The organism is Streptomyces sp. NPDC003300, assembly GCF_040610915.1.
Taxonomy (GTDB): domain Bacteria; phylum Actinomycetota; class Actinomycetes; order Streptomycetales; family Streptomycetaceae; genus Actinacidiphila.
Window position 1 is genome coordinate 1 of the sequence record NZ_JBEXNE010000002.1, and the last position, 113,554, is coordinate 113,554.

A 113,554-nucleotide genomic window follows, 5' to 3' on the forward strand; every position below is an offset into this window, starting at 1 on the left:
AGGTATTATCCGGTATTAGACCCCGTTTCCAGGGCTTGTCCCAGAGTGCAGGGCAGATTGCCCACGTGTTACTCACCCGTTCGCCACTAATCCACCCGAAGGCTTCATCGTTCGACTTGCATGTGTTAAGCACGCCGCCAGCGTTCGTCCTGAGCCAGGATCAAACTCTCCGTGAATGTCACCGGGATATCCCGGAACAACACGCAAGAGCGGCGCGACCGGGAGGAATAATCCCCGTCGCGCACAGCGTCCTCGCTGTGTTTTGTTCTTCAAAGGAACCACGCCCCACGAACCACAATCGGTCCGCGAAGACGGGGTATCAACATATCTGGCGTTGACTTTTGGCACGCTGTTGAGTTCTCAAGGAACGGAAGCTTCCTTCAGACCGTTTCACCGGCCCTCCGGGCTTTCCCTTCGTGTTTCCAACCCTACCAGATCCGCTGTGCGTTTCCGGCCCCTGATTGGATCGGGGTTTGTTTCCCGCCTTTCGGCGTGTCCACTACGTTAGCCCATTTCCCGGGCGACTCATAATCGAGTCCATCGAATTGGATTTTGGCGCACCAAAATACAGCCCGATGATCGGGAAGACGTAGGTAGTGGGTGGCCGCCCGGTGCGGTAGGGGCTGATGTGAACCATCCCCACCGTTTTGGCGGCTTGGACTACGTTACGCACGAGCGGCGACCGAGTCAAGCTCGGCCGCCGCTCAAACGTAGATTTCCAGCCGTGTCAAGCGAGTTCGACCGCTCCGAGGTTCTTCTTGCCCCGGCGCAGCACCAGCCAACGCCCGTGGATCAGATCGGAGTCGGCGGGAACCGCGTCCTCGCTGGTCACCTTGGTGTTGTTGAGGTACGCGCCGCCCTCCTTGATGGTGCGGCGGGCGGCGGACTTGCTCGGGACCAGTTCGATCAGGGCCAACAGGTCGGCCACCGGGGCCAGTTCACTGACCTGCGCCTTCGGGAGTTCGCTGAGCGCGGCGGCCAGGGTGGCCTCATCCAGGTCGGCGAGTTCGCCCTGGCCGAAAAGTGCCTTGGAAGCGGCGATCACGGCGGCGCACTGGTCGGCGCCGTGCACCAGCGTCGTCAGCTCCTCGGCGAGGGCGCGCTGGGCCGCGCGGGCCTGCGGGCGTTCCTCGGTCGAGCGCTCCAGCTCCTCGATCTCCGCCCGCGAGGCGAAGCTGAAGATGCGCAGGAAGGTGGCGATGTCACGGTCGTCGGCGTTCAGCCAGAACTGGTAGAAGGCGTACGGCGTGGTCATCTCCGCGTCGAGCCAGATGGCGCCGCCCTCGGTCTTGCCGAACTTGGTGCCGTCCGCCTTGGTGATCAGCGGGGTGGCCAGCGCGTGCACCGAGGCGCCCTCGACGCGGTGGATGAGGTCGATGCCCGCCGTGAGGTTGCCCCACTGGTCGCTGCCGCCGGTCTGGAGCGTGCAGCCGTACCGCCGGTACAGCTCCAGGAAGTCCATGCCCTGGAGGATCTGGTAGCTGAACTCCGTGTAGCTGATGCCCTGGTCGGAGTTGAGGCGGCGGGCCACGGCCTCCTTGCTGATCATCTTGTTCACCCGGAAGTGCTTGCCGATGTCGCGCAGGAACTCGATGGCCGACAGGCCCGACGTCCAGTCCAGGTTGTTCACCATGGTCGCGGCGTTGGGCCCCTCGAAGGAGAGGTAGGGCTCGATCTGGGCGCGTACCCGCTCGACCCACTCCGCGACGACCTCGGGCGCGTTCAGCGTGCGCTCGGCCGACGGCTTGGGGTCGCCGATCAGACCGGTGGCGCCGCCGACCAGTCCGAGCGGGCGGTGGCCGGCGAGCTGGAGGCGGCGGATGGTCAGGATCTGGACCAGGTTGCCGAGGTGCAGGCTGGGCGCGGTCGGGTCGAAGCCGCAATAGACCGTGACAGGGCCGTCCGCGAACGCCTTGCGCAGTGCGTCCTCGTCAGTGGAAACGGCGATCAGCCCTCGCCACCGCAGCTCGTCGACGATGTCCGTCACGGGTCTCGTGTCTCCCTCTTGTGGGTGCTGGGGGTCGGATACGGCTTCGCGTACCCGGTGCGTGAAGCGTGTCCGAGGGTACGCGGTTCCGGCCAGTCGTTTATCGACGCTTGCGCGGGGCGTGGGCGCGGTAGGGGCTGACGGTGGGGTCGCCGTCGATCCAGTAGCGCCAGGGGTGGTCGGCGCCCGCGCCGCCGACGCCGGTGCGCGGGCCGGTGCGGACGAGGGCGGGCGGGGGCGGGGTCCCGGTGAGGACGCGCAGCGGTCCGCCGGGGCCGCAGGCGTCGGCTCCGTTGAGCGAGCGGTCGACGGCCAGTGCCGTGGCGAGCCGGGCGGGGCCTTGGGCGAGGTCGCTGTCCTTGCGGGAGGTGGGGCGATGGGCGCGGGCGAGGTCGGCGCCGGTGGTGATCTCGCCGCCGCGCAGCAGGACTCCGCTGGGGGTGCCTTCGGGGCCGCAGACCAGGTTGAGGCAGAACCACATGCCGTAGGTGAAGTAGACGTAGGTGTGTCCGGGCGGGCCGAACATCACGGCGTTGCGGTCGGTGCGGCCCCGGTAGGCGTGGGAGCCGGGGTCGTTGGGGCCGTCGTACGCCTCGACTTCGGTGAGGCGCAGGGTAACCGGTCCTTGGTCGGTGGTGCGGACCAGGGTGCGGCCGAGCAGGTCGGGGGCGATGTCCAGGACCGGCCGGTCGAAGAACGCCCGGTCGAGCGGGACCTGTTCGGGTGGCGTGATCACGGTTCAGGAGCGTAGTGGAACCGGACGGGGCGTCCCGGCGTTCGTAGAGTTCGCACAGCGTGAGCCAGTGGATGCGGTCAGGGAGAGTGCGTATGGGGTTCAGGAAGATGATGGCGAGTCTCGGGGCCGGTGGGGCGTCGGTGGAGACGGAGCTGCACCAGGCCGATGTGGTGCCCGGCGGGGTGGTCGAGGGTTCGGTGCGGGTGCAGGGCGGTTCGGTCGAGCAGCGGATACAGGGGCTGACGGTCGGGTTGCAGGCGCGCGTCGAGGTGGAGCGCAGGGACGCGCAGGGCAATGAGACGGAGTCCTTGCAGAACATCGAGTTCCATACGCGGCAGATCGCCGGCGAGTTCATGGTGCGGGCGGGGGCGGTGCACGATGTGCCGTTCTCGTTGGAGGTGCCGTGGGAGACGCCGGTGACGATGTTCATGGGGCGGCAGCTCACGGGGATGAACGTGGGGGTGACGACGGAGTTGCAGATCGCCCGCGCGGTGGACAAGGGGGATCTGGACCCGGTGAACGTCCACCCGCTGCCCGCGCAGGAGGCGCTGCTCGACGCGTTCGGGCGGCTGGGGTTCGCCTTCAAGAGCGCGGATCTGGAGAAGGGGACGATGCGGAACACGCGGCAGCGGCTGCCGTTCTACCAGGAGATCGAGTTCCGTACGCCGGAGCAGTACCGGGGGCTCAAGGAGGTGGAGCTGACGTTCGTCGCGGACGGCGACGAGATGGATGTCGTCCTGGAGATGGACAAGAAGCCGGGGCTGTTCGGCGGCGGCAGTGACACGTACCGCTCCTTCACGATGAGCATGCACTCCTTCGAGGAGACGGACTGGGCGGCCTATCTGCACCAGTGGCTCGCCGAGGTGGGCGGCAAGCGGAACTGGTTCTGACGCGGGCCCTAGGCTCGGGGCGGAATCAATCGTGTGCGATCAGGAGGTGTCGAGGTGACCGAGCAAGCGCGACGGCCGCTCCCCCATGACTTCCACCCGCAGGTGCCGGAGTTCACCGTGGTGAGCGACGACGTGGTACCGGGCGGGGTACTCAAGGACGATCAGGTGTACGCGGCGGGCAATGTCTCGCCGCAGCTTCGGTGGGAGGGGTTCCCGGCCGGGACGAAGAGCTTCGCCGTCACGTGCTACGACCCGGACGCGCCGACCGGCAGCGGTTTCTGGCACTGGGTGCTGTTCGACATCCCGGCGTCGGTGACGGAGCTGCCGCGCGGTGCGGGTTCCAGTGCTTTCCCTGGGCTGCCCGCGGGCGCGACGCACGCGCGGAACGACTACGGGACGCGGGATTTCGGTGGCGCGGCGCCGCCGCCCGGTGACGGGTCGCACCGGTATGTGTTCACGGTCTACGCGGTGGACACCGAGAAGCTGGGCCCGGACGCGGACGCCTCGCCCGCGTTCGTCGGGTTCAATCTGCGCTTCCACACGCTGGGCAGGGCGCAGTTGATCGGTGAGTACGAGATGCGGGCCGGAGGCTGAGCCGGTCGGTCTGTCGCGCTGAGCGCTCGGGATATTACGTTGCGCTCCGCCGTTCCCCGTCGCACAGTGGTGCGTGCCTGACGACGTGACCACCGTCCTCAGGCTGTCGGCACCGCGGTGGCGGGGGCGGCCGGGCGTCTGCGTCCGCCGTCTGCCGGAGTTCGGTCTGCGGGCCGGGCGTCCACGCCGACGGACGCGCTCCGGGTGCCCGTTCTACACGGGGGACGGCACCCGGAGCGCAGACCTTCCCCCGGGACGAGCCCCCGGCCGAGCCCGGAGGGACGCGGGGACGTGCCCCGGCGCGGAATCCGGGATGAACAGGACCTTTCCACCTGCCGATCTTCCGGTTGCGGCCGTGAAATTGCGTTGTCGGCGGCCGTGTCCCGGGGTCACAGTGGATCCACTTCGCCATGGGGGCGGGGCAGGGCCCGGGAGGTGGGCGGGATGCGTGAGACGCTGGTGCTGAATGCGAGCTTCGAGCCGCTGTCGACGGTGTCGCTGCGGCGTGCTGTCGTGCTGGTGATGCAGGACAAGGCCGTCGTGGAGCAGGCGCATCCCGGGCTGCGCATCCGTGCCGCCGCGGTGGAGGTTCCGGTGCCGCAGGTGATCAGGCTCTGCCGGTACGTGCGGGTGCCGTTCCGACAACGGGCCCCGTGGTCGCGGCGCGGTGTGCTGGTACGTGACCGGCACCGGTGCGCGTACTGCGGGCGCAGGGCCACCACGGTCGACCACGTGCAGCCGAAGTCGCGCGGGGGCGGTGACACCTGGCTGAACACGGTGGCCGCGTGCGGCGAGGACAATCAGCGCAAGGCGGACCGTACTCCCGAGCAGGCGGGGATGCGGCTGCTGGTCCGGCCGTTCGAGCCGACGCCGGCGGACACGCTGCTGTTGGCGCTGGGGGTGCGGGACGGTTTCGGGCTGCCGGAGTGGCTGCCCGTTCCGGCGTCGGCCTGAGCGCCCCTTCGCATGCGGGGAATCGAGGTCGTGGGGCCGTGAGGTCCCGACGGGGCGGGGCCCTTCCCTTCGGGGAGGGGCCCTATTTCAGCAGGAGTTGGACGATCGCGGCGGTGCCGACGACGACGATGAGTCCGCGCAGGGCGGCGGGCGGGAGGCGGCGGCCGACGCGGGCGCCGATCAGGCCGCCGATGACGGCGCCGCCCGCGATGAGGCCGACGGCGGTCCAGTTCATGTGGGCGACGATGATGAAGAAGAGGGCCGCCACGCCGTTGACGACGGCGGCGAGGACGTTCTTCATGCCGTTGACGCGTTGCAGGGACTCGTTGAGCACCAGGCCCATCAGGGAGAGGTACAGCACGCCCTGGGCGGCGCCGAAGTAGCCGCCGTACATGCTGGCGAGCAGCATGCCGACGACGAGGGCGGTGCCGCCGTGGGCGGGGGCCTGGGTGCCGGTACGGTCGCGGCGGGCCTGGACGGCGCGGGCCAGGCGGGGTTGCAGCACGACCAGGACGAGCGCGATGGCGATGAGGACGGGGACGATCGCCTTGAACGCCGTGGACGGCAGGGTCACGAGCAGGACGGCGCCGATGAGTCCGCCGACGAGGGCGACGGCGCCGAGCCGCAGCAGGCGCGGTCGCTGGCCCTGGAGTTCACCGCGGTAGCCGATGGCGCCGGTGATCGAACCGGGCACCAGGCCCAGTGAGTTGGACACGTTGGCCGTGACGGGCGGCAGTCCGACGGCGAGCAGGACGGGGAAGGTGATCAGCGTCCCCGAGCCGACGATGGTGTTGATGGTGCCCGCGCCGATTCCGGCCGCGAACACGGCGAGGGCTTCCGGCAGAGTCATGCGTCGTCTCCATGATCTTCGCGCGTCCTCCCCGCCGTCGAGGTCGAGGGGTGCGCGGCGATCATGTCATAGGGGGCTGCGGCGGGCTTCCGGGCCGGGGCGGTCCTCGTCAGTGCTGGTCACTGCTCGTCAGCGCTGGTCAGCGCTGGTCAGTCCTTGTCGAAGGGCGGGGACTCGCGGCGCGGGGCGGGCGCGGTGGCGGGCTCGCGTGAGCCGTTGCCGGGAGCGCCGGGGGCGCCCGGGAGGTTGACGATGCCGCCGAGGCCCTTGAGCGCGTCGTTCAGCTCGCTGGGGATGATCCACAGCTTGTTGGCGTCGCCCTCGGCTATCTTCGGCAGCATCTGGAGGTACTGGTAGGCGAGGAGCTTCTGGTCGGGGTCGCCCGCGTGGATCGACTCGAAGACCGTGCGGATCGCCTGGGCCTCACCTTCGGCGCGCAGCGCGGCGGCCTTGGCGTCACCTTCCGCGCGCAGGATCGAGGACTGCTTCTCGCCCTCCGCGGTGAGGATCTGGGACTGCCGGATGCCTTCCGCGGTGAGGATCGCGGCGCGCTTGTCACGGTCGGCGCGCATCTGCTTCTCCATCGAGTCCTGGATGGAGGTGGGCGGTTCGATCGCCTTCAGCTCGACGCGGTTGACGCGGATGCCCCACTTGCCGGTGGCCTCGTCCAGGACGCCGCGCAGTGCCGCGTTGATCTCCTCGCGGGAGGTCAGGGTCCGCTCCAGGTCCATGCCGCCGATGATGTTGCGGAGCGTGGTGACGGTGAGCTGCTCGATGGCCTGGATGTAGCTGGCGACCTCGTACGTCGCGGCGCGGGCGTCGGTCACCTGGTAGTAGATGACGGTGTCGATGTTGACCACCAGGTTGTCCTGGGTGATCACCGGCTGCGGCGGGAACGGCACGACCTGCTCTCGCAGGTCGATGCGGTTGCGGATGGTGTCGATGAACGGCACCACGATGTTGAGGCCGGCGCTGAGGGTCCGGGTGTAGCGGCCGAAGCGCTCGACGATGGCGGCGCTGGCCTGCGGAATCACCTGGACCGTCTTGATCAGCGCGATGAAGACGAGCACCACCAGGATGATCAGGACGATGATGATGGGCTGCATGTCCACTCCCCGCGCGGGTCGGCTGCGGGAGTACGACGTACTCCGGCATGATCAATTCTGGCAGAACGGCCGCCTGTCGCGGGCGGGTTCGGTGATTTCCCGGCCCTCGTCGGCGACGTTCGGATGTCGGGTGTTCGGATGTCGGGTGTTCGGATGTCGGGTGTTCGGATGTCGGGTGTTCAGGTGTCCGGAGGCCGGGTGTTCAGATGACGACGGCGGTCGCTCCGTCGATCTCCACCACGTCCACCTGCTGCCCCGGGTCGTAGACCCGGCCGTGCTCCAGGGCGCGGGCCGACCAGACCTCTCCGCCGAGTTTGATCCGTCCGTTGGCACCGCCGTCGACACGTTCCAGGACGACGGCCTGCTTGCCCTTGAGGGCGTCGACACCGCTGCGCTGTTCCGGGCGTTGCCGGTTGCGGTACGCGATGGGCCGTACGAAGACCAGCAGCGCGACCGAGACGACGACGAAGACGATCACCTGGGCGACGATCCCGCCGCCCATTCCGGCCGTGACCGACCCGGCCACCGCTCCGACGGCGAACATCCCGAATTCGGGCATCGCCGTGATCACCAGCGGTATCCCGAGACCCACTGCCGCTATCAGCCACCACACCCATGCGTCCACGTCGCCAATCGTAGGCGTGCGGAGGGCAGTTGCGGCAGTACGCAATGGAAACCCGGACGAAAACCCTTCAGGACAGCGGCAGTCCGGCGGCCGTCCAGCGGTCGCCGCGGCGCTCGACGACCAGCGGGAGGCCGAAGCAGCGGGACAGGTTGCGGGAGGTGAGTTCGAGGTCGATCGGTCCCGCGGCGACGACCTTGCCCTGCTGGATCATCAGGACGTGGGTGAAGCCGGGGGCGATCTCCTCGACGTGGTGGGTGACCATGATCATCGAGGGGGCGATGGGGTCGCGGGCCAGCCGGCCGAGGCGGCGGACCAGGTCCTCGCGTCCGCCGAGGTCGAGACCGGCGGCGGGCTCGTCGAGCAGCAGCAGCTCGGGGTCGGTCATCATCGCGCGGGCGATCAGGGTGCGCTTGCGCTCGCCCTCGGACAGGGTGCCGAACTTGCGGCCGAGGTACTCGCTCATCCCGAGCCGGTCGAGGAACGCGCGGGCGCGGTCCTCGTCGACCTGCTCGTACCCCTCGTTCCAGGTGGCGGTCATGCCGTACGCGGCGGTGAGGACGGTCTCCAGGACCGTCTGCCTGCGCGGCATCTTCTCGGCCATGGCGGCGCCCGCCATGCCGATCCGCGGCCGGAGTTCGAACACGTCCACGTTGCCGAGCTTGTCGCCGAGGATCTGGACGGTGCCGGTGGTGGGGAAGAGATAGCTGGACGCGACATTGAGCAGGGTGGTCTTGCCCGCCCCGTTGGGTCCGAGGATGACCCAGCGTTCCCCCTCGGCGACCGACCACGACACGTGGTCCACCAGAGCCCGTCCGTCGCGGACCACGGATACGTCCACCAGCTCCAGCACATCGCTCATGAGCGCGTTGTCTCCCATTGCAGTCTCGGCTGTCTGCCGTGTGCGCGGGTAGGCACCGGCAGAAGGATCCCCCGGGGAAAACTTACGCCACCGCGCGACGGGTCCGTTCCATAGGCTGGGGGCATGCTTGATGAACCTCGCTCAGGGCGGCTGACCGCGTGGGGAAATGCCCTGCTTGCCGGACTTGCCGCCCCCGATGACGTCGCACAGGAGATCACGGCGGACGACGCCGTGCACCGGATCTCGGGGCTGCCGGGTGAGCACGTCCCGGTGGGGCTGACGCTGGGGCTCGGCAGGCTGCGCGCGCTGGGCGTGACGGGGCTGCGGCTCGCGCTGCCGGTGGCCGGGCATCCGCTGGGGCTGAGCGGGCCGCCGGAGTTCAACGCGCGGGCGCTGGCCGCGGGCGAGGCGGTGGTCACCGTCGGCGGCGCGGCGCTCGGTCTGGTGCCCGAGGTCCGCGAGGCGGGCCCGGCCGGCGATGTGCACGTCGAGGTCGAGTGGCGGTGCCTGCCGGTACGGGACGCGCCGCCCGCCGACGTACCGTCGCTGAGCGAGGCCGAGCGGGAGCTGGCCGAGGCGCTGCGGGACGCCACGAACGCGCTGGCGCGGCTGGACGTGGCGGGCGCGGGTCCGTCCGCGCACGCGGCGCTCGAGGCGTACCGGGCGCGCGCCGAGCGCGGCGGCGAGGTGCTCGCGCCGGGGTATCCGCCGCGCGCGGTACGGGTGCTGGCGCTGGCGCAGCGGGTCGCGGCGCTGGTGGCGATCGCCTCCGACGGGCACGGCGCGGCGGTGAGCGCCTCGCAGATCGCGGCGCGGGCGGAGCTGCTGCGGCCGGTGGAGCGTACGGCGCGCAGGGCGCAGGTGGCGGCGTACAACGCGTATGTCGAGGAGGCGGAGCGGCGCAGGACCTGACATCCCACGCGGGGCGCGGCACGGGACCTGACATCCCACAGCGCGGCGCGGCGGCGCGTGGGGAGGCCCCGCGGCTACGGGGAGGGATCCCGTGCCGCGGGGCCTTCGGCGAGGCGGGCCGGAAGTCCGCGTCGTCCGTGGTTACTTGTTGACGGCGACGTTGCCGAACGCCGGGTTCAGCAGGCCGATCACGTTCACCGAGTTGCCGCTGAGGTTGACCGGGATGTGCACCGGAACCTGCACCAGGTTGCCGGAGCCCACGCCCGGGGACTTCACGGCGGTGCCGCACGCGTCGGCGCCGCTGGCGGCGGAGGCCACACCGGTACCGGCGACGGCCAGGCCGCCCGCCACGAGGGTGACGGTCGCGGCCTTCTTGAGGTTCATCACTTCGAACTTCCTCTTTGCTGGGGGCACCTCCCAGCCGTGGCTGGGGGTGCACCGCGGCAATCCGCCGCGGTACGCCCTGCAGAACGGGTCACCGTGGATCAGGTTGCGCCGTTCGGACGACATACACCCGACAGTATGAATCTCACTCCGCCGAACGGATGCCCGCACGGACAGGTGGACGGTGGCCCGCACGGGCACGTGGTGGTCGGCCCGCACGGCCACGTGGTGGTCGGCCCGCACAGGCAGGTGGACACGGTGGCGCCGCGAGCGGTCCCGTCAGTTCCCCACGCCGTTGCGCACCGCCCACAGCGCGGCCTGGGTGCGGTCGGCGAGGTCGAGCTTCATGAGGATGTTGGAGACGTGGGTCTTGACCGTCTTCTCGGAGAGCACCAGCGCGCGGGCGATCTCCCGGTTCGAGCGGCCGTCGGCGATCAGGCCGAGGACTTCGCGCTCCCGCTCGGTCAGCGCGTTGCCCCGGCCCTGGCCGGTGCCGCCCTGCTCCTGGGAGAGCAGCGCGCCCGCGACCTCGGGCTGGAGCAGGACGTGCCCGGCGTGCACGGAGCGGATGGCGTCGGCGAGCGCGACCGGGTCCACGTCCTTGTAGACGTATCCGGCGGCGCCCGCCCGCAGCGCGGGCACGACGGTGCGCTGTTCGGTGAAGCTGGTCACGATCAGCACCCGTGCCGGGTTCTCGGCGTCGCGCAGCAGCCGCAGCGCCTCGATGCCGTCGACACCGGGCATCTTGACGTCCATGAGGATCACGTCGGGCCGCAGTTCCTGGGCGCGGGCCACGCCTTCCTCGCCGTCGCCCGCCTCGCCGACCACCTCGATGTCGCCCTGCACCTCGAGGAAGGTGCGCAGCCCCCTGCGGACGACCTGGTGGTCGTCGACCAGCAGCACGCGGATGGTGTTCTCAGCCACCGGGCACCTCCATCTCGATGACGGTGCCCTTGCCGGGCTCCGATTGCACGGTGAGCCGGCCGCCGACGCCGCCGGCCCGGTCCCGCATGGAGACCAGTCCGAGGTGCCGTCCGGCCCGGCGGACCGCGGTGGGGTCGAAGCCGCGGCCGTCGTCGCGGATCCGCAGCAGCGCGCCCTTTCCGTGGCCTTCCAGGATGACGTCCACGGCGTCGGCGTGCGCGTGCCGCAGGGCGTTGTGCATCGCTTCCTGGGCGACCCGCAGCAGCGCCTCCTCCTGTGCGGCGGGCAGCGCCCGCACCCGGACGGCGTGGAAGGTGACGTCGGCGGAGTGGACGCGGTCCAGGACGTCGGCCTGGGTGCGCAGGGTGGCGACGAGGCCGTCCTCGTCCAGGGCGGCCGGGCGCAGTTCCACCACTACGGCGCGCAGTTCGTCGGCGGCCTCGGCGGCGAGCGCCGCGACCTGCTTCAGCTCGCCCTTGGCGCGCGCCGGGTCGCAGTCGACCAGTGCGGCGGCGGCCTGGGCGGTCAGCCGCAGCGAGAAGAGTTTCTGCGAGACGGCGTCGTGCAGTTCGTGCGCGATCCTGGCCCGCTCCCCTGCCAGCGTCAGCTCGCGGCTGCGCTCGTAGAGCCGGGCGTTGGTCAGGGCGATCGCGGCGTGGTCGGCGAGGATCCGCAGCAGGTCCTCGTCGTCCTCGGTGAAGCCGCAGGTGCCGTCGGCGCCGCGGGTCCCGCCGGGGCCGCACTTCTTGTTGGCGAGGAAGAGCGCGCCGAGGATCTCGTCGCCGTCGACCACCGGCATGCCGATGAAGTCGCGCATGTCGGGGTGGTGCTTGGGCCAGCCCTGGAAGTCCTCGAAGGTGCGGACGTCGGCGAGCCGCAGCGGGGTCGCCTCGTGCAGGATCGCGGCGAGGATGCCGTGCTGCCGGGGCAGCGGGCCGATGGCCTTCCACTCCTCGTCGCTGACGCCGTCGACCACGAACTGCGCGAAGCCGCCGTGGTCGTCGGGCACGCCCAGGGCCGCGTATTCGGCGTCGAGCAGCTCGCGGGCGGACGCGACGATCGTCTGGAGGACGTCGCGCACCTCCACCTGGCGGCTCATCGCCAGGACCGCGGCGCTGACCGCTTCGATTCCGCCTCGTGGCGGCCGGATGGGCATGTCTCCACCGTACCGGCGCCGGGTGACGGTCCGTATGCGCCGCCGGACCGACCGTCCTCGGTCGTGTGGCCTAGTTCCAAGTGACCGTGAGGCGTGCGGCGGCCGGCCGAGGCGTGTGCGGCCGGGGCGTTCCTACGGTGAGGGCACGAGGTGGTCCGGCGGACGGCCGGGCCCCGGTGCGGAGGGCTGGATCATGCCGGTAGCGATCATCACGGGAGCGTCGCGCGGACTGGGGCGGGCGCTGGCCGCCGAGCTGGCGGGGCGCGGCTGGGACCTCGTACTGGACGGGCGGAACGCGGACGCGCTGCGGTCGGCCGCGGCGGACCTGGAACGGTACGGCCCGGATCACGCCGGGGGCGCGGCGGTACGGCCACGGGTGCGGGCGGTGCCGGGCGACGTGACGGCGGCGGGGCACCGGGCGGAGCTGGTGGCGGCGGCGCGCGAGCTGGGCGGGGTGGATCTGCTGGTGAACAACGCGAGCGCGCTGGGCGCTGAGCCGCTGGTGCCGCTGGCCGAGCTGCCGGTGGCGGGGCTGCGGGAGGCGCTGGAGACGAATGTGACGGCGCCGTTCGCGCTGGTGCGGGAGGCGCTGCCGCTGCTGCGGGTGGCGGGCGGCGCGGTGCTGAACGTCAGCTCGGACGCGGCGGTGGAGGCGTATCCGACCTGGGGCGGGTACGGGGCGAGCAAGGCGGCGCTCGACCATTTGTCGGCGGTGCTGGCCGAGGAGGAGCCGGGGCTGCGGGTGTGGTGGGTGGACCCGGGCGATCTGCGGACCGGGCTGTACGCGGCGGCCGTGCCCGACGACGCGGACTTCGCCGCCCGGCCGCTGCCGGAGTCGGTGGTCCCGGCCTTCCTGCGGCTGCTCGACGAGGCCGCGCCCAGCGGGCGCTACAGCGCCCCGGTGCTGCTGGAGGCGCGATGAGTGCGGTACGGGAGGGTGCGCAGGCGGCGCGGCCCGCGAAGGACTCCGGGCGGGGGGCCGCGAAGGACCCCTATATAAAGAGGACAGGAGCGGGCAATAAGGACATCGGGCGGGGCAGGGGCCCGGGCGGGGCCCCGCGGGCCGGGCTGGCGGGGCTGCGCGTCCCGGACTCGCTGCTCGCGACGGCCCCGGCCGCCCGCCGGGACACGGTACGGCTGCTGGTCGGCGAGCAGCACACCGGCGCGGTCACCCACCACGGCTTCCGCGACCTGCCGAAGCTGCTGCGGGCCGGTGACGTCCTGGTGGTGAACACCTCGCGGACGCTGCCCGCGGCCGTGGACGGGCGGCTCGACGGACAGCCGGTGGTGGTGCACTGGTCCACCCGCCGGGACGACGGCCGCTGGGTGGTGGAGGTCCGCGACCCGGACGGGCACGGCTCGACGGTCCGCAGGGCCGGCGGCCCCGCGGGCGCGGCGGTCGAGTTGCGCGCCGGGGCCCGGCTGGTGCTGGAGGAGCCGCTCGACCCGGCCGGGGACCGGCTGTGGGTGGCCGCGCCCTCGCTGCCGGACCCGGTCGCGTACATGCGGCGGTACGGGCGGCCGATCCGGTACGGCTACACCGACCGGGACCAGCCGCTGGCGGCGTACCAGACGGTGTTCTCCGCCCGGTCGACGGACAGCCTCGGCTCCGCGGAGATGCCGAGCGCCGGGCGGCCCTTCACCACGGCGCTGGTGACGGAGCTGGTCTGCCGGGGCGTGCAGGTCGCGCCGATCACGCTGCACACCGGGGTGGCGTCGGTCGAGGCGCACGAGCCGCCGTACGCCGAGCCGTACACCGTGTCGGCGGCGACGGCCTGGCAGGTGAACGCGGCGCGCGCGGCGGGCGGCCGGGTGGTGGCGGTGGGGACGACGGCGGTACGGGCGCTGGAGTCGGTGGCGGACGAGCGCGGTGTGGTGCGGCCGGGCGGCGGCTGGACGGAGCTGGTGGTCACCCCGGAGCGCGGGGTGCGCGCGGTGGACGGGCTGCTGACCGGACTGCACGAGCCGGAGGCCACGCACCTGTTGATGCTGCGGGCGCTGTCGGGCGACCGGCTGCTGGAGCGGGTCTACGCCGAGGCGCTGCGCGGTGGTTACCTCTGGCACGAATTCGGCGACGTCAATCTCCTGCTGCCATAAACGTCACATAAAGCGCCCCCTCCGTCACCTTGGGCGACGGAGGGGGCGACGGCGTGTGAGGTGACCTATAGGACGTACGTCACATACTAAGTCGCCTAGTGGAAAGGGCGCCTCACGCCACTGTCCGGGGGAATGCCGATTCCGATTTGTCCCTCGACCGTCTACGAAAGGAGTTCGTAGGAAGGCTCGTTGACCTCCGTTTTCCGACCCTCTAAGAATTCTCGGGTCCGCAAACGGAAGAGGTTAATTCCTATGCAGCTCCCCACGATCCCGAAGATCGGCCGGCTTACCAAGACCCACAAGATCACGGCGGCCGGCGCCGTCGCCGCGACCGCTGTCGTCCTGGCCGTCACCGGTCTCCAGGGGACCGGCGGGACTGCCTCCGCCGCGGTCGGTGACCCCACCGGCTTCCAGGTCTCCACCGGCGACCAGGTCAAGAGCATCGAAGCGCAGGCCGGCATCGCCTCGGAGCGCGCGATCACCGAGGCCGCGGCGAAGAAGAAGGCCGCGGACGAGGCGGCCAAGAAGAAGGCGGCCGACGAGGCCGCCGCGAAGAAGAAGGCCGCGGCCGACGCCGCGGCGCGGAAGAAGGCGGCAGCGGACGCCGCCGCCAAGAAGGCCGCCGCCGACGCGGCCGCCAAGAAGAAGGCCGCGGCCGACGCCGCCGCGCAGCGCGCCAAGGACACGGCCGCCGCGAACCGCTCCACGACGCGTACCGCCGTGCAGGCCGCCCCGCAGGCCAGCACCGCCGCCACGACCACGTACACCAACGACCTGGACGGCTGGATCAAGCAGTCGCTGGCGATCATGGCCCAGAAGGGCATCCCCGGCAGCTACGACGGCATCTACCGCAACATCATGCGCGAGTCGAGCGGCAACCCGCAGGCGATCAACCTGTACGACTCCAACGCCGCCGCCGGCATTCCGTCCAAGGGCCTGCTCCAGGTCATCGACCCGACCTTCCAGGCGTACCACGTCGACGGAACCTCGTGGGACATCTACGACCCGGTCGCGAACATCACCGCCGCCTGCAACTACGCCGCGGCGAACTACGGTTCCATGGACAACGTGAACTCCGCGTACTGATCCGCGCGTTCGGCTCCCACAGCCGCAGCGTGAAAGGGCGGCGGGACCTTTCGGTCCCGCCGCCCTTTCGGCGTATTCGGATTCGCTACTTCCGTTTCACTACTTCCGCATGACTTCCGGCTCGTGGCGGCGCAGCAGCCGCGAGACCACGATGCCGCACACGACGCCGAGCAGCACCAGGACGACCATGTCGATCGTCCACTGGCTCGCGGTGTGCTTCCACAGCGCGTCGGGGTTGCCCGGGTCCCACGGCATGATCACGTTGAGATTCGCCGTCGTGCCGAGCGCGGCCACCGCCCACCTGGCGGGCATCAGCCAGGCGAACTGCTCGATGCCGGGCGAGTCGTAGAGCTGGAAGAGCACGCCGGTGAACACCACCTGGACGATGGCGAACATGACCAGCAGCGGCATCGTCTTCTCCGCGGTCTTCACCAGCGAGGAGATGATCAGGCCGAACATCATCGAGGTGAAGCCGAGGCCGATGATGGCCAGGGTCATCTCGACCGCGGGCTGGCTCTTCATGATGACGCCCTCGGTGGGCATCGCGCGCGGCGCGAACCCGATGCCGCAGATGACGGCGCCCTGCACCGCGGTGATCAGGCCGAGCACGATGACCTTGGACATCAGATACGCCGAACGCGACAGGCCGGTGGCCCGTTCCCGTTCGTAGATGACCCGTTCCTTGATCAGCTCGCGGACGGAGTTGGCGGCGCCGGAGAAGCAGGCGCCCACCGCGAGGATCAGCAGGATCGTGCCCGCGTCCTTGTTGACGCCGTGCGCCTTGACCGGTCCGGGGCCCAGGCCGCTGGCCGCCGGGATGACGATGCTGACCACACCGAGCACCGCGGGCAGGATGAACATCAGGGCGATGAAGCCCCGGTCGGAGGCGATCACCGACATGTAGCGGCGGATCAGGGTGACGAGCTGCGGCAGCCACGCCTGCGGCTTGGGCGGCCTGGCCACCTGGTGCGGGATGACCGGCGCCTGCTGCGGGGCCGCCTGGTCCAGGTCCGCGGCGTACATCTGGTAGTGCTGCGAGCCGTGCCAGCGGCCCGACCAGTCGTAGTCGCGGTAGTTCTCGAAGGCGGAGAAGACATCGGCCCAGGTTTCGTAGCCGAAGAAGTTCAGCGCCTCGTCCGGCGGGCCGAAGTAGGCGACCGAGCCGCCGGGGGCCATCACCAGCAGCTTGTCGCAGAGCGCCAGTTCGGCGACGGAGTGGGTGACGACCAGTACCGTACGGCCGTCGTCGGCCAGGCCGCGCAGCAGCTTCATGACGTCGCGGTCCATGCCCGGGTCGAGGCCGGAGGTCGGCTCGTCCAGGAATATCAGCGAGGGTTTGGTGAGCAGTTCGAGGGCGACCGAGACGCGCTTGCGCTGGCCGCCGGAGAGCGAGGTGATGCGCTTGTCGGCGTGGATGTCGAGCTTCAGCTCGCGCAGTACCTCGTTGATCCGCGCCTCGCGCTCCGCGGACGCGGTGTCACCGGGGAAGCGGAGCTTGGCCGCGTACCGCAGTGCCGTCCTGACCTGGAGTTCCTTGTGCAGGATGTCGTCCTGCGGGACCAGGCCGATGCGCTGCCGCAGCTCGGCGAACTGCTTGTACAGATTGCGGTTGTCGTACAGCACCTCGCCCTGGTCGGCGGGGCGGTAGCCGGTGAGCGCGCGCAGCAGCGTGGACTTGCCGGAGCCGGACGGGCCGATCACGCCGATCAGCGACTTCTCCGGTACGCCGAAGGAGACGTCCTTGAGGATCTGCTTGGTCACCTTGCCGTGCGGCACGGTGACGGTCAGGCGGCGGGCGGAGAAGGAGACCTCGCCGGTGTCGACGAACTCCTCGAGGCGGTCGCCGACCAGCCGGAAGGTGGAGTGGCCGACGCCGACGATGTCGTTGGGGCCGAGCAGATGGCGCTGGATCGGCTGGCCGTTGACGTACGTGCCGTTGTGGCTGCCGAGGTCGACGATCTCGTAGCGGCCGTCGGGGTGCGCGCGGAACTCCGCGTGGTACCGGGAGACCTGGAGGTCGGAGACGACCAGTTCGTTCTCCAGCGCGCGGCCGATCTTCATGACCCGGCCGAGGGCGAGCTGGTGGAAGGTGGTGGGGCTGCGGACGCCCTGCGGGTGTCCGCCCGCGGGCTGCTGGGGCTGCGCGCGCGGGGCGGGCGGCTGCTGGACCGGCGGCTGACCCCAGCCGCCCTGGCCGCCCTGGCCCTGCTGGGGAGGCTGCGGCTGCCGCGCGTACTGCTGCGGCGGCACCTGCGCGGGCGGCTGTCCCCAGCCGCCGGGCTGCTGCTGACGCGGCGGGGCGGCGGGCGCCTGCGCGTGCATCTGCGCCTGCGGCTGGGCCTGGGCGGGCGGCTGGACGTGCTGCGGGGCCGGGGCCTGCGGGGCCCCGGCCTGTCCGACGGGTGCCGCGGCCCGCGCCTGCGGGTAGCGCTGCTGCGGCGTCGCGTGCGCGGTCTCCGCGCTGTACACATCGGCGCCGGCCTGCGCGCCCGCGGTGAAGTTCAGCCGGGGTCCGTCCGTGGCGTTGCCGAGGTGGACGGTCGAACCGGCCCCCACCTCGGTCTGCTGGACCCGCTGCCCCTGTACATAGGTGCCGTTGGTGCTGCCGAGGTCCTCGATCACCCAACCGCGTTCCGCACGGCGGATGGTGGCGTGCCGCCACGACACCCTGGCGTCGTCGAGTACCAGGTCCCCCGACGGATCGCGCCCCAGGCTGTACGAGCGGGACGCGTCCAGCGTCCAGGTCCGTCCGTTCAATTCGAGTACGAGTTCAGGCACCCCAAGCCCCATGTGTTGTCCCCCGAGTAGTCCCCCATGGGGGGAGTCTAGAGATAGCGAAGTTCGGGAGGAACTATTGCAGGCTCCTGTCTCGTAACAGAAAACAAGCCCGATGTACGTGTTCCGCAACGGACGTTGACGCGGCACCCGTCCGCGCCCGAGAGTGGGGCGCATTGGGTGCATGGGGGGACGAACGGCCTCGGGGGTCGGGATGAGTGCACGGACCACGCCCTGGACGAGCGTCATGCTCGCCGCTGTGGCGTCGGTGAGTTGGGCGTTCCTGGCGATGGCGGGCACCGCCGCTCTCGCCTTACATCTATTGGGCGCGGACACCGCCGGATCACTGGGGCCGATGACGGCAGCCGTGGTCGCGATGGCGGTGGGCGGCAAGGTGCGGCCGGGCGGTGACGTCGGCGCGTTCGGACTGAGCGGATCGCAGACCCAGGGCGCGATCGGTATCGCGCCGCTGGGTGTGGCACTCGTCGGCGCGCTGCTGCTGTCGTGGGTGTTCCTGCGCTCGCTGCGCAGGGCCGGTCCGACGGTCGGTGTCGGGGAACTGGCGGCGCGGGTCGTGACGACCGCCGTGCTGTTCCTGGCGGTCCTCGGCGGTCTCGCCTGGGCGGGGCAGGACACGGTGGCCATCGACGGCGCCGCGCTCGGCCCGTCCAAGGGCACCACGGACGACCTGCTGAGCAAGCTGCCCGGCGTGGGCAAGATCAGCGGCGGCCTCACCGACGGGTTGCAGGGGCTGATCCAGACCAAGGCGTCGATCACCTTCGAGGTCGCCACCGGGCGGACCCTGGCGGGCGGCCTGGTGTGGGTGCTCGGCGTGCTGCTGATCGCGCTGCTCGCCTCGCGCAGGACACCGCTGCCGGCCGGATGGGAGGGCGTGCACCGCGCGGTGCGGCCCGCCGTGTCCGCGCTGACCGTCGTCATGGTGGTCGCGGTGCTCGCGGGTGACGCGGCGGCCTGTTACGCGGCGCTGACCGGCGACGAGCCGGGCCGGATCATGGGCGCGGCGCTGCTCGGCGCGCCCAACGGCGTATGGCTCGCGGTACCGCTCGGCCTGTTCGTGCCGTGGAAGGGGCAGGCGTCGGGGCCGCTGACGTCGTTCCTGCCCGATCCCGTCGACAAGCTGCTGGCGGGCGGGTCCGGCAAGACGATCACACCGGGCGCGCTGGCCGAACTCGACGGCCGGGTCTGGCTGCTGCCGGTCGCCATCGCGGTGATGATGCTGCTCGCGGGCGCGCTCACCGCCACCCGCACTCCGCTCGACGGTGCCGCCAAGGGCGGTTTCGTCGGACGGTGCGCGGTGCGGCTCGGCCTGGTCACGGCCGTGGCGCTGCCGCTGCTGTCGCATCTGAGCAAGGTGAAGGTCAACGCGAATCTGTCGGTCTTCGGCTTCGACGCCGTCGGCGCCGGGGTCGACCTGCACGGCAGCCTCCCGCTGGGACTGCTGCTCGGCGCCGTCTGGGGCGCGGGCATGGGCGCGGTGGGCGCGCTGCTCGCGCTGGCCACCGGGGCGGCGGGACAGCAGGTCGCGGCGCTGGCCCGGCCGGGCGGGGGCGCGCTTCCCGATACGGGGGACGGCGCCTACGACAGCGGCGGTCCGGCGCCGGGCGCCGAGGAGGGCGTGCACGTGTCCGGCTCCGCCGGGGGCGACGACGCGGGCCGTACGTATCCGGAGCTGGCCTATCGGGCGGGACCGTATCTGCCGAGCCCGGTCTACCGTCCGGAGGACGGTGAGGAGCCCAACCCGTACGCCGGGGGCGGCGGCGAGCCCAATCCCTACGCCGGGCCGCGGCCCGGTGAGGAGCCGAATCCGTACAAGGCCCCGCAGGCTGGCGGGGTGGACGCCGCGCCGACCATCGCGGGGCCGCCGCCGCCCGGTTTCCGTCGGCCGCGAGGCGGCTCCGGCGGGGCCGGGGCTTCGGGTCGGCCGGAGGAGAAGTGGCCGGAGCCGCCGCCTCCCCCGCCGCCTGCCGCGCCGCGCCGGCCCCGCTGAGCCGGCGTCCGCCGCGGGTGCGGGGATCTGCGGGCCCCGCACCCCTCGGGCTCACGGCCCGACAGCGAACATCGTCTGCCCCATGAGGGCGGTGTTCACAGCTCGCCACCGCGAGCGCTGGTCGCGCAGTTCCCCGCGCCCCTGAAAAACCTGGTCCCGCGCAGCCGCACCGCGCCGCCTGAAAAGCCTGGTCCCGCGCAGCGCCACCGCACCGCCTGAAAAACCTGGTCCCGCGCAGCCGCACCGCGCCGCACCTCCGCTCCTGAAGGCGAGGCCCGCGCCCCCCGGAAAACCTGGTCCCGCGCAGCCGCGCCGCGCCGCACCTCCGATCCTGAAGGCGAGGCCCGCGGTCTTGGGGGCGGTCCGCCAACCGAGACGGCCGATCATCGGGCCGGGCGGGGCGGCTACGGTGGGAGCACCATGAACGACGTCTCGCAGACCGCGCCTGTCGCCGCCGTTCCGCCGGCGGACGCGCCCACCATTCTGGTCAAGATCTTCGGCAAGGACCGTCCCGGCATCACCGCGGGGCTCTTCGACACGCTCGCCGCCTTCCGGGTGGACGTGGTGGACATCGAGCAGGTCGTCACGCGGGGCCGGATAGTGCTGTGCGCCCTGGTGACGGCGCCCTCCCCCGGCCTCGAAGGCGAACTGCGCTCCACCGTGCACAGTTGGGCCGAGTCCATCGGCATGGAGGCGGAGATCATCTCCGGCACAGGCGACAACAGGCCGCGCGGCGAGGGCCGTTCGCATGTCACCGTGCTCGGCCGCCCGCTGACCGCCGAGTCGACCGCGGCCACCGCCGCCCTGATCACCAACGCGGGCGGCAACATCGACCGCATCTTCCGGTTGGCCAAGTACCCGGTGACGGCGGTGGAGTTCGCCGTCTCCGGCGCCGAGCCCGGTGTGCTGCGCTCGGTGCTCTCGGTCGAGGCGGCGGCCCTCGGCATCGACGTGGCCGTGGTCCCCGCCGGTCTCCAGCGCAGGGCGCAGCGGCTGGTCGTGATGGATGTGGACTCCACCGTCATCCAGGACGAGGTGATCGAGCTCTTCGCCGCCCACGCGGGCTGCGAGGCCGAGGTCGCCGCGGTGACGGCCGCCGCGATGCGCGGCGAGCTGGACTTCGAACAGTCGCTGCACGCGCGGGTGGCGCTGCTGGCCGGTCTCGACGCGTCCGTGGTCGACAAGGTCCGCTCCGAGGTGCGGCTCACGCCCGGCGCGCGCACCCTGATCCGTACGCTCAAGCGGCTCGGCTACCAGGTCGGCGTGGTCTCCGGCGGCTTCACCCAGGTCACCGACGACCTGAAGGTGCGGCTCGGCCTGGACTTCGCGGCGGCCAACACCCTCGAAGTGGTGGACGGCCGCTTCACCGGCAAGGTCGTCGGCCCGATCGTGGACCGGGCGGGCAAGGCGCGCCTGCTGCGCAGCTTCGCCGAGCAGGCCGGGGTGCCGCTCAGCCAGACCGTCGCGATCGGCGACGGCGCGAACGACCTGGACATGCTGAACGCGGCCGGGCTCGGCGTCGCCTTCAACGCCAAGCCCGTCGTACGCCAGGCGGCCGACACCGCCGTGACCGTACCTTTCCTCGACACCGTGCTGTATCTGCTGGGCATCACCCGCGAGGAGATCGAGGCCGCCGACGCGCTGGACGGCGTGCCGACGCTCTGACCGCGACAATTCCCGCGCCGGGCCGGGCGCCGATACGTATCCGTACGCACGCGCACCGGTTCGCGCCGTCCCGTAGCGGCTACGGCGCTCGTACCGGCCGCGCGGGCCTCGTACCGGTCAGTCGTGCGGCGCCCAGAAGGCGGTCAGGCGGCCGACGCCGTGTTCGACGGACTTCCAGGAGCCCGAGAAGGTGACGACGGCGAAGGCGGCGGTGGGGAAGCCGCGGGTCATCCGGGCCGCGGTGTCGCCTTCGGCGGTGCCCGCGAGCGCGTCGGCGAGGGCGTGCATGCCGGGGTTGTGGCCGATCAGCAGCAGCGAGCCGACCTCGTCCGAGGTCTCGGTGAGCAGCGCGAGCAGATCGCCGAGCGAGGCTTCGTAGAGCCGCTCCTCGTAGACGGTCTTGGGGCGGTGCGGCATTTCGTGGGCGGCGAGCTTCCAGGTCTCGCGGGTGCGGACCGAGGTGGAGCACAGCGCCACGTCGGGGGTGATGCCGTCGTCGGCGAAACGGAGGCCCGCCGCAGCGGCGTCCAGCCGGCCGCGGTCGGCCAGTGGCCGCTCGTGGTCGGCGACCGACGGCCAGTCGGCCTTGGCGTGGCGGAGAAGGACGATCGTGCGGGTCGAATCGACGGTCATGTCCTTCAGCTTTCCAGAAAACCCGCTGTCAGGCGCGGGATGGCACATCTCCACCGCCGCGGGGGCCGCCGGGGGCGCAGGTCAGAGGCCGTACGGGGGGCGGCGGGGCGGGAACGGCGGAAGGTCAGGGGTGAGGCTCACAGCAAGCGCTGGACGAGGTCCGGCAGCGAGGAGGCGATGTGGCCGAGCAGGTCGCCGGAGGAGGCCGCGGTCGAGGCGTCCGCGGTGCCTCCGCTGAGGAGGGCGAGCAGCGCGGCGAAGGCGAGCGCGGGCAGGGCGACGGCCCACCACGGCAGGCTCGTCTGCACGTTCCCGGACGACGCGTTCCCGGACGACGCGTTCCCGGACGACGCGTTCCCGGACGACGCGTTCGCAGACGACGCGTTTCCGCGTCCGGGCTTCCCGGCCCCGGCGGACCCCGCGGCCGTGGCGGACTCGACGGTGGGCCGGGACTGCCGGGAGTAGAGGTGCGGGGACTGCGTGGTCACGGTGACCGCCTCCGTGGAAAACCGTCGAAGTGCCGTTGTCTGCTTGCACTTCGACGCTACGGGCGGGCGCCGTGCGGTCCCATCCGGCCGTCCACCCACTTGACCCTGACCCTGGCCCCCTAGGGAAGGTGGGGTTGTCCCCACCTCCGGACTCGGGGTCGTGGCCCGAACGGGCCGGTGGGCGGGGGCGGTCAGCCCATCCGGGCGGCGAAGGTGGCGACGATGGCGACCAGCGCGGGCACGCCGAGCATGAGGCCGAAGACGATCAGCAGGCGCCGCTGGCTCTGCGGGGGATTCGGTTCGAGTACGGGCATGCGTTCAGTCTCGCACCGGGCCGCCGTGCCGCCGCACCGGGGTCACAGTTCGTCCTCGATGTGTCGCCGCCGCCCGGCGAGCACCCCGCAGACGATCTGCGGCACCATCAGCGCGATCATGAAGGCGATCGGCAGCCCCCAGCCGCCGCTGGCCTGGTTGAGGGTGCCGACGAGGATCGGTCCGGGGATCGAGATCAGATAGCCGGTGCTCTGCGCGAAGGCGGACAGCCGGACGACTCCCGCGCCGGTCCGCGACCGCATCCCGATCATCGTCAGGGCCAGCGGGAAGGCGCAGTTGGCGATGCCGAGCAGCAGCGCCCACACCCACGGCGCGGCGGCCGGGGCGGCCCACAGGCCCGCGTAACCGACCAGTCCGAAGGCGCCGAGCAGGACGACCAGCGGGCCCTGCGCCCGCATCCGGGCGGCGAGCGGCGGCAGCACGAAGGACAGCGGCACGCCCATCACCATGGTGACCGCGAGCAGCAGCCCCGCCTTGCCCGCGGACAGTCCGGCGTCCCGGAAGATCTGCGGCATCCAGCCCATGGTGATGTACGCGGCGGTGGCCTGGAGTCCGAAGAAGCAGGCGAGCGCCCAGGCGGTAGGGCTGCCGGTGATACGGCCGTGGCCGCCGTCCACGGCGCGCGCCGCGTCACTCTTCCGGGCCGCGTCGGTGTTGACGGCCGCGGCGTCCTTCCGGGCGCCGGTGGCGGGCGGCGCACCCGTACGGTCGCGGACCAGCGCGAGCCAGGGCACCACGGCGACGGCGGCCAGCGCGGCCCACACGCCGAGGCCGAGCCGCCAGCCGTGGCCCATGGCGTGGGTCATGGGGACGGTGACGGCGGCGGCGAGGGCGGTGCCGAGGGAGAGGGCCATGGAGTACAGGCCGGTCATCGCGCCGACCCGGTCGGGGAAGTAGCGCTTGACGATCACCGGCATCAGCACGTTGGAGACGGCGATGCCGCCGAGGGCGAGGGCGCTGAGGGCCAGGAAGACCGCGGTGTTCCCGGCCAGCGGGCGCAGCGCGAGCCCGGCGGTGATGGCGGCCATGCCGACGCAGATCACGGCGCCGGGGCCGTGGCGGCGGGCCAGCCTCGGGGCGGCGAAGCCGAAGAGCGCGAAGCACGCGGAGGGCACGGAGGTGAGCAGGCCCGCCATGGTGCCGCTCATGCCGAGGCCGTCGCGGACCTCCTTGAGCAGGGCGCCGAGGCTGGTAATGCCGGGGCGGAGGTTGAGCGCGGCCAGGACGAGACCGGCGACGACGAGGCGGCGCAGCCAGGGGTTCCCGGCGAGACCGGCGGCGGGCGCGGCGGCGGGCGCGGTGCCGGGCGCGGTGCCGGTACGGTCCCGGGCCGGGGCGGCGGTCGGGCCGGTGGCCGGGACCGGGCCGGAGCCCGTGTCCTGTACGGGTTCCGCGGCCGTCACGGAGGCCGTCGTTCGTGCCGTCGGCGGGGCCGTCGGCGGCGTCCGGGCGGGGTCGAGGGCGAGGGATTCGTCGTCACGCATTTCCCCATCATAGAATGATGGGATGAATCTCGGTCCAGTGCCCAGGCACACCACGCTCGCCGACCGTACGATCGGCAGCCTCCGCGCCCAGATCACCTCGGGCGCCTGGCCGGTCGGCTCCCGTATCCCCACCGAACCGGAGCTGGTGGAGCAACTGGGGGTGGCGCGCAACACCGTCCGCGAGGCGGTGCGGGCGCTCGCCCACAACGGTCTGCTCGACATCCGGCAGGGCTCCGGCACCTATGTGGTGGCCACCAGCGAACTGGCCGGGGTGATGCGGGCGCGCTTCGCCGACTCCGACCCGCTGCACGTGGCCGAGCTGCGCGGCTCGCTGGAGGGGACGGCCGCGGGTCTGGCGGCGCAGCGCCGTACCGACGCCGACCTGGCGCAGCTCGACGCGGCGCTCGACCGGCGCGAACGGGCCTGGGAGTCGGGCGACGCGGAGTCCTTCGTCGAGGCCGACGCGACCATGCACCTGGCGGTGGTGGCCGCCTCGCACAATGACGTGCTCACCGCGCTCTACGCCGACCTCGGCGAGGTGCTGCGGGACTTCCTGCGGGCCGACGTCGGCACCGACCTGCGGCCCGAGGACCATCTCGACCACGCGCGGCTGGTCGACGCGATCCGCGCGGCCGACCCGGAGCACGCCGCGGCCGAGGCCCGCGACCACGCCTTCCACTGCCGCTTCGGCACGACGCTGGCCTGACCCGCCCTGACCCGCCTGGCCTTCCTGATCCGCCTCACCCGCCTGACCCGGCGGGGCCGTACACGGCGGAGCCCCCGCACCGGTCGGTACGGGGGCCCTGCCACAGTCCTCGGGGTGGTCAGCCGCCGACGGCGTGCAGGCCGCCGTCCACGTGGATGATCTCGCCGGTCGTCTTCGGGAACCAGTCGGAGAGCAGCGCCACGACACCGCGCCCGGCGGGCTCGGGGTCGGCGGTGTTCCACTCCAGCGGGGAGAGGTGGTTCCAGGTGTCCGACAGCTCGCCGAAGCTCGGGATGGACTTGGCGGCCATCGAGCCGATCGGCCCGGCCGAGACCAGATTGCAGCGCACATTGCGCGGGCCGAGGTCACGGGCGAGGTAGCGGGAGGTGGCCTCGAGTGCCGCCTTGGCCGGGCCCATCCAGTCGTAACCGGTCCAGGTGTACTGCGCGTCGAAGGTGAGGCCGACGACCGAGCCGCCGCCCGCGCCGGTGGCGCTGTCGTACGCGGGCATGAGCGGCATGCACGCCATGGTGAGCGACTTCAGCGAGAACGCGGAGACGTGCATGGCCGTCGCGACGGACTCGAACGACGTGTTGAGGAAGTTGCCGCCCATGGCGTCCTGGGGGGCGAACCCGATGGAGTGCACGACACCGTCGAGGCCGCCCAGCTCCTCGCGGACCACCTTTTCAAGACGCTCCAGGTGCTCGGTGTTCGTCACGTCCAGCTCGATGACCTTGACCGGCTTGGGCAGCTTCTTGGCGACGCGCTCGGTGAGGGTGGGCCGGGGGAAGGCGGTCAGGATGATCTCGGCACCCTGCTCCTGGGCCAGCTTGGCGGCGTGGAAGGCGATGGAGGACTCCATCAGCACACCCGTGATGAGGATGCGCTTACCGTCGAGGATTCCGCTCATGTTCTCAGTGACCCATGCCCAATCCGCCGTCAACGGGGATGACGGCTCCAGTGATGTACGAGGCGTCGTCCGAGGTGAGGAACCGCACCGTCGCGGCGATCTCCTCGGGCTTCGCGTAGCGGCCGAGGGGCACCTGCGCCACGATGCCCTCGCGCTGCTCGTCGGTGAGCGCCTGGGTCATGTCGGTGTCGACGAAACCGGGCGCCACGACGTTGAAGGTGATGTTGCGCGAGCCCAGTTCACGGGCGAGCGAGCGGGCGAAGCCGACCAGCCCCGCCTTGGAGGCCGCGTAGTTGGCCTGCCCCGCGGAGCCCAGCAGCCCGACCACGGAGGAGATCAGGACGACGCGGCCCTTCTTGGCCCGCAGCATGCCGCGGTTCGCGCGCTTCACGACCCGGAAGGTTCCGGTGAGGTTGGTGTCGAGGACGGACGTGAAGTCTTCCTCCGACATCCGCATGAGGAGCTGGTCCTTGGTGATGCCGGCGTTGGCGACCAGCACCTCCACGTTCCCGTGCTTCTCCTCGATCTCCTTGTAAGCCTGTTCCACCTGCTCGGGGTCGGTGATGTCGCAGCGGACGGCCAGGCAGCCGAGCGCCACCAGTTCGGCGGGCGGCTCACCCGAGCGGTAGGTGATGGCGACCTTGTCGCCCGCGTCGGCGAAGGCACGCGCGATGGCGAGGCCGATGCCCCGGTTGCCTCCGGTGACGAGAACCGAGCGGCTCAACGGATCACTCCCTCAGTCGTGAGTTTCTCCGTGAAAAGCTATCGGTCCTCGCACCGATCCGGGGAATCGGCCCCGACAGGCTGCTCCCGTGGTCCCTGTGGGTTTCCTACAGAACCATGGGTCAGCCGTTCGCGCGGGCGGCGGCCCTGCGGCGGCTCCAGAGCAGCAGTCCCACGGCGCCCGACGCCAGAACGGCGCTGCCGGACAGGGCGGTCTCCAGGGTGCCGGTGGCCGCGCGGTTGTCGGTCACGTCGCTGGTCGCGAGCTTCGCCGTGGTGGATGTCACGGCGACGTCGCCGCCGTGACCGTGGTGGCTGACGGTGGACTTGGACGCGCCGGCCGCGATCTGCCGGTCGGTCGGCGCCTGGGGCGCGGCGACCGCCGCCGCTTGTACCCCCTGGCCGAAGACGACATCGGAGCAGCCGTAGAAGGCCTCGGGGCTGTCACTGCGCTGCCACACCTGGTAGATGAGCTGCCTGCCGGTGCGGCTGGGCAGGGTGGCGTTGAAGGTGTAGTAGCCGTTCGTCGCGGAGGCGACGGTGTTGTAGACGGCGATCGGGGTGGCGTCCAGGTCGGACCACTTGAGCGGCTTGGTCGGGTCGTATCCGGCCTTGGTGATGTAGAGCGTCATCGTGCCCTTGTGCGGCGCGGTGACACGGAAGTTGACGGTGGTGGTGCCCGCCGAGACCGCGGTGGCGGGCCAGTCGGTGCGGGCCCAGTCCAGCGCCCGGTACTTGTCGCGGTTGGCCGAGCAGAGGTGGCCGTCGGGGATGATCGTGCGGCTCTGGCCGTTGGCGTTGGCGATGTTCACCTCGTTCCAGTCGTACAGCGGCTGGGTGCCGCTGTCGGCGACCAGGTCCTTGCAGACCTGCGACTGGGGGTGTTCGGGGCCTTCGGCGAAGCAGCCGGAGATCCGGCTGACCGGTGCGCTGAGCGCGCCGTGGGCGCTGGCGGTCACCGGCGTGAGCGCGGCGATCGTCAAGGCGGCGGCGCCGACCGCGCCGACCGCGGCGGCATTACGGCGTACTGACATGTGGGGGGCTCCTCGTCGTGCGGAGTGTGGTGCAGCGGACAGGAGTGAGGGCGGCGTCATGAGCATAGAGATTGGTCTGGACCAACCTCAAGGTCTCGGCGCGGATTGGCATCTGACGATTCGCCGGCCGCCCGCCCCGGCACACGCCGCGTCCTGCGGAAAAGCACGCGCTGGCGGTCGGCGGGACATGATTCACTGCGGATACCTGTCGAACGGTCGAAGGGGAAGTTCGTCGTGCCTCATGAGGTCGATCAGTCATTCCTGGCGCTGCCCCTGCGGGCACTCGCCGACGCCGCACTGGCCCGCGCCCGCGCGCTGGGCGCGGACCACGCCGATTTCCGGCTGGAGCGGGTGCGCGGCGCGACCTGGCGGCTGCGCGACGCGCGCCCGTCGGGCACCTCCGACACCACCGATCTGGGGTACGCGGTACGGGTGGTGCACGGCGGCGCCTGGGGCTTCGCCTCCGGGGTCGACCTGACGATGGACGCGGCGGCCAAGGTCGCCTCGCAGGCGGTCGCGATGGCCAAGCTGTCCGCGAAGGTGATCGCCGCGGCGGGGTCGCGGGAGCGGGTGGAGCTGGCCGACGAGCCGGTGCACGCGGACCGGGTGTGGGTGTCGGCGTACGACATCAACCCGTTCGACGTGCCGGACGCGGAGAAGACGGCGCTGCTCGCGGAGTGGAGCGCCCGGCTGCTGGCGGCCGACGGGGTCGACCACGCGGACGCCTCGCTGATGACCGTGCAGGAGAACAAGTTCTACGCGGACACCGCGGGCACCACGACCACGCAGCAGCGCGTCCGCCTCCATTCGCAGCTCACCGCTGTCGCCGTCGACGGCGACAGCGGCGACTTCGACTCGATGCGCACGCTCGCGCCGCCGGTCGGCCGCGGCTGGGAGTATCTGACCGGCGCGGACCACGGCTGGGACTGGGACGCGGAGCTGGCCCGTATCCCGGAGCTGCTGGCCGAGAAGATGCGCGCGCCCTCGGTCGAGGCGGGCGCGTACGACCTGGTGGTCGACCCGTCCAACCTGTGGCTGACGATCCACGAATCGATCGGCCACGCCACGGAGTTGGACCGCGCGCTGGGGTACGAGGCGGCGTACGCGGGCACCTCCTTCGCCACCTTCGACCAGCTCGGCACGCTCAAGTACGGCTCGCCGCTGATGAATGTGACCGGTGACCGTACGGCGGAGCACGGCCTGGCCACCGTCGGCTTCGACGACGAAGGCGTGGCGGGACAGTCCTGGGACCTGATCAAGGACGGCACGCTCGTCGGCTACCAGCTCGACCGGCGGATCGCGAAGCTCACCGGCTTCGAGCGGTCCAACGGCTGCGCGTACGCCGACTCCCCCGGCCATGTCCCGGTGCAGCGGATGGCGAACGTCTCGCTGCGGCCCGCGCCCGACGGCCCTTCGACCGAAGAGCTGATCGGCGGCGTCGAACGCGGCATCTACGTCGTCGGCGACCGCTCGTGGTCCATCGACATGCAGCGCTACAACTTCCAGTTCACCGGGCAGCGGTTCTTCCGGATCGAGAACGGGCGGCTCGCGGGCCAGCTCAAGGACGTCGCCTACCAGGCCACCACCACCGACTTCTGGGGCTCGATGGACGCCGTCGGCGGCCCGCAGACGTATGTGCTCGGCGGTGCCTTCAACTGCGGCAAGGCCCAGCCGGGCCAGGTCGCGGCCGTCAGCCACGGCTGCCCGGCCGCCCTCTTCCGGGGCGTCAGCATTCTCAACACCACCCAGGAGGCCGGACGATGAGCAGCGTGACGACCAAGCCGCACGAGATCGTCGAACGGGCGCTTGAGCTGTCGAACGCGGACGGCTGCGTGGTGATCGCCCAGGAGGAGTCCAGCGCGAATCTGCGCTGGGCGGCCAACTCCCTGACCACCAACGGCGTCACGCGCGGCCGTACCCTCACCGTGATCGCCACCGTGGACGGCGCCGAGGGCACCGCGTCCGGTGTGGTGTCCCGCTCGGCCGTGACCGCCGACGAGCTGGAGCCGCTGGTACGGGCGGCCGAGGCGGCGGCCCGCGAGGCCGGTCCCGCCGAGGACGCGCAGCCGCTGGTGACGGGCGTGCCGCACTCGGCGGCCTTCACCGACGGGCCCGCCGAGACCAACTCCGACGTCTTCGCGTCCTTCGCGCCCGCGCTCGGCGAGGCGTTCGCGACGGCGCGGGCGGGCGGCCGTGAGCTGTACGGCTTCGCCTTCCACTCGGTGACGTCGACGTATCTGGGCACCTCGGCCGGGCTGCGGCTGCGGCACGATCAGCCGACCGGCACCCTTGAGGTGAACGCGAAGTCCCCCGACCGCAGGCGTTCGGCGTGGGCGGGCGCGGCCACCCGCGACTTCACCGACGTGGACCCGCTGGCGATGGACGCCGACCTGGCCCGCCGGCTGGTCTGGGCCGAGCGCCGGATCGACCTGCCCGCGGGCCGGTACGAGACGCTGCTGCCGCCGTCGGCCGTCGCGGACCTGATGATCTACCAGTTCTGGTCGGCCGCGGCCCGGGACGCCGCCGAGGGCCGTACGGTCTTCAGCAAGCCCGGCGGCGGGACCCGGGTCGGCGAGAAGCTGTCGCCGCTGCCGCTGACCCTGCGCAGCGACCCGGCGGAGCCCGGCCTGGAGGCGGCGCCGTTCGTGATCGCGCACTCCTCGGGCGACGACACCTCGGTGTTCGACAACGGGCTGCCGGTGGAGCCGGTGAACTGGATCCACGAGGGCTCGCTCGCCCGGCTCACCACCACCCGGCACAGCGCCGGGCTCACCGGCCTGCCGGTCGCGCCCGCCGCCGACAACCTGGTGCTGGACGGCGGCGGCGAGCGGTCGCTGGACGAGATGGTCGCGGCCACCGAGCGCGGTCTGCTGCTGACCTGCCTGTGGTACATCCGCGAGGTCGACCCGGCCACGCTGCTGCTGACCGGCCTCACCCGCGACGGCGTCTACCTGGTGGAGAACGGCGAGGTGACCGGCGAGGTCAACAACTTCCGTTTCAACGAGTCCCCGGTGGACCTGCTCGGCCGCGCCGCCGAGGCGGGCCGCACCGAGCGGACGCTGCCGCGCGAGTGGAGCGACTACTTCACCAGGGCCGCCGCCCCGGCCCTGCGGATTCCGGACTTCAACATGAGTTCGGTCAGCCAGGGGGTCTGACGCCCGTGCCCGACGAGAAGAAGACGGTCAGGATCTCCAGGTTCCTGTCGATGGTGCTGCGGCACCGGCCCGACAGCGTCGGCCTCACTCTCGACGAGGCCGGGTGGGTGGACGGGACGTGGAGACGGCCGTGCGCGTGGGATCACGGCACGGCCGTCCTGTGGTGCTCGCGCTGGACGCCAGGGGGCTGGCCGCCGAGGGCCATGTCTTCCGGATCAGCGCCAACGGCGTGTGGCTGACCGACCGGGTGCCGCCGCGGTGGCTGCGGCGGCACCCCACGGGCTGAGCGTCACCGCGGTGCGGGCGTCACCGCGGTGCGGCGGTCTTGCGCGTGCCCTTGAACATCGACCACAGGGCGTCGCCGATCGCCACGACGACGACGGCGCCGATGAGTTGCAGCACGTGCCGGGTCCAGTCGATGCCCTTGGTGTCGTTGACGCCGATCCAGGTCGACACGGCGTTGCCGAGAATGCTGCCGCCCATACCGCAGATCACGGTGAGCCACAGCGGCAGGGACTGCTTGCCGGGGAGGATCGCCTTGGCGATCAGACCCAGCACCAGACCGACGATGATCGCCCACAACCAACCCATGTCACTCGCCTCCTCGCGTCCGGACGGCGTACGCCCGGAACTCGTCCGGCCAGTCTGTGCCCGCTCCGGCTACGCCGCATGTCGAGTGGGCCGTCCGCCGTACGGCCCGACAGCGGCGCCGCACGGATGGTGCCCCCGCTATCGAAGGCGGGCGGTACGCGGCGTACCGTGGTGAGGCCGGGCCGGGCGCCGACCCGTGCTCAGGAGAGTCCGGCGGAGCGAGCGGGTGGTGGAGCGCGATGCGGAAGCAGGGCGGGCCTGAGGTCTTCCAGATCACGGGAGCGCGTACCGGTCTGACCGAGGACGTGGCCGGACGGCAGCGCAGGTACATCATCTCGATGTCGATCCGTACTCTTTCGGTGATCCTCACCGTGGTGCTCTGGGACGTGGAGCGGGTACTGGCCTGGGGGATGCTCGTGGTCGGGCTGCTGCTGCCGTACGTGGCGGTGGTGTTCGCGAACGCGGGCCGGGAGAACGTGCCCTCGCTGCCGTCGTCGTTCGTCCTTCCGCAGGCCAGGCCGATGCTCGAAATGGGCGATCCGTCCGATCCTGAGGGCTACGGCGAGCCGGTGCCGGTACCCGTGCCGCCGAACCTCAAGAAAAGCTCAGATCAATCGTGAAGTTCCACTCCACGGACGGTTGAGCGCGTGACATACTTCGTACGCGCTCCGCATCCCCCGTCGGAGCGACGGACCGACGCCGGGCGGCTCCCCCCGTGGCTGCCCGGCGTCGCCATGTCCAGCGGCGGTTCTGTTTACTGGGCGTCGTGAGCGATGCCGGGAACAATGTGAACGAGAACGAGAAGCCGATCTGCTCGGCCAAGGACTGCCGTACCCCCGCCGTGTGGGTGCTGGCCTGGAACAACCCCAAGATCCACACGCCGGAGCGGCGCAAGACGTGGCTGGCGTGCGACGAGCACCGCGAGCACCTGTCGCAGTTCCTGGGGATGCGCGGGTTCCTGAAGGACGTCGTGCCGCTGGCGGAGTGGGAGCGGGGAGAGCGGGAGCGGTAGCGGCGCGGCGGGGCTCCGGGGGCTCCGGGGGCGGCGGTTCTCCGAGCGGCCTCAGGGCGCGGCGGTTCTCCGAGCGGCCTCAGGGTGCGGCGGTTCAGCCGCCGATGGCCGACATGGGGCGGTCGGGCTGGAGGAAGGCCGGGTCGTCGAGGCCCGAGCCCGCCTTCTTGCCCCACATCGCCGCCCGCCACAGCTCCGCCATCCGCTCGTCGTCGGCGCCGGAGCGCAGCGGGCCGCGCAGGTCGGACTCCTCGCGGGCGAACAGGCAGTTGCGGACCTGGCCGTCGGCGGTGAGCCGGGTGCGGTCGCAGGCGCGGCAGAACGGCCGGGTGACCGAGCCGATGACGCCGACCGTGGCCGGGCCGCCGTCGACCAGCCAGCGCTCGGCGGGCGCGGAGCCGCGGACCGTCTCGCCCTCGGGGGTCAGGGTGAAGCGGGTCCGCAGGCGGTCGAGTATCTCGTCGGCGGTGACCATGTCGGTGCGCTGCCAGCCGTGCTGCGCGTCCAGCGGCATCTGCTCGATGAACCGCAGCTCGTATCCCCGCTCGACGGCCCAGGCCAGCAGGTCGGGCGCCTCGTCGTCGTTGACACCGCGCATCAGCACCGTGTTGATCTTCACCGGGGTCAGGCCCGCGTCGGCCGCCGCCGCCATGCCCGCGACGACGTCGTGGTGCCGGTCGCGGCGGGTGAGGGTGTGGAAGACCTCGGGGCGCAGGGTGTCGAGGGAGACATTGACCCGGTCGAGACCCGCGGCGCGCAGCGCGTCGGCGGTGCGGCGCAGGCCGATGCCGTTGGTGGTCAGCGACAGCCGGGGGCGCGGCTCCAGGGCGGCGCAGCGCTCGACGATGCCGACCAGGCCGGGCCGCAGCAGCGGCTCGCCGCCGGTGAAGCGGACATCGGTGACGCCCAGCTCGTGGACCGCGATCCCGACCATCCGGACGATCTCGTCGTCCGTGAGCAGGTCGGGCTTGGCCAGCCACTGGAGGCCCTCTTCCGGCATGCAGTAGGTGCAGCGCAGATTGCAGCGGTCGGTGAGGGAGACGCGCAGGTCGGTCGCCACTCGGCCGTAGGTGTCGATCAGCACGGGCTCCGCCTCCCTCCTGGACGCTCGCGCGCCGTCGCTCCTGCGGCGGGCGCTCGGCGCGCCGCCGTTCCTCCACCCTATGACGTCGCACGGACAACCCGGCGGGGCCGCCGGGCGGGTGGGGCCTGTCGGTGCAGCGTACGCGACGGGCGCCAAATTACAACAGTTTGTTGAAACGGCTGCTCGGCGTCCCGTCCCGCTGGCTCGGCGTCCGGTCCCGTCGGCTCACCGTCCGGCCCGGCGTCCGCCCACCCGGCCGGCCCGCCCGTGTCCCGCGACCAGGTCACCGGGCGCCGCACACCGACACCGCGGCGCGGCCGGTTCGTTGGACAGCCCGGCGGCGCCCACCACGCCGTCACCGTCCCCCGCCGCTCCGCGGGCCGGGGACCGCCGCCCAGGACCGCCGAGGACTCGCCGCGATGACCCCACCTCCGCCCCCGCCCCCTCCTCCCCCGTCGCACCGGCCGCAGCTCCCGGCCCGCAGGCCGTACGGGAGCGTACGGCTGCCCGCCGACCTGCCCGCCGACCTGTTCACGGGACCTGCCGCCGCCCGGCCGGGAACCGGCGCCGCCGCGCCCACCGGCTGGTACGCGCGGCGGGTCCGGCTGCCGCCGCTGAGCATCGCCGCGCTGCGATCCGGCCGCCGGTATGGCTGAACCGCCGTCGGCGACGGGGAAATTCCGACCGATCCATGGAATTGCGCTTCTTTGACCGGCCGTTGGGCACTAGTTTCCTTCGTCATGCACACGTCGGACGGCAGACCCTGCCGTCCCACGGCTGATGGACGATTGGAGATCCCATGGTTCCGCTTCCCGGCCTCCCCCGGCGCCGCCGCGCGCTCGCGGCCGGTCTCGGTCTGGTGACGGCAGCCGCCCTCGCCGTACTCCCCGGAGCCGCCCCGGCCTCCGCTTCCTCCGCTTCCTCCGCCTCCGGCGCCTCCGCCGCCGCGCACGGCTCTCAACCGCCGCGCACGGACGGCCCGTTGCTGTCGTACGTCGTCAACATCGACGGCGGGCGCGGCACGCAGCGGTCGGTGGAGCGCGCGATAGAGCGGGCGGGCGGCCAGGTGGTGATCGCGTACGACCGGATAGGCGTCATCGTCGTGCACTCGGCCAACCCGGACTTCGGCGCGACGCTGCGGCGCGTCCACGGCGTACGGAGCGCGGGCGCGACCAGGACCGCCGCCATCGAGCCGTCCGCGACGACGCAGGCGGGCGGGGTACGGACGCTGACCGCGGCCGAGGTGGCCGCCGCCTCGACGCACCAGGCGCCCGGCCAGGAGCCGCTTGAGGCGGACCAGTGGGACCTGCGGGCGATCCGGGCCGACAAGGCGGCCGGGGTCAATCCGGGCAGTTCCAAGGTGACCGTCGGCGTCATCGACACCGGCGTGGACGACACCCACCCCGACCTGGCGGCGAACTTCTCCGCCAAGCAGTCCGCGAGCTGTGTGGGCGGCGTCGCCGACACCTCACCGGGCGCCTGGCGCCCCTGGGACCCGGCGGCCGACTACCACGGCACCCACGTGGCCGGTGAGATCGCCGCCGCGCGCAACGGGATCGGCGTGGCCGGGGTCGCGCCCGGCGTGAAGATCGCGGCGATCAAGGTCAGCGAGCCGGGCACCGCGCTGTTCTACCCGGAGAGCGTGGTCTGCGCCTTCGTCTTCGCCGCCGACCACGGCATCGCGGTCACCAACAACAGCTATTACATCGACCCGTGGCTCTACAACTGCCCGAGCGACCCCGACCAGCGGGCCATCGTGGACGCCGTGCGACGCGCCGCCGCGTACTCCGAGCGCAAGGGCGTACTGAACGTCGCCGCCGCGGGCAACAGCGACGACGACCTCAACTCCCACGCCCTGACCGACACATCGAGCCCGGACGACTCCACCGCGGTCACCCGCACCGTCGACCCGCACGTGTGCCTCGACCTCCCGACCCAACTGCCCGGCGTCGTCACGGTCTCCGCGACCGGCGCCCAGAACCTCAAGTCGTACTACTCCAGTTACGGCCTGACCGTGATCGACGTGGCCGCGCCCGGCGGCGACAGCAGGCAGATCCCCGACACCCCGTCCGGCAACGGCCGCATCCTGTCGACGCTGCCCGGCGGCACGTACGGCTACCTCCAGGGCACTTCGATGGCCAGCCCGCACGTGGCGGCGGTCGCGGCGCTGATCAAGAGCCGTCACCCGCACGCCTCGCCCGCGCAGCTCCAGGCGCTGCTCAAGATCGAGGCGAACAACCCCGGCTGCCCGACCGGGCCCGCGCAGGACGCCACCTGCACCGGGCCGAAGGCGTACAACAGCTTCTACGGTCACGGCATCGTGGACGCGCTGAACGCCGTCACCAGGTAACGCCCGCCAAGACGCCCCGCACGCACGGCCGTTACCGGCCGCGTACCGCCCTCAGGGCTTCACCAGCACCTTGAGGGCGGTGCGCTCGTCCATCGCGCGGTAGCCCTTCGGGACGTCCTCGAGACCGACCGTCAGGTCGAAGACCGGGGACGGGTCGACGGTGCCGTCCAGCACGTCGGGGAGCAGTTCCGGGATGTACGTGCGGACGGGCGCGACGCCGCCGCGCAGGGTGATGTTGCGGTCGAACATCTCGCCGAGGTCGAGACCGGTGCCGCTGCCGTGCGGGACGCCGACGTAGCCGATCGCGCCGCCGTCGCGGGTGATGCCGACAGCGGTGCGCATCGACTGCTCGGTGCCGACCGCCTCGATCACCGCGTGCGCGCCCTGGCCGCCGGTCAGTTGACGTACCGCCGCCACGGCCTCGTCGCCGCGCTCGGCGACCACGTCGGTGGCGCCGAAGTCCCGCGCGATGTCGGTGCGCGACGTGTGCCGTCCGAGCGCGATGATCCGCTCGGCGCCCAGCCGCTTGGCGGCCAGGACCCCGCACAGGCCGACCGCGCCGTCCCCGACCACCGCCACCGTCGCGCCGGGCCGCACGCCCGCGCCGACCGCCGCGTGGTGGCCGGTGCCCAGCACGTCGGACAGCGACAGCAGGGCGGTCAGCAGCCGCTCGTCGCTGAGCGCCGCCGCGGGCAGCTTCACCAGCGTGGCGTCGGCGTACGGCACCCGGACGGCCTCGCCCTGGCCGCCGTCGGACTGCCCCTCCTCGCCGATCGAGCCCCAGAAGCCGCCGTGCGCGCACGACGTGGTCAGGCCCTCGACGCAGTACGCGCACACGCCGTCCGACCACACGAAGGGCGCCACCACCAGGTCGCCGGGGCGCAGCCCCGCCACCTCGGCGCCGGTCTCCTCGACCACCCCGAGGAATTCGTGGCCGATCCGCTGGCCGGGCTTGCGCGCCGACTCGCCGCGGTACGCCCACAGGTCGCTTCCGCAGATGCAGGCGCGCACCACGCGGACCACCGCGTCGCCGGGCCGCCGGATCCTCGCGTCCGGCACCTCCTCCACCCTGAGGTCGTGGGGTGCCTGGATCACGGTGGCGCGCATGGCGGTGTCCTCGCTGGTCAGCTCGTTGTCGGTGGGGCGTCTCCACGGTACGCCAGGGGCCCGCGGTCCTCACATCCCGGACGGGCTGGACGCGAGGTCGGGCGCGGCGGGCGTCAGGGCCGGCCCGGCCGCGTCCGCGGGGCGCCAGCCGGGGCCGCGGAAGAGGTAGCCGGCGCGGGCGCGCCAGGTGGGGGCGGCGCGGAGGTCGCGGGCGAGGGCGGCGTACTCGTGGGTGGCGACCCGCAGCGGGTTGTAGGTGGCGATGTTCTTGGTGAGGCCGTAGACGGGGGCGTCGGTCTCGGGGGTGAAGGAGCGGAAGAGGCGGTCCCAGACGATGAGGACGCCGCCGAAGTTGCGGTCGAGGTAGCCGCCCTGCGAGGCGTGGTGGACGCGGTGGTGCGAGGGGGTGTTGAGGGTGAACTCCAGCGGGGCGGGCAGCTTGCCGACGCGTTCGGTGTGGATCCAGAACTGGTAGACGAGACTGACGGCGGTGCAGAACGCGAGGGCGGCCGGGTGCACGCCGAGGGCGATCAGCGGGAGGTAGAACGGCCAGGAGGTGAGGCTGGTCCAGGGCTGCCGCAGCGCCGTGGAGAGGTTGAACTTCCGGCTGGAGTGGTGCACGACGTGGCAGGCCCACAGGACGCGGATCATGTGGTGGCCGCGGTGCGACCAGTAGTAGAAGAAGTCCTGCGCGAGCAGTATCAGGGGCAGCGTCCACCACTCGACGGGCACCCGCAGCGGGGTCAACGCGTAGAGCCCGGAGTAGACCGCCACGATCGGGATCTTCCACAGCGCGTCGGTGACCAGACTGCCGAGACCCATCGACAGGCTCGCGGCGGTGTCCTTGGTGCCGTATCCGGCGGAGTCCTCGTCGGGGTGAAAGCGGTAGCTCACCATCTCGACGACGGTGAGCAGTACGAAGGCGGGTATCGACCACAGCACGACATCGGGGAGTTGGGGCATGAGCGCACCATAAAGGCGCGTACAGGGCACCCGCCAGACCTTGTTACCGACAAGTAAGGAAAGCGGGTGGCGGTAGCTGTCAGTGGCGAGCCGTATTCTCTGTGACCATGCTCGACAACCTAGCCGCCCAGACACCGCCGCCGTCCCCGTGGCCTCCCGCCTATCCGGACGGTTACGCCGTGGTCGACGTCGAGACCACGGGGCTCGGCCGGGACGACCGGATAGTGTCCGCGGCGGTGTACCGGCTGGACGCCCGCGGCGAGGTGCAGGACCACTGGTATTCGCCCGTCAACCCGCTGCGCGACCCCGGCCCGGTGTGGATCCACGGACTCACCAGCGCGATGCTCGCCGACGCCCCGCTCTTCCCCGAGATCGCCGACCAGCTCGCCGAACGCCTCGCGGGGCGCGTCCTGGTGGCGCACAACGCGGTCTTCGACTGGTCGATGCTCGCCCGCGAGTACGCGCGCGCCCGGTCCGTCGCACCCGTCGAGCAGCGGCTGTGCACCATCGTCCTGGCCAAGGAGCTGCGGCTGCCCCTGGCCAACCACAAGCTGGAGTCGCTGGCCGCGCACTACGGGGTCGAGCAGCGGCGCGCCCACCACGCCCTCGACGACGCGCGCGTCCTGGCGGAGGCGTTCCGCCCGAGCCTGCACCTGGCCGCCGCGGCCGGTCTCCCCCTGCCGCTGCACACCTGCCGCCCGCTGACCGAGTGGGTCGACGGCTCCGACACGGTCCCCTCGCCGCGCCCCGGCGCCTCCTACGGGCCCGGCTCGTACCGCGCCACCGGCTGGCGCCCGGCCCGCAAACGGCCCGCGTGCCCGTATCCCAACCCCGGCCGCCTCGCTCCCGACGGGCCCCTGGTCCAGGGGATGCGGGTCGCCTTCTCCGGTGACACCGGCATCGACCGCGAGCTGCTGGAGGACCGCGCCACCGACGCCGGGCTCCACGTCGCCTCCAGCGTCAGCCGCCTCACCAGCCTCCTGGTCACGAACGACCCGGACTCCCCCACCTCGAAGGCCGTCAAGGCCCGCCAGTTCGCCACCCCGATCATCGACGAGGCCCGCTTCACCGAACTCCTGAAGGCCGTCACCCCCGCGGCGGGCGTGCACGGCTAGGGCATCGCACCGGGCGGGTACGGCTAGCGGGCCGGGCGGACCGGGCGAGCGCGTCGAGCGCGGCGAGCGGGCACGGCTAGCGCGTCGGGCGGGCCGTGCGGGGCTCCATCCAGGTGACTCTCGCGCGACGCGGGGCCTCCCGCGTTGCCCCGGCGCGCTCAGGGCAGCAGCCTGGGCACATGGCCCGATGCGAGGTTTGCGGAAACGACTACGTCATGAGCTTCGAGGTGCACGCCCAAGGCGCGGTGCACGTCTTCGACAGCTTCGAGTGCGCCATCCACCGTATGGCGCCGATCTGCGAGCACTGCCGGGTGCGGATCGTCGGCCACGGTGTGGAGGTGGACGGCCACTGGTACTGCGGCGGGCACTGCGCGAAGGCGGAGGGCGCGGCCGGGATCGTGGACAAGGTCGGCTCGATCGCCTGAGCCCGGTCGGCCGCCCCGCACCCCGTCCGACCACGGCCGCCCCCGCCTGAGGCCCCCCTCCGGAAGCCCCGCCCCGACCGAGTTGTACCGTCGTGGGGTGTACCGCTTCCTCTGGTCCCGCCAATGGGTGATCCTCACCCTCCTCGGTCTGGTCATGATGCCCACCATGGTCAGACTGGGCTTCTGGCAGCTCCATCGGCACGAGCACCGGGTGGCGAACAACAAGATCATCGCGGCGAGCCTGAAGGCCGCCCCGGTCGAGGTCGAGTCGGTGACACATCCGGGTGCCGTGCTGCCGAAGACCGATCTGTACAAGTCGGTGACGGCGACCGGGCACTTCGACACGGCGCACGAGGTGGTGGCCCGGCACCGGACGGCGGGCAACGACGGCTCGGACGACACGTCGGGCGGCGGCCAGGAGGTCGGCTACCACGTGATCACCCCGCTGGTGCTGGCCGACGGCCGCGCGGTGCTGGTGAACCGGGGCTGGATCTCGCCGGGCAACGACCCGACCGCGTTCCCGAAGATCACGCCGCCGCCGTCCGGCGAAGTGACGGTCACCGGGCGGCTGCGCCCCGACGAGACGACGTCGTCGACGGGCATCCGCAACCGCTCGGGCCTGCCGGACCGGCAGATCATGCTGATCAGCAGCACCGTGGACGCGAAGTACATGCCGCAGACGCTGCTTTCGGGCTACATGGAGCTGGTGTCCATCACGCCGAAGCCCGGTCCGCACCAGCCCGCGCTCATCCCCGAGCCCGACCACAGCAGCATCGGCCCGCACATGGCGTACGCGATCCAGTGGTGGCTGTTCACGGGCATGGTGCCGGTCGGCTGGGTGGTGCTGCTGCGCCGCGAGCGCGCCGAACGGCTCGCGGCCCGCGAGAAGCAGGACAATCCGGAGAGCCCGCAGGAACCCGAGGGCAGCGTTCCGGTAGCGGTCTGACGCTCCGCCCCCGCACGCTACGGAGACGAGGGCCCGGCGCACACCGTGTCCGGGCGAGGCGAGGACCACCGGAAGGCGGCGAGGCGGCACCGTGCCAGGACGTATCGAGGATTACGCGCTCATCGGCGATCTCCAGACCGCCGCGCTGGTGGGCAGGGACGGTTCCATCGACTGGCTGTGCCTGCCCCGCTTCGACTCGGCCGCCTGCTTCGCCGCGCTGCTCGGTGACGAGGGCAACGGCCGCTGGCTGCTGGCGCCGACGGGCGCGCGGACGTGTTCGCACCGCTCGTACCGGGGCGACACGCTGGTGCTCGACACCTTCTGGGAGACCCCGACCGGGACCGTCAAGGTCACCGACTTCATGCCGCAGCGCGACCGGGCGCCCGATGTGATCAGGATCGTCGAGGGCGTGTCGGGCCAGGTCGACATGCGGGCCGAGCTGACGCTGCGGTTCGACTACGGCGCGGTCGTGCCGTGGATGCGGCGCGCCGACGGGCACCGGGTGGCCGTCGCGGGCCCCGACTCGGTCTGGCTGCGCAGCGACCCGCCGGTCCGGGCGTACGGCAAGGACATGCGCACGTACTCCGACTTCACCGTCGCCGAGGGCGACCGGGTCGCGTTCATACTGACCTGGCACCCCTCGCACGAGAAGCGCCCGCGCCGGTTCGACCCGTACGAGGCGCTGGAGCACAGCCTGGCCGACTGGGACGAGTGGTCGGCCCGCTGCCGTTACCAGGGGCCGTGGCGGTCGGCCGTGGTGCGGTCGCTGATCACGCTCAAGGCGCTGACGTACGCGCCCACCGGTGGCATCGCCGCCGCCGCGACCACGTCGCTGCCCGAGGAGATCGGCGGGGTCCGCAACTGGGACTACCGCTACTGCTGGCTGCGTGACGCGGCGCTGACCCTCAACGCCCTGGTGGAGGGCGGCTACCTCCAGGAGGCGGGCGCCTGGCGCGACTGGCTGCTGCGCGCGGTGGCGGGCAACCCGGCCGACCTCCAGATCATGTACGGCATCGGCGGCGAGCGGCGGCTGACGGAGTACGAGGTGCCGTGGCTGCGCGGCTACGAGGGCTCGGCGCCGGTCCGGATCGGCAACGCCGCCGCGGGACAGCTCCAACTCGACGTGTACGGCGAGGTGTTGGACTCGCTGTTCCTGGCACGGGCGGCCGGGATGCGCGACGAGCCGCACGCCTGGAATCTGCAACGCGCCCTGATGGACTTCCTGGAGTCCGCGTGGCACCAGCCGGACGAGGGCATCTGGGAAGTCCGCGGCCCGCGCCGCCACTTCGTGCACTCCAAGGTGATGGCCTGGGTCGCCGCCGACCGCGCGGTGCGGACCGTGGAGGCGCTGCCGCGGCTCAAGGGCGATGTGGCGCTGTGGCGTTCGATGCGCGCCCAGGTGCACGCGGAGGTCTGCGAGAAGGGCTACGACGCGCGGCGCAACACCTTCACGCAGTCCTACGGCTCCGAGGAGCTGGACGCGGCGACGCTGCTCATCCCGCAGGTGGGATTCCTGCCGCCCACCGACCGCCGCGTGATCGGCACGGTGGAGGCGGTCCGCCGCGAACTGGACCTCGGCGGCTTCGTCCGCCGCTACACCCCGGACGCGGTCGGCGTGGACGGACTGCCCGGCTCCGAAGGGGCCTTCCTGGCCTGCTCGTTCTGGCTCGCGGACGCGCTGTACGCGATCGGCCGCCAGGACGAGGCGACCGAACTGTTCGAGCGGCTGCTGACGTTGCGCAACGACGTCGGGCTGCTCGCCGAGGAGTGGGACCCGGTCGCCGGGCGGCTGCTGGGCAACTTCCCGCAGGCGTTCAGCCACGTCGGGCTCGTCAACACCGCGCTCGCCCTGTCGGGCGTGCCTGCCATAAGGGACTGCTGACCATGGATCTCGGACTCGACGGACGGGTGTACGTCCTCACCGGCGCCAGCCGCGGCCTGGGCTTCGCCACGGCCCGCGAACTGGTCGCCGACGGCGCGAAGGTGGTGGTCTCCGGGCGCACGGCGGAGGCGGTGGCCGCCGCGGCCGGGCAACTGGGCGGCCAGGACACGGCGTTGGGCGTCGCCGCAGACAACTCCGCCCCGGACACGGCGCAGCGGCTGCTGACGGCGGCCCGCGAGCGCTTCGGCCGGGTCGACGGGGTGCTGATCAGCGTCGGCGGACCGCCGGCCGGCGCCGCCGCCGACAGCACCGACGAGCAGTGGCTGCGGTCCTTCGAGACGGTGTTCCTGGGCGCGGTGCGGCTGGCCCGCGCCGCCGCGGCCGAGCTGTCGGACGGCGGTGTCATCAGCTTCGTGCTCTCCGGCTCGGTCCGCGAGCCGATCCCCGGCCTCGCCATGTCGAACGGTCTGCGGCCCGGCCTCGCGGGCTTCGCCAAGACCCTCGCCGCCGAGCTGGGGCCGCGCGGCATCCGGGTGGTCGGCCTGCTGCCGTCGCGGATCGACACCGACCGGGTACGGGAGCTGGACGCGCTCGGCGGCGACGAGGCGGCGGCCAGGGCCAGGGCGAGCGCGACGATCCCGCTGCGGCGCTACGGCACGCCCGAGGAGTTCGGCAGGGCCGCGGCCTTCCTGCTCTCGCCCGCCGCGTCGTATCTGACCGGTGTGCTGCTGCCGGTGGACGGCGGCGCCCAGCGCGCCCTGTGACGGGACGCGAAGAGCCCCCACCGACGGCTCGGTGGGGGCTCCGCGAGAGCGGGGCGGGCGGCCGGGTCAGCTGACCCGCGCCGCGCGGTGCCTGACCGCGCGCAGCCGCGCCTCGGCGGGCAGCTTGTCCAGACCGGCCGACGTACGGGCGCGGTGGAGCACCGCGCTGTCGAGACCGGCGACGACCTCGTCCGGGGTGGCGTCGGCCGCCAGGCCCAGCACTATCCGGGCGACCGGTGCGCCGCGCTTGCCGCGCAGCGCCGCTCTGGCCCACTCCACGCCGTCGTACGCCTCGGTCTCCGAGGTCAGCACGTTCTCCACGGCCCGGCCGCGCAGCAGCGCGCCCTGTCCGTCGCCGCTGTCGACCCGGAGCTGGCGCAGCCGCCGGGTGCGGGCCTGGGCGAGCAGCCACCACAGGGCGGCGAGCACGAGCACGCCGAGCACGGCGATGACCACCGGCCACCACCAGCCGTCGGAGCGGTAGCGGGTCCTGTCGTGCGCGGTGAGCAGCACGTCCTTGGGGCCGGTGAAGGGCCACCAGTGCGGCATCGTGAAATTCCACCGGCGTTGCAGGTCGAGCCCGCCGAGCAGCACGGACAGGCCCACGACCAGCAGGACGAGTCCGGTCAGCGCGAGCAGGATCCGGTTCAGTACGGTACGCATCCGCCCGGTCACCCCTTCTTCTCTGCGCGCTGGACATGGACGTGGAGCTGTGGCGGTTTGGCGAGGCCGAGCTGGCGTACGGCGTTGCCCAGCGCGGTCGTCAGGTCCGTGCGCACCGCGTCGAGTTCGCGGAAGTGCGAGGAGCCGTGCGCCGTGATCCGGCGGCGGCCGACCTTGACCCGTACCCAGCGGATGCCCGGTACCTCCATCGCCCGGTCGCGCAGCACCAGTTCGGCCGCGTGCCGGTCGAGTCCGGCGCGGACGCCGTTCTCGCCGCGCCGGGTCATCGGCAGCAGTCCGCGCTCGCCCGGCGTGAGGGCCAGCAGGATCAGCCAGAGGCCGAGCACGGCGGCCACGGCGGCGCCGACGATCACCCAGACGTTGTCCAGGTGGCGGGTGGCCAGCTCGTCGGCGAGCCGGGTCCGCCAGGCCATCGCGCGCCGGTCGGCGCGGACGGCGGCGATGTCGTACAGGAAGAGACCGGCGATCCCGAGGAGCACCGCGGCGGTGATCGCCGCGGGCACCCGGCGTCCGGCCCAGAACCGGCGCGCCTTGACCGGGGTCTGATCCGCGGTCAGGGCGTACGGCTCAAGGGTGCGGGTGGCGGGGTCCGTGAGCGTGTCGCCTCCGGCGAGGACGCCGGGGGTACCGCCCGCGGGGGTCGATCCCGGACCGGACGCCGGGCCGTACCCCGCGCCCGGGCCCTGCTCGGCCGCCGCGTATCCGGACTCCGAGCCGTATTCGGCGCCGCCGTCGTCCCCTTCGGAAGCCTGCCCGGAAGCCTGCCCGGAGCCGTACTCGGAGGCCCCGTATTCCTGGTCCTGAGCGTATTCCGAGCCGTGCTCGGGAGTCCGCCGGGAGCGGTCGTCGTCGGGACCCTGCTCGGGGCCCCGCCGCTCCCCCTGCCCCGGCTCAGCGCCGTCGTTCGGCTTCTTCCAGGGACTCTCGCTGTCGCTCACTGGACCCTTCCCTCGTCCTTGCGGCGGTCGGCGGCCGAGTGCAACCGCTCCACCTCGACCGCGACCTCGGGAACCGACATGCCGGTCAACGCCTCGACGCGGGAGGTGACATGGCTGCGCACCGAGCCGCACACCGAGCCGATGTCGGTGGGGTAGCCCAGTTCAAGGGTGAGCCGCAGCCGCGCGCTGTCCTTGCGGACCGAGACCGAGGCGTGCGGGGAGTGGTCCTTCGGCACCAGTGCGGCGCCCGGCGCGTCCGTCAGGACCTCGCCGGCCGCCTGGGCGGCGATCTTCGCGACCACCCGGTCCGCGATCCGCAGTGCCCCGCGGTCGGCCGCGGGCAGCGGTGCGGGGACGGCTGTCCCCATCAGCGCCGCCGGTCGCGGTCGCGGCCACGGTCACGCGAGCGGAAGAACTCCCCCGGTTCCAGGTCGCCGTCGAGGAATTTGCCCGCCACGAAACCGACCGCGCCGAGCGCCGCCACCAGCAGAAAAGCACCGAACCCGCCGAAATACCCGGCGAATCCGAGCGCCATTCCGACGGCCAGGCCGATCACCGCCATGCTCATCGTCCGCACTCCGTCCCATTGGTCGTGTTGACCATCTCCGTCTGCACTGTCTTGGACCCTTACTGGACCCGTTGCTCACGCTCGTCGTCGTCATCTTCGTCGGGAAGTTTCACGTCGCCCACGGCGACGTTGACCTCGACGACCTCGAGACCGGTCATCCGCTCCACGGCGTTGACCACGTTCTCCCGTACGGCGCGGGCCACTTCGACGATCGACACGCCGTATTCGACGACGATGTCCAGGTCGAGCGCGGTCTGCACCTCGCCGACCTCGGCCTTCACGCCGCGCGACACCGACTTGGTGCCACCGGGCACGCGGTCGCGGACCGCGCCGAAGGTGCGCGACAGGCCGGTGCCCATCGCGTGCACGCCGACCACGTCACGGGCGGCGAGTCCGGCGATCTTCTCCACCACGCCGTCGGCGATCGTCGTGCGGCCGCGCGTGGCCGGGTCGCCGAGCGCTTTGCGCCCGCCCGCGCTGCCCTTGTCCAGGGTCCTGCCCTCGGCCGCTGACGAGCCCTCGGGCTCCGGCCGGTCGTACTGTGCGGTGTCCGTCATCGCGAGTCGTCCCTTCGTATGGGCTGCTCCGTGCCCCACACTATGTGCGCATGCCCCCGCGCGCTGCGGGGAACCGGCGAGAGGGCTGTTCCGACCCCCCAAGAGAGTGGTCGGCCTGCGGAAGGCGATATCTGGTGACCATGGACCGACTGGCCCGGACCGTACGGGAGCAGGTCGCGCTGGGCCGCCTGCTCCCGCTCGGCACCCCCGACGACAACGCCTGGATGACCGAGCGCGCGGCCGTACGCGCGCTGCGGTGGACGAGCGCGGGGCTGTCCGGGGTACGGCTGGGCGGGGTGTCCCTGGCGCTGGCCGAAAGCGGGGGCGAGGCGCCGGAGTCCGGTCCGGTGGGCGCGCTGCCGCACCTGCCGGTACGGATCGAGGCGTCGTTCGAGGCGACCGCCGACGAGCCGCTGCCGCAGGCCGCCGACCGGCTGCGCGACGTGCTGTGGACGACCGCGCGCGACGGGCTCGGCATCGCCGTGACGGAAGTGGACCTCCAGGTCACCGGGTTGCTGGACGGCGACGACGCGCCCGTGAGCGAGCTGGCGGGCGCCGAGGACGCGGAGCCGGACGGCGACGAGGCTCCCGTACCGCTCGACCCCAGTGGCCTCGCGGAAGCCGTGGCAACCGCGGCGCTGACCGTGCCCGGTGTCGTACGGCTGAGCAGGCGGCCGGTCGGCCTCGGCTCCGGTGTGCGGATCCAGGACACGGCGGCGGACCCGGCCGGGGATTCGGCGGGCTCCGACGAGGCGCCGGGCCGCCGCGTCCAGGTGCAGATCGCGGTGTCGCCGGGCCACCGGCCGCTGGAGGTGGCCCGGTCGGTGGCCGCCGCCGTCGCGGTCGCGGCGGCCGAGGGCGCGCCCGGTCCGGTGCGTACCGCCATCGTGGTGACGGACGCGGGCTGATCCCTCCCGCGCCCCGTGAAACGTCCGGCGCGGACGGGCGGCTACTCGCCCACGCCCGCCAGGTCGCGCAGGCGGCGGCCCTGGGCGGCGCGTTCGGCCGCGTACTGCTCCTTCTCGGTGTGGGCGGCGGCGCCGCGCAGCAGGCCCTTGGTCTCGACGACCGCGTCGCGCGGCGGGGCGAGCAGGGCGCCGACCAGGTCGGTGACGGCGGCGTCGAGTTCCGCGGCGGGCACGACGAGGTTGGCCAGGCCGGTGCGCTCGGCCTCGTCGGCGTGCACGAAGCGGCCGGTGGCGCAGATCTCCAGGGCGCGGCCGTATCCGACCAGTTCGACCAGCGGCTTGGTGCCGGTGAGGTCGGGGACCAGGCCCAGACCGGTCTCGCGCATGGCGAACTGCGCGTCGTCCGCGCAGACGCGCAGATCGCAGGCGAGGGCGAGCTGGAAGCCCGCGCCGATGGCGTGGCCCTGGACCGCGGCGACCGTGATCACATCGGTCCGCCGCCACCAGGTGAAGGCGTCCTGGTACGTGGCGATGGCAGCGTCGAGCCCGGCCTCCGAGCCACGCGCGAGGTCGAGGAACGACGGCTCACCGTCGAAGCCCTCGGGCGTGAACGCCTGGCGGTCGAGGCCCGCGGAGAAGGACACGCCCTCACCGCGCAGCACGACGACGCGTACCTGTCCCGGCAGCAACTGGCCCGCCTCGGTCAGGGCACGCCACAGGGCGGGCGACTGAGCGTTGCGCTTGGCCGGATTGCACAGGGTGATGTGCGCGACGGAGTCGTCGACGGCTAGCCGGACTCCGTCACGTTCGAGCAGGATCTTGGCGTCGGGCACTGGGCACCTCCGAGCGGACCGGACTGGATTACCGAAGAGTAACCAACCGGACCCGCCGGACCGCCCCCGGCCCTTGATACTCGCGGAGCCCTCAGGCCGTGGCGGCCTTCTTGCCCCGTGTGGCACCGCCGCGACCGCGCAGGGTCACGCCGGACTCGCTGAGCATCCGGTGCACGAATCCATAGGAGCGGCCGGTCTCTTCGGCCAGCGCCCGGATGCTCGCACCGGAGTCGTACTTCTTCTTCAGGTCTGCCGCGAGCTTCTCGCGCGCGGCGCCGGTCACCCGGCTGCCCTTCTTCAGAGTCTCGGCCACCCGTGCCTCCTCCAGGGAAGTGCGCTATGGACTCTCATGATCACCCCTAAGGGCGTTCCTGGCCACCCATTCGACAAGGTCCATCACGGGACATTCACCGGAGGAATGCCTGGATACGCCGGTGCGAAGGGGCCGGGAGCGGCTTTTCCGGGGCGGCAATTCCGTACGGAGAAGGGTGTGCGGGCAATAGCGGCAGGTCAGCCGTGGTCGGTAAGGAGTTCTCCGACGTCACACCACTGATCACGGCGGCGGTCGCCCGTACCGCGCCCCGTGGGCGCGCGGTACGAGCCGGACTCACGCAGATGAAGGATGATCAGTGGGCCGAATGATCGAATCGACATGATCACTTCGTGCGGGTGCGGGCCTCTGAGCCGCCCCGCGCCCCGCGCGGGGCGGCACCAGGCCGGGCGCCGCCGGGGCTCAGGCCAGCGAGACCAGGTCCTTGTAGTCCTGGCCCCACAGGTCCTCCACGCCGTCCGGCAGCAGGATGATCCGCTCCGGCTGGAGCGCGTCCACGGCGCCCTCGTCGTGGGTGACCAGGACGACCGCGCCGGTGAAGGTGTGCAGCGCGCCCAGGATCTCCTCGCGGCTGGCGGGGTCGAGGTTGTTGGTGGGCTCGTCGAGCAGCAGCACATTGGCGCTGGAGACGACGAGGGAGGCGAGCGCGAGCCGGGTCTTCTCGCCGCCGGAGAGCACCCCGGCGGGCTTGTCGACGTCGTCGCCGGAGAAGAGGAACGAGCCGAGGATCTTGCGGATCTCCACCAGATCGGTGTCGGGCGCGGCCGACCGCATGTTCTCCAGCACGGTGCGGTCCGGGTCGAGCGTCTCGTGCTCCTGCGCGTAGTAGCCGAGCTTGAGGCCGTGTCCGGGCGTCACCTGGCCGGTGTCGGCCTGCTCGACACCGGCCAGCAGGCGCAGCAGCGTGGTCTTGCCCGCGCCGTTCAGACCGAGGATGACGACCCGCGAGCCGCGGTCGATCGCGAGGTCGACGTCGGTGAAGATCTCCAGCGACCCGTACGACTTGGACAGGCCCTCGGCCATCAGCGGAGTCTTGCCGCACGGGGCGGGGTCGGGGAAGCGCAGCTTGGCGACCTTGTCGGAGGCGCGTACCGCCTCCAGGCCGGACAGCAGCTTCTCCGCGCGGCGCGCCATGTTCTGCGCGGCGACCGTCTTGGTGGCCTTGGCACGCATCTTGTCGGCCTGTGAATTCAGGGCGGCGGCTTTCTTCTCCGCATTGGCCCGCTCGCGCTTACGGCGCTTCTCGTCGGCCTCGCGCTGTTGCTGGTAGAGCTTCCAGCCCATGTTGTACACATCGATTTGCGACCGGTTGGCGTCCAGGTAGAAGACCTTGTTCACCACGGTCTCGATGAGGGTGGCATCGTGCGAGATCACGATGAATCCACCGCGGTACGTCTTCAGGTAGTCGCGCAGCCAGGCGATGGAGTCGGCGTCGAGGTGGTTGGTGGGCTCGTCCAGGAGCAGGGTGTCGGCGTCGGAGAAGAGAATCCTGGCCAGTTCGACGCGGCGGCGCTGGCCGCCGGAGAGGGTGTGGAGCTGCTGCCCGAGGATGCGGTCGGGCAGTCCGAGCGCGGCGGCGATGGTGGCGGCCTCGGCCTCGGCGGCGTATCCGCCCTTGGTGAGGAATTCCGTCTCCAGACGCGAGTACTTCTTCATCGCGTTCTCGCGGGTGGCGCCCTTTCCGTTGGCCATCCGCTCCTCGTTCTCCCGCATCTTGCGCAGGACGGTGTCGAGGTCGCGGGCGGACAGGATGCGGTCGCTGGCGAGGGTGTCGAGGTCCCCGGTGCGCGGGTCCTGCGGGAGATAGCCGACCTCGCCGCTGCGGGTGACGGTGCCTGCGGCGGGCTGGCCCTCCCCCGCGAGCACCTTGGTCAGGGTGGTCTTGCCCGCTCCGTTGCGGCCGACCAGGCCGATGCGGTCGCCCTTGGCGACACGGAAGGAGGCGGACTCGATGAGGATGCGGGCGCCGGCGCGCAGCTCAAGGCCGGTGGCAGTGATCACGGGAAAAGCTCCAGGACAGGACGGACGACGGAAACGGGCGCGAGGTCGTACGCCGTGGCTAATCGAGGAATAGAACTGCCATGGGGCTCAGTCTACCGGCGGCCGGCAAACGGTTTACCGCGCCGGGGGGCGCGGGCGTCGCGGGGCCGAGTGCCCCCGCCCCCGGTCAGGGGCGCGCCGGTACCCGGCCACCGGTGCGCCGAAGTGGGGCACATCACACATAATCGGCACATGCGGTTCGACGACGACACTCCGCTCGACACCTCGCAGGTCCAGGACCGGCGGGGCGGTTCGGGCGGCGGCCCCGGCGGGAAGCTGGTGGGCGGCGGAATCGCCGGGCTGCTCGCGGTCGTGATCGGCCTGGTGCTGGGCATCAGCCCCGACCAACTCGGCCTCAGCGGCGGCTCCGACACCGTCTCGGACACGCGCGCGGCCGGCGCCGGTCTGGCGCGGAGCTGTTCGACCGGGCGGGACGCCAACGCGCAGGAGCAGTGCCGGATCGTGGCCGTGGTCAACAGCGTGCAGGCGTACTGGACCGCCGAGTTCAGCCGCCGCGGCGCCGCGTACCGGACCGCGCCGACGGTGTTCTTCGACGCTCCGGTGAGCACCGGCTGCGGTCCGGCCGACCCGCGGACCGGGCCGTTCTACTGCCCCGCGGACCGCAAGGTCTATATCGACTTGAATTTCTTCCAGACGTTGCAGACCCAATTCGGCGCCAAAGGCGGGCCGTTCGCAGAAAGCTATGTCGTCGCGCACGAATACGGCCACCATGTGCAGAATCTGACGGGTGTTCTGAGCGCGGCCCAGGACGGCCGCAGCGGGGCCGACACCGCGTCCGTACGCGTGGAGTTGCAGGCCGACTGCTATGCCGGGCTGTGGGCGAAGAACGCCACCAGGACCCTCAATCCGGCCACCGGCACCTCGTTGATCACGGCGGTGACGCCCGACGACATCGCGCGCGGTCTCGACGCGGCGGCGGCCGTCGGCGACGACACGATCCAGTCGCGGGCGCAGGGGCGGGTGACGCCGGACGCCTGGACGCATGGGTCCGCGGCGCAGCGTCAGCAGTGGTTCACCACCGGGCTGAGGACCGGGGACCTGGCGGCCTGCGACACCTTCGGCTGAGGACCGGCTGGCGGTACGGGTCCCCGCGCGCTGTACGGCGCGGGGGTCGCGTACCGCTCGCGGCGGCTCAGGTCTCGCCGGTGTGGACCTGGAAGGCGGCCCTGCGCATCGCCTTGGCCAGGGCGGGGTCCGGGTGCGCGGCGGCGAGCGCCACGAGCACCTGGACGGTCCTGGGGTGGCCGACGTTGCGGACCTCTTCGAGCAGCCCGGGCACCGAGCCCTGGACGGCGGTCTCCAGGTGGCTGACGAGCAGGTGGTCCTCGCCGTGGTCGGCGACGGCCGCGGCCGTGTCGATCCACAGCCAGGTGGCCTCCTCGCGGGTCAGCAGGCCGGTCGCGGTGTCCGGGTCGCCGCCGTCCAACTCCGCCAGCCACAGCACCGCGTAGGGGCGCAGGGTCGGCTCCTCGACCACGTCGCGGACGGCCGGCTCTGCGGGGTCGCCGACCACGCGCAGCGCCTCGAAGGCGAGGCCGCGCAGCAGGGCGTCGTCGCCGCGCGCGGTGTCCAGCAACTCGCCGACGGCCAGCGCGACCGGGCGGGCGGCCAGCCAGGCGCGGTACTCGGCGCGGGCCGGCCCCGGCGAGAGGCGGGCGCTGGCCCGCAGCATGGTCTCGGCGGACTGCTCCATGTGCCCCGCGGGGCCCTGCGCGGCCACGCAGATCTGCTCCAGCTTGACCCACACCGCCCAGGAACCGATCGCGGTGAGCGTGACCTCGTCGGGGCGCTTGGGGTCGCGGGGGCGCAGCGCGCCGACCCGGGCGACGGCGTCCAGCGTCCAGTCGAGCAGCGCGGGCAGCGGATCGGGGGCGTCGCCCGCGCCGTCGGCGGGCGGTTCGTGCCGCTCGGCGCGCAGTTCCGCGACGCGCTGCCGCAGCAGGTCGAGCAGGGTGTCGATCGGCACCGGCTCGTTGGACAGGTGCAGGAAGGACAGCAACTGCGGTGCGGCCTCGATGACTTCGGCGACCAGCGCCGGGTCGGGACCGGCCTGCGGGCCCGGCAGGAAGGGGTGGGCCAGCGACCAGGCGTCGAAGAGCGCGACCCAGCCGCGCAGCACGGCGGTGTCGTCGGTGTCCCAGGCCCGCAGCCGCCAGCCGGGCCGTGCGGTGCCGCCGTGCAGTTCGATCAGCCCCGACAGCCGCGCCCGGTCCCATGCGGTACGGATCTGCGGCCGGGTCAGGTTGAGCGCCGCTGCGGCCTGCGCGGCGGCGTCGTCGGGCAGTATGCCGGTCGGTCCTGCGGTGCCGGGGCCGGTGCCGGCCCAGCGCGCGAGCCGTGCGGCGTCGGCCAGTTCGGCGCGGGCCAGCCGGGCGAGCTGCGGCAGCGGCGGCGTGCCCTCGGGCGGCCGCGGGGGTCTGGACCGGCGCGTCGTTGCGGTCCGGCGGGCGGCGGTGAGCGGCCGTCGGGGGACAAGGCGGAGCGGAGTGTCTCGCGGGCTACGGGACGTCACTGGAGAAGTCTCTCCGGTGAGCGCCCATAATCCCAAACGGAACCCGGCCCGATGATCTACAAGGGTGCCCCGGAGGCGCTCTTCCGGGCCCCTTCGCGCTCGCGTCGTCGCAGCTCAGCGGGGGTTTCCGGGGCGGCTCTCACCCTGATGGGGCGGTCTTGACACCGGTCACATCAGTGGTGTGAGGAATCGCCGCAACGTCTCCTCGTAGTCCGCCGGGTTGACGTTCCACATCGCCGCGTGCGGCGCGTCGGGCACGGTGTGGAGGGTCACCAAGTCGGCTCGGAGGGCCGCGAGTTCGCGGGAGGCGGCCCACGGGGCGAGGGTGTCGCCCGGTCCGTGCACGAGCAGGGTGGGAACGGTCAGCCGCGCCGGGTCCGCCGCGGCGGCGACCGGCTCGGGGAGCATGCCGGTACGGCCCTCGGCGGCGCGGACGGCGAGCGGCATCAGCGCGTCGGGGACGCCGTTGGACTCGGCGGCGGCGCGGACGGTGGCCTCCCAGTCGAGGACCGGGGAGTCCAGCACCAGGCCGCTGACCCGGTCGCGTACCGGGGACCCGGCCAGCGCGTGCAGGGCCATCGTGGCGCCGGTGGACCAGCCGAAGAGCACCAGCCGCTGGGCGCCGTACTCGACCGCGTACCGCATCGCCGTGTCGAGGTCGCGCCATTCGGTGGCGCCGAGGTGGCCGATGCCGTCGGGGGACGCGGGGGCGCCGGGGTCGTTGCGGTAGGCGAGCAGGAGCTGCGGGAGGCCGTGGGCGTGCAGGGCGGTCGCCACGTTCAGCGGGTGCTCGCGGGTGGCGCCGAGGCCGTGCACCGCGATCACCCAGGTGTCGCGGGCGCCGGGCACGAACCAGGCGGGCAGCGGGCCGAGTTCGCCGCGCAGCAGGACCTCGGTGTGGTCCAGGCCGAGGGCGCTGCCGGGGTCGCCCGCGCACGCCTGCGGGGTCAGCCGGACCCGGGCGCCGGGGGTGAGGGCGCCGCGCTGGACGCTCAGCAGCCGCCGGGTCACCGAGTACGGGGTCAGGTCGAGCACGTCGCCGACGGCGGCGTGCAGATCGTCGCCGGTCAGGCCCCAGACGCCGGGGCGGGCCGAGGACAGGGTGCGGGTGAGCACCACCTGGTCCGCGGTCACGCTGTGCAGCGTCACGTCGCCCTCGGGCACCGGGCCTCTCAGCGACGGCCTCAGGGCGAAGCGGGATCCGTACCGGCCGGCCGCCAGCGCGGCCGTTCCGGCACCCAGCACGGTGGTGGCTGCCATGGCCACCGCGGTTCGGGTACGCATCTCTTCCAGTGTGAGCGCGTCGGCCGAAAGCGGCCAGGCGACGGCGGCGGCCGGGTGACGGACAGGCGAGTGGCGTCCGGGGGGGGCGGACGGCGTGTGCGGGGCGGCCGGGCGCGGCGGGCGCGTGGAGAGGCGTGTGTGGAGACGGTGGAGAAGCGGCGGCCCGAGTCGTCTAGTCGGCGGCCTCCGGCGCGCCCTGCCCGTAGCCGCGCAGCTTTTCCGCGACTTTGGCCAGCTCGCGGCCGGGGAGCGTACGGGGCTCGTGGCCGTTGGCCGATCCGGCCAGCAGCCAGACGCGGCACATCCACTCCAGCTGGGCGGTGTTGTCGTACGCCTTGTCGAGGGTGTCGGCGTACACGAGGGTGCCGTGGTTGCGCATCAGGCAGCCGGTGCGGTCGCGGAGCGCCTTGAGGACGGCGGCGGCCAGCCTCTCACTGCCGTAGGTGGCGTAGTCCGCGACCCTGACCTGGCCGCCGAGGGCCGCCGCCATGTAGTGGATGACGGGCAGCTTGTCGACGAGGGTGGAGACGGCGGTGGCGTGCGCGGCGTGGGTGTGCACGATCGCGCGGGCGTCGGTGGCGCGGTAGACGGCCAGGTGCATGGGCAGTTCGCTGGTCGGCCGCAGCTCCCCCATGAGGCGGCGGCCCGTGAGATCCACCACTACGGCGTCCGCCGGGCCGAGCCGGTCGTAGGGGACGCCGGTCGGGGTGACCAGCACGAGATCGCCGACGCGGGCCGAGACATTGCCCGAGGTGCCGACCACCAGCCCGTCGGCGACCGTGCGCCGGGCGGTGTCCACCACGTCCGACCAAGCCTTCTCCAAGGAGTCCTGCACACGGGCATTATCACCGCCCGGCCCCCGGCGGGCGCGGATCGCCTCCCCGAGGGGTCCGATCGGCCGGATCGGCTCGATACTGACTGAGGCCGCCCGACCGCTCCGGCACCACAAAGCCGCCGTCAGTTCATCTTCCGTTCATCCGCTCTCCGTACGGTCGCCTCGCCACTGTCCGATCAAACGAATGCCTGGGTACATGGAACACATCACGCTCCTGATCGGAATCGTGATCGTCACCGCACTCGTGTTCGACTTCACGAACGGTTTCCACGACACCGCCAACGCGATGGCCACCACCATCTCGACCGGCGCACTCAAGCCAAAGACGGCGGTGGCCATGTCCGCCGTGCTCAACCTCGTCGGCGCCTTCCTCTCGGTGGAGGTCGCCAAGACCATCTCCGGCGGCATCATCGACGAGTCCTCCGGCATCAGACCGGAAGTGATCTTCGCCGGGCTCGTCGGCGCGATCGTCTGGAATCTGCTCACCTGGCTGGCCGGACTCCCGTCCAGTTCCTCGCACGCCCTGTTCGGCGGCCTCATCGGCGCCACCCTCGTCTCGGTCGGCACCCACGGTGTGCACGGCGAGGCGGTCGTCATGAAGGTGCTCATCCCGGCCGTCGCCGCGCCGATCGTGGCCGGTCTCGCCGCCACGCTCGCCACCCGGCTCACCTACCGGATCGGCCGCCACGCCGACCCCGAGGCCACCTCGAAGGGCTACCGGGCGGGCCAGATCGCCTCCGCGGGCCTGGTCTCGCTCGCGCACGGCACGAACGACGCGCAGAAGACGATGGGCGTCATCACGCTGGCGCTGATCACCGGCGGCGTCGTCGCCCCGCACGCCGACCCGCCGCTGTGGGTCATCGTCTCGGCGGGCAGCGCCATCGCGCTCGGTACGTACATCGGCGGCTGGCGGATCATCCGCACGATGGGCAAGGGCATCACCGACATCCAGCCGCAGCAGGGCTTCGCCGCCCAGACCGGCGCCGCGGCCACCATCCTCGCCTCCTCGCACCTCGGCTTCGCGCTGTCCACCACGCAGGTCTGCTCCGGCTCCGTGATGGGCGCGGGCCTCGGCCGCAAGGGCGCGGTGGTCCGCTGGAGCACCGCGGGCCGCATGGTCGCCGCGTGGGGGCTCACGCTGCCCGCCGCCGGCCTGGTCGCGGCCGGCGCCGCGCTGCTGGCCGACGAGGGCACCTGGGGCGTCACCGCCGTGGCGGTCCTCGGCCTGGCCGTGTGCGCGGTCATCCGTACGGCGTCGCGCCGCAAGCCGGTCACGCACGCCAACGTCAACGACCTGGACGGCGACCCGGCCGCCGGTCCGGACGCGGCGGTCGAGCCGCAGGGCGCGGTCACCGCGGCCATCGCGGCCGTCATCCCGCCGCCCGCCGGGACCGTCGCGCCCGGCGCCCCCTCCGACACCGTTCCCGGCGCACCCGCCACGGCCTGACCTGCCCCTCCCCCGCGCCTCCCCGCTCTACCTCAAGGACCCAGGGACCCCCTCATGAGCATCGACTGGCACGCGCTCGGCACGGTCTTCGGCGTCACCCTCGTGGCGACCGTGGGCCTGGTCGGCCTGTTCACCCTCGGCATCGTCGGCCTCACCAAGCACGGCTCCGCTCCGGCGTCCGACTCCGGCTCCGGCTCCCCCGCCGCATCCGGGTCCGGCTCCGTTTCGCACGGGGGCGCCCTGCTCGCCCGGACCGGCGGCTACGCCTGCTTCGCCGTGTGCGCCGCGGCGGTCTCGTACGGCATCTATCTGATCGTGGCCTGAACTCACGGGTTTCGGCGGCGGATGTGGACCTCGCCACACTCCGTCTTCCCAGGTCAACGGTGAGTTGACCTGCCTGCGCGCACGTGGTGGACTGCGGAGGCCATGCGGCGGCAGGAGAGGAAGTCCGGTGCGAATCCGGCGCGGTCCCGCCACTGTCACCGGGGAGTGCACTCCCAACCCGTACGTCACGGCCGGAAATCCGGTTGGAAGGCCGGGAGTGCGTAGATCCGGGAGCCAGGAGACTCTCACCGCCGGTCACGTCGAACCAGGGCGCGGACCCTGAGTGAGGACCTCTGCCATGCCCGGCTGCGCTCGACTCGTCACGGACCACCGCACGCAGGTGCGCACAAGTACGCCACCCTGTCCGGCACTTCACCTGGACGGCGTGGACGCGGGCTGAACCGGTGCGTGCCGATCGCGTGTTCGCGTACGGCGCCGCACTCGGCTTTCTCGGCGATCTCGTCGCGGGCGACCCGCGTCGCGGCCATCCGGTCGCGGTGTTCGGGCGCGCGGCGGGCGCGTTGGAGCGCCGGATGTGGCGTGACGACCGGGGCAGTGGGGCGGCGTACGCCGTGCTGTGCGCCGGGGGTGCGGTGGGTGCCGCCGCGCTGGCCGACCGGGCCGTACGGTCCTCTGTCGCGCTCCGCGTCGCGCTGACCGCCGCCACCACCTGGTCGGTGCTGGGCGGGACGTCACTGGCCCGTGAGGCGCGGGCCGTCGCCGCCGCGCTCGACGCCGGGGACATCGAGGCGGCGCGCGCCCGGCTGCCGCACCTGTGCGGACGCGACCCGCATTCCCTGGACGCGGCGGGGATCGCGCGCGCCGTGGTCGAGTCGGTCGCGGAGAACACCTCGGACGCGGTCGTCGGGGCCCTGGTGTGGGGCGCGTGGGGCGGGGTGCCGGGGCTGGTCGGCTTCCGCGCCGTCAACACGCTCGACGCGATGGTCGGTCACCGGTCGCCGCGCCACCTGCGGTTCGGCTGGACCGCCGCGCGGCTGGACGACGTCGTCGGCTACCCCGGCGCCCGCCTCACCGCCGCGCTCGCCGTCCTCGCCGGGCCCTCGCCGCGTACCGCCCTGCGCGTCTGGCGCCGGGACGCCGCCGCGCACCCCAGCCCCAACGCGGGACCCGTGGAAGCCGCCTTCGCCGGCGCCCTGCGCCTGCGTCTCGGCGGCACCCTCTCCTACGCGGGCCGCACCGAACACCGCGCCGTCCTGGGCGCCGAACACCCGGCCCCGGCCCCGGCCGACATCGCGCGGGCCGTCCGGCTGTCGCGGCGGGTCTCGGCCGCCGCGGCGGCGCTCTGCGTCCTGACGGCGGCGATACGGGGCGGCTCGGCGCCGGGCCACGGCCGACCGGGGGAACGGCCCTTCGGGGGACGTGCCGTCGGCGTGGGGGTACGTCCGCCGCGGCGGCGGGACGCACGAGGGTGGAGTCCGACGGTGTCGCGCCGGGCGCGGTCCCTCTCCGGCGCCGGGGGGACCTCGTGACGGCCCTCGGGGGCGGCCTGTTGGTCGCCGGGACGACCTCGGACGCGGGCAAGTCCGTGGTGACGGCGGGGATCTGCCGGTGGCTGGTGCGACAGGGCATACGCGTGGCCCCCTTCAAGGGGCAGAACATGTCGCTGAACTCGTTCGTGACGCGGGAGGGCGCCGAGATCGGCCGGGCACAGGCGATGCAGGCGCAGGCCGCCCGCGTGGAGCCGTCGGCGCTGATGAATCCGGTGCTGCTCAAGCCGGGCGGCGACCGCAGCAGCCAGGTCGTGGTCCTGGGCAAGGCCGTAGGCGAACTGAGCGCGCGCGGCTACCACGGCGGACGGCAGGCCGATCTGCTGGGCACGGTCACCGGCTGCCTCGAAGAGCTGCGCGGCCGGTACGACGCGGTGATCTGCGAGGGCGCGGGCAGCCCGGCCGAGATCAATCTGCGCAGGACCGACATCGTGAACATGGGCGTGGCCCGCGCGGCCGGACTGCCGGTGGTCGTGGTCGGCGACATCGACCGCGGCGGCGTCTTCGCTTCCTTCTTCGGGACGACGGCGCTGCTCGCGCCCGAGGACCAGGCGCTGGTCGCGGGCTATCTGGTCAACAAATTCCGCGGTGACGTCTCGCTGCTCCGGCCGGGTCTGGACATGCTGCACAAGCTGACCGGCCGGCCGACGCTCGGCGTGCTGCCGTTCGCCCACGGCCTGGGCATCGACGAGGAGGACGGGCTGGGGGTCCCCCGGGGCGGAGTTCGGGGGAGCGTGTCGCCGCGCGCCGCCCATGAATCGGTGGTCGCGCCGCCGCACGGCGCGGAGTTGCTGCGGGTCGCGGTGGTCGCCGTACCGCTGATGTCGAACTTCACGGACGTGGACGCGCTCGCGGCGGAGCCGGGGGTGGTGGTGCGGTTCGTGGACCGGGCCGAGGAGTTGGCGGACGCCGACCTCGTGGTGCTGCCGGGCACGCGCGGCACCGTGCGGGCGCTGGAGTGGCTGCGTGAGCGCGGCCTGGCCGACGCCGTCGTACGGCGGGCCGCCGAGGGGCGTCCGGTGCTGGGTGTCTGCGGCGGTTTCCAGATGCTGGCCGACCGCATCGAGGACGACGTCGAGTCGCGGGCGGGCTCGGTCCCCGGTCTTGGCCTGCTGCCGGTCCGGGTGCGCTTCGCCGCCGCGAAGACGCTGGCCAGGCCGGTCGGGACGGCGTACGGGGAGCGCGTCGAGGGCTATGAGATCCACCACGGGGTGGCCGAAGTCCTGGGCGGTGACGAGGAGTTCCTCGACGGCTGCCGGGTCGGCGCGGTGTGGGGCACGCACTGGCACGGCTCGTTGGAGAGCGACGGTTTCCGCCGGGCGTTCCTGCGACGGGTGGCCGCCGCCGCCGGGCGGCGCTTCGTCCCGGCGCCCGACACGTCCTTCGGGGCGCTGCGCGAGGCGCAGTTGGACCGGCTGGGCGATCTGATCGAGGAGCACGCGGACACCGGCGCGCTGCTGCGGCTGATCGAGCAGGGGCCGCCGCCCGACCTGCCGTTCGTGCCGCCGGGCGCGCCGTGAACGGCAACCGGGACGACGGCCGGGGCAACGGCCGGGGCAACAGCCGGGACAACGGCAGGAACGACGGCCGGGGCGGCACCCGTAAGGACTTCTCCGGGGCGGCCGGCCGCAGACCCACCCGTTCCCCCGCCGGGGAACGGGACGTGACGATGACGATGGGGCACACGTGAGCACCGTTCTGCTGCTGTCCACCGCCGACACCGACCTGTTGGCGGCCCGCGCCGCCGACTCGTCCGCCGTCTCCTACCGGATCGGCAACCCCTCCCGCGTCGATCCGGCGGCCGAACTGCCCGCGCTGCTGGACGGCGTGGACATCGCGGTGGTCCGGCTGCTCGGCGGCCGACGGGTCTGGGAGGAGGGGCTCGCGGCGCTCGCGGCCTCCGGGGTGCCGACGGTGCTGCTGGGCGGCGAGTCGGTGCCGGACGCGGAGCTGATGGCGCTGTCGTCGGTCCCCGCGGGTGTCGTCGCGGAGGCGCTGCGCTATCTGGTCGAGGGCGGCCCGGAGAATCTGACGGAGCTGGCCCGCTTCCTGTCCGACACGGTGCTGATGAGCGGCGAGGGCTTCGAGGCGCCCCGCCGGATGCCCGAGTACGGCGTGCACGGCGCGTACGCGTACGACGAGGCCCTGCCGACCGTCGCCGTCCTCTTCTACCGGGCGCACGAACTGTCGGGGAACACCGCGTTCGTGGACACGCTGTGCGAGGCGGTCGAGGCGAAGGGCGCCAACGCCCTTCCGGTGTACTGCGGTTCGCTGCGCAGCGCCGACGAGGGGCTGTACGCGCTGCTCGGGCGGGCCGACGCGATCGTGGCGACCGTGCTGGCGGCGGGCGGCACCGTCGCGTCCGAGGCGACGGCGGGCGGGGACGACGAGGCGTGGGACATCGGCGCGTTGGCGGACCTGGACGTGCCGGTGCTCCAGGGTTTGTGCCTGACCTCGTCGCGCGAGGCGTGGCTGGGGTCGGACGCGGCGCTGACGCCGATGGACGCGGCGATGCAGGTGGCGATCCCCGAATTCGACGGGCGGCTGATCACCGTGCCGTTCTCGTTCAAGGAGACCGGCGAGGGCGATGTGCCGGTCTACGCGGCCGATCCGGAGCGGGCGGCGCGGGTCGCCGGTATCGCGGTCCGGCACGCGGCGCTGAAGTACAAGGCGAACGCCGACAAGCGGCTCGCGCTGGTCTTCACCGCCTACCCGACCAAGCACTCCCGGGTCGGCAACGCGGTCGGCCTCGACACCCCCGCCTCCGCCGTACGGCTGCTGGACGCGCTGCGCGAGGCGGGATACGTGACCGGTGAATACCCTTCCGGGGGCGACGAGTTGATCCACCGGCTGATCGCGGCTGGCGGTCACGACGTGGAGTGGCTGACGGAGGATCAGCTCTCGGCGGCGCCCGCGCGCGTGCCGCTGGCCGACTACGAGAAGTGGTTCGCGACGCTCGACGCCGACCTGCGGGCCGGGATGCTGGAGCACTGGGGCGAGCCGCCGGGCTCCCTCTACCTCGACGGCGACGACATCGTGCTGGCGTCCCTGCGGTTCGGCAATGTCGTCATCATGATCCAGCCGCCGCGCGGCTTCGGCGAGAACCCGATCGCGATCTACCACGACCCCGACATGCCGCCGTCCCACCACTACATGGCCGCGTACCGCTGGCTGGAGACGGCGACCGCCGAGGGCGGTTTCGGCGCCGACGCGATCGTGCACCTGGGCAAGCACGGCACGATGGAGTGGCTGCCCGGCAAGGGCCTCGGGCTGTCGGCGGGCTGCGCGCCGGACGCCGTCCTCGGCGAACTCCCCCTGGTCTACCCCTTCATCGTCAACGACCCCGGCGAGGGCACCCAGGCCAAGCGGCGCGGCCACGCCACCGTCGTGGACCACCTCGTGCCGCCGATGGCCCGCGCCGACACGTACGGCGACCTCGCGAAGCTGGAGCAACTCCTCGACGAGTACGCCCTGGTGAACGATCTCGACCCGGCCAAGGCCCCGGCGGTCCGCAGCCAGATCTGGACCCTGGTGCGCGCCGCCGAACTCCACCACGACCTGCACGTGGACGAGCAGCCGGAGGAGGACGACTTCAACGACTTCGTGCTGCATGTCGACGGCTGGCTCTGCGAGATCAAGGACGTGCAGATCAGGGACGGTCTGCACATCCTGGGCGGCGGGCCGGTGGGCGAGGCCAGGACCAATCTGGTCCTCGCCGTGCTGCGCTCCTCGCAGGTGTGGGGCGGGGTCGGCGGCGCGCTGCCGGGGCTGCGGGCCGCGCTCGCGCTCTCCTTCGGCCTGGTGGAGAAGACGCTGCTCGCCGAGCCCGGCGCCCGCGTGGAGCTGCCGTCCGCGCTCACCTCGCTCGCGTCCGGCCCCGCGCGGACCGCCTCCGACGCCGTCGACCTGCTGGAGCAGCTCGCGCGGCGGCTCGCGGAGGCGATGGAGGCCGCCGACTGGCACCGTGACGCCGCCGCCGGGGTGGTCGCGCAGGTGCTGGGCGACCACGAAGTGCCGGACGCGGTAAGGGTGTTGGAATTCGCCGCCCGCGAGGTCGCGCCGCGCCTGGCCCGTACGACCGACGAGATCGACCACATCCTGCGGGCGCTGCGCGGCGGTTACGTACCGGCCGGGCCTTCCGGGTCGCCGACCCGCGGCCTGGTCAACGTCCTGCCGACCGGCCGCAATTTCTACTCCGTCGACCCCAAGGCCATTCCGTCCAGGCTCGCTTGGGACGTCGGCACGGCGCTCGCCGACTCGCTGCTGGCCCGGCACCTCGCCGACACCGGCGCGTATCCGCAGTCCGTGGGCCTCACCGTGTGGGGCACGTCGTGCATGCGCACCCAGGGCGACGACATCGCCGAGATCCTGGCGCTGCTCGGCTGCCGCCCGCTGTGGGACGACGCGTCCCGGCGGGTCACCGGCTTCGAGGTCGTCGGCGCCCAGGAGTTGGGGCGGCCCCGGATCGACGTCACCGTCCGCATCTCCGGCTTCTTCCGCGACGCCTTTCCGCACGTCGTCGCCCTCGTGGACGACGCGGTGCGGGCCGTCGCGGAGTTGGACGAGCCCGCCGACGTCAACTACGTACGCGCCCACGCCGACGAGGACTTCGCCGAGCACGGGGACCGGCGGCGCGCCACCGCCCGCATCTTCGGCTCCAAGCCCGGTGCCTACGGGGCCGGGCTGCTGCCGCTGATCGACGCCCGCAACTGGCGTTCCGACGCCGACCTCGCCGAGGTCTACGCCGTCTGGGGCGGTTACGCCTACGGCCGCGGTCTCGACGGGCGGGCCGCCCGCGGTGACATGGAGGCCGCCTTCCGCCGTATCCAGGTCGCCGCCAAGAACGTCGACACCCGTGAGCACGACCTTGTCGACGCCGACGACTACTTCCAGTACCACGGGGGCATGGTCGCCATGGTCCGGCATCTGACCGGCGACTCCCCGCGGGCCTATGTCGGCGACTCCGCGCTCACGGACCAGGTCCGCACGCGGACCCTCGGTGAGGAGACGCACCGGGTGTTCCGGGCGCGGGTCGTCAATCCCCGCTGGATGGCCGCGATGCGGCGGCACGGGTACAAGGGGGCTTTCGAGATGGCGGCGACCGTCGATTATCTCTTCGGGTACGACGCCACGGCGGGGGTGGTGGACGACTGGATGTACGAGAAGCTCGCCACCGAGTACGTCTTCGACGCGGAGAACCAAGAATTCATGCGGAAGTCCAATCCCTGGGCTCTGCGGGGGATTTCGGAGCGGCTGCTCGAAGCGGCCGAGCGGGGGCTGTGGTCCGCCCCCGACCCCGAGACCCTGGAGCGCCTGCGCTCCACCTATCTCGACCTCGAGGGTGACCTGGAGGGCGACGCGTGACCCCCACCGCCACCGCTACGCCTGCGGCGGGCCTTCTCCCCCACCCCGCCCCTCCCCGAAACCGGCGGCAAGCCCCCGTCCCCCCTGTCCTCAATCGCCGGACAGGCTCGTCGTGCCGCACCCCTCTCACCATTCCCCAGCCCGCCCGGCGACCGAAGCCGGAACCCGCCGAGGCATGCACAGCACCGACCCTCCGGCAGCCGCAGCCGGAACCCGCCGAGGCGTGCGCAGCACGGACCGCCAACCCGCCGGAGGCGGAAGCCGCCCGCGCGCACCCCACCCCAACTCCCCTGCCCGCCGCCCACCCGCCGGAGGCGGGAGCCGCCCTCGCGCACCCCGCCCCGGTTCTCCAGCCCGCCCGGCGATTGAGGGCTTCGGGGAGGGGCGGGGTGGGGGGAGAGATGTCAGCGAACCGCTTGTGCACGTACGAGGAGGCATCGTGAGTACGCCGTATCCGTTCACGGCCCTGGTGGGCCAGGAAGACCTGCGGTTGGCGCTGCTGTTGAACGCCGTGAGCCCGGCGGTGGGCGGGGTGCTGGTCAGGGGGGAGAAGGGCACCGCGAAGAGCACGGCGGTGCGGGCGCTGTCGACACTGCTGCCGGACGTACCGGTGGTGCCGGGGTGCAGGTTCTCCTGCGACCCGGCGGCCCCGGACGCGCAGTGCCCGGACGGCCCGCATGAGACGGGCGGGGGAACGGCCCGCGCGGCGCGGGTGGTTGAGCTGCCGGTCGGCGCGAGCGAGGACCGACTGGTGGGCGCGCTGGACATCGAGCGCGCCCTGTCGGAGGGCGTGAAGGCGTACGAGCCGGGCCTGTTGGCGGCGGCGCACCGCGGCGTGCTGTACGTGGACGAGGTGAATCTGCTCCACGACCACTTGGTGGACCTGCTGCTGGACGCGGCGGCGATGGGCGCGAGCTACGTGGAGCGCGAAGGCGTCTCCGTCCGGCACGCGGCCCGCTTCCTGCTGGTCGGCACGATGAACCCGGAAGAGGGCGAGCTGCGCCCGCAGTTGCTCGACCGGTTCGGCCTGACGGTCGAGGTCGCGGCCTCGCGGGAGACCGACGAGCGCGTCGAGGTGGTCAGGCGGCGGCTGGCGTACGACGCGGATCCGGCCGGTTTCGGGGCGCGTTGGGCGGCCGACGAGCAGGCGGTGCGTGAACGGATAGCCGCCGCGCGGCGGTTGCTGCCGTCGGTGCGCCTGGGCGACGGCGCGCTGCGGCAGATCGCGGCGACGTGCGCGGCGTTCGAGGTGGACGGGATGCGCGCGGACATCGTCATGGCGCGTACGGCGACGGCGCTGGCCGCGTGGGCGGGCCGCACGGTCGTCCTCGCCGAGGACGTACGGCAGGCCGCGCTGTTGGCGTTGCCCCACCGGCGGCGTCGCAACCCCTTTGACGCGCCCGGTCTCGACGAGGACAAGCTGGACGAGACGCTGGAGCGGGAGCGCGGGGCCGGCGAGGGAGAGGGAGAGCAGGGCGAGGGGCGGGACGGCGAGGGGGACGACGACCCGGACACCGACCCGGACGGCCCCGGCGGCGGGCCGTCCGGGCCTCGGGAGCCGGAGGGCGGCCCGCAGGGCGGCTCTGGGGAACAGCCCGGCGGCGAGCAGGACGCGCCCGCGGGCCAGGACTCCCCCGCCGCGAGCGCGGGTGCGGGCGACAGCGCGGGCGACGGCTCCGGGCCCAAGGGCGAGCGCTCGGCGGTCGGCGCCGGGGACCCGTACAGGACGCGGCACTTCGATGTGCCGGGCATCGGCGAGGGCGCGGCCGGGCGCAGGTCCAGGGCCCGTACGGCGCACGGCAGGACGACCTCCGCCAGGCGTCCGCGCGGCTCGCTGGGCAAGCTGCATCTGGCGGCCACCGTGCAGGCGGCGGCCCCGTACCAGCGGGCGCGCGGCCGGTCGGGCGCGGGGCTCGTGATCCGCCGGGACGATCTGCGGCAGGCGGTCAGGGAGGGCCGCGAGGGCAATCTCGTGCTGTTCGTGGTGGACGCGTCCGGCTCGATGGCGGCGCGGGAGCGGATGACCGCGGTCAAGGGCGCGGTGCTGTCGCTGCTGCTGGACGCGTACCAGCGGCGCGACAAGGTCGGTCTGGTCACCTTCCGCGGCGCGGACGCCGACCTCGTGCTGCCGCCGACGTCGTCGGTCGAGGCGGGCGCGGCCCGGCTGGAGAAGCTGCCGACCGGCGGGCGTACGCCGCTGGCCGCCGGGCTGCTCAAGGCGCGTGAGGTGCTGCGCGTGGAGCGGTTGCGGGACGCCACGCGGCGCCCGCTGCTGATCGTGGTGACGGACGGCCGGGCGACCGGCAGCCGGGCGGCGGCGGGCAGCACGGTCAAGAGCGGTCTGGAACCGATGGCGCTCGCCGGGCGGGCGGCCCGGCTGCTGGCCGCAGAAGGCACCGCCTCGGTGGTCGTGGACTGCGAGTCGGGCCCGGTCAGGCTCGGCCTGGCGGGCGCGCTGGCACAGGAGTTGGGCGGCGTCGCGGTGACGCTGGAGGAACTGCGCGCCGACACGGTGTCCGCGCTCGTCAACGACGTACGGAGGGCCGCGTAATGCCGCAGGGGCAGCCGAGTGCCGTACCCGACGACGGTTTGACGACCCGTCAGCGCAGGAACCGGCCGCTGACGATCGTGCACACCGGCGTCGGCAAGGGGAAGTCGACCGCCGCCTTCGGTCTCGCGCTACGCGCCTGGAACCAGGGCTGGCCGGTCGGGGTGTTCCAATTCGTCAAGTCCGCCAAGTGGAAGGTCGGCGAGGAGCGGGCGCTGCGCGTGCTCGGCGACTCCGGCGAGGGCGGGACCGTCGCCTGGCACAAGATGGGCGAGGGTTGGTCCTGGGTGCAACGGTCCCTGGAGTCCAGCGAGGACGCGGCCCGCGAGGGGTGGGAGCAGGTCAAGCGGGACTTGGCCGCCGAGACGTACCGGCTCTACGTGCTGGACGAGTTCGCGTACCCCATGCACTGGGGATGGGTCGACACCGACGAGGTCGTCGCCGTGCTCCGCGACCGGCCCGGCGCCCAGCACGTCGTCATCACCGGCCGCAACGCGCCGCCCGCGCTGGTCGACGCCGCCGACCTCGTCACCGACATGTCCAAGGTCAAGCACCCCATGGACGCCGGGCAGAAGGGGCAGAGGGGCATCGAGTGGTGAACGTCCCGCGCCTCGTGGTGGCCGCGCCCGCCTCCGGCAGCGGCAAGACCACCGTCGCCACCGGGCTGTTGGCCGCCTTCGCCGAGGCCGGGCTCGCCGTGTCCCCGCACAAGGTCGGGCCCGACTACATCGATCCCGGCTACCACTCGCTCGCCGCCGGGCGGCCCGGCCGCAACCTCGATCCCTTTCTGTGCGGGCCCGACCGTGTCGTCCCGCTCTTCGCGCACGGCGCCGCCGGATGCGAACTCGCCGTCGTCGAGGGCGTCATGGGGCTCTTCGACGGTGCCGCGGGGCGCGGTGAGCTGGGCTCCACCGCGCAGGTCGCCAAGATTCTCCGGGCGCCGGTGGTTCTCGTCGTGGACGCCGGCGCGCAGTCGCGGTCCGTCGCCGCGCTCGTCCATGGCTTCGCCTCCTGGGATCCCGAGGTGCGGATCGGCGGGGTCGTTCTCAATCAGGTCGCTTCCGATCGGCACGAGGCCCTTTTGCGGGCCGCGCTCGACGAGTCCGGGGTGCCCGTGCTCGGTGTGCTGCGGCGCGCGCCGCTGCTTCATGTGCCGTCCCGGCACCTCGGGCTCATTCCTGTCGCCGAGCGGCGGGGCGACGCCGTGGGGTGGGTCCGTGAGCTCGCCGCGCTCGTGCGCGGTGCCTGCGATCTGCCCGCGCTCCTCTCCCTGGCGCGCAGCGCCCCGGACCTGCCGGGCACCGCCTGGGACCCGCTGTCCGAGCTGGCGGCCTGCGGCGCCGCTTCCCCCCACCCCGCCCCTCCCCGAAACCGTGGCTCCGCCCCGGCCCCTCCCCCGGCTGCCACTGCGGGTGGGGCCGGGGGGTCGGGCTCGGATGCGGGGAGGGGCGCGGTGGTGGCTGTCGCGGGTGGGGCGGCGTTCACGTTCGGGTACGAGGAGCAGGCGGAGCTGCTGCGGGCGGCGGGGGCGGACGTGGTGGGGTTCGACCCGCTGCGGGACGAGGAGCTGCCGGAGGGTACGCGCGGCGTGATCCTCGGCGGCGGCTTCCCCGAGATGCACGCCGCCGACCTGTCGGCGAATGAGCGGCTGCGCGAGGCGGTCGCCGCCTTCGAAGGCCCGATCGCGGCGGAGTGCGCCGGACTCCTTTATCTGACAAGGGAGTTGGACGGCGCTCCGATGTGCGGGGTGCTGAACGCCACGGCCACGATGACCGACCGCCTGACGCTGGGCTACCGCGAGGCCGTCGCGCTGAGCGACAGCGTGCTGGCGGCGGCCGGCACCCGCCTGCGGGGCCACGAGTTCCACAGGACCCGCGTGGAGCCGGGTGCGGGCGCCACCCCGGCCTGGGGTTTCACGGGAGAAGCCGCCCGCAGGGTCGACGGCTTCGTGGAGAAGAACGTGCATGCCTCGTATCTGCATGTGCACTGGGCCGCCGAGCCGTCACTGGCGCGGCGCTTCGTAGAGAGGTGTGCCGAATGACCGTGCTGCTGACCGGAGTCGGGGTGGGCCCCGGCGACCCGGAGCTGGTGACCGTCAAGGGAGTGAACGCGCTGCGGGCGGCGGCCGTGGTCGTCGTACCGGTACTCGACACGGGCGAGCGGGGACGGGCGGAGGCGACCGTACTGCACTACGTGGACGCGGCGCGGATCGTCCGGGTGGTGTTCGCGCTGAACGAGCGGACCGACCGGGCGCGGCGGGAGGCGGCGTGGGACGCGGCGGGCGCGCGGGTGGCCGAACTCCTGCGGGAGCACGGGACGGTGGCCTTCGCGACGATCGGCGACCCGAATGTGTACTCGACGTTCACGTATCTGGCGCAGACGGTCACGGAGTCGGTGGCCGGGGTGCGGATCGAGACGGTGCCCGGCATCACGGCGATGCAGGATCTGGCGGCGCGCAGCGGGGCCGTACTCACCGAGGGGACCGAGCCGTTGACGCTGGTGCCGGTGACGGCGGGGGCCGCGGTGCTGCGGGCGGCGCTGGAGGGGCCCGGCACGGTGGTGGCGTACAAATTCGGGCGGCTGGCCGGGGAAGTGGCGGCGGCGCTGCGGGAGACCGGCAGGACCGAGGGCGCGGTGTGGGGCAGTTCGCTGGGGCTGCCCGGTGAATCGATCAGGCCCGCCAAGGAGTTGGCGGAGGAGCTGCGGGACGGCGCGCTGCCGTACCTGTCGACCCTGATCGCGCCCGCGCGGCGCGACGGCGGCCGGGGAGGAAAGCTGTGAGCGGCTCGACGGAACCGGGGACGGGCGCCGCAAACGGCGCGAAGGTGACGATCGTCGGCGCGGGCCCCGGCGCGGCGGATCTGCTGACCTTCCGGGCGGCGCGGGCCATCGCGGAGGCGGACGTCGTCATCTGGGCGGCGAGCCTGGTGCAGGCCGAGGTGCTGCGGCACGCCCGCGACGGCGCGGAGATCCTGGACTCAGCGGCGATGTCGCTGGAGGACGTGGTCGCGGTGTACGAGCGGGCGCTGCGCGAGGGGCTGCGGGTGGCGCGGATCCACTCGGGCGATCCGGCGCTGTGGGGCGGCACGCAGGAGCAGGTGGACCGCTGCGCGGGGCTCGGCATCGAGGTGGAGATCGTGCCGGGGGTGTCGTCGTTCTCGGCCGTCGCGGCCCTGGCCGGGCGGGAGTTGACGATTCCCAAGGTCGCGCAGTCGGTGATCCTGACCCGGCTGGGCGGCGGCAAGACGCCGATGCCGCCGGGCGAGGAGGTCAGGGAATTCGCCCGGCACGGTACGACGATGGCGGTGTTCCTGTCCGCGGCGCGGTCCGGGCAGCTCGCCGCCGAGCTGCTGGAGGGCGGCTACGTCACCGGCACCCCGGTGCTGATTGCCCATCAGGTCACCTGGCCCGAGGAGCTTTTGCTGCGCTGCACGGTCGGCACGATGGAGGCCACCGTCAAGGAGCACAAGCTCTGGAAGCACACGCTCTTCCTGGTCGGACCCGCGCTCGCCGCCTCCGGGACGCGCTCGCACCTCTATCACCCCGGCCACTTCCACGGTTTCCGGCGGGCCGATCCGGTGGCGCGGCGCGCCCTGCGGGAGTCCCGTGCTCCGGGAGAGTCCCGTACGCCGGAGGAGTCCCGCGCTTCGGGGGAAGCGCGTGAGTCCCATGGGTGACGGCGTGATCACCGTCCTCGGTGTGGGTACGGGCGGCCCGGTGCCCGACGTCGGCGCCGCCGATCTGGTCGTCGGCGCCGCCCGGCACCTCGACGCGGTCCAACTGCCCGCCGGGGCACGGCGCGTGGTGCTCGGGCCGCTCGCACCCGCGCTCGACACGATCGCGGAGTACGCGGCCGCGCCCGGTGCCCGCGTGGTCGTGCTCGCCTCGGGCGACCCCGGATTCTTCGGGATCGTACGGGCGTTGGGCGCGCGGTTCGGCGCGGCGGCGCTCGACGTACGGCCGTCGTCCCCGTCCGTCGCGGTGGCCTTCGCCCGGCTCGGGCTGCGCTGGGACGACGCGGTGGTGGTCAGCGCGCACGGACGCGATCTGCGCACCGCCGTCCATGTGTGCCGGGCGCACCCCAAGACCGCCGTACTGACCGGACCCTGCGCGGGACCGGCCGAGTTGGGCGCGGCGCTGGCCCGTACCGGCCTGGACCGTACCCTCGTTGTCGCCTCCGCGCTCGGTACGGATGCCGAGCGCGTCGAGCGGGTCTCGCCCGCGCGGGCCGCCGAACGGGACTGGTCGGGGGCCGGGGTCGCGGTGGTGCTGTGCCTGGCGGCGGACTCCTTCGGCGAACGGGCCGACGTCTCCCGTACGGTCGCGGGGCCGCCGCCCGCACCCGCCCAATGGGCGCTGCCCGAGGAGGAGTTCGCGCACCGCGACTCCATGGTCACCAAGTTCGAGGTACGGGCCCTGGCCCTGGCCCGGCTCGGGCCGCGCACCGGGGACCTGGTGTGGGACGTCGGGGCCGGGTCCGGGTCCGTGGCCGTGGAGTGCGCGCGGTTCGGCGCCGCCGTGGTCGCCGTGGAGAAGACAGCCGACGGCGTCGAACGGATACGGGCGAACGCCGTCGCGCACGGCGTGGACGTGCAGGTCGTGCACGGGGACGCGCCCGCCGCGCTCGACGGACTGCCCGACCCCGACGCCGTCTTCGTCGGCGGCGGCGGGCCGGAGCTGGCCGCGATCGTCGCGGCGTGCGCCCGGCGGGCGCGGCGGACCGTCGTGGTGACGCTCGCCGCCGTGGACCGGGTGGCGGAGGTCCGCGGTGCCCTGCGGGCCGCCGGGCTGGTGCCCGACGGTGTCCTGCTCCAGTCGTCGCGGCTCGCGCCGCTGCCCGGGGAGGTGGCGCGGCTGGCCGCGACGAATCCCGTGTTCGTGCTGTGGGCCCGGCGCCCCGCACCCCAAGAAGGAGAGCTCTCGTGATCGGCCTCATCCACGCCACCGCGGCGGGGCGCACCGGATGCGAGCGGCTCGCCGCCGCGTGGCCCGGCAGGACGGTGCTGTACGGGGACGGCGCGGACCGTCCGCTGCGGTCCGTCGTGGCGACGGCCTTCGCCGAGTGCGACCAGCTCGTCCTCTTCCTCGCGACCGGCGCCGCCGTGCGGCTCCTCGCCCCGCTGCTGCGCGGCAAGGCCGAGGATCCCGGTGTCGTCACCGTCGACGAGGCCCACCGCCACGCCGTCGCCCTCCTCGGCGGGCACGGCGGCGGCGCCAACGTTCTGGCCTCCGCCGTCTCCTCCGTCCTCGGGTCCGCTCCCGTCATCACCACCGCGACCGACTCCGTCGGCACCCCCGCGCTCGACGCCCTCCCCTACCCCACGGACGGGCCCCTGGCCCCCCTCACCCGCGCCCTCCTCGACGGCGCCCCCGTCCGCCTCCACACCGACCAGACCTGGCCCCTCCCCGCCTTTCCCCTGACGGTGGTCTCGGCAGAGTGGACCCCAGCACATTCGGGTGAACCCACTTCCCCCGAAGACCCCCGGACCTTCGCCGGGCCCCGTACGGCACCGCCGAACACCGCCATCCCGCGTCCGCCGGACGCGGCGGATTCAGGGGAACCCACTTCCCCCGAAGACCCCCAGACCTTGGCCGGGCAGGACCAGCCGTTCACGCTCCGCCCCGGGCCCCCGGCCCAGCGCGAGCTGACCTCGGCACCGCCGAACACCGCCGTCCCCCGTCCGGCGGGCGCGGCGGATTCAGGGGAACCCACTTCCCCCGAAGACCCCCGGACTGTGGCCGGGCAGGACCAGCCGTTCACGCTCCGCCCCGGGCCCCCGGCCCAGCGCGAGCTGACCTCGGCACCGCCGAACACCGCCGTCCCGCGTCCGCCGGACGCGGCGGATTCAGGGGAACCGTCGTCCCCCGAAGGCCCCCGGACTGTGGCCGGGCAGGACCAGCCGTCCACGCTCCGGCCCGAGCCCCCGGCCCAGCGCGAGCTGACCTCGGCACCGCCGAACGCCGCCGTCCCCCGCCCGGCGGGCGCGGGTGGGTATGCGGTGTGGGTGACGGATCGGGTGGTGGAGGGAGATGAGGGGGGCGTCGCGGTGTATGTGAGGCCGCCGTCGTTGGTGGTGGGGGTGGGGGGAAGCCGGGGGGTCGGGCGGGAGGAAGTGGTCGGGCTGGTGCGCAGCACCCTGGCGGAGGCGGGGCTGGCGCAGAAGAGCGTGAGCGCCCTGGCGACGGTGGACGCGAAGGCCGGGGAGGAGGGGATCGTGGCCGCGGCGGCGGAGTTCGGGGTGCCGTTGCTGACGTACGCGGCAGCGGAACTGGCGAGGACGGCCGTGCCGAACCCCTCGGCGGCGCCGCTCGCCGCGGTCGGGACACCGTCCGTGGCGGAGGCGGCGGCGATCCTGGCCGCCGGGACCGGCGGCCAACTGATCGTGGAGAAGCGGAAGTCGGCGATGGCGACAGCCGCCATCGCGCGGCGCCGACCGCGCGGACGGCTGGCCGTGGTGGGCCTGGGCCCCGGCGCCCGCGACCTGGTGACACCGCGCGCCGTGGCGGAACTGCGCCGCGCTTCCGTGATCGTCGGCCTCGACCAGTACGTCGACCAGATCCGCGACCTGCTGATGCCCGGCACCCGCGTGCTGGAGTCGGGGCTCGGCGCGGAGGAGGAACGGGCCCGCACCGCCGTCGCCGAGGCCCGCGCCGGGCACGCCGTCGCGCTGATCGGGAGCGGTGACGCCGGGGTCTACGCGATGGCCTCCCCCGCGCTGGCGGAGGCGGCCGACGACATCGACGTGATCGGCGTCCCGGGCGTGACCGCCGCCCTGGCGGCAGCCGCCCTGCTGGGCGCGCCGCTCGGCCACGACCACGTCTCGATCAGCCTGTCCGACCTGCACACACCCTGGGACGTGATCGAACGGCGCGTGCGGGCCGCCGCCGAGTCCGACCTGGTCGTGACCTTCTACAACCCCCGCAGCCGCGGGCGCGCCTGGCAGTTGCCCAAGGCGCTGTCCGTCCTGGCCGAGCACCGCACCCCGCTGACTCCGGTCGGCGTCGTCCACGCGGCGTCCCGCCCGGACGAGCGGGTCGAGGTCACGACGCTCGCCGACCTCGACGTCGGCACGGTCGACATGGTGACGGTCGTGACCGTCGGCAACACCGCCAGCCGTATCGTCTCCGGCCGCATGGTGACCCCCCGCGGCTACCGCTGGCAGACATGACGGCGCCCCGTCACCCGTTCCCACAAGCCCCGACCGCCCCCACCCCCTCCGGAGGAGAAGCCGCGTGAACCGTACGGTCCACCCCATCGAGCAGGAGTCCTTCCGCATCCTGCGGTCCCGGCTCGACACCTCAGGGATGACGCCGCTGCGACGGGCCGTCGTGGAGCGCGTGATCCATTCGAGCGCGGACCTCGGGTACGCGGAGGACCTGGTATGCGAGGAGTCGGAACTCCGTTACGCGCACGCCGCGTTGCACGCGGGCGCGCCGATCGTGGCGGACGTGGAGATGGTCGCGTCCGGGATCACGGCACGGTCCTCGGTGTGCCGGCTCACGGACGCGGCCTCCGGGCCGGGACTGACGCGCAGCGCGCACGCGATACGGCTGGCGTACGCGGAGGTCGGGCCGGGCGCGGTGTGGGTGGTCGGATGCGCGCCCACGGCGCTGGAGGAGTTGCTGAACCTGGACGCGGCACCCGCGTTGGTGATCGGGCTGCCAGTCGGCTTCGTCGGCGCGGCGGAGAGCAAGGCGCGGCTGCGGGCGTCGGGGCTGCCCGCGGTCAGCAACGTCTCGGAGAAGGGCGGCTCCGCGGTGGCCGCCGCGGCGCTCAACGCCCTGTTGTACACGGAATATCCCCTCGCGGAACATCACCTCACCGACCGTCCCCTCACCGACCATCACCTCACCGACCATCCCTTCAAGGAGAACGACCAGTGACCCACCCCCCTGCCCTTCTGCTCGTCGGCCACGGCACGCGTGACGCGGCCGGTGCGGCCGCCTTCCGCTCGTTCGTGGCGCAACTGGGCGCGGCCAGTTCGGAGTTGGCGGTCGGCGGCGGCTTCATCGAGCTGTCGCCGCCGCCGCTGGCGGACTCGGTGGCGGAGCTGGTCGGCGCGGGCGTACGCGACTTCGCCGCCGTTCCGCTGGTGCTGGTGTCGGCCGGGCACGCCAAGGGCGACATACCGGCGGCGCTGGCCCGTGAGGAGCGGCGCCATCCGGGGACGTCGTTCGCGTACGGCCGCCCGCTCGGGCCGCATCCGAATCTGCTGACGGTGCTGGAGCGGCGCGTGGACGAGGCGCTGGCGGGCGCCGACCGCGCGGAGACCACGGTGCTGCTGGTGGGCCGGGGTTCGACGGATCCGGACGCCAACGCCGAGGTGTTCAAGGTGGCGCGGCTGCTGTGGGAGGGCCGTGGTTACGCGGGGGTGGAGACGGCCTTCGTGTCGCTGGCCGAGCCGTCGGTGCGGGCCGGTCTCGACCGCTGCCGCAAGCTGGGCGCGCGCCGCGTCGTCGTCCTGCCGTACTTCCTGTTCACCGGTGTGCTGCCGGACCGGGTACGGGACCAGGCCCGCGAGTGGGCCGGGGAAGCGCCGGACGTGGAGCTGCGCTGCGCCGACGTGATCGGCCCCGAGCCGGAGTTGGCGGAGCTGGTGATGGAGCGCTACCGGGAGACGGTACGGGGCGACCTGCGGATGAACTGCGACTCGTGCGTGTACCGGGTCAAGCTCCCCGGCTTCGAGGACCGTGTCGGGCTGCCGCAGCAGCCGCACCACCACCCCGACGACCCGTCGCACAGCCACGGAAGCGGCCACCATGCGCACACCCACTGACCGCGACCGCGTGCCGGACCCGGCGGCGGGCGGCGGGCCGGACCCGTACGGCCGCGACACCCCCGACGGCCATGACGCCCGCCGCGCCGAAGTCGCCGCCGACGGCTACGACTTGCGGCATCACGGTGACGCCGAGGTCGGCGAGGGCCTGATCGACCTCGCGGTCAACGTCCGCGCGAACACTCCCCCGCCCTGGCTGCGCGAGCGCGTCGCGCGGTCGCTGACCGGCCTCGCCGGATATCCGGACGGCCGGGCGGCGCGGCACGCGGTGGCCCTGCGCCACGGGCGGCCGGACGCCGAGGTGCTGGTGACGGCCGGAGCGGCGGAGGCGTTCGTGCTGCTCGCGCGGGCGTTGACGCCACGTCACACCGTTGTGGTGCACCCGCAGTTCACCGAACCCGAGGCGGCGCTGCGGGCGGCCGGGCACGAGGTGCGGCGGGTCCTGTTGTCCGCGTCCGACGGCTTCCGGCTCGACCCGGCGGCGGTCCCGCCGGAGGCGGATCTGGTGGTGGTCGGCAATCCGACCAACCCGACGTCCGTCCTCCATCCGGCCGCGCTGATACGGGAGTTGGCCCGTCCGGGGCGCACGCTGGTGGTGGACGAGGCGTTCATGGACGCGGTGCCGGGCGAGAGCGAGTCGCTGGCCGGGTGCCGGGACGTGCCGGGGCTCCTCGTCCTGCGCAGCCTGACCAAGACCTGGGGCCTGGCCGGACTGCGGATCGGCTACGTGCTCGGCGACGCGGACACGGTCGCCGCGCTGGAGAGCGCACAGCCGCTGTGGGCGGTGTCGACTCCCGCGCTGGCGGCGGCCGTTGCCTGCGTGGAGCCGGACGCGCTCGCGGAGGCGGCGGAGGCGGCCCGTACCGTGGTCGGCGACCGCGCCTACCTGCTGGACCGGCTGGCCGCACTCCCCGGAGTCGAGGTCGCGGGCGACGCGCCCGCCGGTCCCTTCGTCCTGCTGCGCATGGCCGGAGCGGCCGACGTCCGGCTCCGCCTGCGGGAGATGGGCTACGCGGTCCGGCGCGCCGACACCTTCCCCGGCCTCGGACCCGACTGGCTGCGGATCGCCGTGCGCGACCGCCGTACGACGGACGGTTTCGCGAACGCCCTGGCCACGGCCATGGCCTGAGAGCAGGGCGCTCAACCGGCCGCTTCTGCCTACTGCTTGACGCCGAGGGCGGTGAGGTCGACGCCGCCGAGGACCGGCTGCTCGTAGACGTTGGTGAGGCGGGGGGCGCGGTAGACGAGGTGCTGGGTGTAGATCAGCGGGACCATGGTCCCCTCGCCCATCACCTTGGCATCGATGGCCTGCCACAGGGACGCGGCCTTGGCCGGATCGGTGACGCCGTCGGCCTGCGTGACCAGGCCGTTGATCTCGCTGTCGTCGAGCTGGGCGTAGTTGTTGATGCTGCCCGGCTGGATCAGCGAGCGCAGGAAGCCGCCGCCGGTGGGCCAGTCGGCGGCCCATCCGGTCATCACGATGCCCCACTTGGCGCTCTTGAGCTTGCTGGGCGACAGCAGCGTGTCGTAGAAGGTACTGGCGTCCTGCGTGACGATCTTGACGGTGATGCCGACTTCGGCGAGGGAACCGCGGATGGACTGCATGGCGTCCTCGACCCGCCCCGGCGCCTTGACCCCGGCCATGGTGACGGTGAAGCCGTTGGGCTTGCCGCACTTGCCCAGGTACTTGCGTGCCTCGTCGGGGAACGACACCCCCGCGTTGGTGCCGAAGGGCGTGGCCGAGGTGCTGTATCCGTCGGTGGTCGGCGGCAGCATCGTGGTGGCCACCTCGCCGCCGGCGTACTGCCCGCCGAGCACGGCGCGGACCTGCGCCTTGTCGATGGCGTACTGCACGGCCCAGCGGCACTCGTACCGGTCGAAGGGCGCCACCGTGGTCTGGAGGCTCAGGAAGCGGGTGGTGCCGTTGAAGACGAGGTCCGTATTGGCCTTCAGCGCCGGGTCGTTGAGGATCTTGGTCTCGGTCTGGTCGCTGACCGTCTGGCCGGCCAGGTCGAGGTCGGCGCTGCCGTCGAGCAGGTCGGTCTCGACCTCGTCCTGACTGCTGACGATCTTCAGGTCGATCGCGTCGGGCAGCGCCGAGTGCACGGTGTCGGTCCTGGGGTCCCAGTGGGTGTTGCGGACCAGGTGCAGCGAGGCGCCCGAGGTGTAGCTCGCGACGCGGTAGGGGCCGCTGCCGACGGGGTGCTTCCCGAAGTCCTTGCCGCCGCCGGTGTCGGCGGACTGCGGGACGGGCGCGCCGATCGAGAGCGCGAGGACGTAGCGGAAGTCCGCGTAGGGCTTGGCGAGCCGGAAGACGATCGTGCGGTCGTCCGGTGTGGCCACCGAGCGCAGGCCGAGCTTGCCGGGGTCGCTGTCGGTGTACGGGCCCTGGTAGTTCTGCCCCTGGTCGAGGAGGTCCACGAGGTGGGTCGGGCCGCCGGGGAACTCGTCGCGGGCGAAGGTCCGCTCGATGCCGTACTTGACGTCCTTGGAGGTGATCGGCGCTCCGTTGTCGAAGGTGACGCCGTCCTTGAGGCGGAAGGTCCAGGTGCGGCCGTCGGAGCTGACCTGGCCGGTGTCGGTGGCGAGGTCGGGGACGACCTTGCGGCCCGCACCGCCGGGCGCGGGCGCGTAGTCCACGAGTTTGCGCAGGTAGAGGCGCTGGAGATTCCACGACGGCTGGTCGTAGGTGGCGGCCGGGTCGAGGAGATTCTCCGAGGCGTAGGAGGAGATGAGCTTGAGCGTGCCGCCGGTGGCCGTCGAGGGTCTGACCACCCCGTTCAGCCCGCCGCTGTAGCCGGAACCCTCCTTCCCGCCGTGGAGTTGGAGCGCCGCGTTCTGCACGGTCGGCTTGTCGGTGGGCTTGTCGTCGCCGTGCTTCTTGCCGCCGAACGGCGCGAAGGTGAGCGTCACGGTCACGGCGACCGCGGTGACCGCCAGCCCGGCCGCGCCCGCCATCCACCGGCGGCGCCCGGCCCCGCCCCGCGGCGGCTCCGCGGGCCTGCCCACATTGAGCGGCGGCGGGGTGCTCGGCAGATACTGCGGCGGCACCGGGCGCTGCGGGGCGCGGTACGCGGGGTGCTCCGGCTGGTGGTAGCCGGCCGCGCGCGGCGGCGGGGTCGCGTCGCTCGCGGCGGCGGGCGGTATGGACGAGCCCCGGCCCGCGGACGGGGAGGGAGTGCCGGAGGACGGGGAGGGAGTGCCGGACGAGGGTGCGGGGGTGCCGGAGGACGGGGAAGGGGTGCCGGACGAGGGCGAGGGCGTGCCGCCGGACGGGGAAGGCGTGCCCGGCGACCCGGCGGGGGTCCGCGGTGCCCGCGGCGGCGTGCCTGCTCCGGCCGGGTCCGCCTTGGGCGGCAGCGCGGGCAGCCCGGCGCCCGGCACTCCGAAGGTCGCCCGGGGGTCGGCCGCCGACGACCGCTTGCCCGAACCGCCGTCCGCGGGTTCCGCGGCGGGTCCGGTCAGCGCGGAGGAGCCGGTGGCCGCCAGCCAGCCGCGCAGTTGGTCGCGGAAGGCGGCGGCGCCCTCGGGCCGCTCGGCCGGGTCCTTGGCGAGCGCGGCCAGCACCAGCGCGTCCAACTCCTCGGGCACCCGCGGATTGCGGGCGGACGGGGCCGGGGGCGGGGTGTGGACGTGCCAGTACATGAGGTTGATCGGGTTGCCGTCGGTGAACGGCGGTCTGCCGGTGAGCAGTTCGGTCAGGACGCAGCCGACCGCGTAGACGTCGCTGCGGGCGTCGACGTCGACGCCGTTGATCTGCTCGGGCGACATGTAGCTGGGCGTGCCGATCGCCGAGCCGGTGGCGGTCAGCCGGGCGTCGCTGTGCAGGACGTGCGCGATGCCGAAGTCGGCGACCTTGACGGCGCCTTCGGTGGTGATCATCACGTTGGCGGGCTTCACGTCGCGGTGGACGGTGCCGTGGCTGTGCGCGTGGGCGAGCGCGTCCAGCACGTCGGCGGCGATGCGCGCCGCGCGCTCGGGCGCGAACCAGACCTGCTCGCGGACGAGTTGGGCGAGCGTGCTGCCCCGCACGTACTCCATGACCAGGTAAGGCACCACGGTGTCGTCGTCGGTGCGGACCTCGTCCTGGTCGTGGACGGTGACGATGCCGGGGTGGTTGAGCGCTCCCGCGGCCTGCGCCTCGCGGGCGAACCGGCGGCGCGCGTCGGGGTCGCTGGCCAGTTCGGGCAGGAGCGTCTTGACCGCGACGGCGCGGCCCATGCGGGTGTCGCGGGCGCGGTGCACCCGGGCCATTCCGCCGGAGCCGAGAAGCTCCGCCAGTTCGTAACGACCCGCGAAAAGCCCGTCGACCATTACTCGTTCGCCCCGTTCGCCCATCCCCAAGTCGAACGGCAGTCGAGCCGCCGTTCGTAGGGAACAGAGTAGAGGGCGGCTCCCGGAGCGGAGCCGCCCTCCCCTGTATTCCCCCGATCCCCCCGTGGGCCGGACTACTCGCCGCGCGAAGCGGCGGCCTTGCGGCGGCGGTTGGTGAGCAGGAAGGCCCCGCCGCCCACCGCGATCAGGCCGATGGCGCCGTACGCCATGTACGGCGTGGAGGAACTGGCGCCGGTCTCGGCCAGGTTGCCGGTGTTCACCGAGGTGTCGGTGCCGGTCTGCGGGTGGGTGTCGCTGCCGCCGGAGGTGGAGCCGCCCGAGGTGCCCGCGGAGCCGGACGTACCGCTGGAACCGCCGTTGCCGGAACCGCCGTTGGACGAGCCGGAGGTGGAGCCGCCGGTGGAGTGACCGCCCGTGGAACCGCCGGTCGAGCCGCCGTTGGTGGACCCCCCGTTCGTGGAACCGCCGTTCGTGGCACCTCCGTTGGCGGAGCCGCCGTTCGTCGAACCGCCGTTGGTGGACCCTCCGTTCGTGGAACCGCCGTTGGTCGAGCCGCCGTTCGTGGAACCGCCGTTCGTCGAGCCGCCGGAGTTGCCGCCCGACGTCGACCCCCCGGTCGAGCCGCCGGCCTGGGGCGTACGGCAGGTGGCCTGCGCCAGCGTGACGTCACCGGTGACCTCGGCGACCCCGAGGTTCAACGGGTTGATGTGGACCTTCAGTTGAAGGGCGGTGGCGGCGGCCGTACGGGAGGTGGTCACGGTGTTGGTGAGCTGGAGACTGACCTCGCCGACCCCGCCGACGCGGACGTCGGTGGTGCCGACCGCGTTGAGCGAGATGGTCCTGCCGAGGATCGTCACCCCGACCAGCTTCGAGCTGGCGGTGGGCTTGTGGCCCACCTGGCAGGTCGCCTTGGACGTGACGGCGTCCAGCTTGATCAACGAGAGCAGCGGAAGTCCGGGGACATGGACCTCGGCCTTGGCCACGTTGGCGTAGCCCTCCGCCTTGTAACGGTCGGCGGTCGCGTTCGCCGTCGCGACGTCGGCCCGCAGGATGCTGATCTCGCGACCCTGCTCGACACCGCTGCCGACCTTCACGGTCAGCGCGGTCTCCTTCGCGTCGGCGGGCGCCTTCACATCGTTGAGCGAGACATTCACCGGGACGTCCACGGTCTTGTTCAGCAGCGATACGTCGAGGCCCGCGCGCAGCACGGTCGCGGTGGACGTGCCGCCGCCCGACGGCGCGGGGGTCGCCTGCGCGCCCGGCGCTACGGCGAGGGTGCCCGCGGCGAGGGCGACGGCGGCGCCGATGGCGGCGGCCGAACGGCGTGCGGGCAGGCTGATGTTGATGGTGCGGTACACGGTGGAAAACCCCCACAAGTGGCATGGAGTCCCCGGCGCACGACTGTTGGGGACAGCCGCCGGGGACCTCGACCCGGCAATGTTTACGCACGGAGGGTGAACTGGCGGGCACACGGCGTCAGTTCACCCATAAGGGTGGTTTCCGTGAACTTCTTCGAATCTCGCCGCACGACCGTTCCCCAGCGTCACCCGGACCACGGGATGACACCCCTCACCTCGGTTGACGCCCCGGGCGTGCGCGAAGATGCCTAACGCGTCCCGGCTCCCGTACGTCACGGTCGGTCAACTCACGTCCTCGCACGTCGAACGGCCGTGGTGTACACGGGAGGCGTCCGCGAGCGGCGCGGCGCGACCGTCTGCGCGCGGCGAACGGGACGGTGCGACCGCGAAAGGTCCCGAGGGAGCTTGACGGCCCGTCAGGCGACGACCGTGCCGCGCAGCACGATCCGCCGCGGCGCCGCCAGCACCCGTGCGTCCGCGCGCGGATCGCTCTCGTAGACCACCAGGTCGGCGGGCGCGCCCTCGGTGAGCCCTTCGCGGCCCAGCCATTGGCGGGCACCCCACGTGGCGGCGGAGAGCGCGGCGTTGACGGGCAGCCCGGCGGCGACCAGCTCCGCGACCTCGTCGGCGATCAGGCCGTGGGCGAGGCTGCCGCCCGCGTCCGTACCGGCGTAGACGGCGATACCGGCGTCGTACGCGGCGCGCACGGTGTCGTGGCGGCGGGCGTGCAGCCGTCGCAAGTGGTCGGCCCAGCGCGGGAATTTGGCCTCGCCGCCCGCGGCCAGGGCGGGGAAGGTGGCGATGTTGACCAGGGTGGGGACGATGGCGACGCCGTGTTCCGCGAAGAGCGGGATGGTGTCCTCGGTGAGTCCGGTGGCGTGCTCGACGCAGTCGATGCCCGCGGCGACGAGGTCGGCGAGCGAGTCCTCGGCGAAGCAGTGCGCGGTGACGCGGGCGCCTTCCTCGTGCGCGGCGGCGATGGCCTCGGTGAGCGCGTCCTTCGGCCAGCACGCCGCGAGGTCGCCCGCCTCCCGGTCGATCCAGTCGCCGACCAGCTTCACCCAGCCGTCGCCGCGACGCGCCTCGCGGCGTACGTACGCCGTCAGGTCGCCGGGCTCGATCTCGTGGGCGTAGTTGCGGATGTACCGGCGGGTGCGGGCGATGTGGCGGCCCGCCCTGATGATCTTGGGCAGGTCGGCGCGGTCGTCGGTCCAGCGGGTGTCGCTCGGCGAGCCCGCGTCGCGCAGCAGCAGCGCGCCGGCCTCCCGGTCGGTGAGCGCCTGCTTCTCCGCGGTGTCGCGGTCGACGGCGCCGTGCGCGTCGAGTCCCACGTGGCAGTGCGCGTCGACCAGTCCCGGCAGGGTCCAGCCGGTGACGGTGGCGGCCGGAGCCGCGGCCGGGCGGTCGTAGCTGATCCGCCCGCCGACCACCCACAGCTCGTCCCTGACCTCGTCGGGCCCGACCAGCACCCGTCCCTTGATGTGCAGCACGTCGCGTTCACCCATGCACCGCACTGTACGAGGCACCCGGCGGTCACGGGCCGTACGGTCGCCGGTCGTACGGTCGTACGGCCCGGACCGGCGAAGGGCGCCGCCGCCGGACGCCCCGGACCGGCGAGAAGCGCCGCCGCCCACCGGCCAGAGGTCAGGCCGTCGTCAGGCGGGTGAACGTCGCGCGGTAGTCGCTCGGCGTCAGCCCGGCCCTGCGCAGCAGGTGCTGCCGCAGCGAGTCGGCGGTGCCGAGACCGCTGGCGCGGGCGACCTGGTCGACGGGCAGGGTCGTGGTCTCCAGCAACTCCTTGGCCCGCTCGACGCGTTGGTGCAGCAGCCACTGGAGGGGGCTGAGTCCGGTCTCGGCGTGGAAGCGGCGGCTGAGGGTGCGGACGCTGACGGCCGCGTGCCGGGCGAGGTCGGTGAGGGTGAGCGGCGCGTCGAGCCGGGTCATCGCCCAGGCGCGGGTCGCGGCGAGCGACGTGCCGGTCTCCGCGGGCAGCGGGGTGTCGGTGAACTGCGCCTGCCCGCCGTGCCGTACGGGCGCGACCAGCGCCAGCCGGGCCACCGTGTTGGCGACGGCCGCGCCGTAGTCGGTGCGGATGATGTGCAGGCACAGGTCGATGCCCGCCGCGTACCCGGAGGACGTCAGCATCTGGCCGTCCTGGACGAAGAGCACGTCGGGCTCCATGACCACCGCCGGGTAACGCGCGGCGAGTTGGCCGGTGTACTCCCAGTACGTGGTGGCCTGGCGGCCGTCGAGCAGTCCGGCCTCGGCGAGCAGGAAGGCGCCCGTGCAGATGGACGCCACCCGCTTGCCCGCCCGCGCCGCCTGCCGCAGGACGGCCACGACACGCGGGTCCGGGTCCTCCCGCGACCCGGTCCCGGCCACGACCACCGTGTCGGCGCGCTCCACCGCGTCCAGACCCTGCCCGATCACCAGCTCGGCCCCGCCGCCGGTCCCGACGCTGCCGGGGTCAGACGTGCACAACTCCACCTCGTAGCCGGGCCCGCCGTCCACCCGGACCTTGCCGAACAGCATCTCCGGCACGGCGAGGTTGAACATCGACACCGGCCGCGCGGCGATCACCGCGACCCGGTGCGGGCGGGGACACGTGAAGGGCATGGCCAGAACCTCCGGGACCGTGGCATTCAGGCCACTACTGTACGGCGACGGCCGCGGCCACGCTGATCGCATGTCTCCGCGTCTCTCCGGTCCGGACTGTGCGGCCCCGCCCGCCGCCCGGAAACCCGTCGCCGCACCCGCGCCCGCGCCCGCACCCGCACCCGCGCCCTCGTCCGCGCCCGTACCCTCGCCCGGCCGCACCCTGGCCGCCGCCCTGCTCGGCTTCTTCGTGATCACCCTGGACGCCTCGGTCGTGACGGTCGCCCTGCCGTCCATCGGCACCGATCTGCACGGCGGCCTCGCCGCGCTCCAGTGGGTCGTGGACGGCTACACGCTGGTCTTCGCCGCCTTCATGCTCTCCACCGGGGCGCTGTCGGACCGGATCGGCGCCGGGCGCGCCTTCGGCGCGGGCATGGCGGTCTTCACCGCCGCGTCGGCCGCGTGCGGTCTCGCGCCCGGCCTCGGCGTACTGATCGGCACCCGCGTGGTGCAGGGCACGGCCGCCTCGGTGATGCTGCCCGCCTCGCTCGCCTTGGTGCGGCAGGCGTATCCGGACGCCGAGTCCACCCCGCATCCGTCCGGCGCGGCGTCCGGCAGGATCGGCAGGGCCCGCGCCATCGCCCTGTGGGCGGCGGGCGGCGCCTCGGCCGTGGCACTCGGGCCCGTCGCGGGCGGCGCCCTCACCTCGGCGTGGTCCTGGCGCGCCATCTTCTTCATCAACCTGCCGGTCGGTCTGCTCGCCGCCGTGCTGCTGGCGCGGACGCCCCGCTCGCCGCGAAGGCCCGCGCCGCTGGACGTGCCGGGGCAGCTCACGGCGGTGCTGGGGCTGGCCGCGCTGACCTTCGCGGTCATCGAGGGCGGCGGGCTCGGGCTGGTGGCGGCGGCCGTCGCGGTGGCCGTCCTCGCCGGTTTCTTCCTGATCGAGGCGCGCAGCGCGCATCCGGTGGTGCCGCTCGGCCTGTTCAGGGACCGTACGGTCGCGGTCTGTGTGGCAGTGGGCGCCGCGCTGAGCTTCGCCTTCTACGGGATGATCTTCGTGCTCAGCCTCTTCTTCCAGCAGGTGCGCGACCAGTCACCGCTCGGCGCCGGGCTCATGTTCCTGCCCATGACGGCGCTGATCCCCGCCGTCAACATCGTCTCGGGCAGGCTGTCCGCCCTCTCCCCGCCTTCGGCGGGAGGTGCCCCCGTCGGCGCCCGGCTGCCCATGCTCGCCGGTCAACTCCTCATGGTCGCCGGGCTGTTGGTGCTGCTGCCGGTCACCGCCCGCACCCCGGCCGCGCTGCTCGCGGTCGTCATGGTGCCGCTCGGCCTCGGCGGCGCGCTCGCCGTACCGCCGCTGACCGCCGCGCTGCTGGACGCGACCCCCGCCGACCGCGCCGGGCTGGCGGCCGGGGTGCTCAACGCGGGCCGCCAGATCGCGGGCGCCCTGAGCGTGGCCGCCTTCGGCGCGCTGGTCGCGGACCGGGACCGCTTCCTGTCCGGCATGCGCGTCTGCCTCCTGCTGTCCGCCGCCCTGCTGACCGTCACCGCCGTCGCCACGGCGGCGGCCCTGCGTCCCGGCCGCCCGGCCGACTCCTGACCCGGTGGCCCGCGACCGACCGGGCGGCCAGGTCCCGACAAGACCGCCCGGTCCCGACAAGGCGGCCCGGTCCCGACGCGGTGGCGGATCGGCGGCCGGAGGCGTGGACTGGAAGGGGTGAGACGGAGCGGAGAGGCGGACGGGATGGCGAAGGACGCGGGCGCGGCGACGGGTTTCCGGGTGCGGCGGATCTACGACGACGTGGACGCCGGGGACGGCCTGCGCGTGCTGGTCGACCGGCTGTGGCCGCGCGGGGTGTCCAAGGAGCGGGCGGCGGTGGACGACTGGTGCAAGGTGCTCACGCCGTCGGCCGAGCTGCGCACCTGGTACCACGCCCACCCCGACCGCTACGCGGACTTCGCGCGGCGCTACCGGGCCGAGTTGGCGGGTCCCGAGCAGGTCCCCGCCACCCAGCGGCTGCGCGAGCAGGCGCGCGCCGGGAGCGTCACCTTGCTGACGGCGGTGAAGGACCCGGAGCACAGCCACGTCCCCGTGCTCCTGGCCCATCTCACGGACGCGCCCTAAGGCGTGTCCCGAGGTCCCGTCCGGCGGCACCGGACGGGACCTCGGGGTCAGTCCGGCCCGGGGCGCCGTACGGCCGCGCCCCCGGGGATCACCTGACCAGGACGCCGTCGACCCGGCGCGGGACGCCCAGCGGGTTGGCGTCGGCCAGCTCGGGCGGCAGCAGCGCGGGCGGGGTGTCCTGGTACGCCACCGGGCGCAGCCAGCGCTCGATGGCGGTGCCGCCGACGGAGGTGGAGGTCGAGGTGGTGGCCGGGTAGGGGCCGCCGTGGTGCTGGGCGGGGGCCACCGCGACACCGGTCGGCCAGCCGTTGACCAGGACGCGCCCGGCCAGGCCGGTGAGCCGGGCCAGCAGCGCCGCCGCCTCGCCGCCGGGCTGCCCGGCCTCCTCCGTACCGAGGTGCGCGGTCGCCGTGAGACTGCCCGGCAGCCGGTCGAGCACGGCGGCCAGTTCGGCGGCGGACCCGTACCGTACGACGACGGTCAGCGGCCCGAAGCACTCCTCGAGGAGCAGGTCGTACGCGCCCTGCTCGGTGAGGTCGGCCGCGGCGACGGTGACGAAGCCGGGCCGCACCGCGTGCTCGCCGCCGTCGCCCGCGGTGACGGGGGTCTCGACGCCGGGCAGGGCGGCGCGGGCGGCGACGCCCTTGAGGAAGTTGTCGCGCATGCGGGCGTCGAGGAGCACACCGGGGCCCGCGTCCGAGGCGGCGCCGGTGAGCGCGGCCACCAGCCGGTCGCCGTGCTCGCCGCCGGGGGCCAGGACGAGGCCCGGCTTGGTGCAGAACTGGCCGACGCCCAGGGTGAAGGAACCGGCGAGCCCGGTGCCGATCTGCTCGGCGCGCTCGGCCGCCGCGGCCTCGGTGACGACGACCGGGTTGAGGCTGCCCAGTTCGCCGTGGAAGGGGATCGGGCGTGGCCGTGCGGCGGCGGCGTCGTAGAGGGCGCGTCCGCCGGGGACCGAGCCGGTGAAGCCGGCCGCGGCCACCAGCGGGTGCTTGACCAGCTCGACCCCGGCCTCGAAGCCGTGCAGCAGGACGACGGTGTCGGCGGGCAGGCCCGCGGCGACGGCGGCGCGGCGCAGGATGTCGGCGCAGAGCGCGGAGGTGGCGGGGTGGTCGGGGTGCGCCTTGACCACGACCGGGCACCCGGCCGCGAGCGCGCTGGCGGTGTCGCCGCCGGGTACGGAGAAGGCGAGCGGGAAGTTGCTGGCCGCGTAGACGGCGACGACGCCGAGCGGGATCTTGTAGCGGCGCAGATCGGGGCGCGGGATGGGCTGGGCCGCCGGATCGGCGTGGTCGATGATCACGTCCAGATAGCCGCCCTCGTCGACCACATCCGCGAACGCGCGCAACTGATAGGCGGTGCGGGCGAGTTCACCGGTGAGGCGGGGCAGCCCGAGCGCGGTCTCGGCGTCGGCCGCCGCGATGACCGCCGCGCCCTCGTCCTCCAGCAGCCCGGCGGCGCCGCGCAGCAGGCGGGAGCGTACGCTGCGGTCGGCGAGCGCGGGAACGGCGGTCGCCGCCGCGCGCACGGCGGCGTCGACCTCGTCGGCCGTGGCCTCCACCGCGACCTGCTCCCGCTGCTTCCCGGTTCGGGGGTCGACGCTCCAGACTGGTACTGCCACCGGAAGAACCTCCACATTTCCGTACTGCACGACGGCATCGTTCTCTATACTGAACAACGTCTTCAGATATGAATCACCGATCGTCCGGAGCCTACGTCCACGGGCCCGGCCGGACAAGGCGGGCGCCGGGCACGGCGCGCGCACGGACACGCACGACGGACACGCACGACGAACGGTCACGACAACCGAGCACGACAGACAGACACGACGAACACGCACCACACACGAGCACGACTGAACGAGCGCCACGAACGTCTTAGAGGGGTCGTACGCGATGGCTGTTGCCGAGGGAGCCGGTTCCCAGGTCAAGTCCGCGGTCCGCACGGTGGAACTGCTGGAGTTCTTCGCGGGCCGCCCCGGCATGCACAGCCTGGCCGCCGTGCAGGAGTCGGTGGGGTACCCGAAGTCCAGCCTGTACATGCTGCTGCGCACCCTGGTCGACCTCGGCTGGATCGAGACGGACGCCACCGGTACGCGGTACGGCATCGGCGTGCGCGCGCTGCTGGTCGGCACCTCGTACATCGACGGTGACGAGGTGGTGGCCGCCGCCCGGCCCACGCTCGACCGGCTGTCCGACGACACCAGCGAGACCATCCACCTCGCGCGCCTCGACGGCACCAACGTGGTCTACCTGGCCACCCGGCAGTCGCAGCACTACCTGCGGCCGTTCACCCGGGTCGGGCGCAGGCTGCCCGCGCACTCCACCTCGCTCGGCAAGGCGCTGCTGGCCACGTACACCGACGAGCAGGTGCGCAAGCTGCTGCCGGAGACGCTGGAGCCGCTGACCGAGCACACCCACACCGACCGCGAGAAGCTGATCGAGGAGCTGGCCCAGATCCGCGAACAGGGCTACTCCGTCGACCGCGAGGAGAACACCCTCGGGCTGCGCTGCTTCGGGATCGCGATCCCGTACCGCACGCCCGCGCGGGACGCGGTGAGCTGCTCGGTGCCGGTGGCCCGGCTGACCCCTGGGCACGAGCAGATGATCAAGGACACGCTCTTCGACGCGCGGGACCGGCTGCTGCTCGCCACGCGCCGCCTCTGACGGTCGTACGGCCGGCGTCGTAGGGTCGGCGTCGTAGGGTCGGCGGCATGCGCGAATCCGATACCCAGATGTTCGCCCGCCGGGCCTCCTCCTTCGGCGCCGAGGCCGCCGCCTATGCCGCGCACCGGCCCGACTACCCGGTGGCGGGCGTGCGGTGGGCGCTGCACGCGACCGACGACGAGCGCGGCACGCTCGACGTGCTGGACCTCGGCGCGGGCACCGGCAAGCTGAGCCAGTCGCTGGTGGCGCTCGGGCACCGGGTCACCGCCGTGGAGCCGGACCCCGGCATGCGCGCGGAGTTGGAGCGGCTGCTGCCGTCGGTGACGGCGCTGGCGGGCGGCGCGGAGGAGATCCCGCTGGCGGACGCCTCGGTGGACGCGGTCGTGGTGGGGCAGGCGTTCCACTGGTTCGACCAGGAGCGGGCGATGCCGGAGATCGCGCGGGTGCTGCGGCCCGGCGGCACGCTGGGCGCGCTGTGGAACACCGACGACGACCGGGTGGAGTGGATCGCCGGGCTCAACACGGTGACGGCGAGCCGGGTGTCGTACATCGACTGGCGGCCGGGCAAGGGCATCGACCCGCACACCGGCTTCACGCCCGTCGAACACGGCGAGTTCCCGCACCGGCAGCCGCAGACGGTCGACTCGCTGCTGGCCACCGTCGCCACCCACTCCCACGTCCTGGTGCTCGAACCCGCCGAGCGCGAGGCGCTGGTGGGGCGGATCAGGGACTATCTGACGTCCCGTCCCGAGACCTCCGGCGGCCCCTTCGACCTGGAGATCGTCACCCGGGTACAGCGCTGCGCCCTGACGTGACGAGCCGTCAGTCGGCCTGCTGATCCGGGGTTCGCCGCCCGTCGCCGAAGTGCTGTTTCCCGACCTCTGCCCATGGCCTTCCACCGCTGCTACGCTCACGCCGCGCCGTGGCGGGGAGGTCCGGGCAGGAAGAGGTGACCGTGGGCACAGCCATCGGCGACGACGCCGACGCCGCCGCTGATTTCCACGCGTTCTTCGAGCAGCATTACGCGGAACTGGCGCGCCTGGCACACCTGTTGACCGGTGAGGCGGACGCGGCCGACGATCTCGCGGCCGACGCCCTGGTCGCCATGTGGCGGCACTGGGACCGGGTGCGGGCAGCCGACCACCCGGTCGCGTACGCCCGCGGTGTGGTGACCAATCTGGCCCGCTCGCGCATTCGCAGCGCGGTACGGGAGCGGCGGCGGATCGCGCTGTTCTGGTCGCAGCCGCAGGACCGGACCGACGGTCCCGACGTGCCGGCGGTGCTCGACGTACGTGAGGCGTTGCAGCGGCTGCCGTTCCGCAAGCGGGCGTGCGTGGTGCTGCGGCACGCGTTCGACCTGTCGGAGCGGGACACGGCGGCGGTGCTCGGCATCTCGGTGGGTACGGTGAAGAGCCAGACGTCGCGCGGCGTCGCGGAGTTGGAGCGGCTGCTGGCGCCGCGGACGGGCGGCGCCGAGCCGGACCCGGCCGCGGGCGACGGGGTGCGGGCGGTGCCAAGTGCCGGTGCGGCGCCGGGTGCCGCTACGGTGCCGGGCGCGGGTACGGTCCCGGGCGCGGGCGCCCCCGGCGGTGCGGGCCCTGTACCCGGCCCCGCCGTCCCCGGCGCCGCGGGCCCGGTCGTCACCGGCCCCGGCGCGGCGCGCATCATGGGTGCGGCGGGTCCTGCGGCTCGTACTCGTACGGGACGGGGAGTGTGATGGCCGACAGGACCGGGACCGATAGGGCCGAGCTGCCGGAACGGCTGCGGGACGCGGCCGGGTCCCACCGGCCGGACCGGGAGCGGATGCTGGCACGGGTCGAGCAGGGCATGGCGGAACGCGACATGGCCGGGCACGGGATGGCGGAGCCGTCGCGCACCGGCGGGCGGTCCGACGGGCACGGCGGCGGGACCGGGGCGCCGTGGATGCGGATCGCCGCGGTGACGGCGGCCGTCGCGGGCGCGATCGGCCTCGGCGGCCTCGCGGTCGGCGCCGTGACCGGCAACGGCGAGCCGACGCAGTCCGTGGTGACCTCCGGCGGGCCCGGCGTCACGCACTCCGCGACCTCCAGCCCGGTCGGCACCGACTCCCCCGCCGCGCAGCCGCGTTCACCGGCCGCGTCGTCGCACCCGTCCGGCCGCCACGGGGGCACCGGCGGTACGCGTCCCACGGGCACGCCGTCCGGCGGCGCGTCCTCCCCCACCGGCACTCCCCCGTCGTCGGCGGCCACCACCTCGGGCATCGACGGCGGCGCGCCGGGCTCGGTCGAGACCGCGCGGAACGGCACGCTGACCGCGCGGGGTTCGGTGGACAGCGCGAGCAACGACTACTGGACGCAGAGCGATGTGGTGCTGACCACCGGCAAGCCGCTCACGACGCTCAGCGTCGAACTGCGCGTGGCCCGTACCGAAGGCGTCAGCAGCACCGGTTCGTGGACCTCCGTCTCGGGCGGCACGAACCCCACGGTGACCGTGGAGGGCGCGGAGCTGGTCTACCGCTGGACGCTCGACGCGGACAACACGCTGGCGCCCGGCACGTACACGTTCTCGGGCCAGTTCAACCACGCGGCGGGCGCCCGCGCCACCGGCGGCGACACGTATACCGCCCGCTGGACCGGGCCCGACGGCACGTCGTCGGTCGACGGCGGATTCTGACCGGACGGCTCCCGTAGCCCGCCGGAAATATTCGCGTCATACGCGGCAACCTCCGGTGCCCCGGTGGCGACTTGAGTACGCACAGCCCTCCCGCCTCACCTGAGGGTGACGCTCCGGGGCGCGGCGGTACCCCCATGATCGCCGCGCCCCGGCACGTCTCGTGCTCCCGCCCGCCCACGGCGTGCCCGCGCCGCGCGGGCCCGTCGTCGGCGCGTGCCGTCGGTGCGTGCCGTCGGCGCGCACCCGTGAAGGCTCCGCGCCTCAGGCCAGCGCCGACCGTACGGCCCTCAGGTCGGCGTCCGAGGCCAGGCCCGCGTGGTACAGGCGCAGTTCGGTGGCGCCGAGCGCGGCGGCGTGCGCGGCGTCCTCGGCGAGCGTGCCGGGGCTGCCGCCCATGCCGGAGACGACGGTGAGGTTCGCCGCCAGTACGGTGCCTTCGCGGCGGTGCGGCGCGAGCGGGGTCAGCATCGCCTCGCGGGCGGCCGGACCGCCGGCGCAGGGCAGGACGAGCCCGTCGGCGTGGGCCAGGACGCGGGCCGGTTCCACGCCCGCGTTGGCGCCGCAGCGGTACGGCGCCGGGTCGGCGTGCATCAGCACCTGGAAGCCGGGCGCGGCGGCGGCCCGTACGGCGGCCACGGCCCGCTCCTGGAGCGAACCGGCCGTCTGTGTACGCCAGGTGAGGGTGAGCGCCGTCAACTCCGCACCGAGCAGCCTCTCGATCGCCGGGAGCCCGGCGGCGTCGCCCGGGGCGTCCCCCTCGAAGACGGGTGCCAGCGCGCGGCGGACGGCGGCGGCCACGTCGGCGGGCTCGGCGCCGAGCCCGGCGTAGCCGTCCCGGCAGTGCGCGCAGAAGCACAGCGACATCAGGTACTGGGCGGCGTCGCCGAGCGGCACCCCGGCGATCTTGTCGTGGGCGTGCAGGTGGGCGAGGCCGTACCAGCCCAGGGACTCCAGTTCGGTGCCGCCCGCGCCGGGGCGTACGGCGGCCTCCGCCGCGAGGTCCACCAGGTAGGTACGGACGGCCGGTTGGGCGATGCAGGGCGCCCACGGGTAGCGGTCGCCGTAGGCGTTGACCACCGAGGTGGCCGGATGCTCGGCGCCGAGGCGGGAGTTGTGGGCGAGCACGACCCAGGTGTGGACGTCGAGCCCGGCGGCGGCCAGCGCGCGGGCCGCCGTACCGAAGGCGTCACCGGCGCCGTCCCCGTCGAAATCCCCGGCCCCGACCCCGACCCCGCCCCTGTCCCCGGACCCGGACCCGGACCCGCCCCTCGCCCAGCTCCCGGCCGGGTAGGGCCGCAACTCCCTTCCCTCCCAGCGCTGTTCGTCGGGCGGGTAGAGCACGGCGGAGTGTTCCGCGGTGACGATCCGGTGCCGGGGGTGACGGGGAGTCAGCGCGCGGGTGGAGTGGTAGGCGGAGGCGAGGGTGACCTGCTGGACGCCGAGGGCGGCGATCCGTTCGGCCGCCTCGGGGTCGCCCACGACGTCCCAGGGGTAGACGAAGGCGGAAGTCCTCATGGTCGGCATGTCCGGGGCCCGTTCAGCGGTCGCCGAGCAGCGCGAGGCCCTGCTCGATCAGGTCGGCCAGTTCCTTGACGTGCGCGGCGGACGGCTCCGACAGCGGCGGGCGGACCTCGCCGACGTCCAGGCCGCGCATCCGGACCCCCGCCTTGACCAGCGAGACGGCGTAACCCCGGCCCTGGTTGCGGAGGTTGACCAGCGGGCGGTAGAAGCCGTCGATCAGCGTGTTGACGGTGGCGTCGTCGCCGGTGGTGAGCGCCTTGTGGAAGGCGAGGGCGATCTCGGGCGAGAAGGCGAAGACCGCGGAGGAGTAGAGCAGTACGCCGATGCCGCGGTAGGCGAGGCCGGTGAGTTCCGCGGTGGGCAGGCCGTTGAAGTAGAGGAAGTCCTGGCCGGGGAGTTCGGTGCGGACCGCGCTGATGATCCGCTGCATCAGGTCGAGGTCGCCGAGGCCGTCCTTGAGGCCGATGATGTTGGGCACCTTGGCGAGTTCGACGACCGTCTCGGGGGTGAAGACAGCGTTGTCGCGCTGGTACACGATGACATCGAGGCCGGTGCCCGCGGCGAGCGCCGCGTAGTGCCGCAGCATGCCCTCCTGGCCGGGGACGACGAGGTAGGGCGGCATGGCGAGCAGGCCGTCGGCGCCCGCCTCCTCGGCGAGCCGGGCGTACTGGACGGCGAGCGCGGTCCCGTATCCGGCCCCGGCCACCACCGGCACCCGCCCCGCGACCTCCTCCACCGCCGCCGCGACGCACGCGCGGAACTCCTCGGGGGACAGCGCGTGGAACTCGCCCGTGCCGCAGCACGCGAAGACGGCGGCGGCGCCCGCCTCCACCCCGGCGCGCACATGCGCGCGGAACACGTCGAGGTCGAGAGCGCCGTCCGGGCCGAAGGCCGTCACGGGGAAGAACAGCAGGCCGTCGAGGCGCTCGGCGAGGGCGGGTGAGGTCATCGGGTTCCCCCTGAAGTCTGTGCGCTCATCTGATCCATGTCTATATTCATGAACGCTGCCACGCTAGGCGAGGTGACCTGGGCAGGTCAAGCCGACGGGCACCTCCAAGAGCCCCCGCGCCGACCGCGTCCGCCGCCAGGAATTGTCCATATACCTGAACGTCGTCCATGGACATACCCACGGCGGACGTCAGCCGTCTACAGTGACCCCTGAGCTCAGCGAAGCCCCCGCCAGACACGGAGACCCCGTATGCCCGCTCCCCGCACCGTCCTGCTCACCGGCGCCGCAGGCGGCCTCGGCACCCTCATGCGCGGCCTGCTGCCGTCGTACGGATACGACCTGCGGCTGTTCGACGTCCGCCCGGTCGAGGGGGCGCCCGACGGCACGCGGGTGATCACCGCGGACCTGTCCGACCGGGACGCGCTGCGCGAGGCGGTGCGCGGCGTCGACGCGATCATCCACCTCGCCGGGATCTCGCTGGAGTCCTCCTTCGACAAGATCCTGCGCGGCAACGTCGAGGGCACCTACCACCTCTACGAGGCCGCCCGCGAGGAGAACGTCCGCCGGATCGTCTTCGCCTCCAGCAACCACGCCGTCGGCTTCACCCCGCGGCCGCAGGGCTCCCCGGTGCCGGACGAGGCGCTGATCCCGATCACCACCCCGCGCCGCCCCGACACCTACTACGGGCTCTCCAAGTGCTTCGGCGAGGACCTGGCGCAGCTCTACGCGGACCTGCACGGCATCGACACCGTCTCCGTACGCATCGGCTCCTGCTTCCCCGAACCCACGTCGGTGCGCATGCTGTCGGTCTGGATGAGCCCGGCCGACGGCGCCCGGCTCTTCCACGCCGCGCTCAGCGCCGGGACCACGGGGCACACCGTCGTCTACGGAAGCTCCGCCAACACCCGCCTGTGGTGGGACCTTTCGGGCGCCCGCGCGCTCGGGTACGAACCGCGGGACGACTCGGAGCCGTTCGCCGCGAAGCTCATCGCCGAGCAGGGCGAGCTGGACCCGGACAATCCCGCGCACGCCAACCTCGGCGGCCCGTTCTGCACGGACCCCCCGATCTGGCCGTACTGACAGACGAGACGCGTGGCGAGACGTACAGGTGGACGCGCGGAGCCGTACGGACCCTGCGCGGACGCGCCGCCCGCGGGCCGCTCAGCGGCCGGGCAGCCGTACCACCGACAGGAAGAAGTCGTCGATCTGCCGCACCGCGCTGATGAACTGTTCCACGTCGACGGGCTTGGTGACATAAGCGTTCGCGTGCAGCTTGTAGCTGCGGAGGATGTCCTCCTCGGTGGCGGACGTGGTGAGCACCACCACCGGGATCATGGCCAGGTCCCGGTCGCCCTTGATCATCTCGAGCACCTGACGCCCGTCGTACTTCGGCAGGTTGAGGTCGAGCAGGATCAAGTCGGGCCGCACCGCGTCCTGGTGGGCGCCGCGCCGGTAGAGGAAGTCCAGCGCCTCCTCGCCGTCGCGGACCACGTGCAGGGTGTTGCCGATCCTGTTGTCGGCGAACGCCTCCCGGGTCATCAGTTCGTCGCCCGCGTCGTCCTCGACCAGCAGGACCTCGATCGGCTGTACGGGTTGACTCATACGCGCGGTGCTCCCTCTGCTCCCTCGATGCCAGGCGCCGCCGCCTGGTCAGGTGACTCTTCTGCCCCGGCGGGCAGCGTGAAACGGATGCGGGTGCCGCCGGTGTACTCGTTGTCCACCGAGATGCGCCCGCCGTGGTGCTCGATGATCTTCCGGCACATGGCGAGGCCGATGCCGGTGCCCTCGTAGGTGTTGCGGCTGTGCAGCCGCTGGAAGAGCACGAAGACCTTCTCGCTGAACTCCTCCTGGATGCCGATGCCGTTGTCGGTGACGCTGAAGACGAGCGTGCCGTCGGGGGCGGTTCCCGACTCCACCGTGATCACCGGCGGCCGGTCGGGGGAACGGAATTTGATCGCGTTCCCGATCAGGTTCTGCCAGACCAGGGCCAGCAGCGTCGCGTCGCCGACGGTGTCCGGCAGCACGGCGGGCCGCTCGACGCGCGCCCCGGACTCCTCCAGCCGCTCCGCGAGGTTGTACAGCGCCTGGTCGAGCGTGTTCTCCAACTGGACCGGCCGGTGGTCGTCCTGCGCCCGGCCCACCCGCGAGAAGGCCAGCAGGTCGTTGATGAGGATCTGCATGCGCTTGGCGCCGTCGACCGCGAAGTCGATGTACTGCACGCCGCGTTCGTCCAGCGCGTGCCGGTAGCGCTTCTCCAGGAGCTGGCAGAAGGACGCGACCTTGCGCAGCGGCTCCTGGAGGTCGTGCGAGGCGACGTAGGCGAACTGCTCCAACTCGGCGTTGGAGCGGCGCAGTTCCTCGGCCTGCTCGGTCAGCTCCGCCGCCTGGGCGGCCAGCAGTCCGCGCTGGCCGTGCGCCTCGGCCAGCGCACCCGCGATACCGCTGCGCATCGCCTCCACGGCCTCGGCCAGCACCCGCAGATCAGCCGGGCCGCTGGGCTCGATCCCGGTGTCGAAGTCGCCGCCCGCGACCCGCAGCGCGTCGTCGCGCAGCCGCCCCAGCGGCAGGCCGACGATCCGGCGCAGGAGCAGCGCCAGGAAGACCATGGCCACCAGGAAGCAGGCCAGCATCGCCAGGAACACCGCGTCGCGTTCGTTGCGCACGCGCCGCAACTGATCCTGACTGTGCTGCCGGTCCTCCTTCAGATGCGTGTCCTGGATCGTGAACTGGGTGCGTACGGTGTCGAAGCCCCGCTTGCTGCTGTCCAGCAGCGAGGTGTCGGCGGAGGCGGGCAGGCCCTCGCGGGCGTGCTCGATGAGCGGCAGCGCGTACGTGGTGCGCCAGCGGTCGGCCGCCTCCTCCAGCGCCAGCAGGTCGGCGGAGGCGCGCTTGTTGCCGCTGATCAGCGGGCGCAGCCTGGCGGTGATCGTCTTCTGGTCCGCGAGGCCCTCGGTGTAGGGCTGGAGGAATTCCGTCGAATGGGTGAGCACATAGCCGCGCACGCCGGTCTCCTGGTCCAGCAGCGCGGTCTGCAACCGCACCCCCTCCACCCGTGCGGGCTGTACCCGGTTGGCCAGGTGGTCGGAGATCGACGTGGTGTGCGCGAGCAGTTGCGCGCCGATCACCGCGAAGACGAGGACGAGCAGCGTCATCCCGCCGAGCACGAGGTTGAACGCGCCCTGGACCGTGATCCGGCCCTTCTCGCGCGGCCGGAAGCCGGACCTCGTCCGGGGGGCCTTCTGCCCGCGAGCGGGTACGGGGGCGGGCACGACGTCGGGCGCGGGATCGGTATCCCGCGCGGGATCGACGTCCGGAGCGGGTTCGACGTCGGGGCCGGGATCGACGTCGGGACCGGACTCGGACCGCGGCCCGGGTACGGGCGCGCTCTCGGACACGGGCCCGGCTTCGGATACGGACTCGGATACGGCCTCGGGCTCGGGCTCGGATACGGGCGGCGGGTCGGTCGGGGGATGCGGCACGGACGCGGACTCCGGAACTGGCGTGGGATCGGGCGTGGACTGGGCGACGGGCGCGGTCTCGGGAGCGGGCGCGGTCCCTGAAGCGGACGCGGCCCCGGCAGCGGCTTGAGGCGTCGGCTCCGGCGCGGGCGCCGAGGGTTCCGTCGGCTCCGAACCGGGCCCCGACACGGGCGGGTGTTCCGTCATGACCTCGCCCGCCATCCCGCGTGCATCACGGCCGCGTCGTCCTCGAGACCGCCGCGCCCCGCCGTCGCCGTCTCGGCCGCGTTGATCAAGGCGTCGACGAACGCCTCCGCGGGCAGTGCGCCGTTCTTCCGGGCCAGCTCCAACAGCCCGTCCTCGCCGAGCCGTTCCGGCCCGTCGCCGTACCGCCACTCGAAGAGGCCGTCGGTGAACAGGACCACGGACGCGCCGTCCAGCGTCTCGGTCGTCACCGGCCAGACGCCCTGCCCCGGCAGCAGCCCGAGCGCGGGCCCGTACGCCGGCTCCCACCACTGGACGTCGGCGCCGCGGCGCAGCAGCACCCCCGGATGCCCGGCTCTGACGATCTTGACGGTGGTGCGGTCGGGGGCGAACTCCAGCGAGCTGAGGGTGGCGAAGACGTGTTCGCCCGCGCGCTCGGCGACCAGCATCTGCTCCAGCATGCCGGGCAGTTCGGCGCCGCGGGTGCCGGCGAGGACGAAGGACCGCCAGGCGACCCGCAGGCACACGCCCAGGGCCGCCTCGGCCGCGCCGTGCCCCGACACGTCGCCGATGACGACGTGCACCGTGCCGTCCTCGGTCTGCACGACGTCGTAGAAGTCGCCGCCGAGCAGCGCGTGGTCGCGGCCCGGCCGGTAGCGGGTGGTCACCTGCCAGTCGTCGCCGCGCAGCAGCGGGGTGGGCAGCAGCCCGCGCTCCAGCCGGGCGTTCTCCTCGGCCCGCATGGAGCTCTCGCGCAGCGCCACGTGCGCGCGCTCGATCTGCTTGCGCTGGACGGCGTAGCGGATGGCGCGGCTGAGCGACTGGGGTTCGAGGGCGCTCTTGGACAGGTACTCCTGGGCGCCGGAGGCGACCGCGGCGAGCCCGGCGTCCTCCTCCGACAGACCGGTCAGCACCACGACGGCCGCGCCGGGCGCGTCCTTCAGCAGCCGGGACACCGCGTCCACGCCGAAGGCGTCGGGCAGGTGCAGGTCGAGCAGGACGCACTCGGGCGCGGCGCGGCGGGCCAGCAGCTCCAGCGCCTCGGCGAGATTGCTCGCCCTGACCACCTGGGTCGCGGCGTCGCTCAGCGCGAGGTACTCCTCGACGAGCAGGGCGTCGCCGTCGTCGTCCTCGACCAGCAGGACCGTCGCGGGGCCCGACTGCCCGAAGGAGGCGGGCGGCGCCGTGCGCGGACTCTGACTGTCGCGAATGTCACGAACATCACGGCTGTCACGCCCGTCGCGGGTGTGCGGGATGCCCACCGGAAGTCCGGCCGGAACTCCGACCGGGCCGCTCTGCACCACGTTTCTTCCTCCGCCTTCGGCTGCCCGACCATTGAGATTGCGCTGAGCGTACTTGCCCAGGACAGGAGCGTATATGCGGGAGCCTCCGGACCCCTGTTCGATCCGGCAACCTGTGCGTCGGGTCCGCCGCGCGACCCATCCGGAACCGTCGTCGCTACGAATGACGGAGGATTGACGGGGTACGGCGGAACGGGGATTCCGGAACGTCCGTTCGTACCTGTCACGGCACGTCGGCGGAGGGAACGGACACGGGTGGAGGCACGGGTGGCAGAGGACCGCGACGGCGACAGCGCACGCGCGGGGTATCGGGGCCTGGTGATGCGGCGTTCCGCGGCGGCCCCCGAGGCGGCGGTGCTGGTGCTGCACGGCGGCCGGGAGCGCGGTATGGGCCGGCCGTCCCGGCTGAACGCGCCGGGGCTGCGGATGCGCCCCTTCGTCCGGGCGCTGGCCCGCGCGACGCGGGGCCGCCGGGTGGTGCTCGCCGAGGCCCGCTACCGGCACCGCGGCTGGAACGGGGAGCGGGCGGACGCCGCGCGGGACGCGGCCGACGCGCTGGCGGAGCTGTCCAGGCGGACCGGCGGGGCGCCGGTCGTGATGGTCGGGCACTCCATGGGCGGCAGGGCGGCGCTGCGGGTGGCCGGTACGGACGGGGTGGTCGGCACGGTGGCGCTGGCCCCCTGGTGCCTGCCGGGGGAGCCGGTGGAGCAGCTCTCGGCGGCCAGGCTGGTGTTCCTGCACGCGGAGGCCGACCGGATCACCTCGCCCGTGGAGTCGCTGCGGATGGCGGAGCGGGCCAGGGCCGAGGGCGCCGAGGTGTGCCGCTTCGTGCTGCCGGGCGGCGACCACGCGATGCTGCGCCAGGCGGCCGTCTGGCACGCGCTCACCACCCGGGCCGTCTGCGGCCTGCTCGGCCTGTCCGCGCTCCCGCCCGAGGTCGCCTCCGCCTTCGCCCTGCCGCCCGGCTCCCCGGACGGCCTCGACGTGCCCGCGACCGCCGGTGACGGGCGGGGCGTGCGGGTGTGAGGGTACGGGGCTGCCGATACGGGTCCGACCGTACGCGACCGCGGGCGCGACGCTGCCGGTACGAGCCGGCGCGGGCGCCGGAATGGGCGCCGGGACCGGGTGCCCATAACGGGCCGGAAGCTGATCTCCGGGTCATGGAACCGCAAACAACAGTCGGTCGTTACGGGGGCATGACCGCTATGACGCCTGGCTCGAATGTGCCGCTCTCCGTGCCCCGAGTGGCCGTGGACGTCGCCGCCTCCTCCGCGCGGCTCGATGTCTCGGGCCTGCTCCTGACCGGTGACGGGAAGGTGCGCTCCGACGACGACTTCGTCTTCTACAACCAGCCCCAGGGGCCCGGCGTCAGCCACCGCTCCGGGGGCGGTTCCGGGCCCGACTCGATCACCGTGGACACCGCGGCCGTCCCGGCCGGGATCGAGAAGGTCGTGGTGACCGCGAGCCTGGACGGCGGCGGTCCCTTCGCGGGTACGACACCGACGGCCACGGTCCGCAGCGCGGACGACGGCTCGGTGATCGCCACCTTCACGCCCACCGGGCTCGGCCCGGAGACCGCGCTCGTCGTGGTCGAGGTGTACCGGCGCGGCGGCGCCTGGAAGGTCCGCGCGGTCGGCCAGGGGTACGCCAACGGGCTGGGCGGCATCGCCAGCGACTTCGGGGTGAATGTGGAGGAGCCCGCGGCCCCCGCGGCCCCCGCCGCCGCGTTCACCCCGCCGCCGCCCGCGCCGGGACTGCCCAGTGCGCCGCCGCCCTCCGGCGCGCCCGCCGCGTATCTGCCGCCGCCGCCCTCCGCTCCCCCGGCCGCGCCGCCCGCTCCCGCGCCGGGCGCGGGCAAGGTCAATCTGGACAAGGGCCGGGTCAATCTCCGCAAGAACGAGACGGTCTCGCTGGTCAAGGCGGGCAAGCCGTTCCTGTCCTCGGTGCGGATGGGCCTGGGCTGGGAGCCCGCCTTCGGCGGCCGGGACATCGACCTGGACGCGTCGGTGATCGCCTACGGTCCGCAGCGCAATCACATCGCGACCTGCTACTTCGGCAAGCTGTCCATCCTCAACGGCGCGGTCCAGCACTCCGGTGACAATCTGACCGGCGCGGGCTCGGGCGACGACGAGACGATCACCGTGCACCTGGGCGGGCTGCCGCCGGAGGTCACCGGTCTGGTCTTCACGGTGAACTCGTACTCGGGGCAGAAGTTCAACAAGGTCGCCAAGGCGTACTGCCGGCTGCTCGACGCGGGCACCGGCGAGGAGCTGGTCCGCTTCGACCTGACCGGCAGCGAGCCGCGCACGGGTGTGCTGATGGCCAAGCTGATCAAGCAGTTCTCCGGCGAGTGGGAGATGACCGCCATGGGCGACTTCATCGACTCGCGTACCGCCAAGGGGATGGTGCGGCCCGCCTCCGCGGCGCTCTGAGGCACCGCGGACCGGACGTGTGCCCTGCGGGGCCGCCGCCGGTCCGCGCAGGCTGGCATGAGTCCGCGCGGACGGGCGGCGGCCCGAGAGACCGGTCCCAGGCGGCGCGGGACCGGCCTCAGGCGGCGCGGACCGGTTCACATCGCAGGCCGGTCTCACACCGCGCGGCGGCCTCAGACCACGGGCCGCGCTCGGACCGCGCGTCGGGCTCAGACCGCGCGGATCGCCGTCGCCAGGGCGCCCGCCTCGGCCGGGCCGAGGTGCCGGGCGATGTCGGCCTCGCTGATGATGCCGACCAGGCGGCTCCCCTCGACCACCGGTACCCGGCGGATGCGCCGGGAGGACATGGTCGCGACGACGCTGCCCGCGTCGTCGTCGGCCGCGGCCGTCACCGGGCTGCCGTCCATCAGGTCGGCGGCCCGGACCGCGCCCGGGTCGTGGCCGGTCGCCACACAGCGCAGCACGATGTCCCGGTCGGTGAGCACCCCTTGGAGCCCGCCGTCGTCACCGGTGACCGCCAGGGCCCCGATGTCCGCGTCCCGCATCCGCTTGGCGGCCACGTCCAGGGTCTCGTGGGCGGAGATCGTCTCGACGCCCTGATGCATGATGTCGCGCGCAGTGGTCACAGCAGCTCCATTCGTCCCGGGCCCCCGCGCCGACCATAAAGTCCCGCGCGCCGCCCCGCACGGCGGCGGGAGCCGGGGCCAGGACCGGGAGCGGGCGGGCGCGGGGGCGCCGTGCGCACGGCGCTCGGAGGCCGTGGGACCCCGGCACGCACCGGCTCGTGCGCCGCGCGGGCCTCGTACGGGCCGGACCGCCACCGGACGTTCGCACATCAACATGTCATGGTCACATAAAATTTACCGCTGACGGTCTACCCGCATAGACCCGTGACCGGGACCCTGGTCGGGAACCACCCGTACCGCTCGACCCCCTAGCCACGGGAGCGCTCAGTCATGCCCAAAAACCGTCTCGTGCACGGAATCTGTGCCGCCGTCAGCGCGGCACTGCTCGCGCTGACCGTCCTGTTCGTCAGCGGCGGCCCCGCACAGGCCGCTCTGCCGACCCCGATCGCCGCCTCCACCGCCCGCAGTTACCTGTCCGGCATGACGGCCACCGCGGAGACGCACGCCTCGACGTACGACCGGAATCTGTTCCCGACCTGGATCACCATCTCGGGCACCTGCGACACCCGCGAGTACGTGATCAAGCGCGACGGCACGAGCGTGGTGACCGACAGCTCGTGCAAGGCGACCTCGGGGAACTGGACCAGCCCGTACGACGGCGTGACCACCACCGACCCGTCGACCTTCGACATCGACCACCTGGTGCCGCTCGCCGAGGCGTGGGCCTCGGGCGCCTGGGCCTGGACCACCGCGCAGCGCCAGGCGCTGGCCAACGACGTGACCCGCCCGCAGCTCGTGGCCGTCTCCGCGCACTCCAACCGCTCCAAGGGCGACGGCGACCCGGCCGAGTGGCTGCCGCAGGCGTCGTACCAGTGCACGTACGCCCGCGCGTGGGTGCAGGTGAAGCACTACTACGGTCTGACCGTGGACAGTGCGGAGAAGTCGAAGCTCACGTCGGTCCTCAGCGGCTGCTGAAACGTTCCGGCCGCACCCGGCCGCACCCGGCCTCGCTCGTCACGGCGGTGACGAGCGCGGCCGGACGGCGGTCCGCCCGTCAGCCCGTCAGTCCGGCAGCCCGGCAGCCCGGCAGCCCGGCAGCCCGGCAGCCCGGCAGCCCGGCGTCTTCAGGGTCAGCGTGCGGCGGCCGGGCGCGTAGAACCAGACGGCCCCCTCACGTACGAGGTACACCCCGTCGTCCGCCCACCACAGGCCCGTCAGCCCGTGCGCCCGCGTGACCTCGCCCGCCGCGAACGGCGTCTCCACCCAGTCCACGCCGTACACGGTGCCGGGCCCGGTCGCCCGTGACAGGTCGTCCACGTAGCGGCCCCCGGAGTCGATGCACCGGAACGCCTGGAGCACGCCACCGTTCTGCGCCGACGGCGGTGTCCGCCGGCACAACGACGTTCCCGCGGTCAGATACGCGTGACCTCGCTTCGGGTCGGCCACCACGGCCTCCCGCGTACGGCTGACCGGCACCGGGGCTCCTCACGTCGCGCTGAGCACCCACGGTGCCGCCCCCCGGCCAACCCCGTATGAACGGCGTCCTTCCGCGAGGCGGCCACCCGGTTGCCCCCGGCGCGGGGGCGCGCCCCGAGCGGTGGACCGCCGCGCGTCAGCCCGAAAGGCCCTGGCGGGAGCGGGCCTTGAAGGCCGCCTTGCGGGCGTCCTTGGCGGATTTGCGGTCCGGGTGGAGACGCCCCATGGCTTCGAGGACGTCGGCGGTGGCGGGGTGGTCGACGCGCCAGGCGGCGTCGAAGAAGCCGTCGTGCCGGGCGACGAGGTCACGGACGAGGTCGGCCAGGATCTCGGGGGCGTCGTCGGCGGCGAGCTGCGCGGCGAGGGTGTCGATGGTGAGCCAGAAGACCATGTCCGCGTCGGGCGCGGGGATGTCGGCGGCGCCGCTCTCGGTGAGCCAGACGCGGGCGAGGCCGCCGAGCGCGCGGTCGTCGAGGACTTCGCGCAGCGCGGGCTCGGCCTCGGCGCCGAGCAGGGTGAGCGTCTGCTGGCAGATAAGACGACGGCCCGGCGCACCGGCGTCGTCGCCGCGCGCGGCGGCGAGCAGTTCGCGTGCGGCGTCGGCCGGCTTGCGGTCCTCCAGCCACAGCTCGGCCTCCACGCGCGCCGCCTGGTCGGGGTAGCCGGTCAGCGCTTCGAGGAGGTCGACGCCCGACCCGCCCGCGAGGTCGCCGATGGCGGGGGCCTGCGCGCCCGCGTCCACGAGCCGTTCGCGCATGCCGTGCACGCCGAGCGGCGTGAGCAGGACCATGCCGTAGCGGGAGACCTCCTCGGGGTCGAGGTCGTCCCCGACGGCCCCCTCGGGGAATTCGGGGAAGGAGCCGGTTTCCCCGTCACCCTCCGCCTCCTCGATCAGCGCCTCGTCGACCGGCTGGTAGTCCAGCAGTCCGGTCGTGGCGAGCAGCCGGAAGTGGTCGTCCAGCCGCATCATCACCTCGGTGACCTCTTCGAGGACGGCGTCGCTGGGCTGGTCCATCTCGTCGGGCACGACGAGGGACGCGGCGAGCACCGGCAGCGGTACCGCGTCGGGCCCGTCCTCGGCGACCGCCGAGTCCTCCACGGCCATCAGCGCGTAGAGGTTGACCAGCGCGCTGTCGAGGAATTCGGCCTCCTTCTCCGGGTCCCAGTCCAGCTCGTCCAGGAGCACCTGGTCGCCGTCGTCCATGACCTCGCGCAGACTCTCGAAATCCGGTGCGGCGGCGTCGGCGAGGGCCGACTCGGCGGCGGCCAGCCAGATGTCGAGCACGTCCTGCGGGAGGCCCGCGGTGATCCGCTCGTACGCCTCGCCGGGCAGCGCGCGACCGGCGACCTCGCCGACCGGCGTGGACTCCTCGGCCTCCTCGTCGATCTCCAGGACCAGCAGGCCGGTGTCGACGGCGACGCCCCATGCCTGGGCGGTCTCGGCGAGCCCTTCCTCGTCCTCGTCCACCGGGAGGCCGAGTTCCGCGGCGGCGGCCACCAGGTCGTCGTCCAGCAGCTCGCCCATCGCGTCGACCGGCCGTTCCGGTGTCGCCCACCGGGTCAGCCGCAGCGCTCGGTCCAGCAGCGGCACGGCCAGTGCCAGCCGCGCGAGGTCGTCCGCGGGGAGCAGCCGTACGGGCGGCAGGACGAGGGGACCTTCGGACATGGGGTGACTCCTAGAGGGCTCTACGGCTGTACGGCGTGAGGGGTGTGCCGGTCCGGCTCACCCCTGGCGGGTGGATCGGACCGGCACACGCGAACCGGTACGCGCGCCGGACGCGCGCACTCAGCGTAGGCCCTGCGACCCCCCGACCGTCGGCCTCCCGGCCCCGTCGCACCCGTCACCCCGCCGGTTCACCCGCCCGTAGCGACACGTTCCGGCCACCGCCGCCCGCCGCCGGGTGCGTACCGGCCACACGTCCCTCAGGCGTACGGGAGTTCGGCGCGCGGGAGGAGCCGGCGCGAAGGGCTCAGCGCACCCCGTCCCACAGGGCGCGCTCGTCCGGGCGGGGGTCGCGTACCGGACCGCAGTGCGCGGGGTCGTCCGCCGTGCCGAAGACCATGGTCGTACGGTCCCGGGTGTCGTACGCGGGCCAGCCGGGATCGCCGGTGACGGCGAAGGAGACCCAGGCGGCGTGCATGGTGTCGGCGAGCGGCTGCGGCGGGGCCTCGCCGAGCAGCATGGTCTCGCCGGGCGCGTCCAGGTTGTCGAAGGCGAAGGCGATCTCGGAGGCGTGGCAGGCGCCGAGGCGGCCGTCGAAGGCGGTGGAGCGGCGGCCGAATTCGTAGACGTGGGCGCGCGGCACGGACTCGGCCAGGCGGACCGCGGGTATCCGGAAGAACCAGTCGGTGAGGACGGCGGAGAACAGGTCGCCGGTGGTGGCGCCGGGGCGGTTGGCCGCGTAGAGCGGCAGCGCGGTGTCGGGGTCCAGGCCGTGCCGGGCGATCGCGGCCCGCAGGTGCCTGTCGTCGATGTAGTCGATGACGCCGCTGGGCACGGTGAAGAGCCGGTACTCCTCGGCGGTGGTGCCGATCAGCAGGTCGACGGCGCAGTCGGCGCCGGGTCCCGGCACCGGGTGGGCGCGGGCGGCGGTGCTCGCGGTGTCCGCGATCGGCTCGAAGGGCATGGCGTTCAGCGCGACCTCGCCCCACAGCGCGGGGTCGGGGTTGGCGGTGACCTCGTTGCGCAGGGCGGTCTGCGCGGGCAGCAGGACGTCCAGCGGGAGTGCGGCGAAGGCCGCGGCGGTGGGTTCGACGCCGAGTTTCGCGGCGAAGTGCGCGGCGACCTTGCGGGCGGTGTCCCGGCCGATCGTGTGGTGCGCGGCGCCGCTCTGGAGGATCGCCCGGTGGAAGAGTCCTCGGGCGCCGGGGGCGGTGAGCAGCACCCCGATGCTCATCGCGCCGGCTGATTCGCCGAAGACGGTCACGCGGCCGGGGTCGCCTCCGAAGGCGGCGATGTTGTCGCGGACCCATTCGAGGGCGGCGATCTGGTCGAGCACTCCGCGGTTGTCGGGGGCCCCGTCGAGGGACAGGTAACCGTCCGTCCCCAGGCGGTAGTTGACGGTCACGCAGACGACGCCGTCGCGGGCGAACGCGGCGCCGTCGTAGATCGGCAGCGAGCCGGAGCCGTTCATGAAGGCGCCGCCGTGCAGCCACACCATGACCGGTGCGCCGCCCGCGGTGTCGGGTGTCCACACATTGAGGTTGAGGCAGTCCTCGCCCGCGATGTCCGGGTCGGGCAGCAGCACGTCGAACGGCTTGACGTAGGGGCCCTTGGGCGCGGTCGGGCCGAACGCGGCCGCGTCGCGTAAGCCCTCCCACGCGGCGGGCGGTTGCGGCGCCATGAACCGGTGCGGTCCGAACGGCGGTGCGGCGTAAGGGATGGCGCGGAAGACGGCGACGCCGTCCTGGCCGGCCGCTCCGCGTACGTCGCCCTGCCGGGTGGTGCAGACCGGTCCGTCCATGCGTCAGACTCCTTCGTCCTGTGCCCGCTCCCGGGGCTCGCGTACGCTACCGGCGGCCCGCCCCTGCGGGAGGCGCCGCGACACCTTCAACGTACCAAGCGGTCGGTCAGGGGGCACGATGAGCGATGGCGGTCTCCGCGTCGAGGCGTACGGCGTGGGGCAGCGGGTCGCCTCGGGGCGGCAGACGCTGCGGGGGGTGGGCGTACGGATCGCGCCCGGCGAGCTGCTGGCCGTGGCGGGCGGCAGCGGGTCGGGCAAGACGACGCTGCTGGAGATCCTGGCCGGAATCCGTACCCCCTCGGCCGGTCGCGTCCTGCACGACGGTACGGAACCGGCCGTCCTGCGACCGGCGTTGGGGTATCTGCCGCACGGCAACGTGATGCACGACGACCTGCCGCTGGACCGGGCCCTCGGCTACGCGGCCCGCCTGCGGATGCCCGCCCGGACCGCCGCCGCTCTCCTGGACGCGGCCGTACGCGACGCGCTGGCCGCCGTCGGCCTCGCCGACCGCGCCCGCCAGCCCCTACGCACCCTCAGCGAGGGCGAGCGCCGCCGCGCCTGCATCGCGGTCGAACTCCTCACCCGCCCCCGCGTGCTGTTCCTGGACGAGCCGACGACCGGACTCGATCCGGCGACCGGCGCGGAACTCCTGCGCACCCTGCGGGACTTGACCGCCGACGGCGTCACCGTCGTGCTCACCACGCACGCGCCCGCCGATCTGACCCGCTGCGACCGCGTCCTGTTCCTCACCCCTGAAGGACGCCCGGCCCACCTGGGCACGGCGGCCACCCTCACGGCGGCGTACGGCGTCCCGACGCTGGAGGAGGTGTACGGGGCGGTGGCCCGCGGGGCGCGGGCGGCGGACGCGGCCGCCGCGGAGGAGACCGCCGCGGAGGAGACCGGCCCCGCGCCCGAGGCGGCGCCCGTGGCCGACGGCGCCGCCGCCACACGCCCGGCGCCGCTCGGGGCGGTCGGGCAGTGGTGGCTGCTCACCCGGCGGGCCGGGGAGTTGATGGCGCGCAATCGGCTGACGGCGGCGGTCGTCGTGGGGTCGCCGCTGGTGATCGTGGCGATGTTCGCGCTGCTGTTCCGGCCGGGAGCCTTCGATCCGGCGGCGCCGAGTCCGGGTTCCGCGGCGATGATCCTGTTCTGGATCGCCTTCGGCGGCTTCTTCTTCGGCCTGACCTACGGCCTGTTGCAGATCTGCGCGGAGCTGGCGGTGGTGCGCAGGGAGCGGCTGACCGTGCTGCGGCTCGGGCCCTATCTGCTGTCGAAGGCGGCGCTGCTGCTGCCCGTACTGGCCCTGGCGGACGCGGCGTTGCTCGCGGTGCTGCGCGGTCTGAACCGGCTGCCCGCCGCCGGGTGGGGCACGTACGGGTCGCTGTTCCTGACCGTGCTGCTCGCGTCGGCCGCCGCGCTCGCGCTGGGGCTGCTGGCGTCGGCGGCGGTGGGCGATCCGGGGCAGGCCACGCTGATGCTGCCGATGCTCTGCTTCCCGCAGGTGCTGTTCTCGGGGGCCTTTGTGCCGGTGCCCCAAATGGCTTGGGCGGGACGGGTGTTGAGCGCGGCGATGACCAACCGGTGGGCGTTCGAGGCGCTGGGCGGCGGGATCGGTCTGCGGGAGCTGTGGGCGCATGGCGCGTCGCCGCTGGGGCCGCCGCTGCTGGCCTCGTACGGCGGCTCGTTCGACCGGGCGGTGTGGGCGGGCTGGCTGCTGCTGGCCGGTTTCACGGCGCTGTTCCTGGCCGCCGCGTGGGCGGTGCTGGCGCGCAAGTGCCGCACGGTCAGCAGACCAGCCGTGGGCTGAGCCCCGCCGGGTCGGGCGAGCGGTCGCGGTAGGTCTGCGCGGCGAAGGCGAGGAAGGCGGACACGTCGGCCGCGTTGGAGGACAGGCCGAGCGAGACGCGGACGGCGCCGCCGGAGGGGAGGCCGAGGCGGCCGAGGTAGTCGTCGATGGTGCCGGTGGCGGTACGGACGGCGCCGCCGAGTACGTCGCGGTCGATGGCGAAGGCGACCTCGCCCGTGCCGGGGTTGCAGAAGCAGCCGGTGCGCAGCGATATGCCGTGCGCGGCGCTGTCGCGGCCGACGATCCGCTCGTCGATCACCCGTCCGTCGGCGCCGAGCAGATTCAGCGCGACCGTGCCGCCGCGGCCGGTGGTGTCCTGCGGACCGTAGATCCGTACCAGCGGGCTGCCGTCGGCGTGCCGCAGACCGCGCAGCCCGGCCAGTAACTCGGCGGTGAGCGAGGTGACATGACGGTGTATCGACTGCACGCCGACGCCGGTGATCCAGTCGAGGCCGAATTCGATGTCGGGAATGCTCAGGTAGTTGACCGTGCCGTCCTCGAAGGCCGCCTCGCCGTCGGCCATGTGGTGCCACAGGCCCTGGGCGCTCACCACGTGGATGGTGCCGCCGGAGAACCACGGCCGCCGCAGCCGCGTCAGCGCCTCCCTGCGGGCCAGCAGACAGCCGATGCCGGTCGGGTAGCCGAAGACCTTGTACCAGCTCACGGCCACGAAGTCGGGGCTGAACCGGCCGAGGTCGAGCACGTTCGCGGGCACGTAGGCCGCCGCGTCCAGCAGGACGTCCCAGCCCGCCGCCCGCGCCCTGGTCACCCAGTCCAGCGAGTGCTGGACCCCGCTGAAATTGCTCTGCGCGGGGTACGCGAGCAGTCCGGGCCCCCGGGCCCCGGACTCCGTGCCCGCCCGCGGCCTCGCGCCCGTCAGGACGGCGTCCATCGCCGTCGCGTCAATGCCGAGGCCCGGCGCCTCCAGCGGTACGTACACCGTCCCCGCGCCCCGGCCGCGGGCGTACTCCCGCAGGCCGTTGACGGAGTTGTGGTTGTCGAGGGTGAGCACCAGCCGGTTGTCCGGCCCGAACGGGTAGGCCTCGCCGACCAGTCGGCACGCCCCGGTGGCGTTGGCCGTGAACACCACGGCGTACTCGGCCGGATCGGCCCTGAAGTGCGCGAGCACCCGTGCGCGGGCCCGCTCCACCAGTTCGCCCGACGCCTGCGAGGCCGGGCTGACCGAGTGCGGATTGCCGTAGCAGCCCGCCGCGATCCGGTCGGCGTGCGCCCGCACTTGGGCGCGGGCGGGAAGTCCCGCGCCGGTGTGGTCGAGGTACACCTGCCGTCGCTCGTCGAGATACCCGTATTCGACCGCGCGCAGCGCGCCAAGGCTGTCCATGAGCGACCCCCGGTCTTCCGGTCTCCGGTCCTCCGCGACGCGATCCCGCGCGACCCCGAACGGCCGCCCGTACGACCGCCGTTGCGCCAGTCGTCGCGCCGGCCGTACGACGCCCGCGCGACATCCGCGCGACATCCGTGCGACGTCCGTACTCAGGATCGCACCGCGAGCCGTCCGCCGTGCGGCGTTGCGTACGGTCGCCGGCCGCGGCCGACGGGAGCGCGGTCAGGTCCGGGCGAGCGCGCCGCGGATCAGGGCCAGCAGCGCCTTCGTACTGTCCCTGCGGGCCCAGGCGATCAGGGCCAGCGGCAGGATGAGGATGATCGGCGTCGCCGCGTTGTCGCCGTCGAAGACGGTGATCTGGGTGATGATGGCGCCGATCATCAGGCCGATCATCGCGACCGCGGCGACCTGGTAGAGCACCGGGATCAACAGGGCGACGGCGCCCGCGAGTTCGAGCGCGCCGGTGAGGTACATGAACCAGTCGCCGAAGCCGATGCGGTCGAAGGAGTCGGCCGCGGCGTCGATGCCGAGGAGCTTGGGGGCGGCGCTGGCCACGCCGTAGAAGAGGGCCAGCACGATCTGGAGGGCGAGCAGCGCGGTGCGCGCCCGGCTACGGGCGGGGCGGGCGGTGACGGCTGTCGCGGTACCGGTCGGGGCGGCGCTGGTGGAGGTGGAGACGACGGACACGAGGGGCTCCTCTGGTCGGGTCGATGCGGTGCTGTCGTATGCGCCGTGGCGCTGTCGAAGAGGTAGACCGGGGACCGCCGCGGAACTCATCGCAGGCGCGGGAAAGACTGGGGAAGGCCAGGGGAAAGGCGCGAGGAAAGCCCGGAAAAGCCACCCTGTACAGTGTGAGTTCCCAGAAGGTACTCACTCACCGGGGGTGTACGGCACATGCAGGAGATCACCGACGAGGCCGAACTGCGGGAACTGCTCGGCGAACCCACCGCGGTCGTCCGCGACAAGGCGCGCGACCGGCTGCACGAACTGGACGTGGCCTGGCTGAAGGCGGCGCCCTTCTGCCTGATGGCCACCTCGGCGGCCGACGGCACCTGCGACGTGTCACCCAAGGGCGACCCCGCCGGTTTCACCGTCGTCCTGGACGACCGGACCATCGCGGTCCCCGAGCGGCCGGGCAACCGCCGCGCGGACGGCTTCCGCAACATCCTGTCCAACCCGCACATCGGCCTGCTCTACTTCGTCCCCGGGCGCGGCGACACCCTCAGGATCAACGGCAGGGCGCGGCTCCTGCGCGACGCCGACTTCTTCGACCGCATGGTCGTCAAGGGCCACCGCCCGCAGGTCGCGGTCCTGGTCGACATCGAGGAAGTCTTCTTCCACTGCTCCAAGGCGTTCCTGCGCAGCGCGCTGTGGAAGCCGGAGACGTGGCAGCCCGACGCGCTGGCGTCGCGGGCGCGGATCTCCAAGACGCTGGAGCGGACCGAGGACTCGCTGGCGGAGCTGGAGACGTACTACGGGGCCGCGTACGCGGAGAAGATCTACCACTAGGGCCTGTCCGGCGGATCACGACCGCGATATCCGGGTGACGGCCGCCGGGACCGACAGTAGGGTCGCCCCTTATGCGCATTCTCGTTCTGGGCGGTACCGCCTTCGTCGGCCGCGCCATCGTGGAGGACGCACTCCACCGCGGGCACGACGTCACCCTCTTCGGCCGCGGCAGGACCGGCGCCGGCCTCTTCCCGGGCCTCCCCCGGCTGACCGGCGACCGCGACACCGGCGACTACGCGGCGCTCGCGGGCGACACCCGGTGGGACGCCGTCGTGGACGTCAGCGGCTACGTCCCGCGGCACGTCGCGCAGGCCATGAACGCGCTGGGCGACCGGATCGGCCGGTATCTGTTCATCTCCAGCCACGCGGTGTACCAGCGCGAGGGTGTGGCGCCCGGCTCCGACGAGGACACCCCGCGCCGCCCGCCGGTCCGCGACACCGAGGTGCTGAGCGAGGCCACGTACGGGCCGTGCAAGGTCGCCTGCGAGGACGACGTGACCGCGCGCCACGGGCAGCGCGCCACGATCGTGCGGGCGGGGAAGGTCGCCGGTCCGCACGACCCCTCCGACATGTTCACCTACTGGGTGCGCGCCGCCGCGCGCGGCGGCCGGGTCGCCCTGCCCGCCGACCCCGCCCAGCCGGTGCAGATCATCGACTCCCGCGACCTGGCCCGGCTGGTGATCCGGCTGCTGGAGGACGACCGGCCCGGCGCCTTCCACGCCGTGGGCCCCGAACAGCCGGTCACCCTCGGCGAGTTGATCGAGACGTGCGCGCGGGCCGCGGGCACCGAGGTGAAGATCGTACGGGTCACGCCGGACGTCGTACCGCCGATGTTCCCGCTGGTCCGGGAGGACACCGCCACACAGCAGCGCAGCGCCGCGCGCGCCCGGGCCGCCGGGATGCCCGCGACCCCGCTGGCGGTCACCGCCGCCGACGTCCTGGCCTGGGACCGGGAACGCGGCGAGCCGCCGCTGGAGGCCGGCTGGTCCCCCGAGGAGGAGCGTGCGGTGCTCGCGGCGGCGGCTCGTACGGCGTGAACCGGTCACGCGTGACGCGTCGTCAGTTGTGGCTGTGCAGCGCGTCGTTGAGGCCGCCCCACGAACCCGTGCGCTGAAGGACCTCGACCTTGCCGGTGGTCGAGTTGCGGCGGAAGAGGATGTTGTTGGCCCCGGAAAGCTCCAGCGCCTTGACGATCTTGCCGTCCGGGAGCGTGACGCGGGTGCCCGCGGTGACGTACAGGCCCGCCTCCACGACGCAGTCGTCACCGAGGGCGATGCCCAGGCCCGACTCGGCGCCGAGCAGGCAGCGTTCGCCCACCGAGACGACCTGGGTGCCGCCGCCGGACAGGGTGCCCATGATGGACGCGCCGCCGCCGATGTCCGAGCCGTCGCCGATGACGACGCCCTGCGAGATGCGGCCCTCGACCATGGAGGCGCCCAGCGTGCCCGCGTTGAAGTTGCAGAAGCCCTCGTGCATGACGGTCGTGCCGGACGCCAGGTGCGCGCCGAGGCGTACGCGGTCGGCGTCGGCGATCCGCACGCCGGACGGGGCGACGTAGTCCGTCATCCGCGGGAATTTGTCCACGCCGTACACCGCCAGGTGCAGGCCCTCCGCGCGGGCCGCCAGCCGCGCCCCTTCGACCGCCGCCACCGGCACCGGGCCGATCGACGTCCACGCGACGTTCGCCAGCAGGCCGAACAGCCCTTCCAGGTTGGGCTCGTTGGGGCGGACCAGGCGGTGGCTCAGCAGGTGCAGCCGCAGATACGCGTCGTGCGCGTCCAGCGGCTTGTCGTCCGTCGAGGCGATGACGGTCCGCACCGCCACGACCTCCACCCCGCGCCTCGGGTCCTTCCCGAGCGCCTTGGGCGCCGCCGCTCCCAGCAGCTCCGCCGCGCGCTCGGCGCTCAGCCGCTCGGTGCCCGCGGGGCCCGCCTCCGCGGCGAGTTCCGGTGCGGGGTACCAGGTGTCCAGGACGGTGCCGTCGTCGGCGACGGTGGCAAGGCCGACGCCGAGGGCGCCGGGGGCACGATGCTCATTCATACCCAGACGCTAACCCGTCCTCCCCCCGCCCAGCCACCCGCCCCGCCCCCCGCCCCGGTACGGCTCCCGATCCGCTACGGGCGCGCCCGCGGCGTCCGCGGCGGCCTCAGTGCCGCGCCCTCGGCGGTGCCTCCTCCCACGCCGCCGCCCCCGCGGCCCCGGCGCCGAGCACCGCGCAGCGCAACCAGTGCTCGCCGGGCGGGAGTTGACCCACCAGCACGGGCAGTGACGTGCGCCGCGCCAGCACATTGGTGCCCGGCAGCGGGTCGAGCACCCGGCCGCTACGGCCGCCGTCCAGATCGCGCAGCCCGCTGAGGTCCCCGGCCCCGGTGACCGTCACCGCGCTGCCCTCGCTCTCCTCGCGCCGGGTCAGCCCCGCGTCCCGGTCGACCGCGAAGCCGCCCTCCGCCGTGTACAGCGCGCGGCCCGTACGGACGCGGTGGGTGCGCAGGTGCCAGGGCGCGGCGGCGGTGAGCCAGGTGGTGATCTCCACGTCGGGCCACGGCCGCCAGGTGCTGCGTACGGTGTCGCCGTCCTCGACCGCCGGATCGTGCTGCTCCTCGCGCACCCGGAAGTGCCGCGGCGCCGTCCCCTCCTCAATGTCGGCCTCGTCGCTGACCGCGAGCACCGAGTCGTACGCCCCCGGCTCCGGGCCGAGACCGTCGACCGGCGCGCTGAAGCCGAAGCGGGAGGAGTACGCGAATTTGGCGTACTTCGCGGCGCCGCCCCGCGCCCAGAGATTGTGCTGCGACCCGCTGAGCAGCGTCGCGTCCCCACCCGAACGCATCAGCACCGCCCCGGCGTCCGGCTGCGCCAAGGTCTCCGGCAGCTCGGCGGCGGGCTCCTCGTCCGCCGTCCAG

At 73.2% G+C, this 113,554-nt stretch carries 99 protein-coding genes, 1 rRNA gene, 4 pseudogenes and 1 riboswitch (1 of these 105 cut by a window edge); of the genes and pseudogenes, 53 read left to right on the forward strand and 51 right to left on the reverse strand.

Going from position 1 to position 113,554, the window contains the following annotated elements; all coding sequences use genetic code 11:
- From ABZX65_RS02525 to ABZX65_RS02535, 3 genes are all read right to left on the reverse strand, one after another.
- Positions 1-176, reverse strand: a 16S ribosomal RNA gene (locus ABZX65_RS02525); the annotation flags it as partial.
- A 551-nt stretch (positions 177-727) separates the two neighbouring features.
- A complete protein-coding gene (gene tyrS, locus ABZX65_RS02530; protein ID WP_355333623.1) occupies positions 728-1,987 on the reverse strand; it encodes a tyrosine--tRNA ligase in 1,260 nt (419 codons plus the stop codon).
- Positions 1,988-2,087: 100 nt separating this feature from the next.
- The gene (locus ABZX65_RS02535) at positions 2,088-2,723 is read right to left on the reverse strand and encodes a DNA-3-methyladenine glycosylase (RefSeq protein WP_355333625.1); all 636 of its coding nucleotides are present in this window, start codon (positions 2,721-2,723) and stop codon (positions 2,088-2,090) included.
- A gap of 92 nt (positions 2,724-2,815) precedes the next feature.
- On the opposite strand from ABZX65_RS02535, the gene ABZX65_RS02540 reads away from it, so the two are divergent.
- The 3 genes from ABZX65_RS02540 (at position 2,816) to ABZX65_RS02550 (ending at position 5,161) form a co-directional block, all read left to right on the forward strand.
- Entirely contained in the window at positions 2,816-3,613 is a 798-nt protein-coding gene (locus ABZX65_RS02540; protein WP_355333627.1) for a sporulation protein, read from the forward strand.
- A gap of 54 nt (positions 3,614-3,667) precedes the next feature.
- Entirely contained in the window at positions 3,668-4,207 is a 540-nt protein-coding gene (locus ABZX65_RS02545) for a YbhB/YbcL family Raf kinase inhibitor-like protein (RefSeq protein ID WP_355333630.1), read from the forward strand.
- Between the two features lie 444 nt (positions 4,208-4,651).
- A complete protein-coding gene (locus tag ABZX65_RS02550; protein WP_188279862.1) occupies positions 4,652-5,161 on the forward strand; it encodes an HNH endonuclease in 510 nt (169 codons plus the stop codon).
- 82 nt (positions 5,162-5,243) lie between these two features.
- On the opposite strand, the gene ABZX65_RS02555 is transcribed toward ABZX65_RS02550, so the two are convergent.
- The 4 genes from ABZX65_RS02555 to ABZX65_RS02570 form a co-directional block, all read right to left on the reverse strand.
- Positions 5,244-6,011, reverse strand: a complete 768-nt coding sequence (locus ABZX65_RS02555) for a sulfite exporter TauE/SafE family protein (RefSeq protein WP_355333633.1) — start codon at positions 6,009-6,011, stop codon at positions 5,244-5,246.
- 149 nt (positions 6,012-6,160) lie between these two features.
- Positions 6,161-7,117, reverse strand: a complete 957-nt coding sequence (locus ABZX65_RS02560) for an SPFH domain-containing protein (protein WP_355333636.1) — start codon at positions 7,115-7,117, stop codon at positions 6,161-6,163.
- A gap of 202 nt (positions 7,118-7,319) precedes the next feature.
- A complete protein-coding gene (locus tag ABZX65_RS02565) occupies positions 7,320-7,751 on the reverse strand; it encodes an NfeD family protein (protein ID WP_317452506.1) in 432 nt (143 codons plus the stop codon).
- 58 nt (positions 7,752-7,809) lie between these two features.
- Complete coding sequence (locus tag ABZX65_RS02570) at positions 7,810-8,601, reverse strand: ABC transporter ATP-binding protein (protein WP_355333638.1); 792 nt, start codon at positions 8,599-8,601, stop codon at positions 7,810-7,812.
- Between the two features lie 123 nt (positions 8,602-8,724).
- Between ABZX65_RS02570 and ABZX65_RS02575 the strand changes: the two genes are divergently transcribed.
- The gene (locus tag ABZX65_RS02575; protein ID WP_355333641.1) at positions 8,725-9,513 is read left to right on the forward strand and encodes a hypothetical protein; all 789 of its coding nucleotides are present in this window, start codon (positions 8,725-8,727) and stop codon (positions 9,511-9,513) included.
- 141 nt (positions 9,514-9,654) lie between these two features.
- Here ABZX65_RS02575 and ABZX65_RS02580 read toward each other — a convergent pair whose 3' ends face one another.
- From ABZX65_RS02580 to ABZX65_RS02590, 3 genes are all read right to left on the reverse strand, one after another.
- Complete coding sequence (locus tag ABZX65_RS02580) at positions 9,655-9,900, reverse strand: chaplin (RefSeq protein ID WP_188279867.1); 246 nt, start codon at positions 9,898-9,900, stop codon at positions 9,655-9,657.
- A 276-nt stretch (positions 9,901-10,176) separates the two neighbouring features.
- On the reverse strand, positions 10,177-10,821 hold the full coding sequence (locus ABZX65_RS02585; protein ID WP_093714340.1) for a response regulator transcription factor: 645 nt from the start codon (positions 10,819-10,821) through the stop codon (positions 10,177-10,179).
- Complete coding sequence (locus ABZX65_RS02590) at positions 10,814-11,977, reverse strand: GAF domain-containing sensor histidine kinase (RefSeq protein WP_355333645.1); 1,164 nt, start codon at positions 11,975-11,977, stop codon at positions 10,814-10,816. Before ABZX65_RS02590 ends, ABZX65_RS02585 begins: the two co-directional genes overlap by 8 nt.
- 193 nt (positions 11,978-12,170) lie before the next feature.
- On the opposite strand from ABZX65_RS02590, the gene ABZX65_RS02595 reads away from it, so the two are divergent.
- The 3 genes from ABZX65_RS02595 (at position 12,171) to ABZX65_RS02605 (ending at position 15,160) form a co-directional block, all read left to right on the forward strand.
- On the forward strand, positions 12,171-12,899 hold the full coding sequence (locus ABZX65_RS02595) for an SDR family oxidoreductase (RefSeq protein ID WP_355333648.1): 729 nt from the start codon (positions 12,171-12,173) through the stop codon (positions 12,897-12,899).
- Positions 12,896-14,074 carry an S-adenosylmethionine:tRNA ribosyltransferase-isomerase gene (locus ABZX65_RS02600; RefSeq protein WP_355333651.1) on the forward strand — a complete coding sequence of 393 codons (1,179 nt, stop codon included), beginning with the start codon at positions 12,896-12,898 and terminating at the stop codon, positions 14,072-14,074. Before ABZX65_RS02595 ends, ABZX65_RS02600 begins: the two co-directional genes overlap by 4 nt.
- 252 nt (positions 14,075-14,326) lie before the next feature.
- Complete coding sequence (locus tag ABZX65_RS02605; protein WP_355333654.1) at positions 14,327-15,160, forward strand: lytic transglycosylase; 834 nt, start codon at positions 14,327-14,329, stop codon at positions 15,158-15,160.
- A 99-nt stretch (positions 15,161-15,259) separates the two neighbouring features.
- Here the strand turns inward: ABZX65_RS02605 and ABZX65_RS02610 are convergent, their stop codons facing one another.
- A complete protein-coding gene (locus ABZX65_RS02610; RefSeq protein ID WP_355333656.1) occupies positions 15,260-17,950 on the reverse strand; it encodes an FHA domain-containing protein in 2,691 nt (896 codons plus the stop codon).
- A gap of 199 nt (positions 17,951-18,149) precedes the next feature.
- Here ABZX65_RS02610 and ABZX65_RS02615 point away from each other — a divergent pair, with 199 nt between their 5' ends.
- Complete coding sequence (locus tag ABZX65_RS02615; RefSeq protein ID WP_355333659.1) at positions 18,150-19,943, forward strand: streptophobe family protein; 1,794 nt, start codon at positions 18,150-18,152, stop codon at positions 19,941-19,943.
- Between the two features lie 420 nt (positions 19,944-20,363).
- Complete coding sequence (serB, locus tag ABZX65_RS02620; RefSeq protein ID WP_355333662.1) at positions 20,364-21,608, forward strand: phosphoserine phosphatase SerB; 1,245 nt, start codon at positions 20,364-20,366, stop codon at positions 21,606-21,608.
- Between the two features lie 117 nt (positions 21,609-21,725).
- Here serB and ABZX65_RS02625 read toward each other — a convergent pair whose 3' ends face one another.
- From ABZX65_RS02625 to ABZX65_RS02640, 4 genes are all read right to left on the reverse strand, one after another.
- Positions 21,726-22,241, reverse strand: a complete 516-nt coding sequence (locus tag ABZX65_RS02625; RefSeq protein ID WP_355333665.1) for a histidine phosphatase family protein — start codon at positions 22,239-22,241, stop codon at positions 21,726-21,728.
- 137 nt (positions 22,242-22,378) lie between these two features.
- The gene (locus ABZX65_RS02630; protein ID WP_355334756.1) at positions 22,379-22,729 is read right to left on the reverse strand and encodes a hypothetical protein; all 351 of its coding nucleotides are present in this window, start codon (positions 22,727-22,729) and stop codon (positions 22,379-22,381) included.
- 191 nt (positions 22,730-22,920) lie between these two features.
- Positions 22,921-23,043 (reverse strand): SGM_5486 family transporter-associated protein, encoded by a 123-nt coding sequence (locus tag ABZX65_RS02635; protein WP_262928365.1) that lies wholly within the window; start codon positions 23,041-23,043, stop codon positions 22,921-22,923.
- Positions 23,044-23,085: 42 nt separating this feature from the next.
- Positions 23,086-24,546, reverse strand: a complete 1,461-nt coding sequence (locus ABZX65_RS02640; RefSeq protein ID WP_355333668.1) for an MFS transporter — start codon at positions 24,544-24,546, stop codon at positions 23,086-23,088.
- Positions 24,547-24,568: 22 nt separating this feature from the next.
- On the opposite strand from ABZX65_RS02640, the gene ABZX65_RS02645 reads away from it, so the two are divergent.
- Positions 24,569-25,252, forward strand: a complete 684-nt coding sequence (locus ABZX65_RS02645) for a FadR/GntR family transcriptional regulator (RefSeq protein WP_355333670.1) — start codon at positions 24,569-24,571, stop codon at positions 25,250-25,252.
- 118 nt (positions 25,253-25,370) lie between these two features.
- On the opposite strand, the gene fabI is transcribed toward ABZX65_RS02645, so the two are convergent.
- From fabI to ABZX65_RS02660, 3 genes are all read right to left on the reverse strand, one after another.
- Positions 25,371-26,162, reverse strand: coding sequence for an enoyl-ACP reductase FabI (gene fabI, locus ABZX65_RS02650; RefSeq protein ID WP_355333673.1), 792 nt, complete (start codon positions 26,160-26,162; stop codon positions 25,371-25,373).
- 4 nt (positions 26,163-26,166) lie between these two features.
- Positions 26,167-26,886, reverse strand: coding sequence for a 3-oxoacyl-[acyl-carrier-protein] reductase (gene fabG / locus ABZX65_RS02655; RefSeq protein WP_188281889.1), 720 nt, complete (start codon positions 26,884-26,886; stop codon positions 26,167-26,169).
- A 121-nt stretch (positions 26,887-27,007) separates the two neighbouring features.
- Positions 27,008-27,919: a lytic polysaccharide monooxygenase gene (locus ABZX65_RS02660; protein ID WP_355333676.1), complete on the reverse strand. Its 912-nt coding sequence runs from the start codon at positions 27,917-27,919 to the stop codon at positions 27,008-27,010.
- 234 nt (positions 27,920-28,153) lie between these two features.
- On the opposite strand from ABZX65_RS02660, the gene ABZX65_RS02665 reads away from it, so the two are divergent.
- From ABZX65_RS02665 to ABZX65_RS02675, 3 genes and pseudogenes are all read left to right on the forward strand, one after another.
- Positions 28,154-29,683, forward strand: coding sequence for a TldD/PmbA family protein (locus tag ABZX65_RS02665; RefSeq protein ID WP_355333678.1), 1,530 nt, complete (start codon positions 28,154-28,156; stop codon positions 29,681-29,683).
- A complete protein-coding gene (locus ABZX65_RS02670) occupies positions 29,680-31,074 on the forward strand; it encodes a metallopeptidase TldD-related protein (RefSeq protein ID WP_355333681.1) in 1,395 nt (464 codons plus the stop codon). Before ABZX65_RS02665 ends, ABZX65_RS02670 begins: the two co-directional genes overlap by 4 nt.
- Positions 31,075-31,124: 50 nt before the next feature.
- Positions 31,125-31,360, forward strand: a pseudogene (locus ABZX65_RS02675) (RNA 2'-phosphotransferase).
- 20 nt (positions 31,361-31,380) lie between these two features.
- On the opposite strand, the gene ABZX65_RS02680 reads toward ABZX65_RS02675, so the two are convergent.
- Complete coding sequence (locus tag ABZX65_RS02680) at positions 31,381-31,665, reverse strand: GlsB/YeaQ/YmgE family stress response membrane protein (RefSeq protein ID WP_355333683.1); 285 nt, start codon at positions 31,663-31,665, stop codon at positions 31,381-31,383.
- Between the two features lie 239 nt (positions 31,666-31,904).
- Here ABZX65_RS02680 and ABZX65_RS02685 point away from each other — a divergent pair, with 239 nt between their 5' ends.
- Positions 31,905-32,285, forward strand: coding sequence for a DUF3099 domain-containing protein (locus ABZX65_RS02685; RefSeq protein ID WP_355333686.1), 381 nt, complete (start codon positions 31,905-31,907; stop codon positions 32,283-32,285).
- 167 nt (positions 32,286-32,452) lie between these two features.
- Positions 32,453-32,677: a hypothetical protein gene (locus ABZX65_RS02690; RefSeq protein ID WP_355334665.1), complete on the forward strand. Its 225-nt coding sequence runs from the start codon at positions 32,453-32,455 to the stop codon at positions 32,675-32,677.
- A 94-nt stretch (positions 32,678-32,771) separates the two neighbouring features.
- On the opposite strand, the gene moaA is transcribed toward ABZX65_RS02690, so the two are convergent.
- Complete coding sequence (gene moaA, locus ABZX65_RS02695; RefSeq protein WP_355333688.1) at positions 32,772-33,761, reverse strand: GTP 3',8-cyclase MoaA; 990 nt, start codon at positions 33,759-33,761, stop codon at positions 32,772-32,774.
- 419 nt (positions 33,762-34,180) lie between these two features.
- Between moaA and ABZX65_RS02700 the strand changes: the two genes are divergently transcribed.
- Positions 34,181-34,417: a hypothetical protein gene (locus ABZX65_RS02700; protein WP_355333691.1), complete on the forward strand. Its 237-nt coding sequence runs from the start codon at positions 34,181-34,183 to the stop codon at positions 34,415-34,417.
- A 143-nt stretch (positions 34,418-34,560) separates the two neighbouring features.
- On the forward strand, positions 34,561-36,111 hold the full coding sequence (locus ABZX65_RS02705; protein WP_355333693.1) for a S8 family serine peptidase: 1,551 nt from the start codon (positions 34,561-34,563) through the stop codon (positions 36,109-36,111).
- A gap of 51 nt (positions 36,112-36,162) precedes the next feature.
- Here the strand turns inward: ABZX65_RS02705 and ABZX65_RS02710 are convergent, their stop codons facing one another.
- Together ABZX65_RS02710 and ABZX65_RS02715 are read right to left on the reverse strand one after the other, a co-directional pair.
- On the reverse strand, positions 36,163-37,218 hold the full coding sequence (locus tag ABZX65_RS02710; protein ID WP_355333695.1) for a zinc-dependent alcohol dehydrogenase family protein: 1,056 nt from the start codon (positions 37,216-37,218) through the stop codon (positions 36,163-36,165).
- A 69-nt stretch (positions 37,219-37,287) separates the two neighbouring features.
- The gene (locus ABZX65_RS02715) at positions 37,288-38,181 is read right to left on the reverse strand and encodes a sterol desaturase family protein (protein ID WP_355333697.1); all 894 of its coding nucleotides are present in this window, start codon (positions 38,179-38,181) and stop codon (positions 37,288-37,290) included.
- A gap of 107 nt (positions 38,182-38,288) precedes the next feature.
- Between ABZX65_RS02715 and ABZX65_RS02720 the strand changes: the two genes are divergently transcribed.
- The 5 genes from ABZX65_RS02720 to ABZX65_RS02740 all read left to right on the forward strand — a co-directional run bounded on the left by ABZX65_RS02720 (position 38,289) and on the right by ABZX65_RS02740 (position 43,313).
- Complete coding sequence (locus ABZX65_RS02720; protein WP_355333699.1) at positions 38,289-39,296, forward strand: DEDDh family exonuclease; 1,008 nt, start codon at positions 38,289-38,291, stop codon at positions 39,294-39,296.
- 179 nt (positions 39,297-39,475) lie between these two features.
- Positions 39,476-39,721 (forward strand): hypothetical protein, encoded by a 246-nt coding sequence (locus ABZX65_RS02725; protein ID WP_188281880.1) that lies wholly within the window; start codon positions 39,476-39,478, stop codon positions 39,719-39,721.
- Between the two features lie 97 nt (positions 39,722-39,818).
- A complete protein-coding gene (locus tag ABZX65_RS02730; RefSeq protein ID WP_355333702.1) occupies positions 39,819-40,667 on the forward strand; it encodes an SURF1 family protein in 849 nt (282 codons plus the stop codon).
- A gap of 91 nt (positions 40,668-40,758) precedes the next feature.
- Positions 40,759-42,549 carry a glycoside hydrolase family 15 protein gene (locus ABZX65_RS02735; RefSeq protein WP_355333705.1) on the forward strand — a complete coding sequence of 597 codons (1,791 nt, stop codon included), beginning with the start codon at positions 40,759-40,761 and terminating at the stop codon, positions 42,547-42,549.
- 2 nt (positions 42,550-42,551) lie between these two features.
- Positions 42,552-43,313: an SDR family oxidoreductase gene (locus tag ABZX65_RS02740; protein ID WP_355333708.1), complete on the forward strand. Its 762-nt coding sequence runs from the start codon at positions 42,552-42,554 to the stop codon at positions 43,311-43,313.
- Between the two features lie 66 nt (positions 43,314-43,379).
- On the opposite strand, the gene amaP is transcribed toward ABZX65_RS02740, so the two are convergent.
- The 5 genes and pseudogenes from amaP to ABZX65_RS02765 all read right to left on the reverse strand — a co-directional run bounded on the left by amaP (position 43,380) and on the right by ABZX65_RS02765 (position 46,060).
- Entirely contained in the window at positions 43,380-43,976 is a 597-nt protein-coding gene (amaP, locus tag ABZX65_RS02745; protein ID WP_355333711.1) for an alkaline shock response membrane anchor protein AmaP, read from the reverse strand.
- Positions 43,977-43,984: 8 nt separating this feature from the next.
- Positions 43,985-44,530 (reverse strand): annotated as a pseudogene (locus tag ABZX65_RS02750) (DUF6286 domain-containing protein); the annotation flags it as partial.
- 401 nt (positions 44,531-44,931) lie between these two features.
- Entirely contained in the window at positions 44,932-45,303 is a 372-nt protein-coding gene (locus ABZX65_RS02755; RefSeq protein ID WP_355333713.1) for an Asp23/Gls24 family envelope stress response protein, read from the reverse strand.
- The gene (locus tag ABZX65_RS02760) at positions 45,303-45,503 is read right to left on the reverse strand and encodes a hypothetical protein (protein WP_188281874.1); all 201 of its coding nucleotides are present in this window, start codon (positions 45,501-45,503) and stop codon (positions 45,303-45,305) included. Before ABZX65_RS02760 ends, ABZX65_RS02755 begins: the two co-directional genes overlap by 1 nt.
- A 59-nt stretch (positions 45,504-45,562) precedes the next feature.
- The gene (locus ABZX65_RS02765; protein WP_355333717.1) at positions 45,563-46,060 is read right to left on the reverse strand and encodes an Asp23/Gls24 family envelope stress response protein; all 498 of its coding nucleotides are present in this window, start codon (positions 46,058-46,060) and stop codon (positions 45,563-45,565) included.
- A gap of 134 nt (positions 46,061-46,194) precedes the next feature.
- Here ABZX65_RS02765 and ABZX65_RS02770 point away from each other — a divergent pair, with 134 nt between their 5' ends.
- Positions 46,195-46,968 (forward strand): nucleopolyhedrovirus P10 family protein, encoded by a 774-nt coding sequence (locus ABZX65_RS02770; RefSeq protein ID WP_355333719.1) that lies wholly within the window; start codon positions 46,195-46,197, stop codon positions 46,966-46,968.
- Between the two features lie 41 nt (positions 46,969-47,009).
- Here ABZX65_RS02770 and ABZX65_RS02775 read toward each other — a convergent pair whose 3' ends face one another.
- The 3 genes from ABZX65_RS02775 to ABZX65_RS02785 all read right to left on the reverse strand — a co-directional run bounded on the left by ABZX65_RS02775 (position 47,010) and on the right by ABZX65_RS02785 (position 50,133).
- Complete coding sequence (locus tag ABZX65_RS02775) at positions 47,010-47,801, reverse strand: enoyl-CoA hydratase/isomerase family protein (RefSeq protein WP_355333722.1); 792 nt, start codon at positions 47,799-47,801, stop codon at positions 47,010-47,012.
- A gap of 91 nt (positions 47,802-47,892) precedes the next feature.
- Positions 47,893-48,114: a helix-turn-helix domain-containing protein gene (locus tag ABZX65_RS02780; protein ID WP_188281871.1), complete on the reverse strand. Its 222-nt coding sequence runs from the start codon at positions 48,112-48,114 to the stop codon at positions 47,893-47,895.
- 420 nt (positions 48,115-48,534) lie between these two features.
- Entirely contained in the window at positions 48,535-50,133 is a 1,599-nt protein-coding gene (locus ABZX65_RS02785) for an ABC-F family ATP-binding cassette domain-containing protein (RefSeq protein WP_355333726.1), read from the reverse strand.
- Positions 50,134-50,364: 231 nt separating this feature from the next.
- On the opposite strand from ABZX65_RS02785, the gene ABZX65_RS02790 reads away from it, so the two are divergent.
- Positions 50,365-51,258 (forward strand): neutral zinc metallopeptidase, encoded by an 894-nt coding sequence (locus ABZX65_RS02790; protein ID WP_355333729.1) that lies wholly within the window; start codon positions 50,365-50,367, stop codon positions 51,256-51,258.
- Between the two features lie 67 nt (positions 51,259-51,325).
- Here ABZX65_RS02790 and ABZX65_RS02795 read toward each other — a convergent pair whose 3' ends face one another.
- From ABZX65_RS02795 to ABZX65_RS02805, 3 genes are all read right to left on the reverse strand, one after another.
- A complete protein-coding gene (locus tag ABZX65_RS02795; RefSeq protein ID WP_355333732.1) occupies positions 51,326-52,705 on the reverse strand; it encodes a hypothetical protein in 1,380 nt (459 codons plus the stop codon).
- Positions 52,706-52,873: 168 nt separating this feature from the next.
- Positions 52,874-53,989, reverse strand: a complete 1,116-nt coding sequence (locus tag ABZX65_RS02800) for a prolyl oligopeptidase family serine peptidase (protein ID WP_355333734.1) — start codon at positions 53,987-53,989, stop codon at positions 52,874-52,876.
- Between the two features lie 172 nt (positions 53,990-54,161).
- Positions 54,162-54,824, reverse strand: a complete 663-nt coding sequence (locus ABZX65_RS02805) for a class II aldolase/adducin family protein (protein WP_355333737.1) — start codon at positions 54,822-54,824, stop codon at positions 54,162-54,164.
- Positions 54,825-55,020: 196 nt separating this feature from the next.
- Between ABZX65_RS02805 and ABZX65_RS02810 the strand changes: the two genes are divergently transcribed.
- The 16 genes from ABZX65_RS02810 to cobC all read left to right on the forward strand — a co-directional run bounded on the left by ABZX65_RS02810 (position 55,021) and on the right by cobC (position 75,921).
- Positions 55,021-56,271, forward strand: coding sequence for an inorganic phosphate transporter (locus tag ABZX65_RS02810; protein ID WP_355333739.1), 1,251 nt, complete (start codon positions 55,021-55,023; stop codon positions 56,269-56,271).
- Between the two features lie 54 nt (positions 56,272-56,325).
- Entirely contained in the window at positions 56,326-56,595 is a 270-nt protein-coding gene (locus ABZX65_RS02815) for a hypothetical protein (protein WP_355333741.1), read from the forward strand.
- 115 nt (positions 56,596-56,710) lie between these two features.
- A riboswitch (cobalamin riboswitch) is annotated at positions 56,711-56,840 on the forward strand.
- A 159-nt stretch (positions 56,841-56,999) separates the two neighbouring features.
- A complete protein-coding gene (locus ABZX65_RS02820; protein ID WP_355333743.1) occupies positions 57,000-58,085 on the forward strand; it encodes a cobalamin biosynthesis protein in 1,086 nt (361 codons plus the stop codon).
- Positions 58,082-59,623: a cobyric acid synthase gene (locus ABZX65_RS02825; RefSeq protein WP_355333746.1), complete on the forward strand. Its 1,542-nt coding sequence runs from the start codon at positions 58,082-58,084 to the stop codon at positions 59,621-59,623. Before ABZX65_RS02820 ends, ABZX65_RS02825 begins: the two co-directional genes overlap by 4 nt.
- Positions 59,620-59,793 carry a hypothetical protein gene (locus ABZX65_RS02830; RefSeq protein ID WP_355333748.1) on the forward strand — a complete coding sequence of 58 codons (174 nt, stop codon included), beginning with the start codon at positions 59,620-59,622 and terminating at the stop codon, positions 59,791-59,793. The genes ABZX65_RS02825 and ABZX65_RS02830 overlap by 4 nt, the downstream gene beginning before the upstream one ends.
- Positions 59,790-63,467, forward strand: a complete 3,678-nt coding sequence (gene cobN, locus ABZX65_RS02835) for a cobaltochelatase subunit CobN (RefSeq protein WP_355333751.1) — start codon at positions 59,790-59,792, stop codon at positions 63,465-63,467. Before ABZX65_RS02830 ends, cobN begins: the two co-directional genes overlap by 4 nt.
- A 439-nt stretch (positions 63,468-63,906) precedes the next feature.
- Complete coding sequence (locus ABZX65_RS02840) at positions 63,907-66,018, forward strand: putative cobaltochelatase (RefSeq protein WP_355333753.1); 2,112 nt, start codon at positions 63,907-63,909, stop codon at positions 66,016-66,018.
- Complete coding sequence (gene cobO / locus ABZX65_RS02845) at positions 66,018-66,614, forward strand: cob(I)yrinic acid a,c-diamide adenosyltransferase (protein WP_355333755.1); 597 nt, start codon at positions 66,018-66,020, stop codon at positions 66,612-66,614. Before ABZX65_RS02840 ends, cobO begins: the two co-directional genes overlap by 1 nt.
- Entirely contained in the window at positions 66,608-68,056 is a 1,449-nt protein-coding gene (locus ABZX65_RS02850; protein ID WP_355333757.1) for a cobyrinate a,c-diamide synthase, read from the forward strand. Before cobO ends, ABZX65_RS02850 begins: the two co-directional genes overlap by 7 nt.
- The gene (gene cobI, locus ABZX65_RS02855; RefSeq protein ID WP_355333760.1) at positions 68,053-68,796 is read left to right on the forward strand and encodes a precorrin-2 C(20)-methyltransferase; all 744 of its coding nucleotides are present in this window, start codon (positions 68,053-68,055) and stop codon (positions 68,794-68,796) included. Before ABZX65_RS02850 ends, cobI begins: the two co-directional genes overlap by 4 nt.
- Complete coding sequence (cobM, locus tag ABZX65_RS02860) at positions 68,793-69,692, forward strand: precorrin-4 C(11)-methyltransferase (protein WP_355333762.1); 900 nt, start codon at positions 68,793-68,795, stop codon at positions 69,690-69,692. Before cobI ends, cobM begins: the two co-directional genes overlap by 4 nt.
- Positions 69,693-69,696: 4 nt before the next feature.
- Positions 69,697-70,941 carry a precorrin-6y C5,15-methyltransferase (decarboxylating) subunit CbiE gene (gene cbiE, locus ABZX65_RS02865; RefSeq protein WP_355334668.1) on the forward strand — a complete coding sequence of 415 codons (1,245 nt, stop codon included), beginning with the start codon at positions 69,697-69,699 and terminating at the stop codon, positions 70,939-70,941.
- The gene (gene cobJ / locus ABZX65_RS02870) at positions 70,938-73,184 is read left to right on the forward strand and encodes a precorrin-3B C(17)-methyltransferase (protein WP_355333765.1); all 2,247 of its coding nucleotides are present in this window, start codon (positions 70,938-70,940) and stop codon (positions 73,182-73,184) included. The genes cbiE and cobJ overlap by 4 nt, the downstream gene beginning before the upstream one ends.
- A gap of 64 nt (positions 73,185-73,248) precedes the next feature.
- Complete coding sequence (locus ABZX65_RS02875; protein ID WP_355333767.1) at positions 73,249-73,899, forward strand: precorrin-8X methylmutase; 651 nt, start codon at positions 73,249-73,251, stop codon at positions 73,897-73,899.
- A complete protein-coding gene (locus ABZX65_RS02880; protein ID WP_355333769.1) occupies positions 73,896-74,792 on the forward strand; it encodes a sirohydrochlorin chelatase in 897 nt (298 codons plus the stop codon). Before ABZX65_RS02875 ends, ABZX65_RS02880 begins: the two co-directional genes overlap by 4 nt.
- Complete coding sequence (gene cobC, locus ABZX65_RS02885; RefSeq protein WP_355333771.1) at positions 74,776-75,921, forward strand: Rv2231c family pyridoxal phosphate-dependent protein CobC; 1,146 nt, start codon at positions 74,776-74,778, stop codon at positions 75,919-75,921. The genes ABZX65_RS02880 and cobC overlap by 17 nt, the downstream gene beginning before the upstream one ends.
- A 29-nt stretch (positions 75,922-75,950) precedes the next feature.
- Here the strand turns inward: cobC and ABZX65_RS02890 are convergent, their stop codons facing one another.
- From ABZX65_RS02890 to ABZX65_RS02905, 4 genes are all read right to left on the reverse strand, one after another.
- Complete coding sequence (locus ABZX65_RS02890; RefSeq protein WP_355333773.1) at positions 75,951-79,106, reverse strand: ABC transporter substrate-binding protein; 3,156 nt, start codon at positions 79,104-79,106, stop codon at positions 75,951-75,953.
- Positions 79,107-79,240: 134 nt separating this feature from the next.
- Positions 79,241-80,485, reverse strand: a complete 1,245-nt coding sequence (locus tag ABZX65_RS02895; protein ID WP_355333776.1) for an SCO1860 family LAETG-anchored protein — start codon at positions 80,483-80,485, stop codon at positions 79,241-79,243.
- Between the two features lie 416 nt (positions 80,486-80,901).
- Positions 80,902-81,990, reverse strand: a complete 1,089-nt coding sequence (locus ABZX65_RS02900; RefSeq protein ID WP_355333780.1) for an amidohydrolase family protein — start codon at positions 81,988-81,990, stop codon at positions 80,902-80,904.
- Positions 81,991-82,129: 139 nt separating this feature from the next.
- Positions 82,130-83,101 carry a helix-turn-helix domain-containing protein gene (locus tag ABZX65_RS02905; RefSeq protein ID WP_355333782.1) on the reverse strand — a complete coding sequence of 324 codons (972 nt, stop codon included), beginning with the start codon at positions 83,099-83,101 and terminating at the stop codon, positions 82,130-82,132.
- A gap of 70 nt (positions 83,102-83,171) precedes the next feature.
- On the opposite strand from ABZX65_RS02905, the gene ABZX65_RS02910 reads away from it, so the two are divergent.
- Together ABZX65_RS02910 and ABZX65_RS02915 are read left to right on the forward strand one after the other, a co-directional pair.
- The gene (locus tag ABZX65_RS02910; RefSeq protein ID WP_355333785.1) at positions 83,172-84,680 is read left to right on the forward strand and encodes an MFS transporter; all 1,509 of its coding nucleotides are present in this window, start codon (positions 83,172-83,174) and stop codon (positions 84,678-84,680) included.
- Positions 84,681-84,824: 144 nt separating this feature from the next.
- Positions 84,825-85,205: a DUF488 family protein gene (locus ABZX65_RS02915; protein WP_355334671.1), complete on the forward strand. Its 381-nt coding sequence runs from the start codon at positions 84,825-84,827 to the stop codon at positions 85,203-85,205.
- An 88-nt stretch (positions 85,206-85,293) separates the two neighbouring features.
- On the opposite strand, the gene ABZX65_RS02920 is transcribed toward ABZX65_RS02915, so the two are convergent.
- A complete protein-coding gene (locus tag ABZX65_RS02920) occupies positions 85,294-86,826 on the reverse strand; it encodes an aldehyde dehydrogenase (NADP(+)) (protein WP_355333787.1) in 1,533 nt (510 codons plus the stop codon).
- Positions 86,827-87,100: 274 nt separating this feature from the next.
- Here ABZX65_RS02920 and ABZX65_RS02925 point away from each other — a divergent pair, with 274 nt between their 5' ends.
- The 4 genes and pseudogenes from ABZX65_RS02925 (at position 87,101) to ABZX65_RS02940 (ending at position 90,523) form a co-directional block, all read left to right on the forward strand.
- Positions 87,101-87,871, forward strand: coding sequence for an IclR family transcriptional regulator (locus ABZX65_RS02925; protein WP_355333788.1), 771 nt, complete (start codon positions 87,101-87,103; stop codon positions 87,869-87,871).
- Between the two features lie 47 nt (positions 87,872-87,918).
- Positions 87,919-88,686, forward strand: coding sequence for a class I SAM-dependent methyltransferase (locus tag ABZX65_RS02930; RefSeq protein WP_355333790.1), 768 nt, complete (start codon positions 87,919-87,921; stop codon positions 88,684-88,686).
- Positions 88,687-88,826: 140 nt separating this feature from the next.
- Positions 88,827-89,324 (forward strand): annotated as a pseudogene (locus tag ABZX65_RS02935) (SigE family RNA polymerase sigma factor); the annotation flags it as partial.
- Between the two features lie 263 nt (positions 89,325-89,587).
- A complete protein-coding gene (locus tag ABZX65_RS02940; protein ID WP_355333793.1) occupies positions 89,588-90,523 on the forward strand; it encodes a hypothetical protein in 936 nt (311 codons plus the stop codon).
- A gap of 261 nt (positions 90,524-90,784) precedes the next feature.
- Here ABZX65_RS02940 and ABZX65_RS02945 read toward each other — a convergent pair whose 3' ends face one another.
- Complete coding sequence (locus tag ABZX65_RS02945) at positions 90,785-92,038, reverse strand: hypothetical protein (RefSeq protein ID WP_355333796.1); 1,254 nt, start codon at positions 92,036-92,038, stop codon at positions 90,785-90,787.
- A 22-nt stretch (positions 92,039-92,060) separates the two neighbouring features.
- Positions 92,061-92,993, reverse strand: coding sequence for a 5-dehydro-4-deoxyglucarate dehydratase (locus tag ABZX65_RS02950; RefSeq protein ID WP_355333799.1), 933 nt, complete (start codon positions 92,991-92,993; stop codon positions 92,061-92,063).
- A gap of 249 nt (positions 92,994-93,242) precedes the next feature.
- Between ABZX65_RS02950 and ABZX65_RS02955 the strand changes: the two genes are divergently transcribed.
- Positions 93,243-94,073: an NAD(P)-dependent oxidoreductase gene (locus ABZX65_RS02955; RefSeq protein ID WP_355333801.1), complete on the forward strand. Its 831-nt coding sequence runs from the start codon at positions 93,243-93,245 to the stop codon at positions 94,071-94,073.
- 81 nt (positions 94,074-94,154) lie between these two features.
- Here ABZX65_RS02955 and ABZX65_RS02960 read toward each other — a convergent pair whose 3' ends face one another.
- From ABZX65_RS02960 to ABZX65_RS02970, 3 genes are all read right to left on the reverse strand, one after another.
- Positions 94,155-94,595 carry a response regulator gene (locus tag ABZX65_RS02960; RefSeq protein ID WP_355333804.1) on the reverse strand — a complete coding sequence of 147 codons (441 nt, stop codon included), beginning with the start codon at positions 94,593-94,595 and terminating at the stop codon, positions 94,155-94,157.
- Entirely contained in the window at positions 94,592-96,472 is a 1,881-nt protein-coding gene (locus ABZX65_RS02965; protein ID WP_355333807.1) for an ATP-binding protein, read from the reverse strand. Before ABZX65_RS02965 ends, ABZX65_RS02960 begins: the two co-directional genes overlap by 4 nt.
- A gap of 182 nt (positions 96,473-96,654) precedes the next feature.
- Positions 96,655-97,866: a SpoIIE family protein phosphatase gene (locus ABZX65_RS02970; protein WP_355334674.1), complete on the reverse strand. Its 1,212-nt coding sequence runs from the start codon at positions 97,864-97,866 to the stop codon at positions 96,655-96,657.
- 357 nt (positions 97,867-98,223) lie between these two features.
- Here ABZX65_RS02970 and ABZX65_RS02975 point away from each other — a divergent pair, with 357 nt between their 5' ends.
- Together ABZX65_RS02975 and ABZX65_RS02980 are read left to right on the forward strand one after the other, a co-directional pair.
- The gene (locus ABZX65_RS02975; protein WP_355333809.1) at positions 98,224-98,982 is read left to right on the forward strand and encodes an alpha/beta fold hydrolase; all 759 of its coding nucleotides are present in this window, start codon (positions 98,224-98,226) and stop codon (positions 98,980-98,982) included.
- Between the two features lie 179 nt (positions 98,983-99,161).
- A complete protein-coding gene (locus tag ABZX65_RS02980) occupies positions 99,162-100,388 on the forward strand; it encodes a TerD family protein (RefSeq protein WP_355333812.1) in 1,227 nt (408 codons plus the stop codon).
- Between the two features lie 209 nt (positions 100,389-100,597).
- On the opposite strand, the gene ABZX65_RS02985 is transcribed toward ABZX65_RS02980, so the two are convergent.
- Positions 100,598-101,014, reverse strand: a complete 417-nt coding sequence (locus ABZX65_RS02985; RefSeq protein ID WP_355333815.1) for a CBS domain-containing protein — start codon at positions 101,012-101,014, stop codon at positions 100,598-100,600.
- 330 nt (positions 101,015-101,344) lie between these two features.
- Between ABZX65_RS02985 and ABZX65_RS02990 the strand changes: the two genes are divergently transcribed.
- Positions 101,345-101,989 (forward strand): HNH endonuclease family protein, encoded by a 645-nt coding sequence (locus tag ABZX65_RS02990; protein WP_355333817.1) that lies wholly within the window; start codon positions 101,345-101,347, stop codon positions 101,987-101,989.
- A gap of 147 nt (positions 101,990-102,136) precedes the next feature.
- On the opposite strand, the pseudogene ABZX65_RS02995 reads toward ABZX65_RS02990, so the two are convergent.
- The 3 genes and pseudogenes from ABZX65_RS02995 to ABZX65_RS03005 all read right to left on the reverse strand — a co-directional run.
- Positions 102,137-102,469, reverse strand: a pseudogene (locus ABZX65_RS02995) (Tat pathway signal sequence domain protein); the annotation flags it as partial.
- Positions 102,470-102,626: 157 nt separating this feature from the next.
- On the reverse strand, positions 102,627-104,156 hold the full coding sequence (locus ABZX65_RS03000) for a hypothetical protein (RefSeq protein ID WP_355333820.1): 1,530 nt from the start codon (positions 104,154-104,156) through the stop codon (positions 102,627-102,629).
- Between the two features lie 304 nt (positions 104,157-104,460).
- The gene (locus tag ABZX65_RS03005; RefSeq protein WP_355333822.1) at positions 104,461-105,954 is read right to left on the reverse strand and encodes a carboxylesterase family protein; all 1,494 of its coding nucleotides are present in this window, start codon (positions 105,952-105,954) and stop codon (positions 104,461-104,463) included.
- Positions 105,955-106,072: 118 nt separating this feature from the next.
- Here ABZX65_RS03005 and ABZX65_RS03010 point away from each other — a divergent pair, with 118 nt between their 5' ends.
- On the forward strand, positions 106,073-107,761 hold the full coding sequence (locus ABZX65_RS03010) for an ATP-binding cassette domain-containing protein (protein ID WP_355333825.1): 1,689 nt from the start codon (positions 106,073-106,075) through the stop codon (positions 107,759-107,761).
- On the opposite strand, the gene ABZX65_RS03015 is transcribed toward ABZX65_RS03010, so the two are convergent.
- Both ABZX65_RS03015 and ABZX65_RS03020 read right to left on the reverse strand, forming a co-directional pair.
- Positions 107,739-109,142, reverse strand: coding sequence for an aminotransferase class V-fold PLP-dependent enzyme (locus ABZX65_RS03015; RefSeq protein ID WP_355333828.1), 1,404 nt, complete (start codon positions 109,140-109,142; stop codon positions 107,739-107,741). The genes ABZX65_RS03010 and ABZX65_RS03015 overlap by 23 nt on opposite strands.
- A gap of 225 nt (positions 109,143-109,367) precedes the next feature.
- Positions 109,368-109,832, reverse strand: coding sequence for a DoxX family protein (locus tag ABZX65_RS03020; RefSeq protein WP_355333831.1), 465 nt, complete (start codon positions 109,830-109,832; stop codon positions 109,368-109,370).
- Positions 109,833-110,039: 207 nt separating this feature from the next.
- Here ABZX65_RS03020 and ABZX65_RS03025 point away from each other — a divergent pair, with 207 nt between their 5' ends.
- Both ABZX65_RS03025 and ABZX65_RS03030 read left to right on the forward strand, forming a co-directional pair.
- Entirely contained in the window at positions 110,040-110,654 is a 615-nt protein-coding gene (locus ABZX65_RS03025) for a pyridoxamine 5'-phosphate oxidase family protein (protein ID WP_355333834.1), read from the forward strand.
- Positions 110,655-110,725: 71 nt separating this feature from the next.
- A complete protein-coding gene (locus ABZX65_RS03030; protein ID WP_355333836.1) occupies positions 110,726-111,691 on the forward strand; it encodes an NAD-dependent epimerase/dehydratase family protein in 966 nt (321 codons plus the stop codon).
- A gap of 22 nt (positions 111,692-111,713) precedes the next feature.
- Here ABZX65_RS03030 and dapD read toward each other — a convergent pair whose 3' ends face one another.
- Positions 111,714-112,694, reverse strand: coding sequence for a 2,3,4,5-tetrahydropyridine-2,6-dicarboxylate N-succinyltransferase (gene dapD / locus ABZX65_RS03035; RefSeq protein ID WP_355333839.1), 981 nt, complete (start codon positions 112,692-112,694; stop codon positions 111,714-111,716).
- A 106-nt stretch (positions 112,695-112,800) separates the two neighbouring features.
- Positions 112,801-113,554, reverse strand: partial view of a DUF2264 domain-containing protein gene (locus ABZX65_RS03040; RefSeq protein ID WP_355333841.1) — the 3' end only. Its footprint extends 1,025 nt past the window's final position; the window shows 754 of its 1,779 coding nt (coding positions 1,026-1,779); the start codon falls outside the window, past its right edge — the gene reads right to left on this strand; it ends in the stop codon at positions 112,801-112,803.

Excerpts from the sequence above, each read along its gene's own strand:
- serB (WP_355333662.1), top strand. The coding sequence starts at position 20,364 with ATGAACGACGTCTCGCAGACCGCGCCTGTCGCCGCCGTTCCGCCGGCG.
- ABZX65_RS02890 (WP_355333773.1), bottom strand. The coding sequence starts at position 79,106 with ATGGTCGACGGGCTTTTCGCGGGTCGTTACGAACTGGCGGAGCTTCTC.
- ABZX65_RS02660 (WP_355333676.1), bottom strand. The coding sequence starts at position 27,919 with ATGTCAGTACGCCGTAATGCCGCCGCGGTCGGCGCGGTCGGCGCCGCC.
- ABZX65_RS02625 (WP_355333665.1), bottom strand. The coding sequence starts at position 22,241 with ATGACCGTCGATTCGACCCGCACGATCGTCCTTCTCCGCCACGCCAAG.
- ABZX65_RS02710 (WP_355333695.1), bottom strand. The coding sequence starts at position 37,218 with ATGCGCGCCACCGTGATCCAGGCACCCCACGACCTCAGGGTGGAGGAG.
- ABZX65_RS02700 (WP_355333691.1), top strand. The coding sequence starts at position 34,181 with ATGACCCCACCTCCGCCCCCGCCCCCTCCTCCCCCGTCGCACCGGCCG.
- ABZX65_RS02550 (WP_188279862.1), top strand. The coding sequence starts at position 4,652 with ATGCGTGAGACGCTGGTGCTGAATGCGAGCTTCGAGCCGCTGTCGACG.
- ABZX65_RS02610 (WP_355333656.1), bottom strand. The coding sequence starts at position 17,950 with ATGGGGCTTGGGGTGCCTGAACTCGTACTCGAATTGAACGGACGGACC.
- ABZX65_RS02725 (WP_188281880.1), top strand. The coding sequence starts at position 39,476 with ATGGCCCGATGCGAGGTTTGCGGAAACGACTACGTCATGAGCTTCGAG.
- ABZX65_RS02705 (WP_355333693.1), top strand. The coding sequence starts at position 34,561 with ATGGTTCCGCTTCCCGGCCTCCCCCGGCGCCGCCGCGCGCTCGCGGCC.
- ABZX65_RS02950 (WP_355333799.1), bottom strand. The coding sequence starts at position 92,993 with ATGACCTCACCCGCCCTCGCCGAGCGCCTCGACGGCCTGCTGTTCTTC.
- ABZX65_RS02760 (WP_188281874.1), bottom strand. The coding sequence starts at position 45,503 with ATGAGCATGGCGGTGATCGGCCTGGCCGTCGGAATGGCGCTCGGATTC.
- cobI (WP_355333760.1), top strand. The coding sequence starts at position 68,053 with ATGACCGTGCTGCTGACCGGAGTCGGGGTGGGCCCCGGCGACCCGGAG.
- ABZX65_RS03010 (WP_355333825.1), top strand. The coding sequence starts at position 106,073 with ATGAGCGATGGCGGTCTCCGCGTCGAGGCGTACGGCGTGGGGCAGCGG.
- ABZX65_RS02640 (WP_355333668.1), bottom strand. The coding sequence starts at position 24,546 with ATGCGTGACGACGAATCCCTCGCCCTCGACCCCGCCCGGACGCCGCCG.
- ABZX65_RS02715 (WP_355333697.1), bottom strand. The coding sequence starts at position 38,181 with ATGCCCCAACTCCCCGATGTCGTGCTGTGGTCGATACCCGCCTTCGTA.
- ABZX65_RS02910 (WP_355333785.1), top strand. The coding sequence starts at position 83,172 with ATGTCTCCGCGTCTCTCCGGTCCGGACTGTGCGGCCCCGCCCGCCGCC.
- ABZX65_RS03025 (WP_355333834.1), top strand. The coding sequence starts at position 110,040 with ATGCAGGAGATCACCGACGAGGCCGAACTGCGGGAACTGCTCGGCGAA.
- cobO (WP_355333755.1), top strand. The coding sequence starts at position 66,018 with ATGCCGCAGGGGCAGCCGAGTGCCGTACCCGACGACGGTTTGACGACC.
- ABZX65_RS02790 (WP_355333729.1), top strand. The coding sequence starts at position 50,365 with ATGCGGTTCGACGACGACACTCCGCTCGACACCTCGCAGGTCCAGGAC.
- ABZX65_RS03015 (WP_355333828.1), bottom strand. The coding sequence starts at position 109,142 with ATGGACAGCCTTGGCGCGCTGCGCGCGGTCGAATACGGGTATCTCGAC.
- ABZX65_RS02915 (WP_355334671.1), top strand. The coding sequence starts at position 84,825 with ATGGCGAAGGACGCGGGCGCGGCGACGGGTTTCCGGGTGCGGCGGATC.
- ABZX65_RS02680 (WP_355333683.1), bottom strand. The coding sequence starts at position 31,665 with ATGGGTTGGTTGTGGGCGATCATCGTCGGTCTGGTGCTGGGTCTGATC.
- ABZX65_RS02945 (WP_355333796.1), bottom strand. The coding sequence starts at position 92,038 with ATGAGGACTTCCGCCTTCGTCTACCCCTGGGACGTCGTGGGCGACCCC.
- cobC (WP_355333771.1), top strand. The coding sequence starts at position 74,776 with ATGCGCACACCCACTGACCGCGACCGCGTGCCGGACCCGGCGGCGGGC.
- ABZX65_RS02905 (WP_355333782.1), bottom strand. The coding sequence starts at position 83,101 with ATGCCCTTCACGTGTCCCCGCCCGCACCGGGTCGCGGTGATCGCCGCG.
- ABZX65_RS02960 (WP_355333804.1), bottom strand. The coding sequence starts at position 94,595 with ATGAGTCAACCCGTACAGCCGATCGAGGTCCTGCTGGTCGAGGACGAC.
- ABZX65_RS03005 (WP_355333822.1), bottom strand. The coding sequence starts at position 105,954 with ATGGACGGACCGGTCTGCACCACCCGGCAGGGCGACGTACGCGGAGCG.
- ABZX65_RS02555 (WP_355333633.1), bottom strand. The coding sequence starts at position 6,011 with ATGACTCTGCCGGAAGCCCTCGCCGTGTTCGCGGCCGGAATCGGCGCG.
- ABZX65_RS02645 (WP_355333670.1), top strand. The coding sequence starts at position 24,569 with ATGAATCTCGGTCCAGTGCCCAGGCACACCACGCTCGCCGACCGTACG.
- ABZX65_RS02765 (WP_355333717.1), bottom strand. The coding sequence starts at position 46,060 with ATGACGGACACCGCACAGTACGACCGGCCGGAGCCCGAGGGCTCGTCA.
- ABZX65_RS02720 (WP_355333699.1), top strand. The coding sequence starts at position 38,289 with ATGCTCGACAACCTAGCCGCCCAGACACCGCCGCCGTCCCCGTGGCCT.
- ABZX65_RS02925 (WP_355333788.1), top strand. The coding sequence starts at position 87,101 with ATGGCTGTTGCCGAGGGAGCCGGTTCCCAGGTCAAGTCCGCGGTCCGC.
- ABZX65_RS02595 (WP_355333648.1), top strand. The coding sequence starts at position 12,171 with ATGCCGGTAGCGATCATCACGGGAGCGTCGCGCGGACTGGGGCGGGCG.
- ABZX65_RS02590 (WP_355333645.1), bottom strand. The coding sequence starts at position 11,977 with ATGCCCATCCGGCCGCCACGAGGCGGAATCGAAGCGGTCAGCGCCGCG.
- ABZX65_RS02990 (WP_355333817.1), top strand. The coding sequence starts at position 101,345 with ATGCCCAAAAACCGTCTCGTGCACGGAATCTGTGCCGCCGTCAGCGCG.
- ABZX65_RS02740 (WP_355333708.1), top strand. The coding sequence starts at position 42,552 with ATGGATCTCGGACTCGACGGACGGGTGTACGTCCTCACCGGCGCCAGC.
- ABZX65_RS02800 (WP_355333734.1), bottom strand. The coding sequence starts at position 53,989 with ATGCGTACCCGAACCGCGGTGGCCATGGCAGCCACCACCGTGCTGGGT.
- dapD (WP_355333839.1), bottom strand. The coding sequence starts at position 112,694 with ATGAATGAGCATCGTGCCCCCGGCGCCCTCGGCGTCGGCCTTGCCACC.
- ABZX65_RS02810 (WP_355333739.1), top strand. The coding sequence starts at position 55,021 with ATGGAACACATCACGCTCCTGATCGGAATCGTGATCGTCACCGCACTC.
- ABZX65_RS02900 (WP_355333780.1), bottom strand. The coding sequence starts at position 81,990 with ATGGGTGAACGCGACGTGCTGCACATCAAGGGACGGGTGCTGGTCGGG.
- ABZX65_RS02670 (WP_355333681.1), top strand. The coding sequence starts at position 29,680 with ATGAGCAGCGTGACGACCAAGCCGCACGAGATCGTCGAACGGGCGCTT.
- ABZX65_RS02540 (WP_355333627.1), top strand. The coding sequence starts at position 2,816 with ATGGGGTTCAGGAAGATGATGGCGAGTCTCGGGGCCGGTGGGGCGTCG.
- amaP (WP_355333711.1), bottom strand. The coding sequence starts at position 43,976 with ATGCGTACCGTACTGAACCGGATCCTGCTCGCGCTGACCGGACTCGTC.
- ABZX65_RS02560 (WP_355333636.1), bottom strand. The coding sequence starts at position 7,117 with ATGCAGCCCATCATCATCGTCCTGATCATCCTGGTGGTGCTCGTCTTC.
- ABZX65_RS02635 (WP_262928365.1), bottom strand. The coding sequence starts at position 23,043 with ATGCCCGTACTCGAACCGAATCCCCCGCAGAGCCAGCGGCGCCTGCTG.
- ABZX65_RS02930 (WP_355333790.1), top strand. The coding sequence starts at position 87,919 with ATGCGCGAATCCGATACCCAGATGTTCGCCCGCCGGGCCTCCTCCTTC.
- ABZX65_RS02815 (WP_355333741.1), top strand. The coding sequence starts at position 56,326 with ATGAGCATCGACTGGCACGCGCTCGGCACGGTCTTCGGCGTCACCCTC.
- fabI (WP_355333673.1), bottom strand. The coding sequence starts at position 26,162 with ATGAGCGGAATCCTCGACGGTAAGCGCATCCTCATCACGGGTGTGCTG.
- ABZX65_RS02570 (WP_355333638.1), bottom strand. The coding sequence starts at position 8,601 with ATGAGCGATGTGCTGGAGCTGGTGGACGTATCCGTGGTCCGCGACGGA.
- ABZX65_RS02755 (WP_355333713.1), bottom strand. The coding sequence starts at position 45,303 with ATGGGGACAGCCGTCCCCGCACCGCTGCCCGCGGCCGACCGCGGGGCA.
- ABZX65_RS02980 (WP_355333812.1), top strand. The coding sequence starts at position 99,162 with ATGACGCCTGGCTCGAATGTGCCGCTCTCCGTGCCCCGAGTGGCCGTG.
- ABZX65_RS02955 (WP_355333801.1), top strand. The coding sequence starts at position 93,243 with ATGCCCGCTCCCCGCACCGTCCTGCTCACCGGCGCCGCAGGCGGCCTC.
- ABZX65_RS02600 (WP_355333651.1), top strand. The coding sequence starts at position 12,896 with ATGAGTGCGGTACGGGAGGGTGCGCAGGCGGCGCGGCCCGCGAAGGAC.
- ABZX65_RS02940 (WP_355333793.1), top strand. The coding sequence starts at position 89,588 with ATGGCCGACAGGACCGGGACCGATAGGGCCGAGCTGCCGGAACGGCTG.
- ABZX65_RS02685 (WP_355333686.1), top strand. The coding sequence starts at position 31,905 with ATGCGGAAGCAGGGCGGGCCTGAGGTCTTCCAGATCACGGGAGCGCGT.
- ABZX65_RS02605 (WP_355333654.1), top strand. The coding sequence starts at position 14,327 with ATGCAGCTCCCCACGATCCCGAAGATCGGCCGGCTTACCAAGACCCAC.
- ABZX65_RS02615 (WP_355333659.1), top strand. The coding sequence starts at position 18,150 with ATGAGTGCACGGACCACGCCCTGGACGAGCGTCATGCTCGCCGCTGTG.
- ABZX65_RS03000 (WP_355333820.1), bottom strand. The coding sequence starts at position 104,156 with ATGTCCGAAGGTCCCCTCGTCCTGCCGCCCGTACGGCTGCTCCCCGCG.
- ABZX65_RS03030 (WP_355333836.1), top strand. The coding sequence starts at position 110,726 with ATGCGCATTCTCGTTCTGGGCGGTACCGCCTTCGTCGGCCGCGCCATC.
- ABZX65_RS02575 (WP_355333641.1), top strand. The coding sequence starts at position 8,725 with ATGCTTGATGAACCTCGCTCAGGGCGGCTGACCGCGTGGGGAAATGCC.